Here is a 115343-nt window from a genome sequence, read left to right as displayed (position 1 = left end):
ACCATTGCCCCAGCATCATATCAAGAGGACTGCGTTGCAAGGGACTAAAGCGTGCGGCATCAGAAACATTTTTCCAGAACAATTCGAGCGCATAGCGTGCCCCTTGAGGACCATCTTTGATATATCCGTCAGCAAGAACCACCGCATTCATAGCCCCTGCTGATGTGCCAGAAATACCATCAATTCGGAGCTTCTTTTCTTCTAACAAACGGTCCAGTACGCCCCATGTAAAAGCACCATGAGCACCACCACCTTGAAGCGCTATATCAACAAGAACCTCATCCGCTATTTTTTGAGAGTGTGTCATAATAAACGACTTCCATTTCTTGATTGTATGTATCGAAAAATCCATTTCTTCATCTATTAATGAAGCAATTTATTTATAGCAACTTGACTTCACAATATCAATTATCTTTCTTTCTGGGAGAAGCGGCAAATGCACTAAGAGTTACTGCCGCACTCTTCATTATTTTTGGATTGATATCGATAAAGTTGTCTTCTTAATTAAATAACCTGGCGGACTATAAGGAGGTGAATGCATGAAATGGGTAATTGGTTTGATTGGGCTTCCTCATCAAGGTAATTTAAACCAGCTAAGAACGGTCTTGAATTAACAATTTAAGACAGTTGCTATTCACTGTATTTAAGGAGACTCCCCACTTTGTTCAGAATGACGTATCTCAGATAAGTTAGATAATTGATTTAAATTCTGACTAATTATAGCCTGAGTGCCAGTGAAACCCAGGCCATAATGGATCTCAATTTTGATGATAATAAGGGCTGAATTCATGAACGGCCTCAATCATCGCAGCAACATGCTCAGGTGGTACATCAGGAGTAACACCATGACCGAGGTTGAATATATGTCCTGAGCCGGCCCCATAGGATGCTAAAATCTTTTTAACTTGCTCTCGAATACATTGCTTTGAGGTTAACAATACCGAAGGATCAAGATTTCCTTGTAATGCAACCTGATTACCAACTCTGCGTCGTGCTTCACCTATATCACACGTCCAATCGAGTCCTAGTGCATCACATCCGGTAACAAGCATTTTTTCTAACCATTGCCCTCCCCCTTTAGTAAATAAAATAACGGGGATTTCAGGGAAGTTGGTTTTAATTTGGTGTACGATTTTCTGCATATACTGGAGAGAAAAATTTTGATAATTCTCTGGAGTTAAAATTCCCCCCCAAGTATCAAAAAGCATGACTGAATTAACACCCGCTTTGATTTGTTCTATCAGATAATCTGCTACTGATGCTGCTAATTTACTCAGTAAAATATGGGCAGCCTCACTCTCAGTGTAGATCAGAGGTAAAATGCGTTTAAATTCTCTCGTGCTTTTACCTTCAACCATATAACACGCTAAAGTCCATGGACTGCCTGCAAAACCGATTAGCGGAAGCTCTTTGGGCATTTCTTTGCGGATCAAGCGCACCGCATTCATCACGTAAGCCAAAGAATCCGGCCCCGGGATTTGTAAGTTGGCAATTGCTTGGGTATCTCGTATCGGATGTTGAAAACACGGCCCTTCGCCTTCAACGAAATATAAACCGAGCCCCATCGCATCAGGAATAGTCAAAATATCAGAAAATAAAATGGCTGCATCCAGTGCATAACGACGCAAAGGCTGTAATGTGACCTCACAAGCAAGTTCAGGATTCTTACAAAGACTTAAAAAATCACCGGCCTGTTCTCTAGTCTTGCGGTATTCGGGTAAATAACGCCCTGCTTGACGCATCATCCAAACTGGAGTTCGCTCGACAGGTTGTCGTCTTAAAGCGCGTAGGAACAAAGATTGATCCCAATCATACATCATATTATCCCAACATTATCAAAATGCCCAATGCTAACATATTTACACTCTAAATTATGCAAGAATTGTTTCTGAATTGACTCTGAGCAAACTTGGAAACATAATCAGTCCCATTTTATTATCAACTAGAGCGTATTATGGGATTAACTAAAAATTTGTCAGAATCGATCGGAGCAGGATACCCCAAGAACACTGGCAGATTAAAACAGGTGCTTGGAAATTCTGAAACACCCCCAATAAAAGCTGCTTTTATGGGCGATTCTACGCTAGATAACCCCCATTGGGTAAGTGGGGAACCTTATGCAGAGAAAACACATACAGTACCGCATCAAACTGCAGAAGCGCTCGCTCGAGGTACCTCAAACTCTTACCTTATCGGTAATTTTGCTGTTGATGGCGCAACAACCGATGATTTATTGTCTGATTGTTCGTTGGGTAAAGTTCTAACCGATGAAGACCATATTCGCTCTAATTCGGTACATCAGCTCAAGGCAGTTACAGCATGGAAACCCGATGTTGTGGTGTTAAGCGTAGGAGGTAATAATTATAGAGAAGCTCTAGCGGATACTTTAATGGAAGAAATGAATTATCCTCAACTTCTTTTAAGAATTACGCCAGAAAACGCAAAACCAGCCATTCACTTAGCGTTTGAACAAGTAAAAGCCAATATATTAAAAGATTACAAACAAATTATTGATGAATTAATTGACAATAATCCTCAACTTAGCCGTATCGTTCTCTTGTCGCAATATTATCCCTCGATTACCCAATTAACTCCTTATTTTATTTATACCGGATTTTCGCACCTGGCACGGGCGGAAGGAAAAGGACGAGCTCCTTTTACTGTAGTTGAAGAAACGATGAATGCGCTTTATAGGGAAATCCTGGCCTATGTAGCGGCTAAAGATAAAGAGATTGTTTTTGTTGATACAACCTCATCGTTAAATCCTTTAGGCGGAAAGCATGCTCTGCAGATTGAGCCTAATGAACAAGGTTCTGAGGTTATGGGGCGATTAATTGCAGGTGCGATTGAGTATAAATTTCCAGGACCTAAATCTGAGCAAGCTGAACCCTTCATTCCTAGAATTTATTTGAGCTCTGATGAGAAGCAGATTCAAACACAGATTTTAAATAAAAAAGATATAGAAGCATTTCGCGTCAAAACTATAGGGCAGTTTATCAGCGAAAATCGATATCGTCATTTACGATTATTGTTTTCTCCCTCATCCAGCTTAACCGTACGTTTTGAAAGCGCTTATCGCGCAATTACAGGAAATCAGTTTGATGATGAATACACTGGACTACCTGCTTTTGGCTTACTGGATCTGACGCTATTGCCCGTTATGGCTTCTTATTTATGGCATGTTGCAGTAAATGAAAACGTTCATACCTCGTTAAGAGTAATAGCAGGTGGCGTTGCCGCCCCTATTTTATTAGGGAGAACAGTCCTTGGTTTATCATTAATGCTCGCACTTTCGTTGCCCATACTTGGATACGATAAAGCAGTACACTTGATTACGAGCCCAAATACTGAAAATCAAAAAGAGGATACTGAGACTAATAAATTAGAGGTATAAATGATCGTAGCCCCGATTAGCACAGCGTAATCCGGGGAAAACACTCTATACATGATGATAACTATTTAGATAAAATCACCAATAAATCACTTCTGGATTAGTAGGAATAACATTGGATACCTTAAATATCAAAGCTCTTAATGTAAGCACCAAAATTGGTGTTTATGAATGGGAACAACGTATTCTTCAACAATTATTAATTGATATCAGTATCGATACCGATTTCAGTGACTGTCAGGAAGATTTAAGTAAGACCATAGACTACGAAGCACTTTGTAAGAATGTTACTCTTTATGTAGAATCAAAATCATTTCAACTCATTGAAACAGTTGCCAATGAAGTCGCAGATTTAATTAAAAGACAATTCAGTGTTTCGCAAGTGACAGTGGGAATCAGCAAACCTCATGCAATCAAAAATGCAGGAACCATTCAGGTCGTTGTGCGGCGCTGAAATATCTTGGGGCTCCTTCATGTGTAGCCTGGGTTAGTTCAAGTCCTAACCCGGTTTTCAGCTGTGCTGCCCAGGCAATATAATTTATCCACCTCGTGTAACCATACCGTTTAGACGCTCATTTCTAGCCAAAGTCACCTGAGCTTGTTGTGCAAGAGCTCGATTAGAATATGGACCTACCACTACACGGAACCAATTACCTTTTGCAGGATGGCTTACAGGAATTATGTATGCGCCAAAACCCTTAAGAATCAAAGAGCCTTTCATTTGTTCCGCATCTTTACGTGCCTTAAAGGAGGCCACTTGCACTAAAAATTTTCCTTTCTCAGTTGAAGCAGCATTTGATTGCGGTGGTGCTTTAGCCACATTCTGTTTCTCTGCTGGGGTTACTGAGGGTGTTGCATTTGCAATAGTACCTGATGCAGTTTTTTGAGTTGCTGTAGATACTGAAGCGGCTGCCGTTACGGGAGTAGTAGGGGGATTTGTTGTCGTGGGCTGAGCCGAAGCTGTGGGGTTAGCATTGGGTTGTGTGCTAGGAACTTTTTCATTTGTGAGGAGCGTGTAAAACTCAAATTTTGGTTTAGGCGGAATCGCTGCGTGTTGTGCTTCGGGTTTGGAGGCTTCTTTTTTCATTTCATGATGAGCCAAAACCTGAGTATTTACCCAATTGCTCAACATTTCAAAATCAAAAAAAGAAGCGGTCAAATAACCTAATAAAAAGGTAAAAGTAATCGTTAGAAGCTGGTGTGGTGCATTACCGCGCGACCGTGAAGAACGCCTATTACCATATTCTCTTGTCATCACATACTCTCAGGAGCTGATACGCCCAATAAGTCCAAACCATTTTTTAACACCTGACGCACTGCCTCGAGCAAACAAAGACGAGCGCATCGTAATTGCTCATGCTCACACAAAAGTGGAACAGCATTATAATAACTATGCAAGCCATTGGCTACTTCACGTAAGTAATAAGCTACTTGATGCGGCTCACAATGTACAGCTGCTAATTCTACAATCTCGGGATAACGGCCAATTAATGAAATCAAATGAGTTTCATGGGATTGTTCTAACAAATCGATATGTTTTAGACCAAGTGCCTTATCCCAGGATAAGCCTCGTTCCTTCAATTGTCTTAACACAGAGCATATTCTTGCGTGAGCATACTGAATATAATAAACCGGATTATCACTGGACTCTGACTTAGCTAAATCCAAATCAAAATCCATATGTTGTTCTGACTTACGTGCCACATAAAAGAAACGTGCTGCATCATTGCCTACCTCATGACGCAACTCTCTTAAAGTGACAAAAGAACCGCTGCGTGTAGACATTTGTACCCGCTCAGAACCACGATATAAAATAGCAAATTGGACCAGTAATACATCCAGTGCACTTTCATCATGTCCTAAAGCTTTAACCACGGCACGTAAGCGAGTGATATACCCATGATGATCTGCACCAAAAATATCAATTACCCGATCATAACCTCTATCGTATTTATTCCAATGGTACGCAACATCAGAGGCAAAATAAGTAGTATGACCATTAGCACGCACCAGTACGCGATCTTTTTCATCGCCAAAATCAGTTGCTCTAAACCAAAGAGCTCCTTCTTTTTCAAAAGTATGACCACTGTCCTTAAGGGCTTGAATCCCTTTTTGAATGGAACCATCTTCAAAAAGAGACTGTTCGGAAAACCAACTATTATAGTTCACACCAAATTCAGCGAGATCATCTTTGATATCATCAAGAACTGTATTCAATGCATGTTGATGAAATAGAGCAAAAACATCAGTACCTAATAATTGTTTTGCACGGTTCACCAAAGCATCGATATAAACTTCTTTGTCTCCGCCATGAGGTTCATCAAGGGGTAGGCCTTCAATGACAGTAGCCCATGGATGCACATATTCCTTGCCGTGCTCGGCTAAAAATTCCTGTGCTATTTCAGAAACATAATCCCCTTTATACGCATTGGCAGGAATAACCACAGGTTCGCCAGCAAGTTCCAGGTAGCGCAACCACACACTGGCAGCAAGAATGTTCATTTGCCGTCCAGCATCATTCACATAGTACTCTAAAGTAACATCATAACCCGCTGCCTTTAAAACATTTCCTAAAGTAGCGCCAAAAGCCGCTCCCCGTCCATGCCCTACATGCAGGGGACCTGTTGGATTCGCAGAAACAAATTCAACCAATACTTTTTGATTTTGACCAATAGTACTTCGTCCAAAATGCTCCCCTTTTTCCAATATTTCACCAATAATTTGTGAACGAGAACTATTGCGTATGAAAAAATTAATAAACCCTGCCCCAGCAATTTCTACTTTTTCCACGGCAGAGTCAGCAGGCAAAGCCTGCACCAAAAGCTCCGCTATTTTGCGTGGTGCCTGGCGACAAGGCTTTGCTAAAATTAAAGCCAAATTACTGGCAAAATCACCATGAGCAGAATCTTTTGTACGATCAACCTTAATCTCAATATCTAAATCAGCAGGTATTTCACCCGATTTTTGTAAGGACATTAAAGCGTGTTTTAAAAGCTGCTCTACAGTATGTTTCATGCTACTCAGTTTTCCATCAAAAAATGATGCTATTATGCGCTTTTTTGCACCATATGAAAAGGTTCATAGTGGTACAATTTGCTATCGCGCTAAAAAGCAGCAAATTGTTACGGTACAAACGAAATAGGACCTAATAAATATTGATGCGATTATTCGCAAGAATAATGTATCGATTTTAATTTTGTGAATGAAAGTAGTGATGCACGTGCTCATTTCAACATAAGCCCTTTTCGATGGAACAAAATCAAAAGATGGGTGTCAGACAGGATGAAAAACTTTCCAGATATTTATTGAGTCCTGCATCTGAGTTACACTTAAAACATTAACTCTTTCAATATCAGTAATAGCGTGTTATCTAACCCATGTGAATCGCTAACCGGAATCGGACCAACGCTTGCAGCAAAACTTGCTAAATGCGGTATTCATGTTGTGCGTGATTTGCTGTTTCACCTACCTTATCGCTATCAAGACAGAACTCGAGTAACACCCATTCAAGATTTAAGGCCCAATGATTGGAGTGTCATTGCAGGACGCGTGTGTAAAACAGAAATTAAACCAGGTAAACGAGCAATGCTGCATTGCTATGTTGAAGATAAGACAGGAATAATAAAGCTTCAGTTTTTTCATTTTAATAAAAGTCAAATCAATAACCTAAAGAACAGCACAATGATTCACGCCTTTGGTGAAGTGCGTGAATTCAATAATACCCTGACAATGACCCACCCCGAATATCAATTAATTGATGATGAAGAAGAATGCCAGGTCAATGAAACGCTGACTCCAATTTATCCAAGCACACAGGGGTTAACACAGACACGATTAAGACAACTGGTGAATGTCGCCTTAAAACGTTGTAAACAGGAACTTCAGCAATTGGAATGGATGAGTGAAGAACAGTTGCGAACTTATAATTTTTTCTCGGTGGGAGAGTCAATTCAATTACTGCATAATCCCCCCCCAGATATCTCCATACAAGCTCTTGAACAAGGGCAACATCCTGCACTCAAACGATTAGTTTTTGATGAGTTGCTAGCACAACGTCTTAGCATGCAGTTTGCGAGGAAATCACGGCAGGCGCTCCGTGCTGTCGCGTTGCCTGTTGATCACAACTTAAAGCAAAGTTTTTTAAACTCGCTCCCGTTTAAACTCACAAATGCGCAGCAAAGAGTTGCAGAGGAAATCAGCCAAGATTTAATACAAACGAAACCCATGCTTCGCTTAGTACAAGGAGATGTCGGCGCAGGGAAAACTGTGATTGCTGCTCTTGCAGCATTACAAGCGATTGCAAATGGACAACAAGTTGCATTTATGGCACCAACAGATTTACTGAGTGAGCAACACACCAACAATCTAATCCATTGGTTAGAACCTTTAGGTATCAGGATATTAAGATTAAGTGGAAAAATGAAGCTGAGTGAGCGTCGTATGGCCTTTGCTGCACTTGCAGATCATAGTTGCCAGCTGATTATTGGTACCCATGCCTTATTTCAGGAAGCCGTTATTTTTGCTCGTTTAGGGTTAGTCATTATCGATGAACAGCATCGATTTGGCGTAGAACAAAGATTGCTTTTGCAACAAAAAGGGCAACAAGAAGAACTTATTCCTCATCAGTTGTTAATGACGGCTACCCCTATCCCAAGAACCTTATCTATGACTCACTTAGCCCATTTGGATATTTCGATTATTGATGAGTTACCTCCTGGACGCATACCCATTGCCACAGCCGTATTGAACCAAAATAAACGAGAATCAGTCATTGAACGATTGGAGGTTGCTCTAGCCAGTGGACGACAAATCTATTGGGTTTGTACCCTTATTGAAGAATCAGAAAAATTGCAATGTATGGCAGCTACTGAAACAGCACGGGCGTTACAAGAGCAACTGCCTGCTGCTCGCGTAGGCCTAGTCCATGGACGAATGAAACCTATAGAAAAAGAAGCCACTATGGCCGCATTTAAAAGCGGTGAAATTAATTTACTAGTGGCCACAACAGTGATTGAAGTTGGCGTTGATGTCCCTAATGCCAGCCTAATGATCATAGAAAATGCAGAACGTTTGGGTTTATCTCAACTCCACCAATTACGTGGTCGTGTGGGAAGAGGCAGTGCACAATCTCATTGCATTTTGCTTTACCAATCCCCTCTCTCGCAACACGGTGCAGAACGATTAAAAATTATGCGTGCCACCAATGATGGATTTATTATTGCAGAGAAAGACATGGAGTTAAGAGGTGCCGGTGAAGTACTGGGAATCCGGCAAACAGGCTATCGCCAATTTAAAATTGCTGACCTACAGCGCGATCGCGACCTACTCCCTCTTTTACCGTCGATAGCAAAACAATTAATAGAGGACTCACCTCAAACTGCTTACGACTTGACCCAAAGATGGTTGGGTGATTTTGAACAATTTTTGCAAGGTTAAAAATATTTTTAAAAATACTCAAGTCAAGACTGTTTTTAATTTTTTTCTTTGTTAAGATAGGCGGGTAAACTTCTTATGCTTTCAAAGCACATCCTGTGGATAACTTTCCTGGTCATATCGGTTAATAACAACTCAAACTTCCTTATGGCACCCAAAAACCCTTATTTCACAAGGGTTAGCACTTATTTACTCTTCTATCGTCCAAAATGCATTTATCCACAAAATCTGTGGATAATCCTGTGAACATGATGTAAAACACCATATAAAATCAGCCTGTTTTGCCTCTGCTTCTGAACTTTCCAAAGTGCTTCTAAAATTTTGCATAGATAAAAACCTTTTAATTTTTTATTTCTTTTAGTTTTTTAATCAGTAAATTTTTTAAACATCATCATGAATCAGTTTTATTAAGAATAAATTTTTTTAAAAAAAACCAAGTCAAGACTGTTTTTAATTTTTTTCTTTGTTAAGATAGCCGGGTAATCTTCCTATGCTTTCAAAGCACATCCTGTGGATAACTTTCCTGGTCATATCGGTTAATAACAACTCAAACTTTCTTATGGAACCCAAAAATCCTTGTTTCACAAGGCTTAGCACTTGTTTCCTCTTTTATTGTCCAAAATGCATTTATCCACAAAATCTGTGGATAATCCTGTGAACATGATGTAAAACACCATATAAAATCAGCCTGTTTTGCCTCTGCTTCTGAACTTTCCAAAGTGCTTCTAAAATTTTGCATAGATAAAAACCTTTTAATTTTTTATTTCTTTTAGTTTTTTAATCAGTAAATTTTTTAAACATCATCATGAATCAGTTTTATTAAGAATAAATTTTTTTAAAAAAAACCAAGTCAAGACTGTTTTTAATTTTTTTCTTTGTTAAGATAGCCGGGTAATCTTCCTATGCTTTCAAAGCACATCCTGTGGATAACTTTCCTGGTCATATCGGTTAATAACAACTCAAACTTTCTTATGGAACCCAAAAATCCTTGTTTCACAAGGCTTAGCACTTGTTTCCTCTTTTATTGTCCAAAATGCATTTATCCACAAAATCTGTGGATAATCCTGTGAACATGATGTAAAACACCTTGTAAAATCAGCCTGTTTCGTACCGGGCATAAAATGTACTAGATAATTACCCTTGTCATCACTGCACCTTGGCCTAACCTATGGCTCTCAAGAGTCCGAACAACTCAATTTAATGTAATTATTAATCTATAAAAAAATTCATAAGCATGTTTAAATAGAGCCACTAGACAAAATGGACTTGAAATTTTCACTATAAAACTCAAATTCTTATTTTGTCTCACCTGATTCCATTAATTAAAAACACCATGACCCAACACGACAGATATTGGCAGGCAAAAAAAGTAACACTTTTGGGAGCTGTTTCAAATGCACTATTAGGCATTATAAAACTCATTGGCGGCTACTTTTTTCATTCTCATGCACTTGTCGCAGATGGAGTTCATTCCCTCTCTGATCTCATAACAGACGCCATGGTATTATTTGCTTCTAAATACGGAAGCCTTGATGCTGATGCCAGTCATCCTTATGGACATCAGCGTATCGAAACGGCAGCAACCCTATTATTATCACTTTTACTCATTTTTGCAGGTGTCGGTATCGCGTGGGATTCAATCTATGACTTGATCCACTCTAATTATCTCATGCCAAATTGGTTAACCCTGCCAATCATTTGCATTTCCATCATGAGCAATGAGGTTTTATTTCACTACACTCTATACATTGGAAAACGTATTAATTCCAAATTGATTACTGCCAACGCATGGCATCACCGTTCAGACGCAGCCTCTTCGCTTGTTGTATTCGTTGGTTTAATTGGCAGTATCGCTGGTTACAGTTATCTTGATGCTGCCGCTGCAATTATAGTTGGATTGATGATTGTTAAGATGGGTTGGGATTATGCTTGGAATAGTGTTAAAGAATTGGTAGACACTGCGGTCAGCCCAGAACTATTAGCACGTATCGAAGAAGTAATCCAAAATGTGGACGGGGTGGAAAAAATTCATCAATTACGAAGTCGTTCGATGGGAGAAAATGTATTAATAGATGTGCATATTTTAGTTTCGCCTAAAATATCGGTGTCTGAAGGCCATTATATTGCGCAACACGTACACCATGCACTCACCGATCAAATAGAAAGCGTCAATGATGTAATTGTACATGTTGACCCCGAAGATGATGAGAGCTCCTGCCCCTCCTTACACTTACCCAGCCGCAAGATCTTACAAGCACTGCTATCCAATGAAGTCCGTATTGATTTCCCTCAGATTTTATTTTGGAATTTACATTACCTAGATGGAACAATAGGGATTGATATCGTCTGCGATGAAACATTCAATCAATGGCAAGAATTACATGAACGGGTAATTTTAGCATTGAAGTTACAGTCTGATATTATCGAAGTTCGCTTATTTAGCTTGCATGAGACCATGCATCACAACTAAACTATGTGGTTTAGGTTAGACCGAAGCTACCTTTAAGTTATATAAATCTAGAATAAATAACAGGATAAACAATGGTATCAGCTACCAGTTTAAAAATATTTTTTGCAATTTCTATTTTTATTGTCATTTTAATCGCGGGCTGGTATCCCTTTAGAAAACGTATTAAGGACGATCAACATATTGATTTTCCTGTCGGTGAAACCCTGGCAACGGGTGTGTTTTTGGGAGCAGGCCTTTTGCATATGTTACCAGAGGCAAATTCTCTATTTAAAAAAATGGGGTACAACTACCCTTTTGCCTTTATTATTACTGGTGCAGTATTCCTGATTTTTCTCTGGTTTGAACATTTGGGTAAGGAACTTTATCACCATCATAATACGAAACATCCTGCTTTTGCTCTTTTAGCTTGGGGGATGCTCTCTGTTCACTCGATAATGCTGGGTGCCGCCTTAGGCTTGGCGCAATATAACTCAATGATTATTATGATTTTTCTTGCAATTATCACCCATAAATGGGCAGAAAGCTTTGCCATTGCAGTTCAATTAAATAAAAGTACGATGAGTATGAACAGCAGTCTATTCTTTTTCATTTTATTCAGCTTTATGACCCCACTTGGAATCTACTTGGGCTGGCATTTCGGTCATGGTGTAGAAACAAAATCTCTTTTTGATCCCATTTTAATGGCCGCATCTGCAGGAACATTCCTTTATTTGGGAACCCTTCATGGTTTAGAGCGCTGCGTTATGGTGGAGCGTTGTTGCAATCTCAAAGATTTTAGTTTTGTAATAATAGGTTTTTCACTTATGGCTTTGGTTGCGGCGTATGTCTAAGTTTTTACGACAAAAACCTATCATTCTTGCTTCGAGCTCGGCCATAAGATTGCAATTGCTCCAATCGCTTGGGATTGAATTTTCGGTTGTTCCTTCGCATTGTGATGAAGACGCAATTAAAGCGTCCTTCAAGTCAGAAAGCACTCTCGACTTAGGCTACGCACTTGCCGCCAGCAAGGCTTTAGAAGTGAGCCAACATCATCCAGACCATTTCATTATCGCTGCAGATCAACTGTGCTTGTTTGGCCAAACATTATTAAATAAGCCCTTGAACCATCCAACTGCCGTAGAACAGTTAAGTTTACTAAGCGGCAAAGAACACCTGCAAATTGCCTGCCTTTGCATTGCAAAAAATAATCAAGTGCTTTGGCAACATCATGAAACAGCCTACTTAACGCTTCATCATTTAAGTGAAAAAACTATCGAGGCCTATTTGCAAAGTGAAAAACCCTATCAGAGTTGTGGTAGTTACCACTATGAACTCCAAGGAAAATGGTTATTTAAAGAAGTTCAAGGAAATGAAGATACCATTTTGGGTTTGCCCTTGTTTTCTTTAACCCAAGCATTAATGAAGCTTGGCGCGGTTAGTTTCTAATTATTTTATGTATGCAGCCTGTGGGCAGTTCCCGTCCCGAAAATAGGTTCCGTTTGGCTACTCCCAGGCTACACGTACATCAAAAAACCCAAACATCTACTGAATGATTTGTTTTTATTTATTACGAGCATTTTGTTATGATTCTTTACCCAATGCATTGAGGAAATGAAATGGAAGCGAAAACCGAACACCCTATAGTCCCAACGCAGAATACATTAAGTGTGTTTGAATTTAAAACTAAACTCACAAACACCATGAAAGAATGTGCTATTTCAAAATTAACTTTTGAAATGCAAATTGACTCATCAGAATTAAAAAAGAATCATGGTGTTCTTATTGAGCTACATGAACAGATGATTGCAAGGGTTAAAAAACAGATTGTAGCTTATCAAGGGCTATCTCAAGATGCAGAGTATTATGATGAATATAATAAGGAAGAATTACAGTCCCGCATTAGTAAAGAAATTGCTCGACAAACCAGCTACCAGGAAAAACTACAATTAAAATTACCGCAGATAAATTCTTTAAAATTTTTATTCTCTTTACCGCCAAATGAATTATTTCAAGAAGCAGTTAAAAATAAGTCGTCTGCTTTGCTCATTATTCAAACCCCTGAATTAATTGCACAGATTGCTAATTATCAACTAGAACATATTACCCATGAAGACCATGAGATTGTTCGATCTCTGGCTTCTATTTTAGCAACACGTGAGTACACTTCTGAAACAGCTAATATTTTTGCTGCCTTGAAACAACACGTTCAGGCTGAGTCGGACACACAATTTATTGCAGCAAAGGAAAATTCAGCTACCCATAATTTGTTACTCAAAATTAATAATTATCTGGATAAAAAAATAGCCCAGGCCTCAAAAGGAAATTCTAATCCCTGGGCACTAGGATATTTTGGTTCACGCCATAAAGTAAACAGTGATGGTAAAAAAGTACCTGTACCCCAAGGGATCTATGAGTTAAAAGCACAATTAATACAACTCGGTACACGGCCGCCAACAGAAATCTTGACCAAAATGCAAGATATACTGCATACCAAGAACCTAGAAAAAAAAGATGAATCGGTATTGAAGCAGTTTATACGTTTGATCAGTTATCTTTTTGGATACTCTCAATCCCGAGAGACCGCTGATGAATATGAATATCTGGAACAAGTCACAACAGGAAAACAATCTATACCTTGACAAAACAGGTACGGATCAAAACAATATTCGAATTTTTAACTGGTGAAAATCCATCACTTGTTCAGATTGACAAATTTTAATCGTAATCAGGACCCAACATGCAAATTACAAAAATTCAAGCCCGTGAAATTTTAGACTCTCGCGGTAATCCTACTGTAGAAGCAGACGTTATTTTAAAAAATGGAACGCAAGGAAGAGCGAGTGTTCCCTCTGGGGCATCTACCGGGAGTCGTGAAGCGTGTGAGTTACGCGATAATGATGCAAACCGTTATGATGGTAAAGGGGTACAACAAGCTGTTGCTCATGTGAATCAAGAAATTAATCAAGCACTACATCTTTTTTCTGTTGAAGATCAGGATGCTTTGGATTATCAATTGTGCCAATTAGACGGTACAGAAAATAAATCCCGTCTGGGAGCCAATGCGATTCTTGCTGTGTCACTTGCCGCTGCTCGAGCTCGTGCAAATGAACATAAGTTACCCCTGTATGCCGCATTAAATCAAGGTGAAAAAATGAGCATGCCTGTACCCATGATGAATATCTTAAATGGTGGGGCACATGCAGATAATAATGTTGATATTCAGGAATTCATGATCATGCCTGTAGGTGCTGCTGATTTTCCAACTGCACTGCAAATGGGTGCTGAAATTTTTCATGGTTTAAAATCCGTTTTAAAAAAACAAGGATTAAATACTGCAGTGGGGGATGAAGGGGGTTTTGCGCCCAATATTAAATCGAACCGTCAAGCGTTGGATCTCCTGTGTGAGGCAATAGAAAAAGTTGGATATAAGTTGGGGGATGAAATAGTCCTTGCCCTAGATGTTGCAGCCTCGGAATTGTATGATCAAGGCATGTATCATATGGCATCTGAAAATCAAAAATTCACTGCAACTCAACTCATTGATTACTATGAGAGTCTTGTCAAGAGTTATCCTATTATCAGCATCGAAGATGGTTTGGATGAAAAAGATTGGAGTGGATGGAAACAATTGACTACCCAATTAGGAGGGGCAATACAATTGGTAGGTGATGATGTATTCGTTACCAATCCTAAAATTCTGCAAGAAGGCATTAACCAAAAAGTAGCCAATGCCATACTGATTAAAGTCAATCAAATCGGTACCTTAAGTGAAACCCGGCAAACGATTCAATTAGCCCTTCGAAACGGATATCGTTGCGTCATGTCACATCGCTCTGGTGAAACAGAAGATACCTTTATCGCAGATCTTGCAGTTGCTACTGGCTGTGGGCAAATTAAAACCGGTTCGCTATGCCGTACCGATCGCATCGCAAAATACAATCAACTGTTACGTATCAATGAAATGGCCGCATTGCCTTATGCAGGAAAAGCTGTATTGAAGTAAATCTAAATCATTGCTGGCGGATGCAGCTCTGCGGAGCACTGCATCCCGCCTGCAATTCCATAATATCTTAATCCTCAGAAAAATGGATATTGGTATTGTACTTGGTGCGATTAAGGCAAAAACTGCTGCGAAATACTTTAATATTTGCTTCATTTGCAAACACTCTACGCGCAAACTCATTGTAATGATTCATATCTGCAACATGAATTATAAGCAAATAATCGGTCTCACCGGATACAAAATAGCATTGTTTTACTTCTTCTTGTTCCGCCATTTTACGTTCAAAATGAGCGAGCAGGTCCTCTCTTTGTTTTTCCAAAGTAATATTTGCAAAAACAATAAGCCCTCGTCCAGCTTTAAAAGGATCGACCAAAGCAACATCATTCACAATGATGCCCTCATCACGTAATCGTTTTACACGACGAAAACAAGGAGGAGCAGAAATTCCTACTTTTTCAGCAAGCGCCAGATTGGTAATTTGATTGTCTTTTTGCAATAAATTTAAAATTTTTCTATCAATTTTATCTAAATATACCGGTTCTGCTCTATTCTCTTGTGAATATTTTTCTCCATATTTTTTCATATATTACCCTAAAGTCAAAATTGCGCATTATAAAATGAAATCAAACATCATTAAATTAAAAATTTATTCATTTTTATTTCATGATACATTCATCACCCTGTTGAGAAAGACCAAAAAGGAAACCATTATGATAAGAACAGCACAGATTGATGATATAAATATCTTAAACCAACTCATTGAGCATTCAGCACGTGGGTTAAGCCAAGAAGACTATACAAATCTAGAAATTGAAGGAGCAATTCATTCCATATTTGGTGTGGATCAGGAGCTCATTACCGATCAAACCTACTATGTAATAGAAAAGGAAGGTAGCATTGTTGCCTGTGGGGGGTGGAGTAAACGGAAAACTCTTTTTGGAGGGGATCAATGCAAAACCCGGGAGGAAGGATTTTTAAATCCACACACAGATTATGCCAAAATAAGAGCTTTTTTTGTCCATCCAAACCATGCTCGACAAGGACATGGAAAAATGCTCCTGCACTATTGTGAACAACAAGCTTTATCCCATGGATTTACAAAAATGGAAATGATGGCAACTTTACCCGGTGTAAAGTTGTATCAGGTATGTGGTTATCAAATGATTAAGGCAGAATATTTTGCTCTCCCAAGCGGTAAAAAATTTAAAATGCTAAACATGATCAAACATTTTTAACATAGAACAACTTAAGCCCTAGCCTTGTAGAGAGTAATGGGATCTTTTATCGTCATCACGAGCGCAGCCAGGAAACTCCCAATATAACAGGTGTTCCATCATGCTGCTGCCTGGCTACGCTCAGGATGACAAAGGGTTACGCTGCACTGAACCCAGTCTAGAAATTACCGAGGTTGCAATCCATATAACCAATTACTTCTTAGAGTGATACTCTGGGATTTCCTTTGGATAACACCCTTTTATAGTTCTAAAGAACTCGAGAATTTTGGGGAAATCCCTATCGATGTCTCCCGTGGGTTGGAACTTCTCATGAATTCGGAGTTCCTTAGATGCATAATCAGGTCCGACCATGACTATCGGCAGCCCTGCTTGACACGCAATATGATAAAACCCTTCTTTCCAACGTGTTACGGGACCACGCGTCCCCTCTGGGGTAATGGCCAGTTTAAACTCATCACGAGAACGAAACATTTCTACGACTTGTTCTACAGTCTTATTTTTTTTAGAGCGATCAACCGGCGCCCCACCTAATGCCTTTAAAAGTAAGCCTAAAGGAAAAAAGAACAATTGATCTTTCGCTAAAAAATTAATTTTAGCCCCTTCCGCAAAACGAGCAAATAAACCCACCGGAAAATCCCAATTGCTGGTATGAGGTGCTACAACAACCAAATATTTTTTATCTTCAGGGAGTTTGCCTACTACTTTCCAGCCAAACAGTTTTAAAATAAAGCGTCCAAATTTCTTCATAATCAAAATCAATAATTATTTGTTTTAGTATATACAAATTATTAGGTTGATTCACCTCCATTGCTGATGAATCTAACTCATTGAGATGGGTCTAAAGTAATAAGAATAAAAAAAACAGAGCAATCCCTCTGTAGCGACATATTTTATACTAAAATGATACATATACAGGTAGAGCTATGGAGTGCCAAATGACTAAACAAGATCCCGCACTTAACTTTTCCAATTCGCGTTTACTGGCAGCCCTTTATTATGGATTACTGTCCGTTGTCGGAACGATACTTATCGATGGTTTTCTCACAACAATTGGCATAGAGGAACTTGTGCCTCTTTATAAAGCAATTATTCTGGGAATGATTGTCGCTTCTATAACTGGAGCTCTTTTTGGCAAAAATATCATCCACTGCCCCAGGCCCTACAAACGTAAAACTTTTTTATTGGGTTTCATTATGGTATTGGTTTCTTTGCCATTTTTTGATCTTGGGCTGGTGCTCTCGATGGAGACATCAGGCAACCAGGTGCTGCCAATAAACAATTTCAATGATTTTGTCTATGCGTATCTAATCGTCTTTGGTTACAGCTACATTCTTTTTGGTGTTTGGCTCGCCATTGCGTCAGGCTTTGCCTCAATCTTTTTACGTGGCAGATTTGTTTATCAAGTCCTGCGAACCGATAAACGAGATAGCCATAGTTTACCACGCTATGTAGGCGCCTCTGACAGAACCAAACCTAAACCCGCCCGCAAAAAACCAGCAGCCAAACCCCGGGCTTTGCAGCGCAAAAAAACTTAAGTAAAATCCTTATCGCCTATGTGCAATAAAAAGAACACTGGGATCAAGTTAAGTAATGTTTCTTCTCCCCCTGGGATAAGGTAACTAATGCCCCCTCTCCCCCGACTGGAGAGGAGATTTCTAATGACTGCACCAGGCTACAATTAATCACCTTTGCTCTGGATTTCTATGCCCATACATACTTTCACGGATAAAGAACACCTTTTTCTTCTTTTGGCACAAAAAGCCACGGTTCTCACCCCCAATAATCGACTCAGCGATATCATGCTTCAGCATTACTTTGCTCAATGTAAGAAACACACTGTAGATAAACCGATATGTATGCCTTTTCGCATTGCCCTAATCAAAGCCTATGAACAACTCAACTTTAACAGTGCACATCTTGACCATCCCACCTTATTAAACAACGCTCAATGTCAGTATTTATGGCGTAGAATAATCCAAGCAGAATCTCATATTATTTACAGTGACGGTCTTCTTCAAGCGGTTATTAGTGCTTGGGAACGTTGCCAACAGTGGCAAGTTAATTTGGAAGATCCTGCCTTTCATCACACGGCACAAACGCGACAATTTCAACGCTGGTGGCAATTATTTGATAGGCAATTAAAACAACACAATTTAATTACGGAATATGAACTAATTCCCTATCTACTCCATGCAAACAGTTCGTTGTTTTCCCAAGAAGTTGTGTGGGTTTGTTTTGATGATTTTACTCCCCAACAAGTACTCTTGCAGAATAACTTAGCTCAAAAAGGTATCCTTCAATATCAATACGACTTAAAGAAAAAATCATCAAAGGTCCAAGTCTTGGCTGCTCAAGATAATAAAGAAGAATATCAACAGCTCATGGCTTGGTTGCATATACAAATAAAAGAAGGAAAGCAAAATATCGGTGTCGTTGTACCGAACTTAGAACAAGAATTTCATTCCTTACAAAGAACTTTAGCCCATCATTTTGAGACTTCATATTTTAATATTTCCTTGGGACAGCCTTTGATTAATTTCCCGTTGGTGGCCCATGCCCTATGTTGGCTTAACTTGGATGGCACGCATCTAAATCCGCATCAAGCACACTTGCTGCTGCAATCGCCTTACCTAGGGAACTCCAAAGAAGAATTCATCGCACGCTCAGAGTATTTGCAAGAAGGAACCTTACTCGCAAATAATTCGATTCCCTTAAATCATTTAATCGAAGAACTAGGTGTTCATGCCCCAAAACTTGCTGATTTATTAAACCATCTTACTCCTTATCCTCAAGAGGCTACGGTACAAGAATGGATACACTTATTTCAAAAACGTCTCAATAATTTAGGCTTTCCGGGCGATTATACTCTTAACTCCGAGAATTATCAGTGTCTTAATCGTTTTATCACAGTTTTTGATGAGCTGAGACAATTTGCTTTAATTCGTCCCATTTTCACAAAATCAGAGGTACTTGAAGTAGTGCACCATCTTGTCGCAAACACTATTTTTCAAGCGCAAAAAACCAATGCACCAATTCAAATTTGTGGTTTACTGGAGGCATCAGGGTGTGAGTTCGACTGTTTATGGATCACTGGTTTAACGGATCAATGTTTGCCGCAAAAGGTACATTTATCTGCTTTTATTCCGCCACAGTTACAACGTGATTTATGTATGCCCCATAGCTTACCAGCTCGTGAACTGCAGTTTGCACGCCAGATTCTGCAACGATTTCAAAATAGTGCTGATTCCATTGTATTTAGCTACGCTCAACTGCAGGCCGATACGCCCAATTTACCGTGTTCTTTAATCACTGATTTAGCTGCTTTTGGACGCTTACCAACAGATTCCCTATCAAAAACAACTCCTGATTTAATGTTTCTGGATGAGTGTTTTAATGTGCCTATACTCCCAGATGAGCGCATTCATGGAGGCACAGCAATTCTTTCGAATCAAGCCAAATGTCCCTTTAAAGCATTCGCAGAACATAGACTCCGTGCAAAAGCTTCCTTACACACAACCGATGGTTTGGACAATAAAAAAAGAGGACAAATTATTCATAAGGTAATGGAATTGTTATGGCAAAAATTGGAAACTCAGCATAACTTACTTGATTTAGCTCCTCACATTTTGGAGCAGTACATTGAAGAAGCCATTCATACTGCTTTAGCCCCACTACAAAAACAGTTTGGGGAATTATTCTTCGATTCCATACAAGACGTGGAATACACTCGCTTGAAACGACTGGTGCAAACGTGTCTTGAATGGGAAAAACAACGCCCCCCTTTTGCCGTCGCCGCCATAGAACAATCTTATACGATTCAATTAGCAGGTCTTGATTTTCAAGTCCGCGTCGATCGCTTGGATCAAGTAGAAGATAGAAAATGGGTTATTGATTATAAAAGCAGCCTTCCCACCAGCAAACCATGGAATGAAGAACGACCTAAAGAATCGCAATTATTACTTTATGCGCTATTGGATGAACAGATTAATACCTTATTACTCTTACAAGTGAAAACTGGGAGGATAAACTCAATGGGACTTAGTGAAGACAAACTCAGTATGAGTGGAATTACCCCTTTAAAAAAAGAAGAGACTTGGGCGGGGTATCGGGAAGTTTGGCAAAGACAACTCATTGACTTAGTTAAGGAATTTCAAGAAGGCTATTGTGCACCTCAACCAGCTCATCTAACCATTTGCCAACATTGTGATTTTCAAAATTTATGTCGATTTCAAGTGGAAGAATAACCTTACGTCATCCCATAGCCATCACGTTAAGGAAAAAATGCACCCAATCCCTAGCTGCGCTCGGGTGACGTATAATAGTTTAGCCACGAGAATCGACACGGAAACAGTCCTTAAAAAATAAGGGCACTTAATGATGTCGAACTCAGATTAATTATGATATAAGACACTAAGACCATTCAACTCAATTGAAATGGTTAAACCATGGTTTCCCGACAATAATAATAAAGAGACGAATCATGCCCGTTAATCATAGTAAATTTGAACTACGTTTAAACACCTGTGACCAAGAATTACAATCCCTATTTGATGATGTTCAAATTGGCGAAAAAATGCAGCAAAAAATAGACGCCGTAAAAAATTATTATAACCTTTCTTATACCAAAGCAATTTCGCCAAAAAAAGTTGAGGCGATTGTAAGCAGTTATGAAACATTTATAAAACAATTAGATCAGGTAAAAAAAGGGAGTCTGACTCCCAAAAAAGCATTAGAAACCGTGGGAAGTGGTTGTGAATCAAGAAAAATTGGTATTTTATTTCATAATCTCGCCAAAGCTTGTGAATTAATGTTCTATGCAGCAACCGCATTTTCCCTGTATGCAGGAATTTTTGGGATCGCACTTCCGGTACTGATTGTCCAACCTGTTTTAGGGGTTGCCGTAGGAATAACCATTGTTGGAGGTATGCTTGCAGCGGCATATAAAGCATTATCATGCTTTACAGAATTTAGATCATTCAGCCGCCATGATGCTGAATATACCAATGAGTCAGGTTTAATTCGTTTCTTTAAACCAGAACAACAAACAGAAAAACTTCATCCAGTTGCATTGAATGATGATTTAGAATTTTCTTGTTGCTAATCATGTTCTAGCCTACGTACAGTACGTACCCCGGATTAACTTAGGAGAATCCGGGCTCCAAAACCTCCTCAAATATCATTCCATTGTTACAATTCTGAATCCATAGGCTCTAAGTATTAAGTCATTACAATTGCGAAATTTAAGTAGATGTTTAATAATGACAAAATCACTGGACTAGGGAGTGAACATGTCACTCAAACGAACTAAAACACGAATTCTCTGCTTTGGCTTAATCACCTGTTTACTGAGTAGTTGTTTTCATCCACCTTATAATAATTTTAAACCCGTACATCCCATGCCCAAAAGAGTGGTTACCGGGGCAGTTGTCGGAACTGCCGTAGGTGCAGCGGCAACTGGACATGTAGCTGGCGCACTGGCTGGAACTGTTGTCGGTGGTACTGTAGGTGCCATTGTAGGCCTTAATAAAGCCAGTCGACGCAGCATCATTAAAGAATTAAACAAAGAAAACATTCAATACGTACAGTACGGCGATACGATGACCTTAATCGTACCTGTTGATAAATACTTTATGTTTGAAAGTCCCCGCCTTAATGAAATTTGTTATCCCGGTTTGGAAAATATTATCAGGTTATTGAAGTTTTACCCATTGAGTCCTGTTTATGTTGCGGGATTCACAGATAATGTAGGTTCAGATCACCATAAAAAATTATTGTCCCAAGCACAGGCTGAAACGATGATGACCTTTTTATGGGCTAATAATATTCCAGCTCAACTGCTTAAAGCAGAAGGTTATGGCGATAAAAATGATGTAGGTGATAATAAGTTGATTCATGGCAGCGCATTTAATCGACGCATTGAAATTCAATGGTTTAATAGTTATGGTACTAAGACTTGTGCAAACTGCCCAGCTCCAGTACCATCACCTGTAGTTTATGCAACCAAGTAAGGCAAAATTAATGCGTTCAAGATTTATCGGTGGAATTCTTTTAATCGTTGGTACTTCAATCGGCGGGGGGATGCTTGCCCTGCCTGTTGCCAATGCAGCTACTGGGTTTTGGCAATCTTCAATTGTTTTATTTCTATGCTGGGTATTTATGACTTTAGGAGCATTTTTTATTCTTGAAGCAAATCTTTATTTACCTAGAGGCAAGCATATGGTTTCTATGGCTCAAGCCACTTTAGGTAATTATGGTTTGCTTGCTGCCTGGGTAAGCTACCTTTTTTTGCTTTATACCCTTCTGTCTGCCTATATTTCTGGCGGAGCAGATGTCTTAAATAGTCTTCTTTTTAAAATAGGTTTGCATTTGACGGATTGGCAGGCAAGTTTAGTCTTTACGCTTATTTTTGGTATGGTTGTGTATGGCGGGATTCGGTATGTGGATTATGTAAATCGAGGACTGATGTTTGGAAAATTAGCTGTTTATTTTTTGTTAGTACTCCTTATCGCTCCGCATATTGAAATGCAACATTTGCATCATGGCGATATGCAATATATCGGCAGCGCGATTATGATTTTAATTACCTCTTTTGGATTTGCCATCATTGTACCCAATCTAAGGGACTATTTTGATGATGATGTAAAAAAGCTGAAAAAAGTTATTTTTATTGGCTCGTTAATTCCTTTATTCTGTTATTTAGCTTGGGATGCTGTGATTATGGGTGCCCTTCCTTCTGAAGGAAGCCAAAACCTTGAGAGCCTAATGCATAATCCGCACACCACCAGCGCATTGGCAAGCATGCTCTCCAATAAAGTACAAAATACAACAATTAGTGCTTTATTTAATTTCTTCACGTCCATTTGTATGCTCACTGCATTCCTGGGCGTTTCCTTGTGCTTATACAGCTTTCTTGCTGATGGATTAAAATTACGCGAGCGAGGAGGCCATGGTCTTGGGTTGTTTTTACTTACTTTTGCCCCCCCTCTCCTGATAGTAGTTTATTATCCGGGCGCATACATCCATGCTTTAGGCTACGCAGGTATCTTTTGTATCATTCTGCTACTACTTTTACCTGCTCTAATGTGTTATTTTGGCAGAAGAAAACATCATTCTGTCTTTATAGTTCCCGGCGGCAAATGGACTCAAGTCGCTGTCGTTGCTGTTTCGGTCGGACTATTAATACACGAATTTTGGAATTTGATGTAGGTACCCCTTAAGGAAGCGCCCTCATCCGCCCTGAAGGACACCTTCTCGCAGGCGGGAGAAGGGATATTCTCTTAACTCAGTAGAGAATCGCCTCTTCCTCTTATGGGAGGGGTTAGGGGTGAGGGAAAATTTCGTACATCACCTCTAAATATCAAAGGCATGATACGATTGACTTGAAGTGAATAACAAAGTATCATATTGAATTATTTTTATACTATTTTGGATTATATCTTATGATCAATTCAAAACTAATAGGCGGGATATTACTGATAGTAGGAACTTCTATAGGTGGAGGAATGCTTGCCTTGCCTGTCTCCACAGCGGAAGTGGGCTTTAGCAATTCAATTTTCTTCCTATTCTTTTGCTGGCTGATCATGACTGCAGGAGCATTATTAATGCTAGAGGTCAATTTACGTCTCCCAGCAGGCAGTAATATGATTTCAATGGCAAAATCCACCTTAGGTTTACCAGGACAAATTATTGCCTGGATCACTTATTTGTTTTTACTATACACCCTCCTCTCAGCTTATATTTCAGGTGGTAGCGACGTATTCAATAGCTTATTGCATAAAATGAATATTGATTTACCTAACAGTATCACTGCAATCCTGTTTACCCTTTTATTCAGCTTGATTGTGTATAAAGGGATACGCTCTGTAGATTATGTTAATCGTGGTTTAATGTTTGGGAAATTAGGCATTTACATTTTATTAGTCGCAATTATTAGCCCTCATGCTTCTACACTGGGTTTAACTGATGGTTCTGCACGTGCTTTTACAGGCACTTTAATGATTTTAATCACTTCATTCGGTTATGCATCAATAATACCCAGCTTACGAGACTATTTTGGGGATGATATACGAAACCTAAGACGAGTTATTCTATTAGGTTCGCTTATCCCTCTTGCTTGCTACATTGTGTGGGATGCGGTAATTATGGGTGTTGTCGCACGTGAAGGAGAAAATGGACTGCTTGCACTCATGAATTCAGACCATGCTACCAGTGGATTAACCGAGGCGTTAAGCCAAGCCGTTCAAAATCAATGGATTAGCGGATTCTTTGGCTTTTTCACTTCCATATGTATGCTCACTGCTTTTTTAGGAGTTTCATTAGGATTATTTGATTTTCTGGCAGATGGATTAAAACTGAAGAAATCGGGTAATCAAGGAAAATATATTTTAGTCTTAACTTTTCTTCCTCCACTAGCAGTAGTTTTACTCAATCCGGGGATTTATCTGCATGCATTAAGCTATGCTGGCATATGTTGTGTTATTTTATTGTTATTATTGCCTGCGATCATGGCTTGGCGAGGGCGCCGCACCTTAGTCACAACTGAAAGTCATTTGGTTCCTGGAGGTAATTCCAGTCTCGCATTAATTGGTTGTATTGCTACTGGTTTACTCATCATTGCGATCCTGTATTAAGCCAATAAAAATCGTGATGTCTGGATACTGCAGCACTGTCCTTAAGAAATCCCTTTGAGCCGCAGAAGGCGTTAATTGTGGCTCATGTACCCTCCTAATCCTACCTTCGCTTTTCTTGAGAGGAAGAAGTTTTTTTTCAAGTTATCTCATACGGGCTATAATTTAAATGAATAAGCTGTTCAATATTAACACAAGGAGGTTATTATGTTATATTGGGCCCTCATATTTTTTATTATTGCAATCATTGCTGCAGCATTTGGATTTGGTGGAATTGCAGTGGCAGCTGCAGGAATCGCAAAAATTTTATTCTTCTTATTTCTTGTTATCTTTGTCGTATTTCTGGTAATGGGGCTACTTGCTCGACGACCCCCACCACCCCCATTATAAAATAAGATAACAAACAAGTAATGAGATTTACCATCATCCCGATTGCAACGAGGGAGCTTCCCTCGTTCATCGCAATATCGCAGGATTATCTACTCAGTGGACCTATGTGTATTGACATGGATTTGAGCAAAAAATGCGCGAACATGATGTTGATGAAACGGGGCTTTCATCAGGATGTAAGGCTTCCCAGCGTCCTCTTCGCACAAGAGATGCCCAATAGCTGTTCGGTACATGGAACGTAAACAGGTACCCAAAAGATACCTCGGAATGACAAAGAGTCTTATTTCACGGCTTCCAAATTAATCAAATAATTTAATTTGTATTGCTTGAGAGGAACTTTGCCAAGCTCTTTTCATGACTTCTGTATTAAAAGAAATTCCAAAATCACCATTTCGATTCAGGGCAATGACTCCCATTTCGCCATTTAACTGCTTATTGCGTTCATGTATCACATGATTGCACGCCTCTTGTAAAGGCATATCAAACTCCATCATCATAGAAATCGTATGAGCAACCACGCCCCGTATTAAATATTCACCTTCCCCTGTTCCAGATACCGCACAGGTTGCATTATTGGCATAACATCCAGCGCCAATCACGCAACTGTCACCAATTCTCCCTGGAAGGCAATTGCTGATTCCACCTGTTGAAGTCGCTGCTGCAAGGTTTCCTTGTACATCTAAAGCCACAGCACCCACGGTTCCTTTCATTTTTTTGTTCTGAATTTCTTCCATCGTTTCTATTTTATTGAGATTTTGATACGTCTCATACTGATTTGGGGTTATAAAATAAGATTCATCCTCAAGTTCTAGACCATATTTTTTTGCAATTTCTAAAGCGCCATATCCTGAAAGAAAGACATGTCTTGTTTTCTCCATCACCAACCTTGCCAAACGAATTGGATTTTTTACGGTGCGAACCATAGACACAGCACCAGCTTGTAAATCTTGGCCACTCATAATCGAAGCATCCATTTCCACTTCACCTCGAGAATTTAATGCAGAACCTTTTCCTGCATTAAATAATGGATTATCCTCAAGGATTCCAACTGCCTCTTGCACTGCATCTAAAGCCGAGCCACCTTTATCAAGTACTAAATAACCCATTTCGACCGCTTTAGCCAAACCCAGTTTAAATTCCTTTTGATGTTCTTGTAAAAAGGAATAGTTTTCACTAGCACCACCATGTACTGCGATTGCAATTTTATTCATCACGTTATTCCATCATTTAGATTGTCTATTGCCAGGGATTGCAGGGTTCGCTAGAGTTCTATCAGCAATTGAAAATTGACAGCCCTTTACCAAAAGGTGAACAATTAAATTTTCAACGAATACGGGCTCCCCCTCTTCAACATCCGTGATATTCGTTTGATCAATATTCCTGCCGTCAATAATAACTACCATACCTGAGCCATAACACTCTGCCTCAGATCCATTTCGAATGACCAGAGCAGTATCCTCGCCTAAACCAATACCCAATTGTTCTGGGTTCATAATAATTGCGTGTGCAAGACGACTAAATCGTCCTCTTTTGATGAAATGAGTATCAATAATACAAGACAGTAAAATTCCTAATCCGGAGGAAGTTAACAAGTTTCGATACCTTAAAGCTTCTGATAAACCGCCGCCAGTAATCATCACTGTACCCATAACCATAGCTCCAGCGCTGGTTCCAGCAATGATAAAATCACTATCTTTCAAATAGCGCTCTTTAATAATATCAACAATAGGAGTGCCCCCTAATATTGTTGATAAACGAAATTGATCTCCTCCTGTAAAAAAAATAGCGCCAGCATCTGCTGCTCTTTTTAAATATTCGTTAGTGCGCGCTTCGCTTCTTTTTTTAATAGGAAGAAATCCTATGTTGTTGTAGCCCATATTATGAAAAACTTTTTGATAAATTTTTTTTACTTCATTCTGAATTTCCGAACCTGTTGTAATAATTTCTATTTTCTTATTCGATGGAGGCAATAATTCACTCAGGATTTCATAGCGAGTAAATTCTCTTTTTTGCTCCGAAATATCCATTGGTTCATCGTGACCTTTATCCTCGGCACCACCGATAATCAATAACTTAGCTTTGGGTGTCATTATAAACCTCATTCACCATCATCAATTGTTTTTCCCTTTTCTTGAGAAAATTAGTTGTTTCAAATACATCTTCAACGGCACAAAAGATAAAAGTATTGGGTTCTGCTATACCCATCATATGTTCAATCGCCTCAATCTCATCTGAGATAATATTGATAGACGGTTTACAATCAGAACGAAGAATTCCGGAAACCAGAAGACGGTTCATTTCATGATGAGTTCGCCCTCGCCCATCCTTATCATGACGAATAACAATTTCATCAAACATAGAGGCAGCAAGATAGCCCAACTTTTCTATGTCCTCATCACGTCGATCGCCTACTACGCCTATAATTCCGATTTTTTTATCGCAATGAATCGAATCAAGATAATTTTTTAGCTCACAAAATGCACCTTCGTTATGCGCATAATCGACCATAATTTGGCAATGAGGAAATTGAAAAAGATTCATTCTGCCTGGAAGATTTTCAACTGTGGGATAGAAAACTTGGAGTGCTTCTTTTATTTTCTCTAAGGAGAAATGACTAATCACTCCTGCTAATGTTGCCGCTAAGATATTTTGGATCATGCTGGTTGCAGTACCTTGAAAACTGAGCGGAATTGATTTTATATCGGCCAGAACTATTCGTTCAGACCCTCTTTGAACGACAATATTCCCTTGATCAAGAAAAGCAGCTAATCCACCTAAGCTGCAATGTTTTCTTATCCGCGGACCATCAAACATACTAAACAAAGCAATATTGCAATCTAAATCATTTCTTAAATTATAAGTTAGAGAGTCATCTGCATTTAAAATGCTATATCCAGTTTTTTTGGTGCTGCGCGCAACAACTGCTTTGACCTGTGCCATGTCATCAAGCGTATGAATATCATTTAACCCCAGATGATCCCCAGTAATATTCGTTATCACACTAATATCGCATGCATCAAATCCTAAGCCTGAACGCAGAACGCCACCTCGAGCACATTCTAATACTGCATAATCGACCTCAGGATCATACAAAACAGCTTGTGCACTGGCAGGGCCGCTGCAATCGCCGCTGTAAATTAATTTATTATTGATATAAATACCTTCTGTAGTTGTATAACCCGTATGATGATTTGCAAAACGTGCAAGATGAGCAATCAACCTAACCACAGTTGTTTTTCCATTTGTACCAGTAACAGCGACTATTGGAATTCTTGAAGTTAAATTTTCTGGATAAAGCATTTTTAAAATAGGTTCAGCTACATTACGACGCGTACCTTCATTGGGCGATAGATGCATTCTTAATCCTGGCCCTGCATTTACCTCAATAATAGCTCCATGGTTCTCATTCAGAGGGCAACTAATGTCTTTTGAAATCACATCAATTCCACAAATATCCAAATTCACAAGTCTTGCTACACGTTCTGCAAGAATAGTATTAAAAGGATGAACTGCATCTGTGACGTCTTTCGCTGTCCCACCAGAACTTAAATTTGCCGTTTCTTTTAAATTTAAGATATGGCCTTTGGGTAAAATACTCTCCAAGGTCAGATTATTGTGTCTTAAAATAGAGAAAGTAGATTCATCTACTTTGATCTTAGTCAGTATCTTTTCATGGGATTCACCTCGGTTGGGATCCTCATTTGCCTGCTTAATTAATTGATTAACTGTACGTACTCCATCCCCTACAATTTGGGCTGGAGTACGTTTAGCCACCGCAACCACTTTATAGTTAACGACTAAAAATCGATAGTCATTCCCGGGTATGGAACGCTCTATGATCAGTTCATTGGAAATTTTTTTTGCGAGCTCATAACCAAATCTTGCTTTATTAAGATCGGTGATATTCGTCGTTACTCCTTTTCCATGATTGGCATTAAGTGGCTTAATCACTAAGGGGAATCCTAACTGTTCCACCGCAGCTTTCAGTTCTTCCTCAGAAGTAATAATTAATCCTGTTGGCGTTGGAATAAAATTTGAATTAAGAATACTCTTGGTCAGCTCTTTATTAGAAGCGATATCAACACCAATTGAACTTGTTTTCGAAGACACGGAGGCCCATATTTTTTTTTGATTTCGACCGTATCCTAAGGTAATTAAAGAACTGTGCTCATGGCGTTTCCAAGGAATATTTCTCTTTTTTGCTTCATCCACTAGAGCCTGAGTGCTTGGGCCCAAACCCTGTTTCTTAAAAATCTCTTTTAAATGATTGATTGCTTCATCAAGAGGATATTTGTTGCCTTCAGCTATGGAGTGTATAAAATCGACAGCTGTCTTTCCTGCATACAAACCAGCCTCTTCAATCTGATAGGCAAAGATAACATGATAGACTCCATAGTCCTTAGTTCCATAAGTTCTACCAAAACCACAATCCATCCCTGCGAGATACTGCAACTCCAAAGCCACATGTTCAATCACATGACCTAACCAAGTGCCTTCTTCTATTCGTTTTAAAAATCCACCTTCGATGCCTAAAGAACAACGATGACTCTGTAAACTGGGTAACTCCTGAATCAACCTCTCTTTGAATCCAGCTAAATGGCTTGTAGGAAGCTCCTCATATTTTCCTATATCGAGCTTGATGACAATGAGTTCCTTTCTGAAATTTGACCAATAATTAGGCCCATTCAAGACTTGGGTTTTTAAAATGTTCATTCGCATTCCTTGGCATAAAATGAATTACTAAAAACTCCTTTTAGCATAGGAAGAATTATTAAATTCTTCAAACTTAAATTAAAAAATAACTCACTCATGAGTCATGGTGAACTATGGAAAATACTTAATTATTTAAAAAAAATGGATTTTTTAGGAAAGTTACCTGTATTCCTTGTCAGAGAACACAGGTAGTTTGATTATTTTTTAACATTGCACGTGATTTGTGTGCAGTCTCGACAATGCTTTTGTGCAAAAGCAAATGATTTGGCAGCAGAAGCAGCCTTTTCTGACATTATTTTATCCGCATCTTGATCTGCTCTTTTTTCACTTGAACTTGCATTAGTTGTACAAACCCAATTTGATCCCATTGATGTCTTACTAGCATTTGAACTGGAGCTCATATTGCTATTAGAAGAACCACTTGGATTGGAACTCATGGAATCATCATGAGCAAATGAGGTTGCCGAAATCAAAACGAAACCGCTGAATAATATACTTGATAAAATATTCATAATTTTTTACCCCCTGTATAAAATCCGGTTATTGTCGTTTTAAATTCAGGTGCTGAAAAATTTGGCCAATGATTTTTATCAAAGCCAGGAGCATCTTTCAAATGTTGCTTTTCGACATTGAGAATAAAGCAATCATCTTTATTATCATACAAAAAAAGATTCCAGGGCACTGCAAAATATTTATTTCCGAATCCCAGAAAACCACCAAAATCTAATACTAGGTAGTTTACTTTTCCGGATTGTTTATCGATAACAACTTCCGCAATCTCACCTAGACTCTCATGTGCTGGATTCATAACCTTGGAACCTGTAAGCTCTCCAGATTTAACAATTCCTCTGTTTTCCATAATTAAACTCCCTTTATTAAACACAAATACCTTTTAATTAATGATGTATTTTTCTTTGAAAATCATGCACTGCTTTTTTAGCTTGTTCTTCTGTGTAGCCATAATACTTTTGGAGTTTTCCAAAAATTTCTTGTTGATTCCCTTCTATTTGTTTGAGGTCATCGTCTGTGAGTTTTCCCCAAAATTGCTTCATTTCTCCTTTGATTTCCATCCATTTGCCTTGAAATATATTTCGATTCATTATTTTCTCCCTAAAATTAGAAACCTATATAGAATTTTTATAGGCTAGTAAATCCTAGACAATAATTTTTAAAAATGCAAAAAAATTGAACTGAATATCCAAAGCATTGGCAAAATCAAGTGGGCATGTGAGGTAATTACCTTGGAGTGATCCGATTTCTTTATATTGTAATTTCCATTACGGTAACAGGATGTCCTTTAAAACGGTCTGTATCTATGATTTTCCATCCTAAGGATTGGTAGTAATTGGGTATCGTGCGATCAAAAGCAAAAAGATAAAGTATTTCATACCCCATTCTTTTGGCTTGTTCTTTAGTTACTTCCACAAGTCTTTTGCCAAGTCCTTGGTTTTGATATTCGGGAGCTACAGTTAAAGAACCTAGCCAGGGCATCAAATCAGGACGAATTCCATCATTTTCACGTAAACTACACATCCCGATCGGTTTTTCTTTATCGAAAGCGACAAACGTGAGAGGCATCGTATCGTGGTTTGCATGGTTACGAAAACGTTGTTCTACAACTTCAAGCGGCACATCAGGTAACCAAATTTTTCCAAGTCCTTCTTGCCACATACGGGCAAGTTCAGGAATCGAATTAAGGTTATTTTTCAATAGATCAATTTTAATATCCATGCCGTATTCAAGCCTTTAGAACAAGATTTACCACATTTTATATTTCATCTGCTGCAGAATGTAAACAACACCACTTCAAATAAGAATTTATTTGCATTATTTTATCTATTTATCTAAAAATCATCATTTATTTTGCTAAAATATTTCTTTTAAAAACAAGTAATTAAATAGAGTTGTTCCTAATGAAAAAATGGTTAAACAGTTTATTGATACCTCGCGCACGTTTGAATTCCTACCAATTAGCAGGATGGATAATCTAGGTCTGGTAATCTGGAACAAAATTCAGGAAAAATAAGAGCTATTCCGAATTGGTTTATTAACTCCTGCTCTCACAGAATGGCTTATCCACAAGTCCATAGGCCAGTAGAGCCTTCATCGTCTCGGATAGGCCTGTGGACCCTGTGGGTAAGCCATGACACACCGAACTATGTTTTAGAAACCGTACTAGGGTGTCCGAAATACACTTGAGCTGGTGTTAAATATCCAAAAGACTGATGGAGTCTTCGGTTGTTATAATATTCAAAATACTCAGCTAATTCCAGCTCTATCTCTTCGATTGTTTCGAAATCATACCGATAGAGTTTTTCTTGCTTAACACTGCGCCATAAACGTTCTATGAAAATATTATCGAGGTATCGGCCGCGCCCATCCATACTGATAGAGATTTTGTGGGCCTTCAAGGTATTGATCCAATCATTAGACGTGAACTGAGCACCCTGATCGGTATTAAAAATATCACACCGCCCCTGTAATAACGCGTTTTTTAGCGCCTCTACACAAAATTCTGCTTCTAATGTTGGGGACACCGCCCATTGAAGCACATACCGACTATACCAGTCCATGATGGCAACCAAGTAAACATGGCCTCCCTTCATACGCACGTAGGTAATATCAGCAGCCCAGACCTGATTAGGCTTAGTGATATCGATGTCACGTAATAGATAGGGGTACACGGTGTGCTCTTTATTGGGAACGCTTGTATTTGGCTTTGGGTAGACGGTTTCTAATCCCATAGCCTCCATGAGTCTCTTGATGCGTCGTTTACCAACAGGATAGCCAACTTCAAGGGACAACCATTGTGCGCGCTTCACTTTACCTTCACATGGATACTGGAGATAATGCTCGTCTAACAGCGCCATGAGCCGCTCGTCCTCTGCTGATATAGGAGACGCTTTGTAATAATAACTGGAAATACTCAATCCGAGTAGCATGCATTGTTCTCGGATTGATATTTCAGCGTTGCTATCAATCAGCTTACGCTTTTCATCCAAGCTCAGTGGCAGTCTTTTTTTTTAACCATGATAATTGGGCTTGAAGTCGACCAATTTCCTCATACAAAGCACCAACAAGCTCGGCTTGCTCTTTTTTATCCTTATCATGAGAATTGGAAAAAGCATCTGAAATAGCCTGCAATGCTGTTTGCTTCCATGCTTTAATTTGGGTAGGATGCACACCGTATTCGCTGGTCAGTTGAGCCTGAGTCAATTTTCCTTCAATTGCCGCAACTGCTATCTTTGATTTTTTTGATGCCGTGTAATAGTTTCTTTTTTTGCTCATTCTATTCTCCTCTGTTACTTAGAAGAATAGCTCTTAAAAATTACCTTTTTTCGTCCAAAAAACCGCGCCTATATCAGGACACCTCATCGGGTTGCTGAATCAGGTCTTGGTTGTAAGCTTTTTGCCGATGTCATGATTCCAATGCCCGATGGTGTGCATCTTTCTGCCGATGTATATGTACCTAAAAAATTGGGGAGATATCCAGTCATTCTCCAATTTTCTGCCTACAATCGCGATTTGCATACCACAGGACTTCCAACTGGAAATAATGAAATTGGCTCCCCCGCTGTAATTACTGATAGGGGCTATGTGCAGGTAATTGTCACTGCGAGAGCTATTGGACGTTCTGAAGGTGAATTTCAATCTTGGCAAAATGAGCAAGAAACACAAGATCATTATCATTGTATCGAATGGGCAGCACAACAACCCTGGTCAAATGGCGACGTCTGTTTGTTTGGTACCTCATACTACGGTATGAATCAGGCCAGTGTTGCAGTACTTAACCCACCTTCTTTACGTGCTTTTTTTGCTAATGAAATTTGTACTGATTTTTACAGACATGTCTTCCATTATGGGGGTGTTTCTAATGCTGATTTTTTAAATTTATGGGTGGGAGCTAATTTTAATCCGCCTACAGTCCGTCGTTACCTGACGCCCTGGAAAAGAGCTTTACTCAGCTATGCTATAAGTTATCCTTGGTTATGGAAAAAGCTCATAAAGCCCAAGTTAGATAAAATTATTAGTGGATTTAAAAAAAATCAGGTAATTCCTGAGGCACTCCGCTGGTATATTCATCTGATGGTGGATAGTAATTCAAGAGAAGCGACTCAAATTGCCCAAGGACCGTTTCAAAAATTAAACCAAATTCATGTTCCTTTTGTTGTCGTGCAAAATCTAGGCAATATCGCATTACATCAATTTGGCTGTTACGACCTGTTTGAACATGCCGGTACCTCGCCAAATAAAAAATGGATGATTCTTGGTCCGGCTGAATATGAGTTACCCGTTTATTCCTGGCAATTAGAGGCTCTTGCTTTTTTTGATCATATTGTCAAAGGGGTTGATAATGGTTATGCCAGTTTGCCTCCCGTACGATATTGGGTTGAAGGGAAAAATCAGTTTGAATCAGCTACAAATTTCCCTAGTCCAAAGACCTGGGTATATAAGCTTTTTCTTCAAAAGAAATCCAAGCAGTCAGAGCCTAGGGTATTACAACATCAAATACCCGATGAAAAACATGATACATGGATCTCTATACCTCCAGGAATTGAAGTATTACCTGGAATAGAGCAATTCGAAAAACAAAAACTGGCGTATGAATTACTTTTTCAGCAAGAAACAACAATTGCTGGCCCAATTACCCTCCAGCTTCAATACAGTTGTAATGAAATTGACTCCTATGTAATCGCCAGATTAGGGAAAATCGACAGTGAGGGAATCTATCATCCTTTATCTATGGGACACCTTCGACCAGCTACACGTACCATAGACCAAACGAGTGGCTCTCGCTGTGAATTAGCAATCAATACCTCTATAGTAACTCCTCTTGAAACTAATATTCCTGTGTTATTGCGCTTTAGTATGACGCCCGTGGCTGCATCCTATAAAAAAGGAGAACGTTTAGTTTTAGAAATTGCCAGTCGCAGTGATCAACTGTATGTCAGCATGAAAGAAGGTTTTATTGTTCCATATACCGCTGTCCCACCTTATTTCTGTCGTAACACAATTCACTATGGAGCAGATTCATTTATAGAACTCCACTGCACGCAAGAAATGCAAACGGATTAACAAAAGGAACCAAGGGATTGGCAACAGGATCCCTGGTTCCATTTCATTTCACCCCAAAGGCAATCCATCCATCCTCATCTATACTAAAAATAGTTGTTCGTGAGCAAAATAAGGAATAATAATGAGCATTCATTCTGGTAGCGGTCGTGGCGATTTCCATACTCTTTATCGAGGACAATCTGTAGATGACCTGATTATTGAGTACATGGAAGAAAATCATATTCCTGGAATGTCGCTGGCAATTGTTCAAGCGCCCTATATCACTCGAGTAGTCGGTTATGGATTTGCTGATACAGAAAAAAAACTTTTGGTTTCGACACGCACACTCTTCCACGTAGGGCAATTAACCCATGCCTATACCGCAGTAGCGATAATGCAGCTACACGAAGAAAGAAAACTGCAGTTAGATGACTCTGTTTCGGATTATTTAACCCTACTCCCGCAAACATGGCAAAAAATTACCATCCGACAATTATTATCTCACAGTTCAGGAATACCCGATTATACAAAATGTGATAATTTTTCGTTCCACAAAGACTATAAACCCGAGGACATTTTTAGATTATTTAAGAATCCAAACTTAGATTTTCCTTCAGGTACCCAAATGCAAGTCAGTGCCACAAATTATTACTTATTGGGTCTTCTTATTGAAACAATCAGTGGCATGAGCTATGAGAACTATGTAACAAAAAATCAAATTAATCGAGTGGGTTTAAAACGAACTTTTTTTGTCAAAAATAAATCGTCGATTGATAATGAATTGCACAAAGACACCCTACCCTTTAAACACAGCGATTTTTTGCATAATCCCTGCTATATAGACCCCATAGAAGTGGCTCAAGGTTATAATGCCGAGCATGAAGCAGTCCCGGACATCTCTTGGACAACTACTTTTTCACACAGCGGTGTTATTGCCTCTGCGGAGGATATTAGCCTATGGGATATCGGCCTGGCGGGTACTATTTTAGTCAAAGAAAAGGAGAACAGAGATTTTCTTTATCAATGCATTACCTTGGATAATAAAACAATCATTCCTGGGAATGCGGGATGGCTATTCCCTGGACATCCGGGATTAATGGAAATCAAAGGAAATATTCCAGGATTTTCAGCATTCTTAAGTCGTTTTACCGCAGCAAACGAACTCTTATGTGTCACGCTGTTGGCCAACAAAGAAAATTTGACTGATTTAGATATACTCGCCCGCAAAATCGCTGCAGCATTTGACATGAAGCTAGGCGCTCCTGAGGGCTCAGGATCACAAACACTACAAAGCCCTTATCCTGTCTCAAAATCCATAGAACGTATAGTTAATATAATTACTCAACAAGGTGGAAAAATATTTGCTCATATTGATCACAGTAGTGAAGCGCAAAAGGTCAATCAAAAACTACTTCCAACTGAGGTTCTTATCATCGGCAATCCTGCTAAAGGAACTCCATTAATGCAAGAAAATCCAGCAGTCGCACTTGATTTACCATTGCGAATAATGGCCACAGAAGACAACAGTGGCCAGGTATGGTTAAGTTTCACCGATCCGATTCAATTGGGGAAGGAATATCATTTACACAATAAAGAATTAAAACAAATCGCAACCGCTTTGCGCATGCTTTGTGAGAAAGCGGTATCGGCACAAAGTATCATTTAAGATTAGTACATGATTCGATTTAGCCTGGGTGAAGCGAAGCATACCCAGGTTTATTTCTACGGCACTCCTTTACGAAACCCCTGCTGCCGGGAAAAATTTTATCTCCCAGCCGAGATCCATAGCGGTTCAGGCTAAAATGCAAAGAAGCAACAAATTAAAAGAATAAATTAATCTTTACTTAGCCTAGGCACGACCTTGCTTTTCCAGACTCGTTCACAGGCAAACATCCGTTCGCGTTAATGAGTGTCAATGCCCAGGCTACACACTACCAACTTCAAGCTGGACTAAACTTTTTCTTCGATTTCATAATCCTGAATTAATGCAGGATTTTCTGGTGATAAAGTAAAACTCACTTTAAGATTTGCTTTTTCACCTTTAAGAATAAAATATCCTCGTAATTGATTTTCTGGAATTACCCTTCCAATCCTTAGAATTTTTCCTGCCTTCTTAAAAAGTTCTTGGGTTTTCTTTTGCAACGAGGCAATGGATGAATCCAAAAAGAAATTCGCTGCAAATACGCCACTGGCTTTTGCATCCTTCCACGTAGGCAGTAATTTCACCAATGCTTTTTGTCGCTCATTCAATATTCGTGAGGGCGGTAACTCTCTTGGTTTAAGATGTGCCTCATTAATAAGCTTATTAACGACTTGAACATTAATGGTCTCTGCAGAAGCGTAGGTCACGTTGGTTAATAAAACCACGCCCATACCATATTCGGGCAATAGGAGCCAATTACTTCCAAAACCTGGTAATCCACCGCTATGTCCGACTGCTACCTTAGCATTACAGTCCCTTGACCATCTTAATCCATAGCCGTAAGCACTTATTGTTGGGCATGCTCTGCCATATACTTCATCTTTTGAATCTACTGCATAAAATCGCCAAGGTTGATGCATTTCACGTATAGAACTTCGCTTTATTGGTCCTGTTTCTGCATCGTCTCGCGCAGGCCAAGCGGCCTGATGCAGCGTAACGTAATGGCTAAACGATTCGATGGAAGCAATCATTCCCCCCATGGAAGCATAACTACCATCATGTAAGACGGGCTCTTCCTGCCAATATCCATTCATCCACTGATAACCATGTGCTAATTGATTGGGTGGAACCTGAGCAAATTCCCAAGCCACCTGTTTCATATTCAGAGGCTGCCAAATATTTGCCGCAATATATTCTTGATAAGGAACTCCTGATGCCTTTTTAACAATCAACCCTAGGAGGGCAAATCCCAAATTACTGTATTCAAATGATGTCCTAGGGACATTGGATAGTGAAATTCCTTGCTTCACCAAAGCGATGAGTTCTTCATCAGTATTATTCAGATGTCTGTCCCCCCAGGGATTATCTTCCGGGAATCCTGCAGAATGAGTTAATAAATCACGAATTGTAATCTCTGGTGCGTCTTGAGTTAATTTTTGATCCTTTAATTCAGGAATATAAAGAGACGCAGGATCATCTAACTTTAATTTACCCTCATCACGAAGTTTTAAAATTGCCATGGCGGTGAAACTTTTAGTCATCGATGCAATACGAAACATCGATTGAGGGGTAGCAGGAATTTTTTTTGCAATATTCGTGTAACCACCACTTCCTGTATGGACCAAACGACCATCTAAAATAATCCCGTAAGCATAACCAGGGACATGATTTTCTTCTGCATACTTCTGATACATCTTATCAATGACTGGGAATGTTGCCTGAATTGCTGCTAGTCGATTATTCTGAGTAAAAACGGGTGGAAGATAGGAGTTGTTTTCACTGTGTGCAACGAGGGGGAATAGCGTAGCGAGAACAAAAATTTTTCTTGCGATAAAATGATGCATCATGGAACCTAATTAATCCGTTAAGAAAAGCGAAGTGTATATAATATTTGTTGACTGAAATAGACTTAAAATGAAAAATAAGATCTGCAAATAGCGACCATGCTACTGGGATAATCGAATGAAATTCTCAACATTATTAAGAATGATGCGCTTTTGGCCACCTTTTTGGGGCGCTGGGATCAGTGTAAAAAACTTTCATCCTGATGGTACTCATATTGTTGTTCAGTTAAAAATGCGCTTTTGGAATAAAAATTATGTAGGTACGCATTATGGTGGTTCTATCTACTCCATGACCGACCCATTTTATATGTTGATGCTCATGCATTTATTAGGAAAAGGATACATTGTTTGGGATAAATCAGCCTCTATACGCTATAAAATACCTGCTAAGGGAACTATTTATGCACGATTTGAATTATCCCGAGAACAGGTCGAAAAAATTCGAATTGAAGTGAACGAAAGGAAAAAAGTTGAGTCAGAATTTATTGTTCCTATAACCGACAAAGAAGGTAAAGTCGTTGCTGAAGTAAAAAAAATTCTCTCGATTATCAAAAAATAAATAGTTATTTTATGAAATAGTCATTGTTTAAAAGGAAATAACATGTCAATTGATTCTTTTCCAGAAGAAGAACAGACCTCCCTCTTAAAAATTTATAACGAGACCCAAACGGAGAAGAATAAAATTCCTGGGTTATTACGCAATTACCACTCTGGCTGGCCCCTTTTGCAAGTAAGCCTCTTAAGTGTCACTAAGGATACGACCGACCCTATAAACTATATCCCTGTGTTAGGAGGGGGAAATTGTCATTTTTTTTATATTGGTGCATTTAATTTTGCAAGCCTTTTAACAAAAATCCCTGGAAGAATGGAAATAAGTATCCCTTTTCCCCCAAACCCCAAAAGAGAATTCGTTAAAGCGGATAATATCCATTCATTTTTAAGATCCTACAGCATTCACCACAAAAAATGGGGAATTAAAATTTCCAGTAATTCAGGGTTTTACGGTAAAAATTTAAATGTTGTGCTTCCGGAGGGAAATGCAAACCAATTTCGCGATGCCATTGACTCATAGCTTTTCATTCGCATTAAAAAAAGGGGCCTCGCTCAAAGCGATTGACGGATGGACCGATTCCGAATATACACAAAAAGAAATTGAAGAAGCAATTAACCCTGAGGTTGCTGTTTTTCACAATGGTCAAATTTTTACTGATTTAGGAATGTTATTAGAACAAAAAGTAAAAGATCCAGAAGTAATCGCATTATTTAAAAATCTATTCAAAATTGAACCTTTTTTGGAGCTCCGAAATCAATACCCGGAATTCAAACCTAATACGCTCAAAGCGGTAGAAGTAATTCAGGAGGCCCCTGCAAAAGCACCTGAACTCAGCAGGTTCAAAACAACCTCCTTCTTCCAGGAAGAAAAAAAAGAACCCTCCCTGATTGATGGCCAAGCCTCTCGTGTGTCCTGTCAGAGATAAAAACGAAGGTGTTCATAGAAAACTCATGGGCTGGAAATCAAACATCAACTTCCAAAGGTAAAAGTGTATACTTTGAGGCCAGGCTCATTCGCAATAATCTGTAGATATCCGCTGGTGAATTTCTTTTGGGAGACTAGCTCATATAGGGCGTATTTATCGATTATAATACTTTTTTCTTGAAGTTTTTTACCGGACTGTCCATCAGTTAAAATGACTCTAACCTTAATAGGTTTTGCAGAACTATTTCCCATAACGGCATAGACTTTGCGTGCATTAAATTGTATTTTAATCGCTGCATTGACGTCTTCTGCGAGAAGATACTCTGCATTGACTTGCCATAATCCCTCTAAGCCCCATGCATTAGTCGATAATTTATCAGCAAAATGATATTGAGCCGTCTTATCTTTAATAAGTTCTGGACTGTAATTAGAGTCAGCCTTCGCATATCCTAAATAGGTTTCTGGTGTTTGGGTGAGAATGAAAGAGGCGTTTTGCAAAGATTTTAAGGTGCTTAAGTCCTTAATCCCCAATAAAAAGCGAATATTGTTCTCCATAACATCGTAATCACCTTCACCGAAACGTCTGTAAACCACTTCGCCTTTTTTATTAATTAAATAATGTGCAGGCCAATAATGATTCTGATAGTTGCGCCAGGTAACGAACTGACTATCAAGTGCTACAGGATATAAAATCCCATATCGACTCACTGCCGCTTTGACGTTATCCAGATTTTTTTCGAAATCAAATTCTGGGGTGTGAATTCCAATAATAACTAATCCTTTATCATGATAGCGAGTATACCAGTCTTTAATATAGGGTAACGTGCGCAAACAGTTAATACACGAATAAGTCCAGAAATCGATTAAAACGACTTTTCCATGCAAATCGACTAAACGTAATGGAGCTGAATTAATCCAAGCATCAATACCTTGTATCGGTGGTGCCGGATAAGGAAACCATAAACCATTAATGAGTGAGTTCGACGTTTTAATTCCTGTTTGAGGCGTAACGGAAGTAGAAACATCCTCTCCTTCAAAGTAGATCATATAAACAACACTGGCAATAATCACCCCACCTAAAAATTTACGGAAAAAGGTGGCGCGTTTTTTCAAAAAGTCGAACGTATTTATTAATTTTTTCCCATATAGGGAAATAATAAACATAGGAATAGCAGCTCCTAGGGCAAAAGCCATTAAAGTAAAGAAACTGAAAAGGGTTGTTTTTTGTAATGCGGTTTGTACGATAATTGCAGCCAAAATCGGTCCTGCGCAAGGAGTCCAAATAATAGCAATAATTCCCCCCAATAAAAGGCCATTCCAAAAACCTCCTTCCGATTTATTGGCTGCTGAAAAAAAATTGCCTATGCGGGTGAACCCTTGAGTTAGTTTGCCAAATTGCTCGGTTAAATAATTGGAGATCATAGTGATCCCTAAAAGAAGCAAAATGGCATAACCAATATGACGTACTAAATTAAAATCAATATCTAAGTAATGGACCAATTGATGTGAAAAAAATACAAAGAAAGAAAAAAACAAGGTAAAACCAACAATGATTCCAATAGGTCTTTTTTTGGATCCACTAAGTGAGCTGGCTAAAAAAATAGGTAAAATGGGTAGAATACAAGGAGAAATAATAAGGCCAAACCCTTCGATAAATCCCAAAATAATATTAAGAAAATTTGCTTCCATTTTTATTTCCAGACATCAATACTCTCTGTCATTAATTTAGAAATTTTCTCTTCTCCCTCCTCATCCTGGGCATTAGTGAGGGATCTCCCATCATAATACTTTAGCTAGAATGCGGAGATCCCTCGCTAGTGCTCGGGATGGTGGAGCTGGAACAAGATTAGAGTGAGGGGAAAATTTATCGCATGTCTTCCTGATGAACTATGTACTTATAAACGTACATGTGCCCCACTTTCTTGTAACCGTTTTGCAACAACTAATTGAATATTGTCTCTGGCTCGCGCAGGAAAGTATTGATAAACCGCTAAAAAATCTCGAGCGTTAATCGTAAGAAATTGACAAGCAGTTATTGTACTAATGCGCGCTGTTCTGCGAATATTGCGTAAAATAGCAATTTCCCCGAACACATCGCCTGGACCTAAAGTATTAATACGCTTCCAACCCATAGATTGTGTTTTTATGGAAACTTGCACGCTGCCTCGAATAATAATATAAAGCATATCACCTATTTCACCCTGCTCTATAACGATTTCTTCAGGCCTATAGTTTGCAATAACACATTTGTCAGCTAGCATTTTTTGTTCAATAAGACCAATACCCGTAAAAATAGTCGCGCGAGAAAGTATGGGAATTATATCTGCTTGAGGTAGATTATGACCCAGTTCCATAGTACTTTCTCCTTTGTATGTTCTATAAGACTCTAATTAGAGTATAGATTGATTTGTCTAAAATTATTAAACTTTAAAAGAATTAGGTAAGTTAGACTCAATTAATTGATGACGCGGGTAATAATTTCTAAGCGGTCGGCAAAATAATTGACCAAGAAACAATAAAAGACCAATCAAATCGGCTACCCCACCTGGACTAATCCCCGACTCGGAAAAAAGTCGATGGATTTCCAAAGCCTTCTGTCGTTGTGCTGGCAAACTATCTTTAACTGATAGCTCTCTGATTTTGGATTTTGCATAATCTAAGCCAGGTTTTCCTTTTTTATAAAGAATATTTGTATCATCCATATTCTGTAAAAGTGCCACATAAGCAAATAAGCAAGCGGTATCCAGGGATTGAGTATCTATAAAAAGTGCAATGAAATCGGGAAGTAAATGAAAAATTAAATCATAACCACGTATTGCCATTTGCCTGGCATCAATTACGTTGTATTGTCGACGTACAATGGCCCCATGACTTTCTGGATTTCCTTCATGATGTTGTAAATGCTTTGGCCAATCATTCAGTAACTGTAAATGCACATCAGCCGGTGTAAAACATTTCTTTTCTTGAGCTAAACGAATCACTGAGACACAGGCAATACCCAAAGCAAAAATAGCACCACGATGTGTATTTACTCCCCAAGTTTTTTTTAGCATGCGCTCTTCCGCCTCAATCGCAATGTGTTTTAATTCTTCAAAAGAACGGGTGACTAATCCCTTTTTTGTAATGTGATAAAAATAATGACGCAAGGTAAAAAGACTGCGATAAAACGTATCGCCGTTCATATCGTGATGGGCACCGGCATCCACAAAACTGACTAATCCCGGTTTTGGGTATGCTTTCACTTCAAAATAAAGTGCTCTAACCGCCATTTTGGCGAGTGCTCGTTCACAGCATGGTGTAGTATTCATAAAGTTCAGTTCTTGATAATAACGCAACTTGGTCTTTACTCTTACACAACAGTTTTTTTGCCGATAAATCGAGTAATTCTTTAATTGGAATATCACCAAAAAGAGGAAAACGTACCTCTCCATCTATCGTTCGTTTAAATTTTTTGGTTAATGCCTGAATTGTTTCATGTAAATCACTCCAAGAATATCCTTGATAATAGATAAGTAAATCAAGATCTGAAGTCTGGTTAACAAAAGAGTATCCAGATAAATAATGAAATAAAAATGAGCCATAAACAGCGATATCTGAAACGGGATATAAATTAGTAATACGCTGTAAATCGGTAATCTGATAATACCGTGAGAAAAATTCATGCATCTCAATAAGTTGAGGAAGCGGCTTTTGTGTTTGCACAAAGGATGGAGCGACTTGCAAACCAATCCGATGCTTTTGATTATCATGCAACAGAGTTAATCCTAAATTAATGGTTTCTTGACCGGCAAATTGTTTGGCATAAATACAAGGCAGTCCTTGTGCAAGCCAAAGAGCAGTCTTTTCGGCAATCATTTTCTGATCCTCATGACATGACCTAATCACAAAATCAGCATGAGGCTTAAGATAAATTAAATGATGCCGTTGTGCATTCATAAGTGATTGGCTACTTTATTGATAATCGAGAAAGCAAGCTTTCTGCCCCCTCGCTCACTACCCAAGAGTGCCCGCTCGTCCTTTGTATTATTTTTTTGGATCGCTAAATTAATTTTTTCAGCCAATTCAGATGGTTTTACTATCTCATGTATCCCACCCAATTCATAAAAATTTTGCACTCCTGGGGCGAAAACTGGGAATGTTTTACTAAGTTCCTTGAGAGTATCTAATTCTATTTTGGTTACTTTTGCAATGCCTTCCAACCACATCACCGCTAAGGCTGCATCCGGCAAGGCTAAAATGGTATCTGCAGTCAAACCATAAGCAATAAAAGCTCCTCCTAATGCTTGGTTATAAACCAGAGATATCAGCGCATTCCCTTGTTGGCGTAGACACTCCAAACATTCAAGTAAATGACCAAAATATTGTTGCATCCCCAGCCATTCATCGCGCATGGTTAACTGCTGTCCAGCAACATCAACTAAAAGCAAAACAGGATCTTTTGATTGACTCTCAAGAATATCAATGACATGCTGAGCCATAATCAAGGCTTGCTCTGCACCCAAAAAGGTTGATTCCTTGACTCCAAGAATGTGAAGCGGCTGATTCTTCAACGTCGCATGCCCATAAATAACGGATTGGTTTTCTGTCAACTTAATATCCTGAGAAAATATCTGTTTGAGAAGGCCCTTTAATGCGATCATTTCTTATTCCTTGTGTATTATCGCCGACTAAATACCTTTGTCGCTAATCGGGGCTACCAAACACCCGGGCGACAAGTCATCCGACTACGATTTTATATCTTTTGCTGCCTGTAAAAAGATTTGCTCGTCCATATCAAAAAGCGTTGCAGCATACTTTGGCGCAACGTGGCTCAGATAAGCCCCCTCTTCTTGATATCCTTGCGTTTCTTGAAAGCGTTTTTTTAAAAAAGCCTGTTTTTGTTTCACAGAGTTAAGATCCAGCGGCACATTCTTATCAAGAGCAGCAAGCAATTGAGCACGTACCGCTGCAACATTTGAACCTACATAGCTTTGAGCAATATCCTGTAAATAGCGGGTTTTTCCGCCATATACACGCCAAACCAAAGCTCTATCCTGTGAATTAAAGGCATTGGCACCTGCTACCGCTTGAATCACCTCGGGGCCGGATACGCCAATACGCCCGATTTCATTAATGATGAGATAATCCAGACAAGCAGAAATAATTCCCATGCCGCCAAAAGCACCGTTTCTACCACAAATAACCCCTATAGTGGTTATTCCATGAAGTCTTGCCTCAAAAATAGAGCGAATTGTTTCCGAAATTGCAATTTCGCCAGCATTGGCTTCGTGCAAACGTACACCACCACTATCAATAAGAAGAATCACCGCCTTAGTCTGAGTTGCAATTGCAGCCTTGAATAAACCAGTAAGCTTCGCCCCATGAATTTCGCCCACAGCACCGCCCATAAAATCTTTTTGTTGCGCAGCAACAAGCACTTTATTTTTTTGTAGCAGAGCAGAACCTATGACAAGGCCATCATCTGATTCACCAGGTAAATTTAAAGCCGCCAAATAGGGACTGTATAGCTTTTCATCAGCAAGCCACTCCGTGAACGAGTCTTCATCAAATAGAACCTGGATTCGTTCTCGAGCATCAAGCTCTTCATAATTTGTTCCTATTTTGTAATTGCCTTGAAACTCTTCCAACGCTTGCCCTAAACGTAATAAAACAACCGCTGGAGTTGCTCCATTATCATTGATGGTAAATTGCAAACCAACAGGCTGGTGTTGATTCACAAAATCCCCAATAACCATTTTCCAAACGGGTTTATAATGTTCAATTGCCGTATGGATAGTAAAAATTGTTTCTGAAGTCGTATTGGTTTCAATAATAACTTCTAGATTACCGGAGCCAACGACGCCACAAACTGTTTTTTTACCTTGGAGACGTGCACCAGAAAGTGTAAAACGAAATTCCATCTGTTCCATATTTTTGCCCTACCAATTTCTAAATTTTACAGGCGGTTCATATAAACCCTTAGAGCACACAACCAGATCACGAATTGATTTAGCCGCCAATAAATCTCGAGTTGCATCGGAAACTTTAATTCCCAAATCTTCCGGGCGTATTATTACTCCTCGATGTCGTAACTCTTCAACTTTTCTCCGATCGCGCATTACTCCCACTTCAGTATATCCGGCAATACCGCGAATGGCTTGTTCGCGCTCCTCAAGAGTTTGGCACATCAGGAGATTAGCAATTCCCTCTTCAGTCACTACATGACTTACATCGTCTCCATAAATCATTACTGCAGGCAAATCAGCATTCATCGATTTTTGTAAAGCCCAAGCATCCAATTTTTCAACAAAGGTGGGTTGTGTTGCACTCTGAAACGTTTCTACCATTTGAATCACCAATTTTCTTCCTCGAGGCATTTTAGTTCCCAGTGCTTGGCTGCGTTCTTGGCCTGCCTTCAACCAAGCATAAGAAGAATGGCGTCGGCCAGGAGCATCACAACCCATATTAGGCGCGCCACCAAAACCTGCTATACGTCCCTCAACTGCTGTAGAACTATTTCCCTCAAGATCCATCTGCAAGGTTGCACCGATAAAAACATCACACGCATAATGCCCAGCTAACTGGCCTAACATGCGATTCGAACGGAGTTCTCCTTCTTTACCGGTGAAAAAAATATCGGGACGAGCCGCAGCATAGCGGTTCATGCCCACTTCTCCTCCAAACGGATATATTGTTCTCACAAATCCCGCTTCTATGGCAGGGATCAAAGTAGGTAAAGGATTAACCACCCAGTGCTGGCATATTTTTCCCTTTAAGCCCAATGATTCACCGTAGGTGGGTAAAAGCAACTCAATAGCACAGGTATTAAATCCTACGCCATGATTTAAGATATTCACTTGATAAGGTGCATATATCCCTTTGATGACCATCATCGCCATTAATATTTTGACTTCATCAATTTGCGCAGGATCACGGGTAAACAGTGGTTCGATATAAGCTATTTGCGGACCTTTAACAATCACATCAACCCAATCTCCAGGGATATCAACGCGGGGTAGGTGCTCAACAACTTCATTGACTTGCACCACAACCACACCGTTTTTAAAATTAGTCGTCTCAATAAGCGCTGGTGTTTCCTCTGTATTCGCTCCTGTAAATAAATTCCCCTGTCTGTCTGCCTTATCAGCCATTAATAAACACACATTAGGTGTCAAATCTGCAACTAATCGCCCAAAGAGTTCATTGTAGGTATGAATATTACCTATCTCAATTTTTTTATCGTACACCATTTTAGCAAGTCGCACCGATTGCGGACCAGAATAAGAAAAATCAATTCGATTGGCGATTCCTTTTTCAAAGACATCAAGGTGTTCTGGCAGGGCAATTGCTGATTGGATCATATGCAAGTGATTGACTTCTGCAGGATTTAGCTGAGCCATTGCCGTAGCCAAAAAACTCGCTTGTTTTTGGTTATCGCCTTCAATGCATACTCGGTCTCCTGAGCGTATGAGCAAAGAAAGCACGGAGACTAAATCGTGCGCCTCAACAAATTTGTTGTCTTTAAGATAAGATTTAATCTTGGACAGACGCTTTAAATATTCTTTTTTATTCTGGTCCCACATTGTTGCTTCCTGCGTTATTATTTTTTGAATTGATGCCTCAGGAACTTCTAAAGGTTGGGTTTTAGAAGTTCCTTGGGTCTCATTAGTGCAACTTGAGTCGCGGCTTCACTCTGCGACTTAAAATATTGGACAAGGTCAGCAAGAAAACTCGCCACCCACCATATAATGCCATTTGATGTTGCTTATATAAAGATAAATAAAATAAACGGGCTAACTTGCCTTCTATCATGAATCGATTGGTAATTTTACCCATTAAATTACCAATGACATGATGACTTAAAGTCACTAAAGAACCATGATCACGATAATGATAAACAGGTAAAGGCTTCCCTTCTAAATATTTATCCAAATTTTTATATAAAAATAATGCTTGTTGATGGGCTGCTTGCGCACGAGGAGGAACCGTTTTGTCTAAATGGGTTTGTGGGCAGCTCGCACAATCACCAAGAACAAAAATAGAATCATCATGGGTTGTTTGTAAGGTTTGCTTCACTACAAGCTGATTCATATGATTCACCTCCAAGCCATCCATGTGCTGCAAAAAATCTGGGGCTTTAATACCAGCAGTCCAAACCACCAGATCGGCCGGAATAAATTGGGTTGACTTAGTATGCAAACCACGTTCGGTCACTTTATCAACTTGCTCGTTGACACAAATTTTTACTCCCATGCGCGTTAATTCCGCAGATACTTTTTCTGAGAGTTCTTCTGGAAGCGCGGTCAATAATCTGCTTGCCGCTTCAATCAGGGTAAACGAAACAACGTCAGGCTGAATACCGATGCCATAATTTATAATTTCATGGATTGTGTTATTTAATTCTGCGATGAGTTCAATTCCAGTAGCACCACCTCCCACCACCACGAGATGAAATGGACCTTGCTGTGGCTGCTGAGAAAGACGCATGAAACGGTTTAATAATTCGCGATGAAAATAGGCTGCCTGGTCTATGTTATCTAAAAACAAACAATGTTCGCGAACCCCAGGAATATTGAAATCATTCGCGACCTGAAAGATCCCCACGAAATTACCAAACACGGTTAAGCTCCTGTTCTATAATCTCTTGTAAGGTTCTAGGGTCAGGGGCTAAGGAACAGAGCTGATTATGCTCAATCATAAGCTTACCCAGGGTAAAATAAGAGAATATTTTCTTATCTTTGACCGTATTGGCTTGGAAGTATTGTTGTTTATTTTGACTATGTGCAATTACTCCAATAACCCAATAAGTAATTTGCACAATAGCAGCAAGAAGCATTTTTACTCCCCATCTATCTACTGAATGAGTACGCACATAACGTCCTGCTAGTCCGAATTGATGACTTTTAACATCTCTAAACGATTCTTCTATTTGCATTCTTTTAAAATAGAGATTGATAATATCAGTAGGCCCTACATCCAATGGTAAATTAGTAGCCAAAATCCATGGCTCTTTATTAGCTTGACTATAACTTCCATTAGACAGTGTCGAGGTGGTTTTTCCTCGTGATGTCTTTACCTTTCTTCCCTTAGGCTTACGATAGGTTGTAACCACCCTACAAGGTCTTGTATGCTCTTTGGTTAATAGAGCATGCTCATAATGTGTCGTTTTAGATTTAATATCAGGGATTAGTTCTTTAATGAGTTTCCATCCCAGTTCTTCGGATAATTGTACCGATTTAACTCCTCTTACACGACTTAGCCAATACCAGCCCAGCGCTTCTATTTCTTTAAACCATTCTTCATAAAAACCGGCATCCATGATTACGATTACTCGACGATTTTTGGGCAAACAAAGACTCAACTCTTTTAAAAAGTCCTTAGCTCGTCCTTTTGTTTCGGTATCTCTATACACTTCTCGATAAAGAGGAAGACTTCTACCTTTTAACGCTATTTCTGCACTGAGCATTTGAATTTCTCGGTCGTCTTTTAAGCAGCAAATATCTACAATCAAAGGTAAGGTTGTATCTTGCGAGATGTAAGTAAAAACAAAGCTTGATAACCCTTGATAAATGGAAAAAAGTTCATTATGCAGTGCCTTATTGCCTTCCAGCCTATCAACTTTCTTTATCTTATTTTTTAATTTTGCATCTCCAGGCAAGTTCCTCCCTAATTCACTTAATGAAAGGTTTTGGCTATGTCTTAAGCCTGATGCTACATCCATTACTGCATTCAATCGTGATATATGAATTTCAGGACATGATTCTGTAAGCGAATTATAAAGATAGGTTTCTACAGCTAACATTTTAATTTCCATGAGTCTTAATGACGCTCATTTGATCATGAGACGCTCTTTATTTCAACTCATAATTCGTGGGGATAGATCAGTTCGCGACACTTCCCACTGCAATAAATAAAATATCGTATGAAACGGCTCGTTTAGGCAAAACTTCTTGCTCGTGACTGTAAAAAGGGGACAAATAAATCTCTTTTTTGCTTCGATTTAGACCTTCAAGAGCTCCTAAAACAAAATGAAAATGATGAGTCGCTGCATAAGCAAGATAATCAATTTCGTTTTCATTGGTAAACAAGCTACCTGCGGCAACTTCATGCAATAACGGTTTCCAAATATGAGTGGGTGAGCAATCAACTAAAGTAACGGACGCTCTACCTGCTTTTCCGAATTTACTCCCCAATAAAGCAGCTAATTCCATACCTCCTGCACCGCCACCTACAATAACAATGTTTGGTACTTTATTTGCCATAAGAATTCTTCCATGAAATAAATTATTATTATAGTAAGCTTTAAATAACTCCTCTTTCAATTTCCGTAAACTTATGTGTTCCTTGAGAAAGCTGTTGCCAACCTACGTTAATCACTTTTAGCGCCGAGAATGACCTTTTTTCCTGTTTACTCACTGTGAAACTGACACTCATGCAAAGGGATGATTTTCGTTTTTTTCATCCACTTATGGCCTATCCAGATCATAAGAAAAAGGGGTACCCCGATGTACGAAATAAACAAGCCATACCAATCAATGGGGGTCGCCATCAACGCGGTATAATTCTGCCCGCCAATCACGATGAGGCATACGCCAAAAGCAAACAAGGGTCCAAAAGGATACCCCTTGGCCAAATAAGGCAGCTTGGCGAGATCTTTTCCTTGATGCAAATAGGCTTTGCGAAAGCGATAATGACTTAGTGCTATTCCCATCCAGGCAATAAACCCCGAAAGGCTTGTTGCATTGAGTAACCAAAAATAAACCGTCCCGTTACCAAAAATAGAGGATAAAAAAGCCAACATCGCAACCGCACTGGTTAAGGCTAAAGCATAAACCGGTATCCCTCTTTGGTTGACCACAGAAAAAATTCGGGGAACATGTCCCTCCTTAGCTAAATACCAAAGCATTCGACTACCGACATACATACTTGAATTAGCGGTCGATATAATGGCAATAAGAATCACTGCATTCATAATCATTGCTGCAAACGCTTTATTGTATTGTTGGAACACTAGGGTAAAAGGGCTCATTACCACATCAGAACTGCTCAACTGTGATGAAGTGTAGGGAATTAAAAGACTAATAACAAAAAGTGATAAAACAAAGAAAATTAATATTCGCCAAAAGACCATTTTTATAGCTTTGGGAATCGTTTTATCAGGATGTACACTCTCCCCTGCAGCGACCCCGATAAGTTCCGTTCCTTGAAAAGAAAAGCCCGCTGCGACAAAAGCACCAAGAATACCAATCCATCCGCTATGAAATGGGGCATCACCAATGCGCCAATTTTGGAAACCACCTGCTTGATACTCTGTAAAACCAAAAGCCAAGAAAAATCCAGTTATAATGAACAAAATAACCACAGAAATTTTAATCAATGAAAGCCAATACTCCATCTCGCCGAATGCTTTAGTTGAGATTGCATTAAATCCCATAATCAATAAGAGAAAAATAGAACACCAAAGCAAAGATGAACTGTCAGGAAACCAAAAATGCATGATTAATGCAGAAGCAGAAATTTCTGATGCGATGTAAATAGCGCAGCTATACCAATAATTCCATCCCAGTGCATACCCTAAAGAAGGATCAAAAAAACGGGCTGCATACACATAAAACGACCCACTAGTAGGTATAAATGCTGCCATTTCACCAAGGCTGGTCATCAAAAAATAGACCATAACCCCCATAATCAAATAGGCAAGCAAGGTACCACCAGGCCCAGCCAAGGATAAAGCATTGCCACTCGCTAAGAAAATACCCGTTCCAATAGAACCACCCAAGGTGATCATTCCCAATACACGCGCATTGAGCTTTCGCTGGAGCGACGGTTCGGAGGTTAAATCATGCATCATTCAATCCTTGAATCTAGAAAAAGAGGCGGTTCTCACGCTACCATTAATTCGCTTTACGTCCTGCGAAACAATTATTCTTAATGGTTTTATTGATTAATCATTAAGAAACTCACAAAGTAGACGTTGAAAATGGTGGGTTCCTTGTTCTTTTGTGGGTGAAAATCGACCGGACTCGTAAAAACGCGAACGGATCCCGCGTTGCACCGACTCGACGACTGCTTCATCTTCACGTTCCACTTTATCCAAATCGCCCCCAGCTCCTTTACCTAACTTGGACTCATCAAGAACGTACGTTAAGAATGACACTTTAGTTAATTCAGGTCCTAAGGGCTTTACTACATTTACAGAGCATCCCCATGGATAGAAGTTAAGCATTGTATTTGGGAAAATCCAATAATAATAAGCCGCTACTTGTTTCCCGTAATCAGGGGAATCTTTAGGCAAATCAAAACGTTCTTCACCTTGACTGGCTAGGGCCAATTGCAAATTGCAATAACGATAAAGCTCTGTGGTATAAGTAGTACAATCAATCACTTTTCTTAATGAATGATGGACAAAGGGGATATGTAAAGCTTCAAGATAATTTTCGCAATACAATGCCCAATGCGCTTTAACCAAATAATCACGGGAACGATTGCTATCAAGACGCATTTTTTCCATGGGTAACCAAAAAAGACGTTCTTTAATCTCTGCAAAAACCTCCCTAAACGACATTTGCGGCGCCAATGAAGCAAAAAGAAAGGGCTCAAGACAATCCAATGGGATTTGCGGCAAATTGTCCTTTTGAGTTGGAAAGTTGCAGGTTTTCTCAAACTCAGGCATATGCAAAAGGTCACCACTGAGGTTAAACCTGCGACCATGATAGGAGCATTTAATTTTCTCGGCAGAACAAGGCGCTTCAATCAAAATATTACCTCTATGGGTACATACATTACTCAGACAACGGAACCGGTCTTGTTCATCATGTACCAATAACAAAGGCTCATCCAACAATCCAGGCAATAAGGTAAAAGGCACCAGCTGTCCCTCTAAGCGCAAACTTTCAGTGCTGCAACAAAACTGCCAAGTCCTGGAAAATATTTTTTCTTTTGCTTGTTCAAAACATTCTAGCGATGTATAAAAATGCGCAGGTAAGGTAGAGGCTTGTGCAATATCAGGATCTACGTAAAACTTATTCATGATCAAACTTCCTTATAAATATTCCTATCTTTATACTTATTATTGAAAAATTGTTTGGACCGATACGATAAGTACAAGCAGCCTCTTTCTCATTCCCACACAGATTCGAGATAACCTATGATTTTTCAATAAAGCCTTACTGATTGGGCAAAGCACTTTGGCGATATTAAAACACCAATCACTTTGGTTATCCATATCTTGCATTATCGCAACCAATCACTGCTGACAAAAACTGTCAGCACTATCTTTTAAACTCATATCTCCGTTAAATCACAAGGAGTTTATTATGCATCTTGATCCCAATTTAGTAATTTTTTACGTCGATAATCCCTTAGTCAGTGCACCTTTCTATGAGAGGATCCTTAAGAGTCAACCGATTCAATCATCCCCTACTTTTGTCATGTTTTTATTGAAAGCAGGCATGCGTCTTGGCTTATGGTCGAAACACATTGTTGAACCCCATGTCACTCTTTTTGGAGGTGGAAATGAGCTTTCACTGCAAGTGCACGATGATTGTGCAATTGATGCGCTTTATTCTCTCTGGAAAAAACAAGGAATCCAGATTGCCCAAACGCCAACAATGATGGATTTTGGTTATACTTTCGTGGCACTTGATCCAGATAATCATAGAATTCGCATTTTCTCTCTGAATCCTGAGCTCAAAGCTGCTTAATTACTAAAATCCCCTCTCCCACAAATGGGAGAGGCAGGGGTGAGGGCATCGCTCATCCGCCCTAGGGCACCTTCTCCCCCATGGGCAGAAGGGAAATTTACTTACCCGTCCAATCATGCTCCAGCTGCAATAAAACCTCAAATAAATTATGATTAGCTCATTAAATAAATGATTAAGGGGCTACAATGAATGTATTGGTTACTGGTGCATCGGGTTTTATTGCCTCTCACATTGTAACGGATCTCATTGCGTCTGGGCATGCGGTCACTTGTTGTGTACGCGATGTGGCGTTCACCCAAAAATTGTTTCCCACGGCACGGGTTATAGCTTGTGATTTTATCCATGATCAATCCATCAGTCTCTGGGTCGAACGTTTGCAGCAAATTGATCTCGTGATTAATTGTGTAGGAATTCTCTACCATCCTAATAACAAAATAATATGGTCAATTCATTATGAGACACCGAAAATCTTATTTGATGCATGCGTCCAGGTCGGGGTCAAAAAGATTATTCAAATCTCAGCTCTTGGCATTGAAACATCTGACGTCGCCTATGCTCAAAGTAAAAAAGCAGCTGATGACTATTTACTCTCCCTTCCTATTCCATCAATTATTCTACGCCCATCCTTAGTGTATGGACGTGGTTCTTATGGCGGTTCCTCTTTATTTCGTGGTCTTTGCGGATTACCTTGGATTACCCCTGTACCCGGGCAAGGAAGGCAGGAATTTCAACCCATTCATGTTGAAGACTTATCTAAAGCCACCATAAAACTCATAGAACTCCCTGCAGGTCCAAATTTGCTATTACACGCGGTAAGCGCCAAACGGATTAGCTTAAGTAATATCCTGTATCACCTGCGTGCATGGCTAGGTTTTGCAACATCAAAATTGCTTTTTGTCCCTGAAAAACTTATCCAGCTTGTATCATTTATTGGCGATTTAATCCCCTATTCCATTTTAAATACTAACTCTTATAAGCTGCTTGTGCAAAACAGCATCACAAGCCCTGAAGAGGCACAAACATTTCAAGATAAAATTGGTTTTACTCCTCAAGAATTCCCTGAGGGAATGTATCGTCATCCTAGTTCTATTCAAGATCGTTGGCATGCACGACTTTATTTTCTTAAACCATTATTAAGGTTGAGTATTGCGTTTATTTGGTTATTTACTGCAATTAGTTGCCTTTTTTTCTACCCCAAAGCGGCTTCCTATAGACTTTTGGCCCAAATTGGAGTGAACCCGTTCTGGCAACCTATTTTATTTTATGGAGCCTGCATCCTGGATGCAGTTATTGGCCTGGCTGTATTGAGTAGCAATCGCTTAAAAAAAATCACTCTGGTACAAATGGTAATTATTTTAGGTTATAGTGCTTTATTAACCTGGAAACTTCCTAATCTATGGTTTGAACCGTTTGCGCCTTTAGCGAAAAATATTCCACTTTTGGCTGCGATCTTAGTTTATTTAGCCCTGGAGTCCGATCGATAATGCTCTATTTTTGGCTCAAATTTATTCATGTTATCAGCTCAACTATTCTCTTTGGAACGGGTATAGGAACTGCCTGTACTATGTTGTATGGACATCAAACAGGAAAAACCGAAGTGATTGCTGCTACAACACGCTATGTCGTGCTTGCAGATTGGATTTTTACTGGAACCTCTGGTTTTATTCAACCGCTTACCGGGTTTTGGATGGTCTATTTAGCAGGTTATGCATGGACCTCTTTATGGGTGATGGGATCAATTATTGGTTATTTAATTGCTGCTTTTTGTTGGTTTCCTGTAGTATATCTTCAGATTAAAATGCGCGATTTTGCTGCGGAGGCGGCACAAAATAATATGCCTTTACCTCCGATCTATTTTCGTTATTTTAAATATTGGTTTTGCTTAGGTTGGCCAGCCTTTATTAGTTTGATTATTGTTTTTTACCTAATGACCAACAAACCTGCCAGTTTTTAATATGTATTCTAGCGTCACCCCGAGTGCAACCAGAATCGCCCTAGTTCCACCGTGCCACAAGCCTGGAGGTCCCTCATGGAGCTCGGAATGACGGTAAATTACGCCCGATTACTCCTCTACAGTAATATCAATTTTTTTCTCAACCGCCATTTCCTTTTTAGGAATTGAAATTTCCAAAACGCCTTGTTTGTATTTAGCGCTTATTTTTGCGTCATCAGCAGTTTGCGGTAAGCTAAAGCGACGGTAAAAATGACCTTGAGAACGCTCCATACGTGTATAGTCATCTTTGTTTTCTGTTTTCTCAAAGTAACGCTCTCCACGAAGGGTTAAGATATTATGCTCTAAAGATATTTGTATGTCCTCTTTATTCACTCCAGGAATGTCTGCAAGTACTAAGAAGCGATCTTTTTCTTCTTTAATATCTACAGGAGGCGCCCATGTACTGGTATCAACAATTGAAGAGTCTGATTGGTGCCCTCTGAAAAAATTGTCTAATAAGGATCCAATTTCATTGTATACAGGAAAATAATCACGTCTTACGATACTCATCACTTTCTCCTAATTGTTATTTGACATATCCAAAAAATAGAGGCGTTTCATTAAATTTCAAGGGGTATTGAATAGTTATTTTTACAAACACGTGTACTCGATGCGCGATTAAGTTTATTATCCATAAAAGGACGGTTTCTAATTAAAAATGGAGAATGACGATGCAGTATCTGATACGAATTTTAATATTGGGTTTTATTTGTGTTTCCACAAGCTTTGCCAATTCATCAGAAACGCCTATTTTAGGTAAAACAATATCTCAAGCAAAACAACAACAGATGACACCGAAACAAGCCCTGCAACGCTTAAAAGAGGGAAACCAACGCTTTTTAACCAACACCCAAGTAACCAGAGATTATTTAAAGCAAGCACATCAATCCTCTTATGGTCAATACCCATTTGCAGTAGTGCTCAATTGCATGGATTCACGCAGTGTTCCTGAATTATTTTTTGATCAAGGATTGGCTGATTTATTTACTTTACGCGTTGCTGGAAACGTACTCAATGACGATATTCTCGGCAGTATGGAGTTTGCAACTAAAGTAACGGGTTCTCGCCTCATTGTAGTCTTGGCGCACACTTCATGTGGCGCGGTGGCTGGCGCATGTAGTGGAGTGCAACTAGGACATCTCACTGATGTTTTAGACAAAATTAAGCCCGTTGTGAACGAAAGTATGGAAGAACAAAAAACAAAAAATTGTGCTGATCCCAAATTAATCGATGCAATCGCTAAAGCCAATGCCCTAAGAATCGTTAGGGAAATACAAAATAGAAGTCCAATAATTAACGATTTAATTAGTAAAAAACAAATTGGAATTGTAGCTGGAGTACATGATATCAAGACAGGTAAAGTAGAGTTTTTTGAAGAAGAACGTTCTGTTCCTCATTAAGAAATGTTTTGTAACCAGGGTAAAGCGTAGCAAGCCCTGGATTCCGAGGTCACGAGAGATCTCCCTCTCGTGACTCTGTGTCAGGGCATGGAGATCCTTGCTATGCCCTGAATGACGGAGTTACCCTGAGACACCACATTAGGACATTTTCTTCTTTAATGTATCCATTAAAATATCTTCAAAGTGTTCTTGATTGATTGAAGTACAGACTCGCACCGTATTACCCTTTTTATCCACTACTGTAGTCCCCGAGCGCTCCTCTGGACTTAATACCACCCGCAATTTTTTATAATGGGATTTAACAATTGAATTATCATAGGCTACTACTGCAGAAAGTACATCCCAAAAATACCACTTATGCTCAAAGATTTCCGCCTCATTACGATGAAAAAGTTCATAGAAAAAATGATTGGCCAGATTCGTTTGGTTTTGTTTCAATTTTTCATAAAAAGCTGTTGTTACAGGAACCTGATTCGTCACATCCAGGCCAACCAGGGTAATAGGGATGCCTGACCGAAATACTTTATCTGCAGCATAAGGATCAATATAAATATTCCATTCTGCAGTGGTATTTTTAATTGAGTGATCCACTTCCACCAAATTCCCTGGGCTATCCACTGCTCCCCCCATAATATAAATCATTTTAATTTTATTTTTTATTTCTGGCATTTTGGCCACAAGCTCACCCAGATTGGTTAACGGACCAATTGCTAAAATCTCAACGGGCTCTTTTGCGCTTTTTAAAGTAGATTCCAACAATTGTAATGCATTCTGGGTAGGCACCACCTTAACCTTCGGCAGTAAATCTGCAGCACCTACTAAATTATCAGCAAGTTTCCGTAACCAATCAGGAAATTGATGCGTTCCAGTCATTGGGTTATTACGCCCACAGGCTAGTGGAATTTTTTCATGGTGCATTAAGGCCAGCAATCCAGCGACATTGCTTAATCCTGAAGCACAATGAGCCTCACCAGTACCCACTATGGTTATCGCCTTAATATCGATGTCTTTTTGTGCTAACAAATAAAGGATTGCCAATTCATCATCCACCCCCACATCCGTATCAATAATAAAAGGCCTCATTGCATTTGCTAAAGACAACAAACAAAATAAGCTGAAAAAAAGAAAAGCTTTTACTGCCAAATTCACAATGATACCTCCGTTTCTGCATCAAGTTTTTTAATAGTTAGTAGGGCGATACAACACAGAATTGCACTCAGCATCAGATAAAAGCTGGGGGCAAGATTCGTGTTCAATTTTTCAATTAAATAAGTAGCAATAAAAGGGGTTAAACCTCCGAAAAAAGCAAATGCAAGATTATAAGAAATAGCAATCCCGGTATATCGAATAGAGACCGGGAATAATTCAACCAGCAAGCTGGGATAAACCATAATAAAACTACTCAAAATAGCAAAAATGGCTAAAGCAATGGTCAGTGATACTGTAGTTTGCCTGGCTAAAATAATAAATAAGAGATGACTTAATAAAATAAAACCAATCGCACCAACTAAAAGAACTAACTTACGCCCCACTCGAGCACTATACCAGCAAAAAAATACCAGTAATAAAGAAAAGAAACCCAGATTAATCGTATTGAATAAGGTCGCTTGCTGTTTCTGATAAGCAAGGATCGTGGAAAGATATGTGGGCATATATAAGAATAATAAATTAATCATCACGGAACCCAAGCAGGTTAAACCGATACCTTGTAAAATTTTTCGCCAGTATAAGGTAATTGCTTCAATAAAAGGAATTCGCCTATTCTCTGTTGAATTCTTAAGTGCGAGGAATAAGGGACTTTCGGCCAACCGTTTGCGAATGTAGAAACTGAATAGGCCAAGCAGTCCACCCAATACAAATGGGATGCGCCAACCGAAGTTTAGCAATTGAGCATTTGAAAGTTGATTCGTGAGGATTAAACTAATCAGAGCCCCTAGAAAAATACCTAAATTAAGAAAAGAAAAAATCACCCCGCAAGCCAGTGCTCGAGAACGAGGATTCACATGTTCACAAGCAAAAGTTAAAGCCCCAGGAATTTCACCTCCAATTGATAATCCTTGCAATAAACGCAAAAAAATCAAAAGAATACTCGAAAATATTCCTATGTGTTGATAAGTGGGTAAAAAGCCAATAAGGACCGTTGGAACAGCCATCAGGATAACTGAGAAAATAAAAGTTTTCTTACGGCCGTATTTGTCTCCAAAATGGCTAAAGGCAATTCCGCCTAGGGGACGGATTAAATAACCAATTGCAAAAACGGCATACACACTCATCAAAGAAGCCAATGGGTCCGTTTCTGGGAAAAAAACTTGGCTGATTATCGGTGCAAAAATAACGTAAATGACAAAATCATAAAATTCCAAAGCACCACCCAAAGAAGCAAGGAAAATAATTTTTCGCTCACTGGAACTTAATCTCAACTCATGCACTTACAAATCCTTTTTTTAGCAAAGCTGTAAAATATCATAACTTTGCATTACGCTCATGAATTATTTAAATTAAGTAACTGTCCCCATTTTATTTTTTGCAGCTTCGTTAAAAAAAAACTGTGTAGGTTAGGAAGTTTGCCCCCTCACCAGTAAACTCCTCTAGAAATAGTTCTTTTTCTTAAAGTTTAGTATTATCAATGGAAGCACATTTTTTCTGATTACCCATGAAAAATCATTCCATTTCTCAACAAATTATCCAGCGTGTTGAGGCAGCGATTACACAGGCTCAGATTGATGCTTATAAAAAGGACGGGGCCGTTTGCATTCGTCAAATTTTAAGCGCTGAAGAAATAGAATTACTTCGCGAAGGCATTGAACTCAACCTAAAATCACCTAGTCCCAGGGTTAAAATTGCAAGTAACAGTGATGATCCAGGACTATTTATTGAGGATTTTTGCACCTGGCAAACCAATCCTCATTACCAACAATTTATTTTTGCATCACCGGTTAGTCTTATTGCACAGAAACTCATGGGGAGTAAAAAAACTCGACTTTATCATGACCATCTTTTAGTCAAAGAACCAGGTACTCGACAAAGAACTCCCTGGCACCAAGATCAGCCTTATTACAACATTGAAGGAAGACAAAATTGCAGTTTATGGATACCTGTTGATCCCGTGCCACGGACTTCCACTTTAGAGTTCGTTGCGGGTTCTCATGTAGGACCTTGGCTGATGCCTCGTTCTTTTATGGATAATCAAGCAAAATGGTTTCCTGAGGGAAGCCTCGCTGAGCTGCCTGATATTGATGCAAAACCTGATGATTACCCTATTATCGGTTGGGCAATAAGCCCTGGTGATGTGGTTTGCTTTCATATGCTGACGCTTCATTCTGCAAATGGAGTGAATTATAATCAACGACGAAGAGTGTTTTCAGTACGTTTTCTCGGTGATGATATAACTCATGCCCCAAGAAAATGGGTTACCTCGCCTGATTTCCCAGATTTGGTCGAACAACTTCCAGCAGGAGCCCCCATGGATCACCCTTTATTTCCCATAATTTGGGAATAGAGATCAGCAATTATGGAAACAGCTCCTAATCGTACAACAAAAAAAAATCTGTTTTTTTTCTTAAAAATAAGCAATACTTCTTTCTGAATAAATCGTGGTAAAACCTATGGTGAAAATAAGACCTTTTCTTAAATGGGCAGGTAGTAAATACAACTGCCTGGAAAAGATTATTCCCTTTCTTCCTCAGGGTAAGCGTTTGATTGAGCCCTTTGCTGGTTCAGGCGTTGTTTTTATGAATGCGAATTATTCGTCCTATCTGTTGGCAGAAAGTAATCCCGATTTAATTCATCTTTATACCACCTTGCAACAACAAGGAGATGCTTTTATTCAGTTCTGCGAAAGCTATTTCAGACCTGAATTCAATAAGAAAGAAAAATATTATCAAATCAGATCTGATTTTAATGACTCTGCTCATTCACCAAAAAAATCCGCACTTTTTCTTTACCTAAACCGACATGGTTATAATGGATTATGTCGATATAATTCCAAAGGGTTTTATAATGTACCATTTGGGCTGTACACTAAACCTTATTTCCCACATAAGGAAATGCAGCTTTTTCACCATAAAAGCCAACACGCCGAATTCATCCATAATGACTTTAGAAAAACATTTGAATATGCAGAGCGAGGTGATGTCATTTATTGCGATCCGCCTTACGTACTTCTTTCAGAGAAATCACACCATTTACCCTACACTAAAAAACTCTTTACCACAGAAGATCAAATAGAACTAACTGAGTTGGCTAAAGAAACAGCAGCAAAAGGTATCCCGGTTATTTTGTCCAATCACGACACCGAATTTACTCGATACCACTATAGGAAAGCAGAAATCAAGAGTTTTCCCGTATCACGTTTTATTAATTGCCAGGGTTCATTACGCCGACCGGTAAAAGAATTAATCGCTATATTTAATTGATATGTAGCCGTGAAATGCAACTCTGAACCTTTTATCGTCATCCCGAGTGCGACTAGGGATGACGGAGATGCAATGGTACAATTTATTGTATTGGATGATCTTTATGATCTTTGATAAAGAAAGCAAGAATAGTAACGAGCAATAATGATAGAGGCAATATAGATAAAGCAACTTGATAATCCACTACCGTATAAATATGTTCTCCTTCCACAATACCACTGTCACCAAAAGTATCCAGTAATTTACCAACCAAGGGTTGGAAAATTACCCCACCAAGCGTTACTATCATATTTGTTGCGGCAAATACCGTACCGGATAATAAAGCACCACTGCATTCTTTAGCCATGATAAATACAATAATTTCTGTGGCACTAAATACGCCATACAAAAACAATAAAACATTCAAACTGACATAGGATAGACCCGGCCAGTACAAGACAATGCTAATACAAATCAAGGCTAAAATTGCACCTAAAACCAAAGGCAACAAACGTCTTCCTGAACGATCAGAGAGATAGCCTGCTATAGGAGCACCAACTGCCCAACCTAAAAAAACTGCGGAGACAGTTTTCGCGGCCTCAACTTTCGTCAAACCATGCGCTTGTTCTAAATAAGTTTTTCCCCACAGCTCCCCGAATACAGACAAAGAAGTATACAAACAGGCGCCGACAAAACCGATGACCCAAACCTCAGGAGCCATTAAGACTTTCAGCACATTTTGAAAAAACTCTGGCAAAGGATGCTTATTAGGATGATGTCCTTCAGGTCCATCACGCACTACAATGAATATGAATACACTCAATCCGGCACCTACAATTGCGATCAGTAATAATACCTGTTCCCAACCCATGCTTTGAGACCATTCGGTAATCTTCACTTCACCATAAACAAGGCCTAACATGCCTAAAGTAGTCATCAGTCCCGCAACTAAAGAAAAATAACGTCTGGGTAACCAATGTAGGGCAAGAGACAATACTCCCACAAACGCAAAAGACGAACCAAAGCCCACTAAGAAACGCCCTGCCCCTACCAAAAACATGGACGAAGTCAGGGAAAACATCCAGGAACCCACAGTACAACAGATGCAGGCAAAAGTGAGAAGTCGTCTAGGACCAAATCGGTCCATAAGCATACCTACAGGCATTTGCATTGGAGAGTATGCAAAATAATATAAGGCAGATATCTGACCAAAAGTAGTCGCAGAAATATGCCCGAAAGCGATGCTTAACTCAGTCTGTAAAACACCAGGAATAATGCGTAAGATAAACTCATAGCAATAAAAAACAGCTCCAACAAAGCAAATAAACATGCCATAAAGCAATTGTTTTCTTGAAACGATATTATTTAGGTGCATGAGCGTGGGTTTCCCTTAAAAAGAAGGTTAATAAAGCGGCAATTAACATACTGATCGGTATAAAAGCAAGTGCTATGCGGTAATCAGTCATGTTGTATAACCGATTAACATTTTCAACAACCAAAGCTGAAGAGATTGACGCGCCACCTCGTAAGGAATAGCTGAAATCCAATAAATGTCCTACTAAAGGCTGCAATAACATACCACCGAGCATGACAATCATATTCGTAAACGCCATCGCTGTACCCGCTGCTTCTCCAGGGCTCAACTCTCTGCCGACGGCAAATACGATTGCTTGTGCACTATAAAATAGACCCAGGAAAAACATAAGTATCTGGACATTCGTTTCGGTCAAACCAGGGAAATATAAGATAACCACCATAAGCACCGTAGCAACACTAGCACCTAAAAACATAGGTAATTTTCTGCGTGCAATTCGGTCAGAAAAATAACCCATTAGGGGAGCCCCTACAGTAAAACCTAAGAAGAGCAATGAGTTCGCTAAACCAGCACCATGCGCAGATAACCCATGAGCATTCCTTAAATAAGGAATACCCCATAATTCAGCAAACACTGTTGTAGGGAGATACACCATACAACCATATAATCCATTAATCCATATCTGCTTGTTACTGATTATTATATTTAAATCAACTAAACCTGTTTTCAAATCAGAAACAGTACCACTTTGTCTGTATCGACCTTTTTTATCGTGAATTCCTAACCATAAAACAAAGGTTAAGACAATCCCGAAGAATGCGGTCATATTTAAGGTTTTAATCCATCCTAATTGATTTACAAATAATTCTAAAAAATTATCGCCCAGCATGGCTCCTACTGTTCCTAACGCCGAAGTGAGACCCGAAACCATAGCGAGTTTATTTTCAGGCAACCAGATTGTTGCCAACTTCAATACCCCTACGAATGCAAACGCAGAACCTAAACCAACTAAAAAACGTCCAGAGGCGGCAACCCAAAAAGAAGTGGTCCCGGTGAATAAAAAAGTTCCAATGACACAGATTAAACAAGCAAAGGTTAATAATCTTCGCGGGCCATATCGGTCCATCATAATCCCTACAGGTAATTGCATAGGGACATAGGCATAATAATATATCGATGAAATGTGTCCAAACCCAGTGGCTGACAAATTAAAATGTTCACGCAGCGCGTTTTCCATCGCACTAGGTGCTATGCGAAGCAAATATTCATAACTGTAAAACAAGGCTCCAAGACCACAAATAAGCCATCCGATTAATGCGTAATTTCTACGGTTTTCAGAAATCAAGGCAATCTCCTTAATATTTGTAAAGCAAGAGCATTCACTGTTTTTAATTCAACAGTTAAAACTCTTATCTTTATAATTAACCTATTGTTATCCTCAATGTTATCAGGCATAGCTCATCCGGCATATGGTTACACCTTGAGATACCTTTACACACAGGACCACTTTTATTCTAAATTACAACTCATTTGATTTGCGCCACTTGCTATTGCAGCCTGTGCTACAGCAGCGGGAACTCGTTCTCTTAAACGAGGATCTATGGGCTTGGGAATAATATAGTTAGGGCCAAACTCCCAATGCGTAACACCTGGGTAATTGTCCTTTACTACCTGGGGAACGGGCTCATGCACCAGTTGACGAATAGCCTCAACTGCCGCAATTTGCATTGATTGGTTAATACACTTAGCGCGTACATCCAACGCACCACGAAAAATATAAGGAAAACACAACACATTATTAACCTGATTAGGATAATCACTACGCCCAGTCGCAATGACCAAATCATCACGTACCTGAAAGGCTAATTCAGGTCTAATTTCTGGATCAGGGTTAGACAATGCAAAAATAACAGGATTAGGTGCCATTAATTTCAATAAATCAGCATCTAATAAATCGGGCTTAGCAACACCAATAAATACATCAGCATCAACCAATGCATCAGCCAAAGTTCGACATTCAGTTGTACGTGCAAAAGCGAATTTATAAGCATTTAGATCAGCACGACCTGAATGGATCACGCCTTTGGTATCTAAAAGCAGCATGTTTTCTTTATTAGCACCTAAGGCAACAAGTAATCGCATAGAAGCAATTCCCGCCGCACCTGCGCCAATACACACAATTTTTGCATCAGCTAATTTTTTTTGTTGTAACTCAAGAGCATTAAGCAACGCCGCCGCAACAACAATGGCTGTACCATGCTGATCATCATGAAACACTGGAATACTCAATTGCTCAATTAAAGCCTGCTCAATTTCAAAACATTCAGGGGCTTTAAGATCTTCCAGATTAATCCCCCCAAAAGTGGGAGCAATACGTTTTGCTGTAGCAATAAAAGCTTGCGAATCATGGGCATCAATTTCTATATCAAATACATCAATGCCAGCAAAACGCTTGAATAATACTGCTTTACCTTCCATAACTGGCTTGCTGGCGAGAGGCCCAAGATCTCCCAAACCCAACACCGCAGTGCCATTGGTCATTACCGCGACTAAATTTCCTTTATTCGTGTAACGATAAGCATCTTCGGGATTTTCTGCTATTGCAATCACTGGAGCTGCAACACCAGGCGTATAAGCCAGAGACAAATCACTCTGAGAGTCAGTTGATTTGGTAATATGAACACCAAGTTTTCCAGGGGTTGGAAACTCGTGATAATCTAATGCGCACTGCTTTAAAACTTCATTATCCAAAATACTCACTCTCTTACATATAAAACAAAACTTAGTAAGGTCTAAAAATCCTACCAAACCCTTAATCAATTCGTTACAACCGTAGTGTCATAGACACACACAAACATCTGACTATGAAACTCTTAAGGAATCAAGAGAAACAGCCATAAGATGATGAGGATTGAAACAAGAATTGAACGACAAGAACCTACAACCAACGAAAATTATCATTGCAGGAACAATCTGTCAATAAGCTATACTTCGAGTGAAGTATACATAAATAAGGCGCAAAATCACGCGCCTTATTTCTTTTCGTCTTTCGCTTGCGTAGAACGCTGGCTGTAACGATCGCGGAACTTCTGGACACGTCCTCCAGTATCTACCAGTTTTTGCTTACCAGTATAAAAAGGGTGACATTGTGAACATACTTCAATATTCAAATCTTTACATAAAGTTGAACGAGTTTCAAATTGCTCGCCACAACTGCATGTAACCTTAACAGTTTTATATTCAGGATGAATTGATGCCTTCATAATACTACTCTCTATAATAATGAGTATCGCCACCTGAACCCAAGGCCAAGCACCATACTCGACAAATGACGCAAAACAATAGCAGAAAAATATGCGTAAAGCAATTTTTTATATCAAACAGCGCGGATACTATCTCTCACCTGACTTACAACAAAAAAAGCAAAAAATGCAAATATAAACCAATAATTAATAACAGTACGATGTGATGAAGCTTATAATCCTCATCAAGATAATTATATTCCAATTCTTAGGTTAAGTGCACTTTTTTAGCAATATTTTTCACCAATCTGCGTCACAAATTAGCAATGATGGTCTACTCTTATAAAAACGAATTAATTTAATGGGAGTTAAAATGAAAAAATTGGAATTATATAAGCTTGAAACACCAAATGACCTCGATATCAGAGATCGTCGTAGAATTGCTGAAGCTGTTAATCCACTCCTAGCCGACACATTTGCTTTATTCGTTAAAACAAAAAATTTCCATTGGCATATGACAGGTCCCCACTATCGTGATTATCATCTTTTATTGGATGAACAAAGCGAACAAATTTTCGCAATGGTGGACGTTTTAGCAGAGCGCGTACGCAAATTAGGAGAAAGAACCATCCATTCTATCGGACAGATCAAACAATTACAGACTCTTAAAGATGCTAATGAGACCTTGTCTGCAGAGGATATGCTGCAAAATTTATTAGAAGATAATAAGAGTTTTTTAAAAAACATGAGAAAGGTTCATGAAGTGTGCAGCAAAAAAAATGATTTTGCCACCACGAGCATTTTGGAAGTTTATATTGATGAAACAGAACGTCGAATTTGGTTTTTATTTGAAACGTTGCAAAATAAATGATAAATGTGTAGCCGGTATGGAATTAGCAACACCATGAAGTGAATCATCTTTCCCTTCTCCCTACAAGGGAGAAGGTGCCCTTTAGGACAGATGAGGGGGATTCACTGCCATGAATTAACCCTCACCTTTGTCTAACCCACATTCAAATCCAACTCAACCCAAACGGGCGCATGATCAGATGGTCTTTCTACTTTGCGCGGTTCCTTATCAATAACTGATTGCCTGCATAGTGCATTCAGTGGTTTACTCAGCAAAATATGATCAATCCGTAAACCCCGATTACGTCTAAAAGAAGCCGCGCGATAATCCCACCAGCTGTATGATTGCTCCTCCTGAATAAAGTTTCTAAAACTGTCATGAAACCCAAGTTGCAATAATTGCGTAAAAGCTTCTCGTTCAGCAGGACTTACCAACACAGAACCTATCCACTCAATAGGGTCATGAACATCGCGATCCTCAGGAGCAATATTAAAATCACCAACTACAGCTATATTCGTAAAAACATTCATTTGCTGTTGAATAAATGCGATAATTTTTTGCAACCAATTCAGCTTATATTGATATTTATCGGAAGTTAATTCCGAACCATTAGGAACATATAAATTGATTAGACGAATACCCGCGACAGTAACAGCTATTATGCGGCGTTGGGGATCCACAAAATCAGGAATATCGGTAAGAACATCCGATAAAGGATATCGACTGATGACAGCAACACCGTTGTACGTTTTCTGCCCTGAAAACACTACGTGATAGCCTTTCTCAGTAAACGCTGTAACAGGAAATTTTTCATCAAGCAACTTCGTTTCTTGTATGGCAAGAACATCCACGCCACTAGACTCAAGCCACTGTAATACTTGCTCCAGTCTTATCTTCAATGAATTGACATTCCAACTTGCTAATTTAAGCACACCAATCTCCTTTATATTCAATGAGCAAAGGAGCGTGGTCAGAAAAACGGGCTTCCCGAAAAATACAACTGTCAACTACATCCGCAATAAGGCCAGGAGTAATTACTTGATAATCAATCCTCCACCCCACATTTTTTTCCCATGCACGCCCTCGAAAAGACCACCAGGTATATTGCTCCTCTTCCTGATTGTGCACACGAAACGCATCAACAAACCCCATAGTCCCAAACAATTCATCCATCCAAGCGCGTTCCTCAGGCAAAAATCCAGAGTTTTTTTGATTCCCCCGCCAATTTTTCAAATCGATTTTTTTATGCGCAATATTATAATCACCACATAAAATCAGCTCGCGTCCTTCATTTTTTAGTTTTATTAAATGTTCGGCAAATTGTTTGAGAAAATCATATTTAACCGCCTGACGTTCATCACCACTAGTACCTGAAGGTAAATAAAGTGAGATAATACTGAATTTGGGATAATCAAATTGAATGTATCGTCCCTCATTATCACAATAGTCAAAGCCCATGCCTTTCACAACACGATTAGGTTTGTGACGGGCATAAATCGCCACCCCGCTGTACCCTTTCTTTTGCGCTGAATAATAATCACAAAAATAATCGCGTGGATAATATAACTCTTCTGGAATTAATTGCTCCGGTTGAGCTTTCGTTTCTTGAATACAAACAAAGTCAGCGTCTTGAATTGCAAGCCACTCATTAAATCCATTACGTACCGCTGAACGGATTCCATTGGCATTAAAACTAATTACTTTCATTTTTTTCACTTAATATTTATTGCATCCTGATGATACACAATGAAACCCAGGATATCATGGTCAAATAATTTTGAGCTACATCACCTAATTTAGCGCATTTCATCATTTAATTTAAGGGCTGCCCGAGCCAAACGCTCGCCCAGATGTTTTGCTAGATTAATTTCATCCTGGCTCAGAGGTCGATCATTTGCCACTCCAGAAACATGGGTCACCCCATAGGGAGTTCCACCGGTAACTGTATCATTTAAAGACGGTTGAGAATAAGGAACGCCTAATAAGACCATGCCATGATGCAACAAAGGCAGCATCATGCTTAACAGAGTAGTTTCCTGACCACCATGCATGCTGGCAGAAGAGGAAAAAACACAAGCAGGCTTATCCACTAAATCACCGGCCAACCATAAGGATGATGTACTATCCAGAAAATATTTCATAGGAGAAGCCATATTTCCAAAACGAGTTGGGCTTCCTAAAGCAAGTCCGTGACAATGACGTAAATCATCTAAAGTGGCGTAGGGTGCGCCACTATCTGGAATCGCTTTATCTACCGCCTCACACGTAGTAGATACAGGCGGTACCGTTCGTAATCGTGCTTCAATACCCACAACACGCTCTACACCACGCCCTATGTATTGGGCTAATTGGGCTACAGAACCAGTACGCGAGTAATATAAAACCAAAATATAGGGATCAGACATCAAAACAGCTCCATTACCTTAAAATTAGAAAAAACAGTTATTGTTCAGGCCAATACCATGAGCTTACTCACTATAAACTCAACTGTTTCTTCAATGTGTGAATTTAAAATCATACTTTAGTTGTTCTTCTAATTTCATTTCAATAAATTTGATTCGATAATACAAAGATCCTCCCTTTTCAGGTTTTAATATTTTCAAGTCAGAGACAATTTCATCAGCAGACTCGTAATAATCCTTAACTGACATATTCGCGATAATTTTACTTACTGCTTCAACATGATGTCTATTCCAATGGCCAAAAATAATACGCCCAATAAAGGAACCAAAGAAGCAACTTCCTTTGGTGTAGTCTATAAGCAACGCTTTAATTCTTCGGTAATTAGAATCTCCACCTATTTTATTCCAAATCTTGGTATAAGAATCAGGAAAAACTATAGTAACTTTTGATCGATTAAAAAAAGGATGTGCTCTTAGCCCAACACACGAAAAAAAAGAATGAGGTTTAGAAGGTAACAAAGACGCATCAGAACCTTTTTCTGTAAAATCAGAATCTTCACTTATTATTGTAGCAATAGAACGCGAATCATAGGACATTTTTTTCTCCTCCGTGAGAACAGCTGTTTTTAATCACTTCTCAAAATTCCAGATGAATCTTGTTACTGCTGACCATGTTATTATCCTGTTCAAAAATGACATGATCTGATGCGTTCGATACTCACCTACTTCCTGTATTGGCGTTTCGGTATCTAAAATCACGTCGTTTTGGTTCAGCCTAGCGAATTGTCAACGGCTCCTGGTCCTTTAAAAATTAAATAAGCAAAGGCGAATCATCTGTCCAATTTCCTTAATTTTTGACAATTTTTAGTAGAAAAAGCAAATAAAGGCATAACTTAATTTTAGAATGGAGGTAGCAAGTTGAATTATTGACTTATTTTTAATGAGATGGAATCGTGGGGGTAAGCGATTTTTTAGACTAGGGACAGCACAGCGTAACCCGAGATCTTCAACCACAAATTTCTCGGGTTACGGCTTACCCCTTAATATTAAAGAATATAACGAGCCAAATCCTCATCCGCTACAATCTGTCCGAGATTTTTTTCCACATAGGCTTTGTCAACATGAACTGATTCACCTGATTTATCAGTCGCTTCAAACGAAACAACCTCCAATAATCGCTCCATCACGGTATAAAGTCTACGCGCACCAATATTTTCTGTACGCTCATTGACTTGCCATGCCACTTCAGCAATACGTCTAATTCCTGTTTCATCAAAAGTCAACGTTAATCCTTCAGTCGCCATCAAAGCGCTGTATTGCAATGTCAATGAAGCTGTAGGCTCAGTAAGAATTCGTACAAAATCATCCACAGAAAGAGCGGATAACTCAACACGTATAGGTAATCGACCTTGCAATTCAGCAATCAAATCAGAGGGTTTGGCTACATGAAATGCACCAGATGCGATAAATAAAATATGGTCGGAACGAATCATACCGTATTTTGTCGTCACTGTTGTTCCCTCAACCAGAGGTAATAAATCGCGTTGTACTCCTTCACGCGACACATCCCCGCCGCCTCCATTTTCAGCACGTCGTGCAACCTTGTCCAACTCATCAATAAAGACAATACCATTTTGTTCTACATTTTCGATAGCACGAATCTTAATGTCATCTTCATTAATTAATTTAGCAGCCTCCTCTTCACGTAAAATGTGCATTGCCTTAGCAATAGTCATTTTGCGTGTTTTTGTTCTATGAGTACCTACTTGTTGGAACATCGATTGCAATTGGCTTGTCATTTCTTCCATACCTGGAGGAGCCATAATTTCGATGCCTATAGGTGTTGCTGAAATTTCTATTTCAATTTCATTCTCGTCAAGAATTCCCTCACGCAATTGTTTACGGAAAACTTGTCTGGCCGTGCTATCCTTTTCACTTGGAGTTAAACTGCCACGTGCTGGCGGAAGTAATACATCGAGAACGCGCTCTTCAGCGGCATCTTCGGCCAGATGTTCCACCTTCTTCATGGCAAATTCACGTTCTTGTTTCACTGCAATATCAGCTAAATCACGAAGGATAGAATCTACGTCACGCCCTACATAGCCCACTTCGGTAAATTTTGTTGCTTCTACTTTGATAAAAGGTGCGCGAGCTAACTTAGCCAAACGTCGAGCAATCTCAGTTTTACCCACACCAGTTGGTCCAATCATCAGTATATTTTTTGGCATAATTTCATTGCGCAAAGCAGAATCTTTAATGTTCATGCGTCGCCAACGATTACGTAATGCAATTGCTACAGCTCTTTTTGCATCATCCTGGCCAATAATATATTTATCTAATTCCTGGACAATTTCACGAGGAGTCATTACCTCTCGGATACTCTCAAGAGTCATCACTTTACTATTTTTCGTTGCCATTATTTAATTCTTCTATAGTTAAATTGTTATTGGTATAAATACAGATATCCCCAGCAATAGTTAACGCTTTACGCACTATTTCCACAGCGGATAGTTTTGTATTTTCCATCAATGCTCGTGCAGCTGCTTGCGCAAAAGGTCCGCCTGAACCAATAGCAATTAAGCTATGTTCAGGTTCAATCACATCGCCATTACCTGTAATAATTAAGGAGGATTTTTTATCTGCTACGGCAAGAACCGCTTCGAGGCGGCGCAGCATTCTGTCCGTTCTCCAATCTTTCGCAAGCTCGACTGCAGCACGTATTAAATGGCCTTGATGCATTTCCAGCTTACTCTCAAAACGTTCAAAAAGAGTAAACGCATCCGCAGTACCGCCAGCAAAACCCGCAATAATTTGATCTTTATAGAGGCGCCGCACCTTACGTGCATTACCTTTCATCACGGTATTACCTAAAGTTACCTGACCATCTCCGCCGATAACTACCTGATTTCCGCGTCGTACTGAAAGTATGGTTGTCCCACGAAATTGTTCCAAAATTAAATCCTCAAATCAAACCGGAATAGCATAAATGGGGATGATAAACAAAAAAACAAGGGTCTCAAAATGATAAATTCTAACTAGTCCTATTACCACATCACAGCTGCAGCGGAGCAAGCAGCCCTATCCTGAGGTTTCGGCAAATCTGCGTGACCATAGACAACAGCGTTAGCTAAGCTATAGCCTCGATAATATCCAAGGGGTAACCTTCATGAATAAAGCAGTTGATAAGCTTGAATCTGTGAAAGCGGCATTTGATCATTGGCGTGAAACCAGAGCCAGTCAAGGTAAAATCCCTGATTATCTATGGGAGCAAGTAAAAGCGCTTTTGGCTTGGTTCTTTAAAAATATGGTCTTTGTAAACTTGTAATGCCACCAGATAGTCAAAAGGGTTGGTGCCTGCAAGCTCACAGGTGTAAATGATGCTGGTCAGCACACCGCCTACCATCGCACCGTATTCGGTTTTGTAGAATAACCAGGTGTTACGTCCACGAATGGGAATTTTTAACCCTCGCTCCATGTCAATATTATGAATGGGTGCGCCTGGAATACGTAAAAACTGAGTGAACTTAGCCACTGATGATGTGCTTTATGCGATCCTGAACTGTTTGAATACGCTGTATTGTAACAGGGCCGTCATTAAGATGTCCTGGTAATGCTGTTCGGAAATTATCATCATTAATAATTTCTGCAAAAAACTGTTTAAGGTGTGTTTTTAGGTTCTCTGCTGCAAGGCAGATCTCATCTGCAATTTCAGTACATCCAGCAACGACAGTAATAATGTCCTCAAAATCATGGCTTCCTAAGAAATCATTATTACCTCTTGTTTTAAATGCCTCAATCTTGGTTGCCAGCAGGTAGGGTGCGGTTACTGATTTAATGATAAGGTCATCTTTCAATTGGTGTGTAATGACGTGCTCAATAGCTTCTTTGTACCAGCGATTACCAAATTTTAAAACGCTCTCATCTATTGGCATGACGTCTAAAATGACCTCATCATAATGCCACCGGCATATGACAGACTCATCTATAGACTGTTTAAATCCTTGGTCTGATAGTTTCTTCCCAAATTGGTAATACTTCGGCACAGTCAAATCTATTCCAAAAATCCTTGTAAATACTGGATGTTACCCTTTATCATCGGTCTGGAATGATTGTGACATTTTCAACAATTATTTTTCTTGCTATTTTAATATAATCAAATACTTACATTGATTATTCATCAATATTAATAAAGCCACGTAATGCAAATAAGGATAAAATTTAATTTTATTATTTGTATTTAAATATTAAATGAAATTAAACGATAAATGCCCCGTTTCGTCAAAAACGTGGCTGACCCGCTTATAGGAAATTCTCATGGGAAAATTTTTAGACCAATTTAGCAAAAAAATTGCGGCCACGAATAAGAAATATAAACGTAAACTTTACCAGACCTATCTAACCGCTACAGAGTGGCGGAATGTTGAAATGTCTGAGGAATATGCTGCTTTTCTCCAAAAAGACAACCCATTTTATCGTTATCCCTTCTTCAAACAAATTTATGTGTTCTGGCAAGTTTTCTTCCAATCATACGGGGCTGCGCGAAAAAAACATGGGCATCTAGAGCTCCTATTTTCTGAATACATGCTCATGAATTTATTCATTGGTATTAATTGCACCGTAGAGTTTATGGCAAAAGGGAGTATTTCTCTATTCTTATGGCCGTTCTTATCTTCGGAAAATAAAACGGAATTTCAGAGACATATTGCCGCTTTATTTCAAGATTATGCAGAGTTTATTCATCATACGCCTTTTTATAATTACAGTTATTTCTCGCAATTAGGAAAATTATTTTCGAATTTTTGGCACAGCAACAATAAAAGTTTCATCGATGTGATTTCATTGATAGGGGTGACGGTGGATTTTCTCGCTCATGGGATAGTATCAGCACCCGTAGGGATTTGGTACAACCAAGAGGAAAATAAAGCACCAGAAACCATAGATATTCTTGTTAAAACATTCATCGATGCGGATGATATAGATGAAGAGACCCTAAGAGGGGAGCTTCGCAAGAAAGTTGCAGCCATTGAAGGGGTTTCGGTGGTTACAGAAAATGATCAAGAACAATTGTTTGCTCGAACCAATTCAGAGAAACACCGTATGTATACTTATGCGCGTTTACGTGTCCCTCGTTATGAACCTTTTCAAGCAGCTATTGAGCAATTAACTACCGCTGGAATTAGAGTTCGTGAGATTGCCGGGCAACAGAATATCCAATTTAAATGCCTGGTGAAGGGAGATAACTCGGAACAATTGGAAGAGCGAACGTCAAAGCTCGAAGCACTTAAAGGGTGTACCAAACTGTTTAGCTATCAAAATGGTGTTGATCAAGGCATAACCTTTTTCTCTTTAGATGTACCTACAAAACGTCTTAAGGAAACGGTAGAAGATATTCGTCAAACAGAAGGTGTTCACATTAAATTAATGCATGACTTTTAATTTGTACTAAGGGATAAACGACTATGGCTATTGAGTTAAGGAAAAAATTACAAGACATATATAATCGCTTTCCGCCAATGGGACGCTATGCAGAAATCCCTGCGGGTTGGATTGATCGCATGGATTTAGAAGAAGAGTCTTCTTTTATGAATAAAGCATGGTGTTTTATCCGCAAGCGCATAATTTTTCTGTTTTTTCCTGCATTAGTTGCAATTGATGTGATCACCTCCTTTATTTGTGCCACCTCAAATTTTGTTGGTGCTTTATTTTCATCCGATACCAATCAAGAGTTTTTTTTCGCTATATCCAGAGAATATGCAACATTATTTAGCAAAAGCTTGTTGGGTTTGACGTTTTCATTAATTGGTTTTATCAGTCCAAAGCTTATTTCTTTCTTTTTTCTACCTGAAAGAAAATATGACAAGGCGATGTCGGGGGGAGCACTTTATAAAGCGGATGTAGAAAATGAAACTCCTCGAACATTAGAAGATTTACAAGAGATTATCCGTCAGGCGCGAAAAAATGGTCAGTCGATAATGGCTGTTGGTGCGGGAAAATCTCAAGGAAAGCAATTCATACCTCTCTCCAAAGAAGGAAAGAAGGGCATTCTAATTGATATGAGTGAATTTAATGAAATCGTTATTGATAAAGATGCAAAAACAGCCAAAGTTGGTGCTGGGGTACGTTGGTTTGACTTGCAAATAGAAGCAAATAAGAAGAAATTGGCGCTTAAAGTAATGCAAGCATCAAATATTTTTTCCGTTGGGGGTTCAATTGGAACTAATATTCATGGATGGAATCATCGTTCAGGTAATTTGGCAAATGTCATTCGCTCGTTAAAAATAATTAATTCTGAAGGTGAATTGGAAACAATTGATAAATATTCTCCTAAATTTGGAAAAGTCTTAGGCGGATTCGGCCTTTTTGGTATTGTTGTCAGTGCTGAGATTGAATTAACGGATAATGAGAATTTAGTAGAACAAAGCGTTGATGTTTCTATTGAAGACTATTTGAAACATTTCAGAGAAAACGTACAGCCGGATGATACAATTCGCATGCATTTATTTCGCCTGTCTTTGGACCCTAACAATCTTTTAGGGAATGGTGTTGCGGTCAACTACACCAAGCTTGATAATTCCGGACCAGTAGAAAGCGGAAAAATTAATAAAGAGGATGAAAATGGAACACGAATGGAACGTATCATGGTCAACGTGGCGCGTCGTTCTGGTTATGTACGGCAGAAATATTGGGAAAGGGAACGAAATCGTCTTTTAAATAATGAAACCCCAATGACCACCAATGAAATAATGCAACCGCCAATTAATGCCATGTTTAATAACTCCGTGAGTGAGTCTGAATGGTTGCAAGAGTTTTTTGTCCCCGGAGAAAATTTAGCTCATTTTATTAAGGAATTAGGGGCATTATTGACCAAAAACAAAGTAGCCCTCATTAATAGCAGCGTGCGCTTTGTAAAAAAAGACGAACATTCCACTTTGGGTTATACAAGAGAAGGGGATCGTTTTGCTGTAGTGCTTTGTTTTAACCAAGCGCTCAAAAAAAGTGAAGTTGTTAAAACTAAAAGATGGATACGTGAAGCAAATGATTTAGTGATTAAACACGGCGGAACGTTTTATCTTCCCTATCAACAGTTTTCTTCGCAAGAACAATTTGAAAAGGCCTATGGAAAAGAGCACGTGGATGAGTTCAAATCTGCAAAAGAAAATGAAGATCCGCATGGTATATTTAATAGTGGCTTGTACCAGCATTATCTCGCGCCAAAGGAAAATAAACCGAATTATTTCAAGGAATTAATTGCTTCAGAAGAGACTAAGAAGAAATTTGCTGGATTTTTGGAAAATGTATTACAGCGTGTCGATACAGATAAGTTTTATGTTCTTCTTGAGGGAGAGTGTTCATCCAACTGTGTCACCTCAGTCATTATCTAAGTCCCAGGGTTAGTCTGTCTTCGAAATAGATTTGTAACTGGGACACGATAAGCGCCCAATTGTGCATGGGCTGATTCCATTTTTCCAGTACTTTCTGGCAAGCACAATAAATAAGCTTAATAAGGGCGTTTTCACTGGTGAAAGCGCCTTTATTTTTAGTGTACTTGCGAATTTGCCGATGAAAGCCTTCAACAATATTGGTAGTGTAAATGATGCGTCTTAGCTCTTCTGGGTATTTGAAGTATTGTGATAGAGCTTCCCAGTTGTTATTCCAGGATTTCATCACCGCCGGGTATTTTTTGCCCCATTTCTCTTCCAACTCAAGTAGATGATGCAAAGCCATATCTTTGCTTGAAGCCTTATAAACCAGCTTTAAATCGGCCATAAAGGCTTTCTGGTCCTTACTAACCACATACTTTAATGAGTTGCGAATTTGATGAACGACACAAAGCTGGATCTCGGTGTTAGGAAAAACTTCAGCAATGGCATCAGGAAATCCCTTAAGTCCATCGATGCTTGCTATAAGGATATCCTCTACACCACGAGCTTTAAGGTCATTTAATACACTAAGCCAAAAACGAGCTCCCTCTGCCTCAGATAAATAGAGCCCTAGAATATCTTTTTTACCTTCTGAATTTACAGCAAGGACGGTGTAAAATGCTCTACTTATGACCTTACCTTCAACACGTACTTTAAAGTGCATGGCATCAAGAAAAACGATTGGGTATACAGATTCTAGGGAGCGATTACGCCACTCGGTAATCAGGGGTAATAGTTTGTCAGTAATCAGGCTGATTTTAGCACTCGAGACTTCTAGTCCATACATCTCAGATAAATGCTCGCTTATCGCCTCGTAACTCATGCCTATCGCATAGAGGGCTAGGACTTTATTATCCAGTGACTCGTTGAGTACCGTTTGACGTTTTTTTACAAGCTCGGGTTCAAAGCTGCCATCCCTATCTCGAGGTGTTTCTAAATCAAAAACTCCAGTTGTTGATTTAATTGTTTTAGTCGTTTTGCCGTTGCGACGGTTTGAAATACCTGTCTCATGACAATCAGTCATATGAGAATCCATTTCACCTTCTAATGCCGCCTCTAATAGCTCTTTTATTAAGGGGGTCAGTATGCCGTCTTTTCCAGTGAGAGATTGGCCAGACTTTAACTGGGTCAAAGCCTCTAATTTGAACTCATTGAAATCAAAATTCGATAAATCTATTTTCTTTTTATTCATATCTACCTCTTTTAAGTGTTAAATTATAAACAAATTAAAAGAGATGACACAGTTATTTAAACACTACCTCTTGAGGACATAATGAAATATAATGACACCCATGAAGAAATTTACGCTGAGTTATTGCGTTGTCTGCCGGATATAATGCCTGGAAAATTGAGCTCTTTACGCCGAGTTTTAGGGTCGCTCTCTAGCATTAAAGAAGATTTAACTGCTCAGGCTAAAGCTTTAATGCCGGATGTAGAAACCATTGATGGTTTGGTTGAAATAGGATATCCCGGTCGATTTGTAGGAGGATTTAAGTCCGCATTCAAAGTAACGGGAGCAATTACTGCGGTTTATGAGCAACAATCAATTACTGATTATGTTCAAACCGGGTTTCCCAGACCTTATGATAACTTTGTAAAACTTGATTATAATGTGCCAGATTTATCTTCAATTCCCGATAACAGCGCGGATGTCATCACTTGTTATGTGGGCTTACATCATTTCCCAGAAGATCAATTGGAGCAGTTCTTGATAAATGTGCGTCGTATTTTGCGACCCAATGGTCGTTTCGTGTTGGTGGACCACGATGCCCACGATAAGGAGTCCTTATTAATGGCTCATATGGCACACAGTGTCTTCAATGCCGTCAATGGTATTTCTCTTGAAGCAGAAATGACCGAAACTCGAAATTTTCGTCCCATGGAGCATTGGAGATCTTTATTGAAAGCACATGGTTTATGTTTGGGAGATCCAGGACCTGATGTTGCTATGATCCGCCATGGCGATCCTAGCCGCAACACCATGGTCAGTTTCGTTAAGCCCCAACCAAAGCCCTTAAATCAGCTAGGTAGAAACCAGGCGATGAATGACGAAGATTTAGAAAATCCCCATCACAGCAAAGGCTTAACCATGTTCTCTAAATCACCAGATAAATCTAAAAGTTATGACAAACAGAACAGCTCGATGATGACGTTGAAGCTCTTGCTTTGATCCATTTTAATCCTTCGATATCGCTCCAGGTCATGCCCCTGAACTACTTTAGGGTTACGGCAAACATGACCTGTATTTATTGTTTTAAGATATAGATTTACCTATGTTAACCAGGCTTAACTGCTGTTACATAAGAGAAGCTTTAGTGTTATAACTTGATCTGTATTAAAAGAGCTGGTTTATTTTCCTTATGTGCCCCATATTTTCGTTTCCAGATAGTATAGTTTTAGCCTTTAGTTAAATCAGGTTAATTATTTAGATAGCTCTTGTGAAGAATCAACTAATTGATGAGTTAATCAAAAAAACATTTAAAGTCAGAAGTAATCTTATCATCTAAAGCATCAAATTTAAAATGACCTGGCGTTGTAATGAAGTCGCTTTTAATGAGCAATTAGGAGGCCAAATAACAAGTCTTTTCCTTAATATTTTATTAAGATTAATCTGGCATACTTCGAGCACTTTCCAATACCAGCCTGGATCATTAATGGACACATTAAGTCTTCTTGCTCTTATCAATGAAGTGAAGCAACCCGATGAGATTTTAACAAAACTTAAAGAAAAGCAATTTGCAATTACTGATGTGACTGATGATGGAGATTCAATACTGCATGTATTAGCTAAATCGGATCATGCAAAAAAAATTGATTTTTCTGATTATCTCAACGTGTTGATAACAGCAGGCGCAAATGTAAATGCTGTCGACAGGCAAGGTAATGGTTTCCTTGGTTACTTTATAGAGCGCACCCGAACGGGTATGGCTGATTACTATAAACATAAGACCTTTAAACTATTACTGAGAAATGACGAATTTGACGTCAATCAAAGATTGACAAATGGCTTCTCTCTTTTCGAGTTCTTTTTTTGCTCCAAAGGTTATCAGTCATGTGACCACCTAAAAACTTTAATAGCCCATGATAAGTTTAATCCTAATCAGAAAACATCAGAGCATAACGCCGTATTGCTTCATATGGTATTTAAAGATCTGTTCCAATATAGAGAGCAACTAGTCGATGTAATCAACCACAAAAAGACCGATCCTAACGTCAAAAATGATATTGGAAAAACTGCTTTGGCTTTAATCTTGGAGGGGACACAATCTAGTAACATGGAGTATGTTAATGCATTAGTTAATAACGAACTGTTTGATATCAATGCCCTAGATAATGATGGAAATAATTATCTGCAACTCGCAATTATCTCTCAAAAATTCAAAGCTGAACAGATTGCACTTCTGCTGATTAATAGAGGTATTGATGTCACACATAAAAATAAGGAAGGTAAGTCAGTATTTGATTTGCTTTTCGAAAACAAAGCAGGTAGGTCAAATTCAATTCGAAACGACCTGATGTTAACGATTCTGAAAGCTCATCCCTCATCACTCTATGATAAATGCTCTGATGGAAGGACTATTTTGGCTGCGCTATTTGTTATGGACGACTGGAGCATCAGATCCAAATTCGTCAACATTATTGAACTATGTAAAAAACAGGAGGGTTCTGCTGGGCTTCTAAAAAAGATAATAGAAGAGGCGTTCGCTAGTTTTCATCAAAATGGAGTTTCTGAGGAGACAATGCTCGATTTAATTCAAGCACTTGTTACAACCGGTATTAGCGTAGATGTTGAATATTGCCTCGCTCTTGTCGCCATTTGTAATCCTCAGTATAAAAGTGAAAAAATAAACAGCTATTTTAAAAGACTTAAGCCTGATTTGGATTTTAATGTTGTTATTGGCCATATAAAAAATTTAACTCAAGAAGGGAGTAATGAGCGTTCCAAAGCATTAAGTTATATCTGCAAGTTTAATTTTACTTTTAATAACATCAATGACTTCAGTGACAGTACCCTCGCTTTTGAAGCGCATCATCTCCAAACTAAAATAATTTCCCCTATCAGCAAAGACACTGCAATGTTCGGCCATTTATTTGCATTGAGCGGATCAATACCAGTCGATAACAGTCTTGTCAGACTAACAGGGAGTAATTCTTTTTACACCGCGCCATTTATAGTGCATTTGATGAATACTTACTTGTCTCATTGTGAGCAAAATAATAAGTACACAGAACATCAGGACGCTATTCGGCAAGTAAGAAATATGACAATAAAAGCCATGCGATATTATTTTATGGCAAATTATTCGGGTACACTCCCATACACGGATGATTATTTGTCATCTATGGAAGAAGACAGTAAACAGTCAGGAGTGGAACTATTCACTGGTTGGCCTGAGCATGGTATCGATATCATCATCAAACAAAAAGACTTGTATCGCAATAATGGTGGTGGATGCAGCACCGACACCACAACAGAACATTACAAAATAACTAAACCTGAGAATGTAACTAAACAAGTATTTGCCAGTCTTTTTGTAGATACCTATGAGTCAAATAAAACATATATTCAACAAAATTTGCATGAAACTCTTGGACTTGTCTACCACGATAGGATTGATGGAGAATTTCAAACGGTAGGCAATTGCGATCTTCACAATAAGTTAATCGCTTTAAAAATAAAATATCGCTTATTTTTACCTGAAAGCATAGCTGATGAGCTTTTTATCGATACGATTCAATTTTTTGAACAATTCTTTCTGAAAGAATATCTTTCTCTTTACGCTAATAATTCTGCATTACCACATTTATTAATGCGCTTAATCACCCAAAAGTTACTACCAGAAGGCAAACTGGATTTAATAAGGACGCTATTAACCGACCATTTCAGCTCAGAATCAAATCAGGAGATTTTACAGACTGAACTCATGCTGAAAGGTTGGTTACTGGAAATTACAGGGCAGTCTAGAAAGGAGTTTGATAAACAGTTACAGTTTCTTGAAATAAAACTTTTTCCTGAAATGAACACCCGGCTTCAGGTCTTAGACCATTTCCTTAATGATAAAGTGACTCATGAAGATTTAGATGAATTAAAATCATGGTCTTTAACAGAACAACAGTTCCAAGGTTATCATTTATTGCATTTAGCAGTAATGAATAATAATCTTGAGCTTGCTTCTACACTTATCCAGATGTTCCCCAATGCAGTGGATCAACCCAACTGGCACAACCAAGAACCATTATGCTTGGTGCAATCTGTTGAGATGATTGATCTATTGGTTAAAACTGGGGCAGATACAGCAAAGACAAAAAATGACAATGCATTAGACTGCGCCATTAGAGCAAACAGAGTTGACTTAGTAAGAGCCTTACTAAATCATGGTGCCAAACCTAGCGAATATAGTGCTTATTATGCAGCCTCGAAAGATCCAAAGATTTTAAACTCTTTAATGGAGTTTCATCCAGAGGCTATGAAAAAAACTACGCATAGCTACAGAACTCCTGTTCATGCTGCAGCTCTGGCAGGACAAAATGAAAACATTCAAAGCCTGGTGTATTATGCTGATGTTAATACTGCAGCAAAAGATGTGAATGGTGTTACGCCGTTACAATTAGCTCTTCAAAATGAACGTACAGATACAGTAAGGTTATTGCTTCAATATCCAGGGACATTATTCAAACGTCCATATCGTGGTGATTCTGTGGTCAAGATGGCTAAAGATACCGAAATGCAACAACTCCTTATGCATGAAAAACACCAAAGAAAAGCGGATCGTAAATATTTTAAGGCATTTAAAAATAGCAATCCTGGCATTGTAAAGGAAAATATAGATTATTTAATTATAGCTATTCGTACCAACGATGTACGGGCCATCCGTGGATTTTTGTTCACATACCCTGATGTCAAAGTAGTCAAAACCAGCAACCACTATTTCACCACGCCTTTGACAGAAGCAATACAAAAACTGGCCGGAAAAAAAGGGGAAGAATATGATGAAGCGTTCAACATTGTCAAAATGCTTCTAAAAACCCCAGGAATTGATATTAATGCCTGTACAGCAACATCTGAACCCATCTTGTTCTGGGCCACATCGATTGGTGATGTCGCTGTACTTGAACTCTTCCTTGCCGATCCTAAACTCAATCCCAATCAACAGGATAATATAGGATATACAGCCCTACATGATGCAGTAGAGCGAGGTCATTTGAGCTGTGTAAAACGTTTGCTCCAAGATAAACGTGTTGACAGCAGCATTGTCAATAAGCGAGGAGAAACAGCCGCAGATCTTGTCAGTTTCAGAAGAGGTGTAGGGGAGTGCGTAGAGGAGGTAGTTAAGAGCTTATCTGAAAAATCGAGGTTCTATATCCATTAAAGTGAACGTAAAAAGAATTAATTGCATGGAAGTGAAGGAAAACAAGAGTCCGTGCAGCCAACCATGACTACACCAAAATAATAGAAATACAGGAAATTTAAACATAATTATATGTTTCTAATATCCTGTAGCAAAAGCTAGATTCACTTGTCTCCTTGAGTTCATTCATAATCAGCCTTTTAATACAAACGAACTTGGGGAACCTCAGACCACCGAGTGGTATAGGCAGGTGATTTAAGTTCAGCACGCATGGCCCAGGGTTTTGAATATCCTTCAGCCGCGAGTCGAATCGTGCTTCTTCCATACTTTTGATTGATTTGTTCAAAGACACTCATCAATTGTTCGGTGTGGTTGAGTTGCTCATCACTGGGCTGATGAAACATATCCAGTTGCCTGGGGTCTTTGGGAATCAAGTCCTCAAGACAGACTCCAGCTTTTTTATAGTAATATCCTGGTTTAAAAATACGGTGTAAACATCGCTTGGCGATTTTGGTAATTAAACGCAAATCATCCGTGGGATTAATGAACTTAAATTCTATGGATTGAAAGTGCTGCGCCAAATCTTCGCGAAACCGATTGGTATGTACAAAAACAACCATGCGCTGCGCTACCAATTGCTGGTTGCGCATTTTCTCCACCGCGCGTGCGCAATGACTACTCACCGATTCGGCAATGGAGGAAAATTGTGTTTGCATCTGTCCAAAACTTTTGGACGACATAATGCTTTGTTTGGGCTCTACTTCTTCCAAACCACCACAGGCTATTCCTTGAAGTTCCATTGCTGTACGCATCAAGACCACATTCAAACTCTTCTTCAATAGGTGAGGATTGGTCGTTGCCAAATCATAGGCTGTATGAATACCTCGGGCGATTAATTTATTTTCCCATTGCCGCCCTACTCCCCACACGTCCCCTACTGTAATTTGCTTTAATAATTGCTCACGATTCGAGGCAATATTAAATACCGGGGTTTTAAAAACTTTTTTACATAAATGATTGGCCACTTTAGCCAAGGTCTTCGTAGCGCCAATACCAATAGAGGTGGATATTCCTGTATGCTTTAGGATTTTCTTCTGTAAGTGTTCGCCCTATCTTATGCATCATTCGTTATTGGAATTATCCTAAATACCCCGATAATTTGATATTTTCTCATTGATAAGATTTGCTGAATTGTAGGTTGAGCCTTGGCCCAACCTACAGCTTATATGGATTCCTGGTCTCAATCAATTTTGAGAATGCTGAAAATTAGATTAAAAAAGATACGCCATTAGGTAAATTCTCTAATCCAAGATGTTGTGCAATACTTTGCCCTACATCTGCAAAGGTATCTCGACGTCCAATGAAACGGCTCTTAAGGCTTGGTCCATAGACTAAAACTGGAATATGCTCCCTGGTATGATCTGAACCAGGAAAAGTAGGATCGCACCCATGGTCTGCCGCAATAACAATAAGATCATCAGGCCTTAATAAAGCATCAAGCTCTGGAAGACGCGCATCAAACTCCTCAAGGGCATGCGCATAACCTATTACATCACGTCGATGCCCAAATGAAGAGTCAAAATCTACAAAATTAGTAAAAACCAAACTTCCTTCGGGAGCAGTGCTCATCGCAGTCAAGGTGGCGTCAAATAAGGCCATATTACCATCAGCCTTTATGGTTTGTGTGATCCCCTGATGCGCATAAATATCAGCAATTTTTCCTAGAGCGATTACTTCACGGCCCGCTTCCTTTAAATAATCAAGTAATGTTTTAGCTGGAGGCAAAGTAGCATAATCCTTGCGATTCGCAGTTCGTTTGAATGCTCCTGGTTGTCCTTTAAATGGGCGCGCAATCACACGTCCAATCTGATATTCATCGACTAAAGTGCGGGCAATTTCACAGATATCATACAAGCGCTGCAAACCAAAACTTTCTTCATGAGCTGCAATTTGAAAAACACTGTCAGCAGAAGTATAAACTATGGGTTTACCACTTCGCATATGCTCCTCACCTAATTCTTCAAGAATTGTAGTTCCAGAGGCATGCTTCTCACCAAGTACTCCTGGTAAACCAGCTCGTTCAATAAAGGTATCAATTAATTCTTTGGGAAAACAAAAAGGTTGTTCGGGAAAATAACCCCATTCAAACGTCACTGGAACTCCAGCTAACTCCCAATGCCCACTCGGAGTATCTTTACCCAAACTCTGCTCTACTGCATAGCCATAATATCCTACAGGTTCCGGAAAAGCAGATAATTCAACAAAGCGCAATCCACTACTGGCTAAGGTAGCATGATACAGCCCTAATTTGGCCAGATTAGGCAAAGTCAATGGTCCTTGACGCACCCCTGCTTTGTCGCCCTCACCGCGCTCACACACTTGATGGATATGAACAAAAGTATTAGCACCAGCATCACCATAGCGAGAGGCATCCAAACTGGCGCCGATCCCAAAAGAATCCATGAGTAATATACAAACTCGCCCTGTCATCTTAGTCCTTAATATGTTGGCAGTGTGTTTCTTTTAAACCAAAAAGCATGAAAAAGGCAACTAATAAACCTACTGGTAAAATAATTGCTGCATATTGATAGGCACTCAGTAGATAAACAGGTGTTCCATTAACCAATTGCATTCCGCTATGATTCGTCAATAAATAACTAAATAGATTTTGATACACAATGTAACCACCCTGAGTCAAAATCGAAATCACACTGACTGCCGTTGCGGTCATTGCAGGTGGGCTACTCTCAGCGACCAACGCATAACTAATCACTTGTGCTGAGGTAAAAAACCCAAGCAAGAAAAATAAAATTGCCATGACGTTATAAGAAACGGGAAGATAAAGTACCGCCAGCAAAGTCAATAAGGAAGCAAGCACCCCTATTTTCATAGGCATAATACGTAAACCCATCTTATCAGATATCCAACCAACCAGCGGCGAACCAACGATCGCTCCTAAAAATAACATGCCGTTCACCATTGATGCTTGGGCAGAGCTAATATCCAATCGTTGTACCAAATATAAAGTACCCATCATCGCGCCAAATACAGCAATGGCCATATTCATTAAACTGGCATAAAACGCTGCCCGTATATATTGAGTATTTAAATAGGCCTTTTTGGCAGCTGAGAGGACGTTAATTGGTTGAGCGACTTGTTTTACAATGTATTGGGGTCTTTCCTTTATCCAAAAAAACATTAAGACCAACATGGCAAAACCAAGAATTCCCACATTTTGTACTGCTTGGCGCCATCCAACCAGAATAACTAATTTGGTCAAAGGATATTGAGCCAACATACCACCGGCCATTGCCATAGTGACTATAGCTCCAGTGACTAGAGCCATCCGCTTTGGAGGAAACCAATGAGATGCCAAACGTACAGGGCCTAGGAAACAGAATGCACTTCCAATGCCGGTGATGAATCGACAAAACAAAGCTAAATAAAAGGAATGGGAGTAAGCCAAAAGAAAAGTACTGGCTACACACAAAAACATCGCGACTAATAAGGTATTTTTAATCGAAAAACGGTCAAGAACCATTCCAGCAACAAAAAGAAACAATACATTAGAAAGATAATAGATGCTTGATAACCAAGCCATTTTATCCGCTTGGATCTTAAAATCCTGCATGATGTTTGCAGCGATGGACGCAAACATATTCCCTTGTATAAATTCATAAAAAAAGAATAAGGTTGCAGCAAAACAAACCATCCAGGGCAGTAATGACGACTTTAGATCACTATATCCTTGAAACTCATCCACCACTTGCATTTTTACTCCTCACTTATCGCTTGCAATATGTTTCGCGGGTCAATAACACAGCAATTAAAGCCGCAATCGTAGTTATTGGGAATATCCACATAGCATATTGAAAATCAGCCACAGAATACGTTGTCACTGCCGCACCAGCATGATGCGCAATTAACCAACCAAAAAGCACTTGTCCTACCCCCCCGCCGCCCATGATAATCACTGAGGCGATGCCTGTCGCAGCGCCCGTATTTTCAGTGGAATTACTTTCAGCCACCAAAGGATAGGAAATTACTTGTGTGCTTGTAAAAAAACCTAGAGCAAAAAAGATAATACTCAGAGTTGTTTGTGATAAAGCGATGTCCAAGAACAAAGGAATAACCGTGATAAGCGTAGCAATAGCTCCCACGATCATTAGAGGTTTACGACTTCCTTGGGAATCAGACAACCATCCCGCCAATGGACAGCCAATGACACTCCCCATAAAAATCAGACTAATCACATTACTGGCGGCCATTTCAGGTAGTTGATGCACTACTTGCAAATAGCTAGCACCCCATAAAGCACATAAAACCATAATAGGCAGATTAAGAAAAGAAGTATAAAATCCTGCTAGCCAGTTTTGAGAGTTAGAAAATGCTTGAATAAATCCAGCAAGAACTTGTCCTTGATTGGTATTAATCTTCATTGGTGAGTCTTTAGGTTTATCACTGACGATCCAATAAATCCAAAGTAGCAAAACAGCGCCAACTGCACCATCAATTAATAAAGCCTTACGCCATCCAAATAATTCATAGAGATAAGCAAAAGGTGTATGAGCCATCATTCCACCAACAAAAGCCATCGTAACCAAAGAGCCTATGACAAGCGCCTGCCTTCTTGGTGGAAACCAATGCGATACCAATACCACACAGGATAAAAAACAAAACGCATTGCCTATTCCAGAAAGAAAATGACAAAAAGAGGCCAAAATAAATGAGTGAGTTAGTGCGAATCCGACAGTACCCAGAACACAAATAAACATGGCACTTAGAATAACGGTTCGCGTAGAAAAACGATCCAGGATAACTCCTGCTGGGAGAAGAAATAGGATATCTGCCCACAGATAAGCGCTGGACATCCAGCTTAATTGAGTTGCATCAATACCAAAATCATCCCGTAAAGGCTGATTGATTACATCGAAAATATTGAGCTGAAAGAATTCATATAAAAAAAATAAGCCCGCTGACAGGCACACAGCCCAGGCCATTAAGTCACCACGAGGCACAAAAGTGCTTGAATTCACTGTAATAGATTGCGACACAGTTACTCCTTATGGCTTAAAAATTGCGCCCGATTATATCAAAACTCTAAATGAATTGGTATCTTTATTGAACAAACTTAGCCTTAACCTAAGCGCAATAAGGCCAAACGCTTGGCTCACTGTCATGAATTTTAGAGAAAATATCCTTTATCCCCTATTCTTGAGTGCAACGAAGAGTCTCCTATCGTAGCAGTGTGCACAGCATGGAGATCCTTGGCTAAGCTCGTGAATGACGGGAGTAGGAGAACGTGGCCGTTGGGACGAATAAGGGATTTAATTGTGACAAATAAACCATCCGCTCTACCCGCTTTCCAGGAGCGAGAGAGGGGATTTCTTTTTAACATATGGCAGTACCCTCTTTAGGTAATCTACTGTTTATCAATGTTCTGCTTTCTCTGCACAAGATTCTTTTGCTGAAGCCGGAATACGCATCAAAAATAAAGGTTTATTTCCTGCATAAACACGTTGCACTAGAACCATCTTTGAAAATAAGTCAGGGGAAATTCTGTGGGTCTCGAGGGGCTCTACTGCCAGGTAATTTTCTCGACCATTGCTCAATAAGTTGCAAAGTCTTTTATCACTCAAAGCAAATTTCGCTCTGCCTCCTGAGTAAAATTGTGCTGAGAAATCTGCTTTGTAATCCCAATATATGAGATAGCTGCCAGCGACTGGATTTTGTTTTAACCAGGCAGCAACGACAAATTTTTGTGTTTTGGAAACGGCTTGTGGCATTGCATTAAATGCAAGAGTTGCCACCAAAAAAATTACCCCGATCACAACAGAAAGTCTAATAATAAGCAGCTGGGCTTTTACTACAACACCAACTCGATTCCAATATTCTACAAAGAACAATGAAAAAGCAGGAATGCTAGGAAAAACATAGGTGTAAATGATATTACTGGAAAATGTAAAAAAGAATAAAGGGACTACAGTGCAAAGAAAAAAATAACTCAACCATCCATCTTTATCTATGAATACTTTACGTAGGTTATGTCGGTATTTAACAAACCAAGCAGCACCTAAAAGACACCAGGGAAAAATACCACTTGCGGCATAAATCCAAATCATACCCCAAGGTTGCTTATGTGCATAACCGTATTTATCGCCACTCCATCCCGGTTTTAAAAATCGGTTGAAATTCTCACCCACAATAAAATAATTTAAAAACCCAGGTGTACGTATCTCCGCCCAAATGTACCAGGGAAGTGCAATAACAAACATCAATAAGATACCTTTTATCCAAGGTAGTCTTTGCCACAAATTACGCCATTCATTTCTTAATAATACCCAAAAAAAGATGGGCAATCCTGATAAAACCACAGCAACCGGACCTTTTGCCAGCAATCCCAGACCGAGGCCTATAAAAAAAACATAAGACCAAGATGTACTGCTATCAACTACAGCACGCCAAAATGCAACTAAGACAAGAGTAATGCAAAAGAGCAAAGACGGATCAGTCATCACCGTTCCGGCATCAAGGAAAAAATCTAATGTTCCAGCTAGAACTAAAGTGGTGATCATTGCAATAAAAGGCCCACTATGTCTTTTTGCCAAGTCCCACACAAGCCATAAGGTGGCCAAAGATAAGAGTAATCCAGGTAAACGAACAGCAAACTCATTAATTCCAAAAAGCTTCATTGAAAAAGCAGAAAGCCAGGTCGACAAGGGTGGTTTTGCCCAAAAGGGTACTCCATAATCATGTAATGGAGTGACCCAATTCCCCGTTTCCAACATCTTACGGGCAATCTCTGCATAACGCGATTCAGAAACATCATTCAAAGGAATAAAGCACATCGAAATGATTCGACAGACAAGCAGAAAGATTAATGCAAATACTGCATTATTATAAAATTGATGTTGCAACTGTTTATCGTGTTCGATATTCAAAACGGACCTCATTAAAAAAGCTTCCTGCCACCGGCAAGCAATGTGTATTAAATAGATACAAACCCTGGTTCGATGTCTTTCATCAAGATGGCATTAATAAATGCCTTTAATAAAAATGACAGAAATATTACTCATTATTTAAATTAATACAAATTTTTTATATTTTACGATGAAAAATAGTTCAACTTTTGGGTCAAATATAGGGGTTAACGTACTGAATTTTAAAATATTTTCATATAAAGGATAAATTGTATAATGAAAATACATGACGAGCGGATTAGTTTAGTTTACACTGAGACCTTGTAAGAAGATCTTACATTATTTATCCATTGGACATTTGGAGACTAACATGACGTTTGTACTTAAGGAACTAAGTGAATTAAGAAAACATTTTGATGATACAGTAGATATCATATTAAAACGCGAAAGTAAGGGAAAAATTGAAGATCTTACTAACCCCAACAGAAAATATGAACTTCAATTTCTCACCTCAATACTTCTTAAGCTCGAAGAGCAAGCAAAAGAAAAATCTCCTAATTTAGGATATCTCTCAACCGTTTTTTATGGGGCAATGCTGACGGTAATGCAAGATATCGAAAATAATCGGGGAGTAATGGAGTCATCTGGCTTACTCAATGATCGATTAAAGGATGCTATGGGGATTGGTGATGAAGTCAAAGCAGAAAACAGACCTGATTTATATCAAAATGCTAAATTCCATACTGCATTAAATTCATTTCTAAATCAGATTTTTATAGAACATGATTCTCGTAAAGGCTTTGCAAAAGATCACATGTTGACTGCAGTTCCAACAGATAATTTAAGCAAACTGATTCAAACCTCATATAAGCTGGAAAAAGATGCTCAGCGTGCAATTGTTGCCTCTTTTACTACCGATGGACAAACCATTTTGGACGTTAAATTCAAAGCAGCTAAAAAATCACCAATCTCTGCAACCAATCGATTTGGCGGCTGGGAAAAACTCAATGCGGATCTTGATGAATTAATCAAAGATGAACTTGCTGATAAAAATGTTGCAAAAATTGAAAAGTTAAAGTCAAAAGAGCGTATCTCCCAACTTCATTTTCTAAATGCAATTAGAGAATCATTAAAAACTGCGCCTATCGATGAAGCTGAAAAAACTGCTATTCTGGCTGGTTCAATGCATCTGGTGCGTCAACAAATTAAGAATGAATATGCCTCCTCATACGTGTCACATGAAGAGAACTCGGTGATTTTGACAGGCAAGAAGAAAAAGAAAGGATTAAATCAAATTCTTGCTGTTGATGAGGTTAACCCACAGGATGTTGAAGCACTGGTTACATCGGCAACTCAATTCATTCAACTTATGACAGTAGCACCGAAAACTAATGGTAAAAAAGCGATTCGTGCTGCCCATATTTTTTCAGCAATCACTGAACTCAATCCTGAGTTCAATTTACAATCTATTTTTAATTTACTTATAGACATGATCCATACTTGTCGTACGGATGCATTAAAAGTGGTCGTTGAAGAATTTAAAAAGGAAACTAAAGGACCTGAAAAACCTGCCAAAGGATATTTAGGCGGTCTCTCTTCCGCTTTAGGCTCTTTAAGCTTCTATAATAGAAATAAGAAAGAAGATGATGAAGAAGAAGAGGATGAACTGGAACATAAGAGTAACATGACTAACGGCTAACTCGTTGTACTCTTAGAGCCTTTTTTATTTTAATCATCACAATAAGGTGACTGAATTATTCTTATTGAGTCGCCTTATTTTAAATATTTTAATCGCTGCCTCACTTCAGATAAGCCATTTAGGTTAATTTTTTGTTACAATGCCATTTTTCTCGAATTTGTTTGTGCCGTACGCCAATGAAAATTAAATTTATTATTAAAGAACTATTATTCTCCCTAATGTTTTTAGTGGTGAGTCAAAATATCAGTTTTGCATTGGAAAATCGTTTTTCCGAGGATGCTGATAATCAAAATAATTACCTCACTCATTCAGTAAAGCAATCTCAGGAAGAGCGAGAGCAAAAAAAAGAGCTTTCGAAAAAATTACCTGCAGTATCCAAAAAAACAGTATCCATCACAATTGATGATCTCCCTTTTGTTGGTGAATATCGAAATTTTCATTTGAACATGATGATCGAGACCATGGCCAAGGAACAAGTTCCTGCTACCGGATTTATTATAGCGAGAGAAGTGCGCAAAGACAGCTGGGAAATACTCCGTAAATTTCGCGATGCTGGCTTTGGATTAGGCAACCACACGTTCTCACATGCGAATCTAAACAAGATGAGCACTCAAGAGTATATTCAAGAAATTAAAGGGGCAGACCATATTTTGCATCCTGTTTTGACCGAACCTAAATATTTTCGTTACCCCTATTTAGCTATGAGCTCTGGACAAAAAAAGGAAGACATCCTGTGTTATCTTGCCAAAAAAAATTACCAAGTTGCTCCCATTACCATAGATTCCAAAGATTTCGTCTTTAATCAACGTTTGTTATCTGTACCTGAGCTTAATAGACGCGCATATCTCGAAGAGTTGAAACCCTTTTATATTGATTTTATTTGGCAACAAACGCTCCGTGCCGAAGAGCACAGCCAATTTCATCGCGATAATGAGCGATCACAAATTTTACTGATTCATGCGAATTTACTTAATGCTTATGTTTTGCCTGATATTATCAATTTGTATAAACAAAAGGGCTATGAATTTGTCACTTTAGAAGATGCATTAAAAACCTTTAAAAAGCCAATCCAATGCAGTAAACAGCCTATTTTTGCTCAAAACAAAAAAAAACCTCTACCACAAAAGACTGAACATGATATTGGGACATTTGTTGAATGGAATTAGGAATAAAGCATATTTGAACCAAACAAATTACGTTTCTGGTTATTAGAGTTTGCATATAATTCGCTCGATTGAGCACAAAGGCTGCGAATTAGATTGCGCTACAATTTACGTCACCCGAGCATTGGCGAAGGCTCTCCTGTTCTAATACTGTGCTACAGCGATGGGGATCCCTCTCTATACTCAGGATAACATGAGCTATAAGTTAGGAAGTATTGTGGAGACTACCCCACATAATTGCACCTTTTATTCATTTTAAACGTGCTTATTCTTGGTAAAAAATTTAGCTTTCACCTAAACTAATAGATAGTGGACATGCTTTAGTTACAAGGGACTGATACCCATGTTAGTTAAAAAGGCAGCTTTTACCTTAATTGAGCTTTTGGTAACCTTATTGGTACTCTGCGTTGCGTTAGTTATCGCACTTCCTGCCTTAAGTAATATGCTCATGAATAATCGTTTAACCGCTTACACCGATATGTTTGTGAATGCATTGAATTATGCGCGCAACAATGCCCTTAATGAATCAATGAATGTGATCGTTTGCCCGTTCGGAGCTGCGCAATCTACTACGTGTGGCGGAAATTGGGGAGCTGGATGGATAGTAGTAACCCAGCCTACAGCAGGTGCAGGTATCTTATTGCAAAGCCAACAATTTTTTCCCTCAGATCCTACACTTTCAGGTACTGTGGCGAGCGTAACTTTTGATCCTCATGGATTAACCTCCACGCCGAGTAATTTCAAATTTTGTGACAGTCGAGGTGGAACATTTGCACGCTCCATTGAGGTGTTGGCTACTGGATTTGTCCAATCTGGTTCAACACCCGGACAAGCTGTCTGGGACAACAGCGCACTTGCATGCCCTTAATGGAGACTGCTTATGAATTGTTCAGGAAGAGACAACACCCAACAAAGAGGAATGTCCTTAATTGAAGTCCTTATTGCTTTTGTCATCTTGGCGGTGGGCATGTTAGGGATAGCAGGCATGTTAATCCTTTCGAGCAAAGCCAATAATTCGAGTTACGCCAAACAACAGGCAGTACAATGTATTTATGACATATTTGATAAAATTCGCGCCAATACTCAGGCAGCAATTAATGGTAACTACAATATCAGTAATATCAACAGCAGTGGTTCACCTACTCTTCCAGCAGCTCCTGGGGTGATGTGCAATCAATCGCCTTGTTCGAATGCTCAATTAGCTTCATATGATACCTGGTATTGGTTAAGCTTTGATGTGAGCAGGCTGCCTAATGGCAGTGGTTCGATTACTTCAGCTCCTGCGCCAGGGACGGGAGGAAATACAATCATTACGGTAACTGTGCAATGGGACGATAGCTTGGCACAAAATCAAGTTGGCGCAAGCAGTACTCCTTCGCCAACTAACCCTAACTATGTTCAACTAAGCGTACAAAGTCAATTATGAATACTTATACTAAATATCAACAAGGTTTTTCGTTAGTCGAGTTAATGATTGCCACTGCTATAGGCCTCCTACTCAGTTATGCAGTGATGCAAGTCTATGTTACTCAAACTCAAGTCTATAGAACAACAAATTCACAAGCGCTTATTCAAAGTACAGAAAATGCGATTGCTAACTTAGTCATACCGATTATTCGCTCAACTGGATTTGTAGGATGTGGTTCAGACAGTACGGCAATGTCTAATTTAAATGGGGGCGGTTCTAGCCCCATTGGAACACTGAATGCGAACCCAACACTAATCGCGGGGTATAATCGGAATGGCGCAACCATTTCCATTACTCAGGATAATCCGAGCAACGACGGTAATGCAGGTGATTGGACACCTTCTCTGGATCCCTCTTTGGCAGGGAGCATAGAAAATACCAGTGATGTTTTGGTTGTCCTGGGCGCAGCTCCCGGGAGTTTTCCTGTTTCAGTAACAGCTATTGACTCAAGCAGTAGTTCCTTTACGGTACAAACTACAACAGGTCTTAATCTCGCTGCAGGTCAATTTGCTGCAGTCTCTGATTGTGTTAAATCCTCTGTATTTGTCATTACTGGAGTAGCAGGAACATCGATTTCCCATGCGGCAGGCTCAGGACCCTATGACAATTCTACGTCTACGTTTATTGTTAATTATCAGGTTGGATCTCAGTTCATTCCCTTACAACAAACTGCATTTTTTGTAGGACAAGGACAAGGCGGACAAAGCTCGTTAATGCGGGGAACCCTGACTGAGACAGGCTGGACTATTCAAGCGCTGGTTCCTGGTGTTGACGTCATGAAAGTCCAGTATGGCATAGGTGGCAATGGGACAATATCTCAATATGTTACTGCTGACGCAGTTCCAAACTGGGCTCAAGTTTATGCAATTCGGCTAGGTTTTTTAATTGAAGGGCAGGCTGCTTCAGGTAATCAAAATACCACTCAATATAAGGTGTTAGATACTGTAGTTACTGTGCCAAACGATAATCGTCTTCGTCATGTATATGAAGTCAATATTGCGTTAAGGAATGCGGGATCATGAAACTTATTTCGCCAAATAAAAAATCAAGTGACAGATACGGTGATCTGAAAGGTCCGATGGATAAACATGCATCAATAAACGAACTGCCTTGGAAGAATGCGACAAATGAAAAAGGATATATCCTTCTGATCACTATGATCTTGCTTATTATGCTTACTGTTTTGGCAGTTACAGATGTGTCACTCAATACCACACAGACACGAATTGCAGCGAATGCTACCGATAGCGAAATCTGTTTGGAAAAAACTGAAGGCGCATTAAATCAGGCAATTAATAATTTACTGAATGGAACTTACAATGCAAACAATTTTTTAAATAACAACAGCGGACTGTACCTATTAAATCCCAATAATCCACCATTATGGACAACAGTTAATTGGTCCAGTTCTACATCAGTAATTCCCAGTTTTCAAGGATATTCCAATTCCCAAGCAAGCTATATTATAGAACAACTGCCCTCGGTTATTCAGCCGGGGCAAAATATGAAAATGCCGACTTACATATATCGAATTACAGCACGCTCTTTAGGGGCTAATGGAAACACATCGGTAATGTTACAAACGACGGTACAAATTCAACCATAGGTAAGATTGATTATGAACGGTGCACGAAGCAGATATTTTGGTAAAGGACTCAAGATTTTCTTATTAATCTTACTGTCAACTTTTGCCATTGCAGCGAGCCAACCTACCTTGAATATCCCCCAAGTACCACTGATCTTAGCCAGTCCGATTCATCCACAGATATTAATTGCCATTGGAAATTCCGAATCAATGGATGGGAACTTGGCCGGTGCCATCATGACGGGTTCCGGCTCTCTTACTGGAGGTTTAACCTCATTGAGCAATTCCAGCTCCCCTATCAATTATACCGTACCTACAGGATTTACCCCTCCAATACAAGCAGCAAATAGTAGTGGGCAAGCACCCTACACCGTCAGTCAAAGTGGTGTGCTGGTCGATAATAGCCCCAGCCGATTAAATGTGGCAAAAGCAGGCATTCAAGCCATTATCAACACCTACATGGAATCCACAGACTTTGCTTTGGAAACCTACAGTGTCAGTGGTGTCGGAGTTTATAACACCTGGGTTTATTATATGTCTCCTCAAAGCAGTAATTTTTCATTCACCAGCACACAGGTTGCAGGTAATACTTACGTACAAAACCCCTGTTACAACTATTCTACTGCATCCTCAACCGTTCAAAGCAACTGCAGCTCAATTGCCAGCTTTTATGGTTCTTCAGTAGTATCTTCTAACTTATACATGCAAATTGGTTCATCCAGTGATTTCCCTTCCATTAATGACGTACTTTATGCAAGCACTGGACTCCCAGGAGTATTTCTTACATACAGTGGGCCTTCACCTGCGACCCCCTATCCACCTAACTTTTCGATTAGCAATTACAATAGTGGCAATGTGCTAATTTCTTACTCCAAATCATTACCTAATATTGGTGGCTTTAGTACAAGCCCAACCAACGCGGGATTTGTGCCCTTTTCCCCACAGGTGCTTTATGTTCAACGAGGTTTTGGATATAACGGCAGCCAATCTGCTACAACAGGAAACGTTTTGGTTCCTATGACTAGTGCAGGAACAACGCCAACCCAGACGAGTATCAACAATGCCATTAGTGTATTTACGCCCTATTTACAGCCTGAGACAAATTCCTCGTCAACCAAAGAAATTAAATCTGCAGCAGTGCAATCACCAATCGCAGGTCTGCTCACAAAAGCTAACTCATACCTCACCACATTAGGCACTACCAGTGGCAATGGTTGCCCACAGAAAAAATACGTTATTTTGATTTCTGATGGTCTTCCAACTCAAGATCTTAGTGGCAAACTATGGCCACCCCTAGGCAGTGCCGCTGCGACAGGCTATGGTATTACTGCAACCTTTAATACTGATGGTTCGCTTAAAAGTACCAATTGCCAAGCCTTAACCGATGCAATAAGTACGATTACTACACTAAAACAAAATGGAATTCCAACCTATGTAATAGGCCTTGGCGCTGGGGTAAACCCCTCATTAAATCCCCAGGCAGCGTCTACACTGACGGCAATGGCTGTCGCTGGAGGCACCACCAACTATTACCCTGCTACCAGTTCAACCGATTTGGTTAATGACCTGAACTCCATTATGATTTCGATTCAAAATGGTTCCTATACAACCACTGCGGCATCAGTAAGTTCTACCCAACTGAGTAAAAACAGTGTGGAATATAAGGCCAGTTTTGTATCCAATGATAGCCCCTATCTCGACTGGACTGGAAGCTTAGTTGCCTTACCCCTTAATCCAGCAACAGGTATTCCGACAGGAGCAACCAACTGGAATGCCCAGCCGCTACTCGATACTCTAGTCACTGGTTCAGGATGGTCATCCAACCGATTTATTGCAACCTGGAACCCTACAACCAATACCGGTGTTCCTTTTGAATGGGCTAATATAAGCACCAGCCAACAAAGCGCGCTTCAACCTTCAGATTCATTAGGCCAGCAAAGGTTGCAGTATTTACGTGGCAATACAGCCCTGGAGCTCCATAATGGTGGAAGCTTTAGAAATCGCTCCCATATTCTTGGTGATATCATAGACAGCCAAGTCTTATATGTAGGCCCCCCATCAGCACCTTATACCAGTTCAAGCTATCTTTCCTTTGCCCAAGCACAAGCGAATCGTACGCCAATGGTGTATGTTGGGGCAAACGATGGGATGTTACATGCATTTAATGCCGTGAATGGTCAGGAGGTATTTGCTTTTATTCCTAATGGAGTATTTAATAATCTTGTTTATCTTACTAGTCCTCTTTACAACTTAAGTCATCGTTTTTATGTGGATGGCTCACCTCAATCAGCAGATGTGCAATTTTCCGATAGCAGCTGGCATACTGTGCTGGTTAGCAGTGAAAATGGAGGCGGCAACAGTATTTTTGGATTGGATATTACTAATCCTATCAATTTTGTGAGTGAAAGCAATTTGGCACAAAAGGTACTTTGGGAATTCACTGACACGGATATGGGTTTAGGCTATAGCCAACCTCAAATCGCTCAAATTGGTTCGAGCAGTGCAACCCCTGCTACTTTTGCGGTCTTTTTTGGCAATGGTTACAATAATCCAAATAATACGGCAATACTGTATGCGATCAATCCACAAACAGGCGCACTAATTAGAAAGATCAATCTTTGTAATGCGGTGCCGGGTTCATGCAGCACTGCAACGCCGCAAGGGTTATCCTCAGTCGCAGTGGCCAACCTGAATGGCTTTCAAGGAGTACCCATTACTAATGTTTATGCAGGAGATTTACAAGGGAATATGTGGTCTGTCAATGTAAGCGATCCGAATCCTGCCAATTGGACTGTGCGCTTGTTGTTTCAAGCAAAAAACTCTTCCGGTACAGCCCAATCCATTACTACAGCACCGGTAGTAACCCTTAATCCCAATTACCCACGCATCCCCGGATTGTTCGTTATGTTTGGTACTGGACAACTACTCCAGACCGCTGATCTGCTCAATACCCAAACACAAACAATTTATGGTGTCTTGGATAAACCGCAATCAAGTGTTACTTATACACGGACTAATCTTCAACAACAAACCCTGAATTTAGTTTCGACGTCAACTTCGGGTTTATCAGTCCCTGTGGTTACAGCATCATCCACTCCAGTGAACTGGAATAATCAATTTGGATGGTATACTGATATGATTACCTCAGGACAACGTATTGTTACCAATCCCACCCTATTCAATGGGGCCTTTATCAGCACGTTAAACACCCCACCACAATCGTGCGGTACCAGCTTTTCCTCCATGCTGCTTGAACTGAATTTCAAGACAGGTGGATCATTCCCTAATCCGCAAATTACTGGTGTTAGTGCCAGTGGCTCGCCCAATAATCAATATTTATACTCTGGGGTTGTAGGCATTCAATTATCCAATAACTTTGCAAATGCACCAACTGTTGTAGCGAATCAAAATAATTATGTCGTTCTGCTCATTACCCAAGCTAATGGCAGTCAATCGACTATATTGAACCCGAATACTTCCCAAAGAAAAACAGGGTGGTGGCAACTGCAATAAGGATACAAAAATGAATCAAACACGAAGACAAGGCTTCACCTTAATCGAATTAATGATGGCCATCCTTATTATGGCCATACTGGCTACAATCGCTTATCCTTATTACGTAAGTTTCTTGCTGAAATCACGTCGTTCTGATGCGATAGCTACCTTAGCACAAGATCAGATCACACTTGAACGCTGTTATTCTCAAAATTTTTCCTATAATGCGGCTTGTGGTTCCTTACCCACCTTTCCACAAAGATCCGCACAAGGCTTTTACAGTATTACCCTAACGAATTTAGGTCCAACATCCTACACACTGACCGCAACCCCCATAGGCAGTCAAACTGAAGATACGACCTGTGCCAGTATGACTGTAGATCAGGCCAACACAAAAACTGCTGTAGATTCATCAGGAACAGCGCAAACTATTTGTTGGAATCCCACTTAAATTCTTATGATAGGTATAGAGGTGGTTATCCTAATAAAAAGTAACAGCTACATTATCCCCGGCGGAAAAAAAGTTCCAAAAAATTTACTTTACAAATAAAAACCAATTCTCTACTATCCATCTCAACGGAAAGTCCAACTTAAAATGAAATGGAAATTTTTTGCTTTTTTCTAGGCATTCTCTATCTATACACCTCAAATTACTTCTTACCCCTAATCAACTTACTGATTTTTTGCCTCAGTCCCAAATATCCAATAATTGTTTTTTTTATTTTAGGGATCGTGTTCGCTTTGCTGCACCAATCTTTGGCTTTACCCAAAGGAATAGCAACTATTAATCCTCTTTCGAAGCACGGGACCGTAGTGTACGCATCAGTACATGAAGATTTGAGCATCCTACCAATAACGCAGTGGTTCTCTGCCTTTCAAAATAGATCTATTGAAGTAATACCCAAGGTTACAATAGAAGGGACCATTGCATCTATTCCTACCCAAGATTTTACCAAAACTCAATTTTTATTAGCTCTTGAACAATACGATCATCTTCCTGCACAAGGTTTAATTCAATTATCCTGGTATAAAAATGCCCCCAAGTTACATTCAGGACAACGATGGCGGTTCACAGTCAAATTGAAAAGGCCACGCAATTATCTTAATCCTGGAAGCATGGATTACGTGAGCTCACTTGCAGCACGGCATATCTTTTGGACCGGTTATATTCTTCCCCAAGAAAATAAACTGCTTACTGAATCACCTTCTAATTTTAGTTGGCTTCGATTACGTGAATATTTAAGCACTCAAATCACCCAATTAGCCCCAGATCAATCCACAGCAGGTGTTGTTGAAGCCTTAACTTTAAATTTAACAAGCCATATTAGCCAAGAAAATTGGGATTTATTTAGGCGCACAGGGACAACTCATCTTTTTGGAATCTCTGGAGAGCATATTGCATTGATATCGGGGATGATTTATTGGCTGGTTCGCTGGTTATGGCGTAAAAGTGCGCGATGCTGCTTATTGATTCCTGCCCCCTACGTAGCCTGCATTATGGGTCTCTTAGCTGCTGTATGTTATGCGTTTTTAGCGGGATTTGCCCCACCGGTACAAAGGGCATTAATCGGTTGTTTCTTTTATACGCTCTATCGCTTAGGAAAATTGCGCTTTTCTAGCTGGCAAGTCTGGCGTTATGCTTTGTTTGGGGTTTTATGTATTGAGCCTCATGCAGTATTCATGCAAGGATTTTATTTTTCCTTCATTGCAGTTGCTTGTTTGCTTTTAACGCAACAACGCTGGAGATTAAAAGGTTATAAAGCAAGTTTAGCCATACAATTAAGTTGTTTGATTGGCCTCATGCCTTTAACCCTATACTGGTATGCTTATGGCTCCATAAATGGATTTATTGCGAACTTATTTGCTATTCCTTTAGTTGGTCTACTGATTGTCCCCTTAGCATTAATCACCATGACATTCTGTTCCTGGAGTTTTGCTGGTTTATTGATGAAATTTTTGGCCTTACTGATTGCCTTATTATTTAAAGGATTAAATTTAATTGAGCATTTAGCAAGCATTAATATCAATGGATCCATTCAAGGTATGGAATGGGCTATTATTCTGATGGGAGTACTGTTGATGTGGGTTTTATTACCAATTAAGCCCTTTCAATGGATTGCACCACTGTGGGTTCTACTCGCCCTTTTTCCACATCAAACGCTACGCTCCCCAGGAGAAGCAGTGATTGATGTTTTAGATGTTGGTCAAGGACTGGCAGTCGTCGTAAGGACTCAAAATCATATTCTGATCTACGATACCGGAGATCGATTTTTCCAAGGAAATGATTTAGGAAAAATGGTGATCTTGCCTTATCTTAAAACTTTAAGAGTCAATAAAATTGATGCTGTAGTTATTAGCCATCCAGATAAAGATCACCGGGGCGGCCTTAACTCGCTGGAGAAAGGGGTCCTCGTAGCGCAACGATTAGTAAATGAGCCTTTTTATTATAATAATCATGGGGTGCGATGTCATGATTACCCGCCATGGAGATGGGATAACGTATATTTTCGTTTTTTGCCCATCACCACTCATTTTAAAAATAAAAATAACAATTCTTGTATTTTACAAATAAGTACAGCAGCTGGAAAAGTACTCTTAACCGGAGACATCGAAAAGATAGCCGAAGATTATTTAATAAGAACTTATGGAGGCGAACTCGCATCTGATGTTTTAATTGTTCCTCATCATGGGAGTAAAACCTCCTCTTCTTATCGATTTTTACTCGAGGTTGCTCCCCGTTATGCAATAGCTTCTTTAGGTTTTGACAATCGCTTTCATTTTCCACATGCTAAAACATTAGCACGGATGAAATCCTTGAATATTCCCTTTTATAGAACGGACCATTGTGGCATGACACAAATCACCTTGCCTGTTCAAGGAGAAATTAAAAGCCCGATTTGTTTTAGCGGTCTTAAAAAGGTGTAGCAACCCGCTAAGTTAGGCTTTTGTTGCGCCAAGGCCCAACCTACAGTGAATTTGAGCCAAACACCTCCATGACAGAAAACCCTGAACTTGCGAATAATCAGTCAATATCATATCGTGGTATCATGTCATTTCCATCTAATTCAATGCCTGAATTTCGGCCGCACTTTTTTTAAAAAAAGCTATAGTAAGAAATGAAACAACTGATTTGAGCGATCCATGTTATCTAATTCGGTAAAGAATGAATATTACCAAGCATTACTTGCTAAAAATTCTAAATATGAAGGCATATTTTTTGTAGGAGTTAAATCGACTGGCATATTTTGTCGACCAACTTGTCCCGCAAAAAAACCTAAATTTGAAAATTGTGAATTTTTTCATACGGTGCAAGAGGCACTTCTTGCTTCATATAGACCCTGTGCGCGCTGCCAACCGTTGTCCTATCCTAATCAGGCTTCGCATTTAATTCAAAAGTTAGTTGCGGCGGTAGAGGCCAATCCTGAAAAGAGATGGAAAGACAAAGACTTTATAGAGTTAGGAGTTGATACATCAACTGTACGTAGACAATTTAAAAAACGCTTTGGAATAACCTTTGTTGCTTATGCACGTGCAAGAAGAATGGGTATTGCCATGAAACAAATTCGAGAGGGTAAAATAGTGATTGAAGCGCAAGTTAATATGGGATATGAATCCAGTAGTGGTTTTCGTGATGCCTTTTCTAAAATTATGGGTGCAGCCCCTTCACAATTAGACAAGCATCATATTGTTTTAAAAGCTTCTTGGTTTGACTCACCTTTAGGACCAATGCTTGCAGTATCGGATGAAGAGGCTTTATATCTTTTGGAATTCGTCGATAGAAGAGGACTAGAACGCGAAGTGGAACGTCTGAGAAAAAAAATGAACGCCGCTATTATCCCGGGAGAGGCGCCCCCACTCCATTCTATTGAAGAAGAGCTCAAAGCTTATTTTTCTGGAAATTTAAAAGTATTCAATACCCCAACCCATCTGCTAGGTAGTTCTTTTCAAAAAATGGCCTGGCATGCTTTGACGCTTATTCCCTATGGAGAAACGCGAAGTTATGCGGAACAAGCACAAGCATTAGATAAACCCACCGCATACAGGGCTGTAGCCAATGCAAATGGTGCAAACTCACTTGCAATTATTGTTCCTTGCCATCGAATCATTAATTCCAGCGGTGATCTAGGAGGCTATGGTGGTGGGATCGCACGTAAAAAATGGTTACTTGAGCATGAAAAGAGAAATAAATAATTCAATCACAGAGAAGTTCGCTGCATCGAAGTAGACTATCCCCATTATTTCCCTTCTCCTCAAGGGGAGAAGGTGCCCTTAAGGGCGGATGAGAGAACTACTTATCTACACTTAGACTAGGAATCCCAACCAAAAAATTTAGTCAACGAAAAAGGAGATGGATTAAATCGACTTACTTCGTCTGATACATATTCCACCCCAGTCTCTTCAACTTCTTTTTCTTCCTTATCTTTACGGACCGATGGTGACGGCTTTGTAGTAAAAGGAGTTAAACGAGGGGGCTGATTTTCGAGTTGTTGATTTGGGATATTTGTTTTAGGAAATAAGTGATTACTGATCAGTGCCTTAATAAAATTATTGCACACAACAAGTTCATTTTTATTAAGAGTTACCGTGAAATTGTCTACTGGTACGCCCTTTTTTTCCAAAGTAATTTTAAATTGCTCGAAAAGCAGTTTTAGAAGCCGCACAATATCCTGGACATCTTTTTCTTGATATAATAAAAGACTAGGCTTAGGACGGATGGTGATAGCATTTTGTCCCAAGTCCTCGCTAAATAACAAAAACTCCATCATTTCTTCCAAATCAAATAAGTCAATTGCTGTTTTATCTGGTGCAGTTAATTCCTCATTTGATATGAGATCCAATGGCCTGCTTTGGGCAGCATCCTGTTTTTTCATTCCTATACGGTTTGGTTCAAGAGATAGGGCTTCAATTATGAATTTGCTACTATCTGAGTATTTTAAATAAGGCATATTTCTCCAGCGATCATTGTCATAATGATCCAAGTCTTCATAATAACAAATGGCTCATCTCTCTTTTGATTCCTGCAACTATTATTTACATTTTCTTAACCATTTATTTGAATAAATTCTACTTTTTTAAGAGGAACTAACGCATCCACTGACAAAAGAATTAACGCGATGAGCCTCTCTTGATTTCAAAAATCCGATATAAGTTCAAAGGTAATAACAAAGAATGCAGAACAAAAATCGGATAAAGTGTGCTACCAAGAGCATAAAGAATAAATGCTACGTTAGAGCAGATTGCAACAAGACGCAATGTCAAAATCTTTTTGACATAAAAAGTCGCCAAAACCAAACAGCAGGCAATATAGCCAATAATTTCGATCGTTGATTCCATTTCAACTCCCAACTTACAATCCCTTCATATTCAACATACACCTAGTATGCGTGACTCGCAAGTGGCTTCGGATTTGTAATTTAGGCAAAATAAAACAAGCCATGCCCCAAAAAAGATCAAAGCATAAGTGATCATGATTCCAGTTCGTTTCACTCAGCCAAGAGTCCGTTTTACAGTTCTCAGGTTTAAGTCAAAGTGCTCTGATTTGAGAACACCAAAACCCGGCATATATGAAGCGTTTCGGAGCACATATAATCAAAGCATTTTTAATTTAATGGAGTAAATAGATCCTATAAAGGCAGTGGTGTGGATGAGGAGGGAACAGGCGTCATAAACACTCGTTCATTCACAAAAGTTATTGCTTCTCGTTCAAATGTGGTTTTAACCGCAGAAAGGACTTCGTCGCGTACCATAGCCAAATCGTTTTTTGACCAATACAAGATTTTCAGTTCAACACCGCCCCTATCAATCATCTGCGATAATAAAATTTGAGTACTGGGTTTAGGTAGAATGTAGCTGCATTCCTCACAAATTTTATAGAGTAGTGATTTAATCGTGGTGACATCATGTACTGCATCAATTCGAAGTACTATCTCATCTCGTTTTTGGGGGTAAATACTTAAATTGGTGATTTCTGATTTAATCAAACCTTCATTAGGTATGCGGATCAATCGGTTATCACTGGTTTTGATTTTAGTTGATAACCAGTCGATTGTTTCTACTGTCCCTTTAATGTCTTTAATAGAAATGACATCACCTACTTGAAAAGGACGTTCAAATAAAAGAAAAACTCCACTAATGAGGTTGGATGCAGCAGTTTGCGAAGCAAAACTTAAGGCTACAGTAAACAAACCCGCGGTGCTTAACAATATAGTCAGTTTAAATCCAAGTTCATGCAATGCTGAAACTGAAAAAAGCAAAAACAGGCCGTAATAAACCACACGACTTGATAACATGGCATGATGTTTTGAAAATCTACTTTCGATTATTTTTTCAATCAAATGGCTCATTTTCTTTGCAAGAAAATAGCCAAAAAAGATCAAAAATACAGCAAAAGCAATACGCTCCCAGTCCACGTGTTTCAAATATTCTAATGTGTAATCCATAATTGACTCAAAACCAAGCTGCACAAAAGACAAAATAGTATCAATTTTCACCAATAGATACTATAAACTTTTTTATCGATGCAGAATTTTTATAGTGGGATTTATATTAAATGTATTCGAGGAGCATAGGGTGGGCAAATCGTAGGTGCTCACATAAGGTCGGTTGGCTCTTTGCGAATAAATTAAAAAAAATTTCATACCAGAGTCTTCAGGCGGTACACGAGATCGCAAGATCATTTTCTCGCGTACCGTCCTATCTGTTGGTTAAAAATCACTCTCTTAATTTAATAACAGGATTCTTGTAACCAACAATGTCCGTATCTATTGCATACCCGAACAGTTTGGCAATAATCGTTATAGTAGTAATCATCATTATAGTAAGGAACCCCAATAACAACACCAGGTCCCCACCAGCCGCCTCCCCAGCCGCCGTAATAACCACCATGCCAACCGCCACCATGGTAATAACCTCCATGGTAATAGCCCCCATTCCAACCACCACCATGCCAGCCACCGCCACCATGCCAACCACCGTGAGCAAAACTTGCCCCAGCAGTAAATAGGCCGAGAGCAAAAACCGTAGCGCATATGATTTTATTCATAATATTTCTGCTCATGATAATTCCCTATTTTCTAATGACCATAATAAATTATAGCTTATATATGCTTCAAAAATAATAGGGGTGTCAATTTTTTGTTACCTGAAATATGCATTTGAAATACATCTAATTAAAGGAAATAATAGGCTTTTTTAGTGTTAGGGTGAATCATGCAACTGACTCAATTTACTGACTATTCATTACGTGCTTTGATTTATATCGCAGTAAAACAAAATACGTGCACTATTCATGATATCGCCTGTGTGTATGATATTTCCCGCAATCATTTACTAAAAATAATCCATAATTTGTCTAAACTTGGAATTATTAAAACAATTAGAGGAAAAAATGGTGGCCTTATGATGGCTAAAAATCCTGCCGAGATTAATTTGAAAGCTCTGATTTTGCAACTTGAACCGCACTTTGATCTCGTACCGTGTTTCAACAAAGATAAAGCAAATTGTTGCATCGCCCCCCAATGTAAATTACGAAAGCTACTCCTTGATGCACAAAATGCATTCTTTACCGTTTTAGAGCAATTCAGTTTAGAAGATATCATTCAAAACAAAGTCGAACTTTATCCATTACTCAAAATAACTAAAAGAGAATTTGATGAATAAAATAAAAATCAAACGTATTTATGAACAAGCTGAGCCTTCCGATGGATGTAGGATATTGGTTGATAGATTATGGCCTCGTGGAGTTAAAAAAGACGACGCAGAGGTGGACTTATGGTTAAAAGATACGGCTCCAAGTAACGAATTAAGGCGATGGTTTAATCATAAACCTGAAAAATGGGAAGAATTTCAAAAACGTTATGCAAAGGAACTCGAAGATAAAGAAGAATCACTACAAACAATTATTGATAAAGCCAAAAGTCAAACCATCACTTTGTTATACGCTGCTAAAGATGAAAAACACAATAATGCACTGGCCTTGCTTGAGTTCATGAAGGCAAGAAAAAAATAATCCAATTTGGTACTATTTTAAAGTTGTATTTAAAATAGAACTTAAGTATGATTATCCTATTTATATCAGCGGATAGTAGTATGACTGAGCTGAATAAAACTCATATCGAAAAACTCGTAACTCATTTTTACCAAAAAGTACAAAGAGACGAGATCCTCGCTCCTGTTTTTAATGATGTGGCACAAGTTGATTGGGATAAACATATCCCTCTGTTGTGTCAATTTTGGAATAGCATTATGTTGAAAACCAATGAGTATCACGGTAATGCCTATCAAAAGCATATCCTCTTAAAACAACTTACCAATATTGGAGAAACACACTTTATCCGTTGGCTAAATTTATTTCAGGAAGAGGCGGTAAATCAATTGCCTACAGAGAGTGCTGAGGAAATAGTTGAAAAAGCTACATTAATTGCAGAATCTTTAAAATTTGGAATGCTGAGTCAAGAAAAGAGGGTTAAAGCACATGATTAAGCCACTCACTCGTGATATTCTAATCACCTTAATTATTAAATTTAGCTTATTGATTTTATTATGGATTATTTGCTTTAAGGGTGTGGAAAAACCACATCAAAGCAATGAACAGTGGCTTTTAGGTTCGGCACAAACAAAAGAATATCTTTCTTCTAAAAACGAATAAATTAGGAAAATCCCCAGTATTTTCTAAAACAAACTGGGGATTTAAAGATTTTTATTAATAATCAATGTGAGGTGAGCAATGATTCCTGGCAGTGACCTGGTCGATCTTTCCCGTTTACAGTTTGCTCTAACTGCGCTTTATCATTTTCTTTTTGTCCCACTCACGTTGGGCTTGTCGTTAATTTTAGCGATCATGGAAACCATTTATGTAATGACTGGTCGCGATATTTGGCGACAGATGGTCAAATATTGGGGGATTCTCTTTGGCATTAATTTTGTTTTAGGCGTAGCTACCGGGTTAACCATGGAGTTTCAATTTGGTACCAATTGGGCTTATTACTCTCATTATGTTGGCGATGTTTTTGGTGCCCCATTAGCAATTGAAGGACTTATGGCGTTCTTCCTAGAAGCTACTTTTGTGGGTTTGTTTTTCTTTGGCTGGGATAGATTAAGTCGCGTGCAGCACATGTTTTGTACCTGGTTATTGGCTTTAGGTACAAATCTTTCTGCGCTGTGGATTTTGATTGCCAATGGCTGGATGCAAAACCCCGTTGGCGCTGAATTTAATTTCCAAACAATGCGTATGGAAGTAACTGATTTTGCTGCAGTAATGTTTAATCCAGTGGCACAAGCCAAATTTGTTCATACCATAAGTGCTGGTTATGTTACTGGCTCAATTTTTGTTTTATCCATTAGCGCTTACTTTTTATTACGAGGTAGAAATATCAATTTCGCCAAACGTTCAATGACAGTTGCTGCAAGCTTTGGACTTGCATCAGCTTTAGCGGTGGTCGTATTAGGTGATGAAAGTGGCCGTCTAGATAATGAAAATCAAAAAATGAAATTCGCAGCAATAGAAGCGATGTGGCATACAGGAGCAGCTCCTGCCCCTCTCACTGTCTTTGGTATTCCCGATGAACAATCTATGAAAACCAATTATGCATTGGATATTCCCTTCGTATTGGGAGTTATCGCAACGCGTTCTTTCACAGAACCCCTAGAAGGAATTTCTGAATTGATCGAACAGGGGAAACAACGAATCAAAGAAGGTATGCTCGCCTATGAAGCGTTGACACGATTACAAAAAAATCCTAACGATGTGCAAGCAAAAACAGATTTTACTGCACACAGTAAATATTTAGGTTACGGTCTGCTCTTAAAGAAATATACTGAAAAAGTAGTTGACGCAACTGAGGCGCAAATTAATCAAGCAGCACAGGATTTGAAACCTCGAGTAACGCCTTTATTTTTCTCTTTCCGAATTATGGTTGCTTGTGGCTTCTTCTTCATCCTCTTATTCGCTACAGGTTTTTACTTGTCCATGAAACGTAAATTACATACTACCCGCTGGTACTTGCGTGCCGCATTCTTTTCACTTCCATTACCTTGGATTGCTGCAGAGTTGGGATGGGTGGTCGCAGAATACGGACGGCAACCTTGGGTAGTTCAGGATATCTTACCCACGGCAATGGGTACCTCTAGTTTGAGTGCGACTCAAGTATTAACCTCAATAACCGGTTTTATTCTCTTCTACACAATTCTCGCTGTAGTTGAAATTTTCTTGATGGTGAAGTACATCCGTCTTGGCCCAGATAATATGGCTCATTAGGAGATTCAAAATGCCATTGGATTATGAAACATTACGAATTATATGGTGGATTCTGCTCGGTGTATTACTCATTGGTTTTGCAATCATGGATGGTTTTGATCTAGGTGTTGCCATATGGCTGCCATGGCTTGCTAAAACAGATATCGAGAGGCGTGTCTTAATTAATAGCATTGGTCCAACCTGGGAGGGGAATCAAGTCTGGTTTATTCTAGGTGGTGGTGCAATTTTTGCTGCCTGGCCAGCTTTATATGCCCTCTCTTTCTCGGGTTTTTATTTTGCAATGCTCCTGGTTTTGTTGGCACTCATTTTACGCCCGGTTGGATTTAAATACCGTTCAAAATTAACCAATTATCGATGGCGTACTTTTTGGGATTATGCGTTATTTATCGGCGGTTTCGTTCCATCATTAATATTTGGTGTTGCTCTAGGAAATGTATTACAAGGCGTACCTTTTCATTATGATGAATATTTACGACCTTTTTATACGGGCAGCTTTTTTGGGTTGTTGAACCCCTTTGCCCTGTTATGTGGTATCTTGTCGGTATTGATGCTTTCTATGCACGGTGCTTTTTTCCTTAACTTGAAGACGGAAGGACAATTACAACAACGCGCCGTGAGCGCAGGAAAAATATCTGCACTATTGACGTTATTGGTCTTTGTTGGGGCTGGTTTCTGGCTTCATTATGGTATTGATGGTTACAGTGTGACTGGAACCTTAGTTCATGATGGTCCATCCAATCCGCTTTACAAAACGGTTATTCGTCAAGCAACGGCTTGGTTTTCCAATTACCAAATCCTGCCCATCACTTTATTGGTGCCGGCAGTTGGAATTATTGGAGCTTTGTTAGCCTTTCTTGCAGCAAAACATGTTAAAACTGCTTTTATATGTAGTGCACTTTCTGTTGCTGGAATTATTGCCACTGTGGGTGTGAGTATGTTTCCCTTCATACTGCCCTCTTCATCAAATCCAGAACAAAGTTTGCTGGTGTGGGATAGCTCTTCAAGCCATTTAACTTTATTTATTATGTTGGTAGCAACGGTTATCTTTTTACCTGTGGTACTGCTTTATACGACCTGGGTCTATCGGGTGTTGCGTGGAAAAATAACAGAAGATACCGTTAATAAAAATCGAGATACAGCCTATTAGGAGGTTATTATGTGGTATTTTTCCTGGATTTTGGGTACTGGTCTAGCGTGTTGTTTTGCAATTTTAAATGCAATGTGGCTTGAGTTGGACGATTCGGATAATACGCCCATTCAAAGTGAAAAAAAGAACAGGAAGTCGGCTTAAATTAATACCTGTTTCCATTTTGGCTCAAGATAGTAGAAATGGAAACAGGTTCTATAGTCCTACCCAGCGAATAAATGCATTAGACGCATTTAGATTTACCGAAGGTTTCCCCTCAAAATAAACCGTTATATTTTCCCTAGCAGAATCACCATTTACTTTAACTTGTTTGATTTTACCTAAATCAACAATTTGCATTTGCGTTTCATAATATCCCCCTCGGACGACCTTAAGAGTGGGTATTACAAAACGGATAGCATGAATACCGTCATCTTGAGCAGCATCGTTTGGATTATTGTGATTCGCCAGGTAATTAAACTCTCCAGCATTTAATGCCACATATTCTGCATTATTGATTTGCCGACGCAGCATGCGTGATAACGGCGCTGTAGTATGAAATACACGTTGATAAGTATCTGCGGAAATAACTGCAACAGGATTCGTTTCGGTACGTTTGCCTTTATAACCACTCCCTACAAAAAAGATTGCATCACGATGTTCATCAGGAGCCGATGTAGGTACTTGTATTGTCGGATTACTCGTATACTGCGGGGCGGAACTTTTATCGCAATTTAGAAATTTTGATTTAGCGAACCAGGCATCACTAGGATAATATATGACCAGTAAAGACTTATCCTTTATGGTATTAATGATTGCTTGAGAATTTTCTAAAGGAAGTGCGGGACAACCCCAACTTCGCCCCGGTCTTCCATATTTTTTGATAAAGCGTTCTTCTACATACCACCCAGAATGCATTACAACCGAGCGACCTGATGCGTTATCATTAAAATTACGGTCTAAGCCGTCTAAACGCAATGAAAGACCATCGCGACCATAATAAGCTTGTTGTGTTTGATAAACTCCGATGCTACTTGCTTTGCTATTGAATTTGTTTGAAAAATAATTGGTAAGTAAGGTACCGGATTTAATGCCATGGGATACATAGGTATGAAACAATAATTTTTTTGCGTTTAAGTCAAATACCCACAGCCGTTTTTCGTTGGAGGGTAATGAATAATCAATAATCGTTAAGATATTATTATGATCCACATTATATTCAATAGCACACTTTAAAGAAGTAAGTACTTTATTGATCACGAGTGGATTTAAGTGAGGAGCTTCATGAGCTAACATCAACCGAATGTCATTTAACGATTGATCATTAATTTGCACCGAAAACTGTGCTGCTTCGCTAATTAAACGAACATCATTCTTTACTATGGCTTGAGCCTGTGGAAACGCCAATGGCAGTTGCGGAAAATAGGTAAAAGTTACTGCTACACATAATAGCAGAATAGAGCCCATGATTTTTCCTTATTTGTTTTTGTTCAAATCCTGTATTTTTAATATAGCTCAAAATTTTCATTGCAACTGATTTTTTTATAGAGAATATGATTTATTTTTAAGCTGGTTGATTTTTCTTGATTTTCGGTCAACAGTCATAAGAGTTTAAGAGTAATTGTTCAGGCTATACCCTCTCCTCTGTCAAGAGAGGGTGAGAGGAAATCAAGTCCCCATATCTTCCTTACCGACAGCTTGGGGCATTTCTGCCCCACCTATTTCGATTACATGGTTTTTGTGGGAGTTGCGGAAGCAGCGTCTTGATTTGGATGATATTTATAACAAATACTGGTTACGGCATTGGTCAAATTTAATACTGCCTTACCCACGTTAACTAACGTCGGATTCGCAGTACAACCCGAAGTAATGCCAGCATAAACAGTACCCAAACTTGTAAAGTTAAGTGCAGAATTTCCTATGCTGGACAACGCGTTATCATTGCTGCTAAAAGTAACTACGTTAAGCGCACACATTGCTATGTCAAAACCATTTTCCCAAGCAGTATCCGGGTTAGAGAATAAATTATAAGCAGCCATCATAAGAGCAAGCCCATTTGCTACTTGCATGGTTGCACGCCATTTATTTTCCGTATTAAAAAAACCGATCATTTTATCCTCCTTAATGCTGATAGTCTGTTCGAACTTTAAACATAGAGTTCTTGAAAATCAAGCACTTTATTTATTGATTAGTTTAATTTCAAATCGGAGGAGACTTCCGAAATTAAACTTCCGATATCTTCTGAAGGAGGTAGGTCTGCAGGATTTTGTATTGAATTTAATAGCTTCTTAAGTGACGACTCCTCTTTTAAAGGAAAACAATTGTTACTACTGTAGTTGGTAAGAGCCGTTAACGCTTGTCGTAAAAAGTCAATTTTTGGGTCGTTCTGAAGACCTTGTTGTTCAATTTCTTTGATATCCTTAATGATTCTATACATTATCTGATAAACCTGAACCGATACAGAATGTTTGTAACATTCCATAATACCTGTTGCAATTAATGCCTCATTTTTAGGATAAGCTTGAATAAATCCAAGTGTGTTATTAATGTACTCATTGACTCTATCTACATACTCTTTGGTACCTTGAGGATTTAAATCAGATGAAGCCTTACCATATGCAAAAACTCCTGACTTAATTTGGCCCTCATTTTGCAAAAATAAATTGATATAAAAATCCAATGTCGTTCTAGGTTTTATATTTACTGAATTATAAGCAATATCGACATGGATAGCATGAGCAACATTGTCCAATTCACAAAAGAAAAATGTTTGACCACTACCATTGAAATATCTTGACGAATCATCATGTTTTTCCATCATTAGTTTCTGATTTTGCAGATCATCAAAAACCAACTTATCGTCTATTTGGAGGCGTTCTTTTACAAACTTTCTAATCTTCGTTTTTACATCTAAAGCAATTTCATAGTTTGTTGTATCACACAAATCAGCTAATTGTCTTAATAACAAGGTCCTATATAGTAAAAACTCCGGTGAGACTACAGTTTGTTGTTCTAATGGATTAAGGGCATTTCCTGGATAAATTCTTGGATTAAGGCGAAATAGAAATTCATAGGAATTATTCAGATATTCATCGATGGTAGAACTGGTTACGTTGGAACATTGGAAATCATTAATACGACCAGGGAGTCCAAGCATTTCGCGAAGTGCAGCATCCCCTTTAAACCATTTTCTCCCTTCAAAAAGTGGTTCTTTATTTTTATAGATTATTTTGGCAGACTTTAAAAGCCCTTCATAAGATGTTGTAGGCTCAGCAGATACAGGAATTGGGGCTATTTTAACTGCTTCACTAAGATCGGACTTAAACCCACCAAGCCCCCCTTGATTTATAGGTAACTCATAGAATGCTAATAATTGCTCCGGTACGGTTTTAACTGACGAGACAATATGGATGACTTGCTCTTTGATTTTCTGGATTAGCTCGAATTCCTCAATCGTTTTTTTATTGTCAGGTACTAACAAATACTCTTTTGTATCTTTAATAAATTGCTCTAAAAGTATCGACTTACCCGTTGATAATTCCTTTACTAAATCCTGAGTTTGTTTTTCGCTTTCATTAATTAATTCAATAAATGAATCACCTAGGTCAATCTCAATTGCTTTACTATGACGATATCGGGTAGCATACTCCCTTAGCCATCCCTCCATAGAACCTCTAGCGATTTGCTTTTCGCCTATTCCCCAAAATCGATGAGTGGCCTTATCAAAATCTTTGCTCTGTTTTATATTGAGTTCGGAGGTTTCATGACTCTCAATTATTTCTCTATTTAATCGAAGAAATTCATTTTCGACTTGATCGACAGTTTGTTGAATCTCCTCTCTGTTTGCAGCAGAGCGTTTATAATGAATCCTATCAATATGCGTTACTATCAAGTAAGTAGAAACTGCTGCAACAGCAAATGCAACTAATGCAATCGCCACTATACCCCACGTAACAGGCCCACCCAATGCCAATGCTAAGGTGCCCAATACCAATGCACCCACAAGTATTCCACCTACGGTAGCAGTAGTCTTTGGATATTTGGCAAAAAAACCAGGCTCATTCATTTCCCTCAATAAATAATCCCGGCAAAGCTCCATGAATTTTAGCTGGATTTGTTGGCTTGAATTTTGTCTTACAGCCGTAGAGTCAAAATGTTGATGAAACCATTTTCTGAAGGGTGAGGAGGTTTCAAGGTCAATTTCCTTTGCATGAGCATCATAAAGTTCTTTAAAGCTTAAATTAAATAACTTATTTAATTCTTTTAAAAAATAAGCTTCTATAGCCGCATTAATTGCCTCATCACTTTTATTTTTGAGATCTGC

At 39.1% G+C, this 115343-nt stretch carries 104 protein-coding genes and 1 pseudogene (1 of these 105 running past the window's edge); 50 read left to right on the top strand and 55 right to left on the bottom strand.

The window, feature by feature from the left end; genetic code table 11:
* Both OQJ26_RS15090 and hemE read right to left on the bottom strand, forming a co-directional pair.
* Window positions 1-307, bottom strand: partial view of a patatin-like phospholipase family protein gene (locus OQJ26_RS15090; protein WP_265704556.1) — the beginning only. Its footprint begins 728 nt before the window's first position; the window shows 307 of its 1035 coding nt (coding positions 1-307); it begins with the start codon at window positions 305-307; its stop codon lies off the left edge, out of view.
* A 451-nt stretch (window positions 308-758) separates the two neighbouring features.
* Window positions 759-1817, bottom strand: a complete 1059-nt coding sequence (gene hemE, locus OQJ26_RS15085) for a uroporphyrinogen decarboxylase (protein ID WP_265704578.1) — start codon at window positions 1815-1817, stop codon at window positions 759-761.
* Between the two features lie 137 nt (window positions 1818-1954).
* Here hemE and OQJ26_RS15080 point away from each other — a divergent pair, with 137 nt between their 5' ends.
* The gene (locus tag OQJ26_RS15080; RefSeq protein WP_265704555.1) at window positions 1955-3394 is read left to right on the top strand and encodes an SGNH/GDSL hydrolase family protein; all 1440 of its coding nucleotides are present in this window, start codon (window positions 1955-1957) and stop codon (window positions 3392-3394) included.
* A gap of 112 nt (window positions 3395-3506) precedes the next feature.
* Window positions 3507-3845, top strand: coding sequence for a dihydroneopterin aldolase (folB, locus tag OQJ26_RS15075; protein ID WP_265704554.1), 339 nt, complete (start codon window positions 3507-3509; stop codon window positions 3843-3845).
* An 84-nt stretch (window positions 3846-3929) separates the two neighbouring features.
* On the opposite strand, the gene OQJ26_RS15070 is transcribed toward folB, so the two are convergent.
* Window positions 3930-4646 carry an SPOR domain-containing protein gene (locus OQJ26_RS15070; protein ID WP_265704553.1) on the bottom strand — a complete coding sequence of 239 codons (717 nt, stop codon included), beginning with the start codon at window positions 4644-4646 and terminating at the stop codon, window positions 3930-3932.
* Complete coding sequence (gene argS / locus OQJ26_RS15065) at window positions 4646-6406, bottom strand: arginine--tRNA ligase (RefSeq protein ID WP_265704552.1); 1761 nt, start codon at window positions 6404-6406, stop codon at window positions 4646-4648. The genes OQJ26_RS15070 and argS overlap by 1 nt, the downstream gene beginning before the upstream one ends.
* Window positions 6407-6754: 348 nt before the next feature.
* Here argS and recG point away from each other — a divergent pair, with 348 nt between their 5' ends.
* The 6 genes from recG to eno all read left to right on the top strand — a co-directional run bounded on the left by recG (window position 6755) and on the right by eno (window position 15276).
* Window positions 6755-8827, top strand: coding sequence for an ATP-dependent DNA helicase RecG (gene recG / locus OQJ26_RS15060; protein WP_265704551.1), 2073 nt, complete (start codon window positions 6755-6757; stop codon window positions 8825-8827).
* A 1330-nt stretch (window positions 8828-10157) separates the two neighbouring features.
* Window positions 10158-11294: a cation diffusion facilitator family transporter gene (locus OQJ26_RS15055; protein WP_265704550.1), complete on the top strand. Its 1137-nt coding sequence runs from the start codon at window positions 10158-10160 to the stop codon at window positions 11292-11294.
* Between the two features lie 71 nt (window positions 11295-11365).
* Entirely contained in the window at window positions 11366-12124 is a 759-nt protein-coding gene (locus tag OQJ26_RS15050) for a ZIP family metal transporter (RefSeq protein ID WP_265704549.1), read from the top strand.
* Window positions 12117-12719 (top strand): Maf family protein, encoded by a 603-nt coding sequence (locus tag OQJ26_RS15045; protein ID WP_265704548.1) that lies wholly within the window; start codon window positions 12117-12119, stop codon window positions 12717-12719. Before OQJ26_RS15050 ends, OQJ26_RS15045 begins: the two co-directional genes overlap by 8 nt.
* Window positions 12720-12889: 170 nt before the next feature.
* On the top strand, window positions 12890-13912 hold the full coding sequence (locus tag OQJ26_RS15040) for a hypothetical protein (RefSeq protein ID WP_265704547.1): 1023 nt from the start codon (window positions 12890-12892) through the stop codon (window positions 13910-13912).
* Window positions 13913-14010: 98 nt separating this feature from the next.
* Window positions 14011-15276 (top strand): phosphopyruvate hydratase, encoded by a 1266-nt coding sequence (gene eno, locus OQJ26_RS15035; RefSeq protein ID WP_265704546.1) that lies wholly within the window; start codon window positions 14011-14013, stop codon window positions 15274-15276.
* Window positions 15277-15343: 67 nt separating this feature from the next.
* Here the strand turns inward: eno and OQJ26_RS15030 are convergent, their stop codons facing one another.
* Window positions 15344-15859, bottom strand: coding sequence for an Lrp/AsnC family transcriptional regulator (locus tag OQJ26_RS15030; protein WP_265704545.1), 516 nt, complete (start codon window positions 15857-15859; stop codon window positions 15344-15346).
* Window positions 15860-15986: 127 nt separating this feature from the next.
* Between OQJ26_RS15030 and OQJ26_RS15025 the strand changes: the two genes are divergently transcribed.
* Entirely contained in the window at window positions 15987-16511 is a 525-nt protein-coding gene (locus OQJ26_RS15025; RefSeq protein ID WP_265704544.1) for a GNAT family N-acetyltransferase, read from the top strand.
* 192 nt (window positions 16512-16703) lie between these two features.
* Here OQJ26_RS15025 and OQJ26_RS15020 read toward each other — a convergent pair whose 3' ends face one another.
* Window positions 16704-17258: a 1-acyl-sn-glycerol-3-phosphate acyltransferase gene (locus tag OQJ26_RS15020; protein WP_265704543.1), complete on the bottom strand. Its 555-nt coding sequence runs from the start codon at window positions 17256-17258 to the stop codon at window positions 16704-16706.
* A 188-nt stretch (window positions 17259-17446) separates the two neighbouring features.
* On the opposite strand from OQJ26_RS15020, the gene OQJ26_RS15015 reads away from it, so the two are divergent.
* From OQJ26_RS15015 to OQJ26_RS14985, 7 genes are all read left to right on the top strand, one after another.
* Window positions 17447-18046, top strand: a complete 600-nt coding sequence (locus OQJ26_RS15015; protein WP_265704542.1) for a hypothetical protein — start codon at window positions 17447-17449, stop codon at window positions 18044-18046.
* Between the two features lie 168 nt (window positions 18047-18214).
* Window positions 18215-20755, top strand: coding sequence for a PD-(D/E)XK nuclease family protein (locus OQJ26_RS15010; RefSeq protein WP_265704541.1), 2541 nt, complete (start codon window positions 18215-18217; stop codon window positions 20753-20755).
* 236 nt (window positions 20756-20991) lie between these two features.
* Window positions 20992-21612, top strand: coding sequence for a DUF5638 domain-containing protein (locus tag OQJ26_RS15005; RefSeq protein WP_265704540.1), 621 nt, complete (start codon window positions 20992-20994; stop codon window positions 21610-21612).
* Window positions 21613-21799: 187 nt separating this feature from the next.
* On the top strand, window positions 21800-22519 hold the full coding sequence (cmpA, locus tag OQJ26_RS15000; protein WP_265704539.1) for a C-OmpA-like family protein CmpA: 720 nt from the start codon (window positions 21800-21802) through the stop codon (window positions 22517-22519).
* Between the two features lie 10 nt (window positions 22520-22529).
* Window positions 22530-23717 (top strand): amino acid permease, encoded by a 1188-nt coding sequence (locus OQJ26_RS14995; RefSeq protein WP_265704538.1) that lies wholly within the window; start codon window positions 22530-22532, stop codon window positions 23715-23717.
* Between the two features lie 233 nt (window positions 23718-23950).
* On the top strand, window positions 23951-25141 hold the full coding sequence (locus tag OQJ26_RS14990) for an amino acid permease (RefSeq protein ID WP_265704537.1): 1191 nt from the start codon (window positions 23951-23953) through the stop codon (window positions 25139-25141).
* A gap of 204 nt (window positions 25142-25345) precedes the next feature.
* Window positions 25346-25528, top strand: coding sequence for a DUF1328 family protein (locus OQJ26_RS14985; RefSeq protein WP_265704536.1), 183 nt, complete (start codon window positions 25346-25348; stop codon window positions 25526-25528).
* Window positions 25529-25827: 299 nt separating this feature from the next.
* Here OQJ26_RS14985 and OQJ26_RS14980 read toward each other — a convergent pair whose 3' ends face one another.
* The 9 genes from OQJ26_RS14980 to OQJ26_RS19550 all read right to left on the bottom strand — a co-directional run bounded on the left by OQJ26_RS14980 (window position 25828) and on the right by OQJ26_RS19550 (window position 33529).
* The gene (locus OQJ26_RS14980) at window positions 25828-26739 is read right to left on the bottom strand and encodes an isoaspartyl peptidase/L-asparaginase family protein (protein ID WP_265704535.1); all 912 of its coding nucleotides are present in this window, start codon (window positions 26737-26739) and stop codon (window positions 25828-25830) included.
* A gap of 12 nt (window positions 26740-26751) precedes the next feature.
* On the bottom strand, window positions 26752-27618 hold the full coding sequence (locus tag OQJ26_RS14975; protein ID WP_265704534.1) for a cyanophycinase: 867 nt from the start codon (window positions 27616-27618) through the stop codon (window positions 26752-26754).
* The gene (cphA, locus tag OQJ26_RS14970; RefSeq protein ID WP_265704533.1) at window positions 27602-30241 is read right to left on the bottom strand and encodes a cyanophycin synthetase; all 2640 of its coding nucleotides are present in this window, start codon (window positions 30239-30241) and stop codon (window positions 27602-27604) included. Before cphA ends, OQJ26_RS14975 begins: the two co-directional genes overlap by 17 nt.
* 197 nt (window positions 30242-30438) lie before the next feature.
* On the bottom strand, window positions 30439-30753 hold the full coding sequence (locus tag OQJ26_RS14965) for a hypothetical protein (RefSeq protein ID WP_265704532.1): 315 nt from the start codon (window positions 30751-30753) through the stop codon (window positions 30439-30441).
* A complete protein-coding gene (locus OQJ26_RS14960; protein ID WP_265704531.1) occupies window positions 30750-31100 on the bottom strand; it encodes a PRC-barrel domain-containing protein in 351 nt (116 codons plus the stop codon). The genes OQJ26_RS14965 and OQJ26_RS14960 overlap by 4 nt, the downstream gene beginning before the upstream one ends.
* 37 nt (window positions 31101-31137) lie before the next feature.
* Window positions 31138-31341: a CsbD family protein gene (locus tag OQJ26_RS14955; protein WP_028379838.1), complete on the bottom strand. Its 204-nt coding sequence runs from the start codon at window positions 31339-31341 to the stop codon at window positions 31138-31140.
* Between the two features lie 160 nt (window positions 31342-31501).
* On the bottom strand, window positions 31502-31972 hold the full coding sequence (locus OQJ26_RS14950) for a GNAT family N-acetyltransferase (protein WP_265704530.1): 471 nt from the start codon (window positions 31970-31972) through the stop codon (window positions 31502-31504).
* Between the two features lie 425 nt (window positions 31973-32397).
* Window positions 32398-33243, bottom strand: coding sequence for an IS3 family transposase (locus tag OQJ26_RS14945; RefSeq protein WP_082650874.1), 846 nt, complete (start codon window positions 33241-33243; stop codon window positions 32398-32400).
* A complete protein-coding gene (locus tag OQJ26_RS19550) occupies window positions 33236-33529 on the bottom strand; it encodes a hypothetical protein (protein ID WP_065235619.1) in 294 nt (97 codons plus the stop codon). The genes OQJ26_RS14945 and OQJ26_RS19550 overlap by 8 nt, the downstream gene beginning before the upstream one ends.
* Before the next feature lie 141 nt (window positions 33530-33670).
* Here OQJ26_RS19550 and OQJ26_RS14935 point away from each other — a divergent pair, with 141 nt between their 5' ends.
* Window positions 33671-35317 (top strand): CocE/NonD family hydrolase, encoded by a 1647-nt coding sequence (locus OQJ26_RS14935; protein ID WP_265704529.1) that lies wholly within the window; start codon window positions 33671-33673, stop codon window positions 35315-35317.
* Between the two features lie 121 nt (window positions 35318-35438).
* Complete coding sequence (locus tag OQJ26_RS14930; RefSeq protein WP_265704528.1) at window positions 35439-36962, top strand: serine hydrolase; 1524 nt, start codon at window positions 35439-35441, stop codon at window positions 36960-36962.
* 284 nt (window positions 36963-37246) lie between these two features.
* On the opposite strand, the gene OQJ26_RS14925 is transcribed toward OQJ26_RS14930, so the two are convergent.
* The gene (locus OQJ26_RS14925) at window positions 37247-38785 is read right to left on the bottom strand and encodes a serine hydrolase domain-containing protein (RefSeq protein ID WP_265704527.1); all 1539 of its coding nucleotides are present in this window, start codon (window positions 38783-38785) and stop codon (window positions 37247-37249) included.
* Window positions 38786-38900: 115 nt separating this feature from the next.
* On the opposite strand from OQJ26_RS14925, the gene OQJ26_RS14920 reads away from it, so the two are divergent.
* The 3 genes from OQJ26_RS14920 to OQJ26_RS14910 are packed head-to-tail and all read left to right on the top strand — an operon-like array spanning window position 38901 to window position 40260.
* Window positions 38901-39341, top strand: coding sequence for a DUF4442 domain-containing protein (locus OQJ26_RS14920; RefSeq protein WP_265704526.1), 441 nt, complete (start codon window positions 38901-38903; stop codon window positions 39339-39341).
* Window positions 39342-39383: 42 nt separating this feature from the next.
* A complete protein-coding gene (locus OQJ26_RS14915; RefSeq protein WP_265704525.1) occupies window positions 39384-39854 on the top strand; it encodes a hypothetical protein in 471 nt (156 codons plus the stop codon).
* Window positions 39820-40260, top strand: a complete 441-nt coding sequence (locus OQJ26_RS14910; protein ID WP_265704524.1) for a hypothetical protein — start codon at window positions 39820-39822, stop codon at window positions 40258-40260. Before OQJ26_RS14915 ends, OQJ26_RS14910 begins: the two co-directional genes overlap by 35 nt.
* Window positions 40261-40304: 44 nt before the next feature.
* Here the strand turns inward: OQJ26_RS14910 and OQJ26_RS14905 are convergent, their stop codons facing one another.
* The 12 genes from OQJ26_RS14905 to OQJ26_RS14850 all read right to left on the bottom strand — a co-directional run bounded on the left by OQJ26_RS14905 (window position 40305) and on the right by OQJ26_RS14850 (window position 53268).
* Window positions 40305-41948, bottom strand: coding sequence for a cytochrome c biogenesis protein DipZ (locus OQJ26_RS14905; protein ID WP_265704523.1), 1644 nt, complete (start codon window positions 41946-41948; stop codon window positions 40305-40307).
* A 206-nt stretch (window positions 41949-42154) separates the two neighbouring features.
* Window positions 42155-42613: a cyclic nucleotide-binding domain-containing protein gene (locus OQJ26_RS14900; RefSeq protein ID WP_265704522.1), complete on the bottom strand. Its 459-nt coding sequence runs from the start codon at window positions 42611-42613 to the stop codon at window positions 42155-42157.
* Between the two features lie 66 nt (window positions 42614-42679).
* Complete coding sequence (locus OQJ26_RS14895) at window positions 42680-43567, bottom strand: triphosphoribosyl-dephospho-CoA synthase (RefSeq protein WP_265704521.1); 888 nt, start codon at window positions 43565-43567, stop codon at window positions 42680-42682.
* Window positions 43545-44195, bottom strand: a complete 651-nt coding sequence (locus OQJ26_RS14890; RefSeq protein ID WP_265704520.1) for a phosphoribosyl-dephospho-CoA transferase MdcG domain-containing protein — start codon at window positions 44193-44195, stop codon at window positions 43545-43547. The genes OQJ26_RS14895 and OQJ26_RS14890 overlap by 23 nt, the downstream gene beginning before the upstream one ends.
* The gene (locus OQJ26_RS14885) at window positions 44192-44899 is read right to left on the bottom strand and encodes a biotin-independent malonate decarboxylase subunit gamma (RefSeq protein ID WP_265704519.1); all 708 of its coding nucleotides are present in this window, start codon (window positions 44897-44899) and stop codon (window positions 44192-44194) included. Before OQJ26_RS14885 ends, OQJ26_RS14890 begins: the two co-directional genes overlap by 4 nt.
* A gap of 84 nt (window positions 44900-44983) precedes the next feature.
* A complete protein-coding gene (locus tag OQJ26_RS14880) occupies window positions 44984-46168 on the bottom strand; it encodes a biotin-independent malonate decarboxylase subunit beta (RefSeq protein WP_265704518.1) in 1185 nt (394 codons plus the stop codon).
* 9 nt (window positions 46169-46177) lie between these two features.
* Complete coding sequence (mdcA, locus tag OQJ26_RS14875; protein ID WP_265704517.1) at window positions 46178-47821, bottom strand: malonate decarboxylase subunit alpha; 1644 nt, start codon at window positions 47819-47821, stop codon at window positions 46178-46180.
* 82 nt (window positions 47822-47903) lie between these two features.
* Entirely contained in the window at window positions 47904-48857 is a 954-nt protein-coding gene (locus OQJ26_RS14870) for an NAD(P)/FAD-dependent oxidoreductase (protein WP_265704516.1), read from the bottom strand.
* Window positions 48847-50052 carry an IS4 family transposase gene (locus tag OQJ26_RS14865; RefSeq protein ID WP_265702028.1) on the bottom strand — a complete coding sequence of 402 codons (1206 nt, stop codon included), beginning with the start codon at window positions 50050-50052 and terminating at the stop codon, window positions 48847-48849. Before OQJ26_RS14865 ends, OQJ26_RS14870 begins: the two co-directional genes overlap by 11 nt.
* Before the next feature lie 67 nt (window positions 50053-50119).
* A complete protein-coding gene (locus OQJ26_RS14860; RefSeq protein WP_265704515.1) occupies window positions 50120-50500 on the bottom strand; it encodes an NAD(P)/FAD-dependent oxidoreductase in 381 nt (126 codons plus the stop codon).
* A gap of 146 nt (window positions 50501-50646) precedes the next feature.
* Window positions 50647-52089 (bottom strand): amino acid permease, encoded by a 1443-nt coding sequence (locus OQJ26_RS14855; protein ID WP_265704514.1) that lies wholly within the window; start codon window positions 52087-52089, stop codon window positions 50647-50649.
* A 93-nt stretch (window positions 52090-52182) separates the two neighbouring features.
* Window positions 52183-53268, bottom strand: a complete 1086-nt coding sequence (locus OQJ26_RS14850) for an SRPBCC family protein (protein ID WP_265704513.1) — start codon at window positions 53266-53268, stop codon at window positions 52183-52185.
* A 286-nt stretch (window positions 53269-53554) separates the two neighbouring features.
* Here OQJ26_RS14850 and OQJ26_RS14845 point away from each other — a divergent pair, with 286 nt between their 5' ends.
* From OQJ26_RS14845 to OQJ26_RS14835, 3 genes are all read left to right on the top strand, one after another.
* Entirely contained in the window at window positions 53555-53941 is a 387-nt protein-coding gene (locus OQJ26_RS14845; RefSeq protein ID WP_265704512.1) for a VOC family protein, read from the top strand.
* Between the two features lie 185 nt (window positions 53942-54126).
* Complete coding sequence (locus tag OQJ26_RS14840) at window positions 54127-55425, top strand: NAD(P)H-binding protein (RefSeq protein ID WP_265704511.1); 1299 nt, start codon at window positions 54127-54129, stop codon at window positions 55423-55425.
* Window positions 55425-55895, top strand: coding sequence for a DUF2269 family protein (locus OQJ26_RS14835; protein WP_265704510.1), 471 nt, complete (start codon window positions 55425-55427; stop codon window positions 55893-55895). The genes OQJ26_RS14840 and OQJ26_RS14835 overlap by 1 nt, the downstream gene beginning before the upstream one ends.
* Window positions 55896-56003: 108 nt before the next feature.
* Here the strand turns inward: OQJ26_RS14835 and OQJ26_RS14830 are convergent, their stop codons facing one another.
* Window positions 56004-56444 (bottom strand): Hsp20/alpha crystallin family protein, encoded by a 441-nt coding sequence (locus tag OQJ26_RS14830; RefSeq protein ID WP_028379819.1) that lies wholly within the window; start codon window positions 56442-56444, stop codon window positions 56004-56006.
* 161 nt (window positions 56445-56605) lie between these two features.
* Between OQJ26_RS14830 and OQJ26_RS14825 the strand changes: the two genes are divergently transcribed.
* Complete coding sequence (locus tag OQJ26_RS14825; RefSeq protein ID WP_265704509.1) at window positions 56606-57334, top strand: carbonic anhydrase family protein; 729 nt, start codon at window positions 56606-56608, stop codon at window positions 57332-57334.
* 138 nt (window positions 57335-57472) lie between these two features.
* Here the strand turns inward: OQJ26_RS14825 and OQJ26_RS14820 are convergent, their stop codons facing one another.
* Together OQJ26_RS14820 and OQJ26_RS14815 are read right to left on the bottom strand one after the other, a co-directional pair.
* Window positions 57473-58483, bottom strand: coding sequence for a nucleoside hydrolase (locus OQJ26_RS14820; RefSeq protein WP_265704508.1), 1011 nt, complete (start codon window positions 58481-58483; stop codon window positions 57473-57475).
* Window positions 58480-59763 carry an MFS transporter gene (locus OQJ26_RS14815; protein ID WP_265704507.1) on the bottom strand — a complete coding sequence of 428 codons (1284 nt, stop codon included), beginning with the start codon at window positions 59761-59763 and terminating at the stop codon, window positions 58480-58482. The genes OQJ26_RS14820 and OQJ26_RS14815 overlap by 4 nt, the downstream gene beginning before the upstream one ends.
* 224 nt (window positions 59764-59987) lie before the next feature.
* Between OQJ26_RS14815 and OQJ26_RS14810 the strand changes: the two genes are divergently transcribed.
* Both OQJ26_RS14810 and OQJ26_RS14805 read left to right on the top strand, forming a co-directional pair.
* On the top strand, window positions 59988-60833 hold the full coding sequence (locus OQJ26_RS14810; RefSeq protein ID WP_265704506.1) for a phytanoyl-CoA dioxygenase family protein: 846 nt from the start codon (window positions 59988-59990) through the stop codon (window positions 60831-60833).
* Window positions 60834-60939: 106 nt separating this feature from the next.
* On the top strand, window positions 60940-61749 hold the full coding sequence (locus OQJ26_RS14805; RefSeq protein WP_265704505.1) for a DNA adenine methylase: 810 nt from the start codon (window positions 60940-60942) through the stop codon (window positions 61747-61749).
* Between the two features lie 82 nt (window positions 61750-61831).
* Here the strand turns inward: OQJ26_RS14805 and OQJ26_RS14800 are convergent, their stop codons facing one another.
* From OQJ26_RS14800 to rpmE, 4 genes are all read right to left on the bottom strand, one after another.
* Window positions 61832-63103, bottom strand: coding sequence for an MFS transporter (locus tag OQJ26_RS14800; RefSeq protein ID WP_265704504.1), 1272 nt, complete (start codon window positions 63101-63103; stop codon window positions 61832-61834).
* Entirely contained in the window at window positions 63090-64388 is a 1299-nt protein-coding gene (locus OQJ26_RS14795; RefSeq protein WP_265704503.1) for an MFS transporter, read from the bottom strand. The genes OQJ26_RS14800 and OQJ26_RS14795 overlap by 14 nt, the downstream gene beginning before the upstream one ends.
* Window positions 64389-64552: 164 nt before the next feature.
* Window positions 64553-65794, bottom strand: coding sequence for a malic enzyme-like NAD(P)-binding protein (locus tag OQJ26_RS14790; protein ID WP_265704502.1), 1242 nt, complete (start codon window positions 65792-65794; stop codon window positions 64553-64555).
* A gap of 281 nt (window positions 65795-66075) precedes the next feature.
* Complete coding sequence (gene rpmE, locus OQJ26_RS14785) at window positions 66076-66306, bottom strand: 50S ribosomal protein L31 (RefSeq protein ID WP_265704501.1); 231 nt, start codon at window positions 66304-66306, stop codon at window positions 66076-66078.
* Window positions 66307-66658: 352 nt separating this feature from the next.
* Here rpmE and OQJ26_RS14780 point away from each other — a divergent pair, with 352 nt between their 5' ends.
* Window positions 66659-67156, top strand: a complete 498-nt coding sequence (locus tag OQJ26_RS14780; RefSeq protein WP_028379809.1) for a Dps family protein — start codon at window positions 66659-66661, stop codon at window positions 67154-67156.
* A 131-nt stretch (window positions 67157-67287) separates the two neighbouring features.
* Here the strand turns inward: OQJ26_RS14780 and xth are convergent, their stop codons facing one another.
* The 6 genes from xth to hslV all read right to left on the bottom strand — a co-directional run bounded on the left by xth (window position 67288) and on the right by hslV (window position 72489).
* Entirely contained in the window at window positions 67288-68067 is a 780-nt protein-coding gene (gene xth / locus OQJ26_RS14775) for an exodeoxyribonuclease III (protein ID WP_265704500.1), read from the bottom strand.
* Window positions 68060-68842 (bottom strand): exodeoxyribonuclease III, encoded by a 783-nt coding sequence (locus OQJ26_RS14770; RefSeq protein WP_265704499.1) that lies wholly within the window; start codon window positions 68840-68842, stop codon window positions 68060-68062. The genes xth and OQJ26_RS14770 overlap by 8 nt, the downstream gene beginning before the upstream one ends.
* 89 nt (window positions 68843-68931) lie before the next feature.
* Window positions 68932-69540: an NAD(P)H:quinone oxidoreductase gene (gene wrbA / locus OQJ26_RS14765; RefSeq protein ID WP_265704498.1), complete on the bottom strand. Its 609-nt coding sequence runs from the start codon at window positions 69538-69540 to the stop codon at window positions 68932-68934.
* Window positions 69541-69630: 90 nt separating this feature from the next.
* Complete coding sequence (locus OQJ26_RS14760) at window positions 69631-70134, bottom strand: DUF5617 domain-containing protein (RefSeq protein ID WP_265704497.1); 504 nt, start codon at window positions 70132-70134, stop codon at window positions 69631-69633.
* Window positions 70135-70583: 449 nt separating this feature from the next.
* Window positions 70584-71954: an ATP-dependent protease ATPase subunit HslU gene (hslU, locus tag OQJ26_RS14755; RefSeq protein WP_265704496.1), complete on the bottom strand. Its 1371-nt coding sequence runs from the start codon at window positions 71952-71954 to the stop codon at window positions 70584-70586.
* Window positions 71938-72489, bottom strand: a complete 552-nt coding sequence (hslV, locus tag OQJ26_RS14750) for an ATP-dependent protease subunit HslV (protein ID WP_265704495.1) — start codon at window positions 72487-72489, stop codon at window positions 71938-71940. Before hslV ends, hslU begins: the two co-directional genes overlap by 17 nt.
* Window positions 72490-72703: 214 nt before the next feature.
* Between hslV and OQJ26_RS14745 the strand changes: the two genes are divergently transcribed.
* The gene (locus OQJ26_RS14745) at window positions 72704-72862 is read left to right on the top strand and encodes a hypothetical protein (protein WP_265704494.1); all 159 of its coding nucleotides are present in this window, start codon (window positions 72704-72706) and stop codon (window positions 72860-72862) included.
* A 199-nt stretch (window positions 72863-73061) separates the two neighbouring features.
* Here OQJ26_RS14745 and OQJ26_RS14740 read toward each other — a convergent pair whose 3' ends face one another.
* Window positions 73062-73580 (bottom strand): hypothetical protein, encoded by a 519-nt coding sequence (locus tag OQJ26_RS14740; protein WP_265704493.1) that lies wholly within the window; start codon window positions 73578-73580, stop codon window positions 73062-73064.
* Between the two features lie 271 nt (window positions 73581-73851).
* On the opposite strand from OQJ26_RS14740, the gene OQJ26_RS14735 reads away from it, so the two are divergent.
* The gene (locus OQJ26_RS14735) at window positions 73852-74973 is read left to right on the top strand and encodes a hypothetical protein (RefSeq protein WP_265704492.1); all 1122 of its coding nucleotides are present in this window, start codon (window positions 73852-73854) and stop codon (window positions 74971-74973) included.
* A 23-nt stretch (window positions 74974-74996) separates the two neighbouring features.
* Window positions 74997-76919, top strand: a complete 1923-nt coding sequence (locus OQJ26_RS14730; protein ID WP_265704491.1) for an FAD-binding oxidoreductase — start codon at window positions 74997-74999, stop codon at window positions 76917-76919.
* Here the strand turns inward: OQJ26_RS14730 and OQJ26_RS14725 are convergent.
* Window positions 76912-78150 (bottom strand): IS256 family transposase, encoded by a 1239-nt coding sequence (locus tag OQJ26_RS14725; RefSeq protein ID WP_265701939.1) that lies wholly within the window; start codon window positions 78148-78150, stop codon window positions 76912-76914. The two genes, OQJ26_RS14730 and OQJ26_RS14725, sit on opposite strands and share 8 nt — an antisense overlap.
* Before the next feature lie 81 nt (window positions 78151-78231).
* On the opposite strand from OQJ26_RS14725, the gene OQJ26_RS14720 reads away from it, so the two are divergent.
* Both OQJ26_RS14720 and OQJ26_RS14715 read left to right on the top strand, forming a co-directional pair.
* Window positions 78232-79128: a methyltransferase domain-containing protein gene (locus OQJ26_RS14720; RefSeq protein ID WP_265704490.1), complete on the top strand. Its 897-nt coding sequence runs from the start codon at window positions 78232-78234 to the stop codon at window positions 79126-79128.
* Between the two features lie 484 nt (window positions 79129-79612).
* The gene (locus OQJ26_RS14715; RefSeq protein WP_265704489.1) at window positions 79613-83329 is read left to right on the top strand and encodes an ankyrin repeat domain-containing protein; all 3717 of its coding nucleotides are present in this window, start codon (window positions 79613-79615) and stop codon (window positions 83327-83329) included.
* A 179-nt stretch (window positions 83330-83508) separates the two neighbouring features.
* On the opposite strand, the pseudogene OQJ26_RS14710 reads toward OQJ26_RS14715, so the two are convergent.
* The 5 genes and pseudogenes from OQJ26_RS14710 to OQJ26_RS14690 form a co-directional block, all read right to left on the bottom strand.
* A pseudogene (locus OQJ26_RS14710) lies at window positions 83509-84414 on the bottom strand (DinB/UmuC family translesion DNA polymerase); the annotation flags it as partial.
* A gap of 160 nt (window positions 84415-84574) precedes the next feature.
* Window positions 84575-85798, bottom strand: coding sequence for a phosphopentomutase (locus OQJ26_RS14705; RefSeq protein ID WP_265704488.1), 1224 nt, complete (start codon window positions 85796-85798; stop codon window positions 84575-84577).
* 1 nt (window position 85799) lies between these two features.
* The gene (locus OQJ26_RS14700; protein WP_265704487.1) at window positions 85800-87080 is read right to left on the bottom strand and encodes an MFS transporter; all 1281 of its coding nucleotides are present in this window, start codon (window positions 87078-87080) and stop codon (window positions 85800-85802) included.
* Between the two features lie 13 nt (window positions 87081-87093).
* Entirely contained in the window at window positions 87094-88362 is a 1269-nt protein-coding gene (locus tag OQJ26_RS14695) for an MFS transporter (RefSeq protein ID WP_265704486.1), read from the bottom strand.
* A 378-nt stretch (window positions 88363-88740) separates the two neighbouring features.
* The gene (locus OQJ26_RS14690; protein ID WP_265704485.1) at window positions 88741-90249 is read right to left on the bottom strand and encodes an ArnT family glycosyltransferase; all 1509 of its coding nucleotides are present in this window, start codon (window positions 90247-90249) and stop codon (window positions 88741-88743) included.
* Window positions 90250-90598: 349 nt separating this feature from the next.
* On the opposite strand from OQJ26_RS14690, the gene OQJ26_RS14685 reads away from it, so the two are divergent.
* The 10 genes from OQJ26_RS14685 to OQJ26_RS14640 all read left to right on the top strand — a co-directional run bounded on the left by OQJ26_RS14685 (window position 90599) and on the right by OQJ26_RS14640 (window position 103829).
* Window positions 90599-91927, top strand: coding sequence for a hypothetical protein (locus tag OQJ26_RS14685; protein ID WP_265704484.1), 1329 nt, complete (start codon window positions 90599-90601; stop codon window positions 91925-91927).
* Window positions 91928-92103: 176 nt separating this feature from the next.
* A complete protein-coding gene (locus OQJ26_RS14680; RefSeq protein ID WP_265704483.1) occupies window positions 92104-93093 on the top strand; it encodes a polysaccharide deacetylase family protein in 990 nt (329 codons plus the stop codon).
* Window positions 93094-93433: 340 nt separating this feature from the next.
* Window positions 93434-93958: a GspH/FimT family protein gene (locus OQJ26_RS14675; RefSeq protein ID WP_265704482.1), complete on the top strand. Its 525-nt coding sequence runs from the start codon at window positions 93434-93436 to the stop codon at window positions 93956-93958.
* 12 nt (window positions 93959-93970) lie between these two features.
* Complete coding sequence (pilV, locus tag OQJ26_RS14670; RefSeq protein WP_265704481.1) at window positions 93971-94516, top strand: type IV pilus modification protein PilV; 546 nt, start codon at window positions 93971-93973, stop codon at window positions 94514-94516.
* Window positions 94513-95580 (top strand): PilW family protein, encoded by a 1068-nt coding sequence (locus tag OQJ26_RS14665; RefSeq protein WP_265704480.1) that lies wholly within the window; start codon window positions 94513-94515, stop codon window positions 95578-95580. Before pilV ends, OQJ26_RS14665 begins: the two co-directional genes overlap by 4 nt.
* Window positions 95581-95636: 56 nt before the next feature.
* Complete coding sequence (locus OQJ26_RS14660; protein WP_265704577.1) at window positions 95637-96164, top strand: pilus assembly PilX family protein; 528 nt, start codon at window positions 95637-95639, stop codon at window positions 96162-96164.
* A 12-nt stretch (window positions 96165-96176) separates the two neighbouring features.
* Window positions 96177-99656, top strand: coding sequence for a pilus assembly protein (locus OQJ26_RS14655; RefSeq protein WP_265704479.1), 3480 nt, complete (start codon window positions 96177-96179; stop codon window positions 99654-99656).
* A gap of 10 nt (window positions 99657-99666) precedes the next feature.
* Window positions 99667-100089 carry a type IV pilin protein gene (locus OQJ26_RS14650; RefSeq protein ID WP_265704478.1) on the top strand — a complete coding sequence of 141 codons (423 nt, stop codon included), beginning with the start codon at window positions 99667-99669 and terminating at the stop codon, window positions 100087-100089.
* 149 nt (window positions 100090-100238) lie between these two features.
* Window positions 100239-102563 (top strand): DNA internalization-related competence protein ComEC/Rec2, encoded by a 2325-nt coding sequence (locus OQJ26_RS14645; RefSeq protein WP_265704477.1) that lies wholly within the window; start codon window positions 100239-100241, stop codon window positions 102561-102563.
* 216 nt (window positions 102564-102779) lie between these two features.
* Entirely contained in the window at window positions 102780-103829 is a 1050-nt protein-coding gene (locus OQJ26_RS14640) for a bifunctional transcriptional activator/DNA repair enzyme AdaA (RefSeq protein WP_265704476.1), read from the top strand.
* Between the two features lie 116 nt (window positions 103830-103945).
* On the opposite strand, the gene OQJ26_RS14635 is transcribed toward OQJ26_RS14640, so the two are convergent.
* The 4 genes from OQJ26_RS14635 to OQJ26_RS14620 all read right to left on the bottom strand — a co-directional run bounded on the left by OQJ26_RS14635 (window position 103946) and on the right by OQJ26_RS14620 (window position 106695).
* A complete protein-coding gene (locus tag OQJ26_RS14635; RefSeq protein ID WP_265704475.1) occupies window positions 103946-104584 on the bottom strand; it encodes a hypothetical protein in 639 nt (212 codons plus the stop codon).
* A 160-nt stretch (window positions 104585-104744) separates the two neighbouring features.
* The gene (locus OQJ26_RS14630; RefSeq protein ID WP_265704474.1) at window positions 104745-104972 is read right to left on the bottom strand and encodes a hypothetical protein; all 228 of its coding nucleotides are present in this window, start codon (window positions 104970-104972) and stop codon (window positions 104745-104747) included.
* A gap of 290 nt (window positions 104973-105262) precedes the next feature.
* Window positions 105263-106078, bottom strand: coding sequence for a mechanosensitive ion channel family protein (locus OQJ26_RS14625; RefSeq protein ID WP_265704473.1), 816 nt, complete (start codon window positions 106076-106078; stop codon window positions 105263-105265).
* Window positions 106079-106362: 284 nt separating this feature from the next.
* Window positions 106363-106695 carry a hypothetical protein gene (locus tag OQJ26_RS14620; RefSeq protein ID WP_265704472.1) on the bottom strand — a complete coding sequence of 111 codons (333 nt, stop codon included), beginning with the start codon at window positions 106693-106695 and terminating at the stop codon, window positions 106363-106365.
* Window positions 106696-106847: 152 nt separating this feature from the next.
* On the opposite strand from OQJ26_RS14620, the gene OQJ26_RS14615 reads away from it, so the two are divergent.
* The 7 genes from OQJ26_RS14615 to cydX all read left to right on the top strand — a co-directional run bounded on the left by OQJ26_RS14615 (window position 106848) and on the right by cydX (window position 111184).
* Window positions 106848-107297 carry an RrF2 family transcriptional regulator gene (locus OQJ26_RS14615; protein WP_265704471.1) on the top strand — a complete coding sequence of 150 codons (450 nt, stop codon included), beginning with the start codon at window positions 106848-106850 and terminating at the stop codon, window positions 107295-107297.
* Window positions 107290-107646 carry a DUF488 domain-containing protein gene (locus OQJ26_RS14610; RefSeq protein WP_265704470.1) on the top strand — a complete coding sequence of 119 codons (357 nt, stop codon included), beginning with the start codon at window positions 107290-107292 and terminating at the stop codon, window positions 107644-107646. The genes OQJ26_RS14615 and OQJ26_RS14610 overlap by 8 nt, the downstream gene beginning before the upstream one ends.
* An 80-nt stretch (window positions 107647-107726) precedes the next feature.
* On the top strand, window positions 107727-108119 hold the full coding sequence (locus OQJ26_RS14605; RefSeq protein ID WP_265704469.1) for a group III truncated hemoglobin: 393 nt from the start codon (window positions 107727-107729) through the stop codon (window positions 108117-108119).
* Entirely contained in the window at window positions 108112-108285 is a 174-nt protein-coding gene (gene cydP / locus OQJ26_RS14600) for a cytochrome oxidase putative small subunit CydP (RefSeq protein WP_265704468.1), read from the top strand. The genes OQJ26_RS14605 and cydP overlap by 8 nt, the downstream gene beginning before the upstream one ends.
* Before the next feature lie 78 nt (window positions 108286-108363).
* Complete coding sequence (locus OQJ26_RS14595) at window positions 108364-109893, top strand: cytochrome ubiquinol oxidase subunit I (protein WP_265704467.1); 1530 nt, start codon at window positions 108364-108366, stop codon at window positions 109891-109893.
* Between the two features lie 10 nt (window positions 109894-109903).
* Window positions 109904-111040 carry a cytochrome d ubiquinol oxidase subunit II gene (gene cydB / locus OQJ26_RS14590; RefSeq protein ID WP_265704466.1) on the top strand — a complete coding sequence of 379 codons (1137 nt, stop codon included), beginning with the start codon at window positions 109904-109906 and terminating at the stop codon, window positions 111038-111040.
* 6 nt (window positions 111041-111046) lie between these two features.
* A complete protein-coding gene (gene cydX, locus OQJ26_RS14585) occupies window positions 111047-111184 on the top strand; it encodes a cytochrome bd-I oxidase subunit CydX (RefSeq protein WP_265704576.1) in 138 nt (45 codons plus the stop codon).
* Between the two features lie 51 nt (window positions 111185-111235).
* On the opposite strand, the gene OQJ26_RS14580 is transcribed toward cydX, so the two are convergent.
* The 3 genes from OQJ26_RS14580 to OQJ26_RS14570 all read right to left on the bottom strand — a co-directional run.
* Window positions 111236-112486 (bottom strand): murein L,D-transpeptidase catalytic domain family protein, encoded by a 1251-nt coding sequence (locus OQJ26_RS14580; protein WP_265704465.1) that lies wholly within the window; start codon window positions 112484-112486, stop codon window positions 111236-111238.
* A gap of 260 nt (window positions 112487-112746) precedes the next feature.
* The gene (locus OQJ26_RS14575; protein WP_265704464.1) at window positions 112747-113130 is read right to left on the bottom strand and encodes a hypothetical protein; all 384 of its coding nucleotides are present in this window, start codon (window positions 113128-113130) and stop codon (window positions 112747-112749) included.
* 77 nt (window positions 113131-113207) lie between these two features.
* Window positions 113208-115343 (bottom strand): hypothetical protein (locus OQJ26_RS14570; protein WP_265704463.1); only part of this gene is annotated, 2136 nt, incomplete at its 5' end.

Origin of the sequence: Legionella sheltonii, from assembly GCF_026191355.1 — a bacterium.
Lineage (GTDB): Bacteria > Pseudomonadota > Gammaproteobacteria > Legionellales > Legionellaceae > Legionella > Legionella sheltonii.
The sequence above is the reverse complement of the archived record's forward strand: the minus strand, read 5'-3'. Positions and strand labels throughout refer to the sequence as shown.

Coding starts and splice junctions, on each gene's coding strand:
- OQJ26_RS14835 (WP_265704510.1), top strand. CDS start 55,425: ATGCTCTATTTTTGGCTCAAATTTATTCATGTTATCAGCTCAACTATT.
- cydP (WP_265704468.1), top strand. CDS start 108,112: ATGATTAAGCCACTCACTCGTGATATTCTAATCACCTTAATTATTAAA.
- OQJ26_RS14620 (WP_265704472.1), bottom strand. CDS start 106,695: ATGAGCAGAAATATTATGAATAAAATCATATGCGCTACGGTTTTTGCT.
- OQJ26_RS14995 (WP_265704538.1), top strand. CDS start 22,530: ATGCGTTCAAGATTTATCGGTGGAATTCTTTTAATCGTTGGTACTTCA.
- OQJ26_RS14655 (WP_265704479.1), top strand. CDS start 96,177: ATGAACGGTGCACGAAGCAGATATTTTGGTAAAGGACTCAAGATTTTC.
- OQJ26_RS14720 (WP_265704490.1), top strand. CDS start 78,232: ATGAAATATAATGACACCCATGAAGAAATTTACGCTGAGTTATTGCGT.
- cydB (WP_265704466.1), top strand. CDS start 109,904: ATGCCATTGGATTATGAAACATTACGAATTATATGGTGGATTCTGCTC.
- OQJ26_RS14960 (WP_265704531.1), bottom strand. CDS start 31,100: ATGGAAAACAGAGGAATTGTTAAATCTGGAGAGCTTACAGGTTCCAAG.
- OQJ26_RS14665 (WP_265704480.1), top strand. CDS start 94,513: ATGAATACTTATACTAAATATCAACAAGGTTTTTCGTTAGTCGAGTTA.
- OQJ26_RS14760 (WP_265704497.1), bottom strand. CDS start 70,134: ATGTCCTATGATTCGCGTTCTATTGCTACAATAATAAGTGAAGATTCT.
- OQJ26_RS14840 (WP_265704511.1), top strand. CDS start 54,127: ATGAATGTATTGGTTACTGGTGCATCGGGTTTTATTGCCTCTCACATT.
- OQJ26_RS14625 (WP_265704473.1), bottom strand. CDS start 106,078: ATGGATTACACATTAGAATATTTGAAACACGTGGACTGGGAGCGTATT.
- OQJ26_RS14980 (WP_265704535.1), bottom strand. CDS start 26,739: ATGAATAAAATTGCAATCGCAGTACATGGTGGTGCTAGTGAAAACTAT.
- OQJ26_RS15030 (WP_265704545.1), bottom strand. CDS start 15,859: ATGAAAAAATATGGAGAAAAATATTCACAAGAGAATAGAGCAGAACCG.
- OQJ26_RS14680 (WP_265704483.1), top strand. CDS start 92,104: ATGAAAATTAAATTTATTATTAAAGAACTATTATTCTCCCTAATGTTT.
- OQJ26_RS14580 (WP_265704465.1), bottom strand. CDS start 112,486: ATGGGCTCTATTCTGCTATTATGTGTAGCAGTAACTTTTACCTATTTT.
- OQJ26_RS15050 (WP_265704549.1), top strand. CDS start 11,366: ATGGTATCAGCTACCAGTTTAAAAATATTTTTTGCAATTTCTATTTTT.
- cphA (WP_265704533.1), bottom strand. CDS start 30,241: ATGAACATTTTAAAAACCCAAGTCTTGAATGGGCCTAATTATTGGTCA.
- OQJ26_RS14985 (WP_265704536.1), top strand. CDS start 25,346: ATGTTATATTGGGCCCTCATATTTTTTATTATTGCAATCATTGCTGCA.
- OQJ26_RS14965 (WP_265704532.1), bottom strand. CDS start 30,753: ATGAATATTTTATCAAGTATATTATTCAGCGGTTTCGTTTTGATTTCG.
- OQJ26_RS15010 (WP_265704541.1), top strand. CDS start 18,215: ATGCCCATACATACTTTCACGGATAAAGAACACCTTTTTCTTCTTTTG.
- rpmE (WP_265704501.1), bottom strand. CDS start 66,306: ATGAAGGCATCAATTCATCCTGAATATAAAACTGTTAAGGTTACATGC.
- OQJ26_RS14800 (WP_265704504.1), bottom strand. CDS start 63,103: ATGCACCTAAATAATATCGTTTCAAGAAAACAATTGCTTTATGGCATG.
- OQJ26_RS14905 (WP_265704523.1), bottom strand. CDS start 41,948: ATGGAAGCAAATTTTCTTAATATTATTTTGGGATTTATCGAAGGGTTT.
- OQJ26_RS14850 (WP_265704513.1), bottom strand. CDS start 53,268: ATGAATAAGTTTTACGTAGATCCTGATATTGCACAAGCCTCTACCTTA.
- OQJ26_RS14990 (WP_265704537.1), top strand. CDS start 23,951: ATGATCAATTCAAAACTAATAGGCGGGATATTACTGATAGTAGGAACT.
- OQJ26_RS14615 (WP_265704471.1), top strand. CDS start 106,848: ATGCAACTGACTCAATTTACTGACTATTCATTACGTGCTTTGATTTAT.
- hemE (WP_265704578.1), bottom strand. CDS start 1,817: ATGTATGATTGGGATCAATCTTTGTTCCTACGCGCTTTAAGACGACAA.
- OQJ26_RS14675 (WP_265704482.1), top strand. CDS start 93,434: ATGTTAGTTAAAAAGGCAGCTTTTACCTTAATTGAGCTTTTGGTAACC.
- OQJ26_RS14975 (WP_265704534.1), bottom strand. CDS start 27,618: ATGACACCCAAAGCTAAGTTATTGATTATCGGTGGTGCCGAGGATAAA.
- pilV (WP_265704481.1), top strand. CDS start 93,971: ATGAATTGTTCAGGAAGAGACAACACCCAACAAAGAGGAATGTCCTTA.
- OQJ26_RS14700 (WP_265704487.1), bottom strand. CDS start 87,080: ATGCAAGTGGTGGATGAGTTTCAAGGATATAGTGATCTAAAGTCGTCA.
- OQJ26_RS14780 (WP_028379809.1), top strand. CDS start 66,659: ATGAAAAAATTGGAATTATATAAGCTTGAAACACCAAATGACCTCGAT.
- cmpA (WP_265704539.1), top strand. CDS start 21,800: ATGTCACTCAAACGAACTAAAACACGAATTCTCTGCTTTGGCTTAATC.
- OQJ26_RS14925 (WP_265704527.1), bottom strand. CDS start 38,785: ATGATGCATCATTTTATCGCAAGAAAAATTTTTGTTCTCGCTACGCTA.
- OQJ26_RS14715 (WP_265704489.1), top strand. CDS start 79,613: ATGGACACATTAAGTCTTCTTGCTCTTATCAATGAAGTGAAGCAACCC.
- OQJ26_RS14810 (WP_265704506.1), top strand. CDS start 59,988: ATGAAAAATCATTCCATTTCTCAACAAATTATCCAGCGTGTTGAGGCA.
- mdcA (WP_265704517.1), bottom strand. CDS start 47,821: ATGTGGGACCAGAATAAAAAAGAATATTTAAAGCGTCTGTCCAAGATT.
- OQJ26_RS14595 (WP_265704467.1), top strand. CDS start 108,364: ATGATTCCTGGCAGTGACCTGGTCGATCTTTCCCGTTTACAGTTTGCT.
- OQJ26_RS14915 (WP_265704525.1), top strand. CDS start 39,384: ATGTCAATTGATTCTTTTCCAGAAGAAGAACAGACCTCCCTCTTAAAA.
- OQJ26_RS14705 (WP_265704488.1), bottom strand. CDS start 85,798: ATGACAGGGCGAGTTTGTATATTACTCATGGATTCTTTTGGGATCGGC.
- OQJ26_RS14930 (WP_265704528.1), top strand. CDS start 35,439: ATGAGCATTCATTCTGGTAGCGGTCGTGGCGATTTCCATACTCTTTAT.
- OQJ26_RS14900 (WP_265704522.1), bottom strand. CDS start 42,613: ATGGAACTGGGTCATAATCTACCTCAAGCAGATATAATTCCCATACTT.
- OQJ26_RS14805 (WP_265704505.1), top strand. CDS start 60,940: ATGGTGAAAATAAGACCTTTTCTTAAATGGGCAGGTAGTAAATACAAC.
- OQJ26_RS14745 (WP_265704494.1), top strand. CDS start 72,704: ATGAATAAAGCAGTTGATAAGCTTGAATCTGTGAAAGCGGCATTTGAT.
- OQJ26_RS14935 (WP_265704529.1), top strand. CDS start 33,671: ATGCCCGATGGTGTGCATCTTTCTGCCGATGTATATGTACCTAAAAAA.
- OQJ26_RS14865 (WP_265702028.1), bottom strand. CDS start 50,052: ATGGAAATTAAAATGTTAGCTGTAGAAACCTATCTTTATAATTCGCTT.
- OQJ26_RS14845 (WP_265704512.1), top strand. CDS start 53,555: ATGCATCTTGATCCCAATTTAGTAATTTTTTACGTCGATAATCCCTTA.
- OQJ26_RS14855 (WP_265704514.1), bottom strand. CDS start 52,089: ATGATGCATGATTTAACCTCCGAACCGTCGCTCCAGCGAAAGCTCAAT.
- OQJ26_RS14660 (WP_265704577.1), top strand. CDS start 95,637: ATGGATAAACATGCATCAATAAACGAACTGCCTTGGAAGAATGCGACA.
- OQJ26_RS14635 (WP_265704475.1), bottom strand. CDS start 104,584: ATGCCTTATTTAAAATACTCAGATAGTAGCAAATTCATAATTGAAGCC.
- OQJ26_RS14725 (WP_265701939.1), bottom strand. CDS start 78,150: ATGAATAAAAAGAAAATAGATTTATCGAATTTTGATTTCAATGAGTTC.
- OQJ26_RS14735 (WP_265704492.1), top strand. CDS start 73,852: ATGGGAAAATTTTTAGACCAATTTAGCAAAAAAATTGCGGCCACGAAT.
- OQJ26_RS19550 (WP_065235619.1), bottom strand. CDS start 33,529: ATGAGCAAAAAAAGAAACTATTACACGGCATCAAAAAAATCAAAGATA.
- argS (WP_265704552.1), bottom strand. CDS start 6,406: ATGAAACATACTGTAGAGCAGCTTTTAAAACACGCTTTAATGTCCTTA.
- OQJ26_RS14890 (WP_265704520.1), bottom strand. CDS start 44,195: ATGAATGCACAACGGCATCATTTAATTTATCTTAAGCCTCATGCTGAT.
- OQJ26_RS15055 (WP_265704550.1), top strand. CDS start 10,158: ATGACCCAACACGACAGATATTGGCAGGCAAAAAAAGTAACACTTTTG.
- OQJ26_RS15005 (WP_265704540.1), top strand. CDS start 20,992: ATGCCCGTTAATCATAGTAAATTTGAACTACGTTTAAACACCTGTGAC.
- OQJ26_RS14880 (WP_265704518.1), bottom strand. CDS start 46,168: ATGGAACAGATGGAATTTCGTTTTACACTTTCTGGTGCACGTCTCCAA.
- OQJ26_RS14830 (WP_028379819.1), bottom strand. CDS start 56,444: ATGAGTATCGTAAGACGTGATTATTTTCCTGTATACAATGAAATTGGA.
- OQJ26_RS14825 (WP_265704509.1), top strand. CDS start 56,606: ATGCAGTATCTGATACGAATTTTAATATTGGGTTTTATTTGTGTTTCC.
- OQJ26_RS14885 (WP_265704519.1), bottom strand. CDS start 44,899: ATGATCGCATTAAAGGGCCTTCTCAAACAGATATTTTCTCAGGATATT.
- eno (WP_265704546.1), top strand. CDS start 14,011: ATGCAAATTACAAAAATTCAAGCCCGTGAAATTTTAGACTCTCGCGGT.
- OQJ26_RS14955 (WP_028379838.1), bottom strand. CDS start 31,341: ATGAATCGAAATATATTTCAAGGCAAATGGATGGAAATCAAAGGAGAA.
- OQJ26_RS15080 (WP_265704555.1), top strand. CDS start 1,955: ATGGGATTAACTAAAAATTTGTCAGAATCGATCGGAGCAGGATACCCC.
- OQJ26_RS14860 (WP_265704515.1), bottom strand. CDS start 50,500: ATGGCAAATAAAGTACCAAACATTGTTATTGTAGGTGGCGGTGCAGGA.
- OQJ26_RS14910 (WP_265704524.1), top strand. CDS start 39,820: ATGCAAACCAATTTCGCGATGCCATTGACTCATAGCTTTTCATTCGCA.
- OQJ26_RS14950 (WP_265704530.1), bottom strand. CDS start 31,972: ATGGATATTAAAATTGATCTATTGAAAAATAACCTTAATTCGATTCCT.
- OQJ26_RS14640 (WP_265704476.1), top strand. CDS start 102,780: ATGTTATCTAATTCGGTAAAGAATGAATATTACCAAGCATTACTTGCT.
- OQJ26_RS14575 (WP_265704464.1), bottom strand. CDS start 113,130: ATGATCGGTTTTTTTAATACGGAAAATAAATGGCGTGCAACCATGCAA.
- hslU (WP_265704496.1), bottom strand. CDS start 71,954: ATGGCAACGAAAAATAGTAAAGTGATGACTCTTGAGAGTATCCGAGAG.
- OQJ26_RS14920 (WP_265704526.1), top strand. CDS start 38,901: ATGAAATTCTCAACATTATTAAGAATGATGCGCTTTTGGCCACCTTTT.
- OQJ26_RS14650 (WP_265704478.1), top strand. CDS start 99,667: ATGAATCAAACACGAAGACAAGGCTTCACCTTAATCGAATTAATGATG.
- OQJ26_RS14610 (WP_265704470.1), top strand. CDS start 107,290: ATGAATAAAATAAAAATCAAACGTATTTATGAACAAGCTGAGCCTTCC.
- OQJ26_RS15070 (WP_265704553.1), bottom strand. CDS start 4,646: ATGACAAGAGAATATGGTAATAGGCGTTCTTCACGGTCGCGCGGTAAT.
- wrbA (WP_265704498.1), bottom strand. CDS start 69,540: ATGTCTGATCCCTATATTTTGGTTTTATATTACTCGCGTACTGGTTCT.
- OQJ26_RS15045 (WP_265704548.1), top strand. CDS start 12,117: ATGTCTAAGTTTTTACGACAAAAACCTATCATTCTTGCTTCGAGCTCG.
- OQJ26_RS15015 (WP_265704542.1), top strand. CDS start 17,447: ATGACTAAACAAGATCCCGCACTTAACTTTTCCAATTCGCGTTTACTG.
- OQJ26_RS14730 (WP_265704491.1), top strand. CDS start 74,997: ATGGCTATTGAGTTAAGGAAAAAATTACAAGACATATATAATCGCTTT.
- OQJ26_RS15025 (WP_265704544.1), top strand. CDS start 15,987: ATGATAAGAACAGCACAGATTGATGATATAAATATCTTAAACCAACTC.
- OQJ26_RS14770 (WP_265704499.1), bottom strand. CDS start 68,842: ATGAAAGTAATTAGTTTTAATGCCAATGGAATCCGTTCAGCGGTACGT.
- OQJ26_RS14895 (WP_265704521.1), bottom strand. CDS start 43,567: ATGAATACTACACCATGCTGTGAACGAGCACTCGCCAAAATGGCGGTT.
- OQJ26_RS14630 (WP_265704474.1), bottom strand. CDS start 104,972: ATGGAATCAACGATCGAAATTATTGGCTATATTGCCTGCTGTTTGGTT.
- OQJ26_RS14685 (WP_265704484.1), top strand. CDS start 90,599: ATGACGTTTGTACTTAAGGAACTAAGTGAATTAAGAAAACATTTTGAT.
- OQJ26_RS15020 (WP_265704543.1), bottom strand. CDS start 17,258: ATGAAGAAATTTGGACGCTTTATTTTAAAACTGTTTGGCTGGAAAGTA.
- OQJ26_RS14645 (WP_265704477.1), top strand. CDS start 100,239: ATGGAAATTTTTTGCTTTTTTCTAGGCATTCTCTATCTATACACCTCA.
- OQJ26_RS14605 (WP_265704469.1), top strand. CDS start 107,727: ATGACTGAGCTGAATAAAACTCATATCGAAAAACTCGTAACTCATTTT.
- OQJ26_RS15040 (WP_265704547.1), top strand. CDS start 12,890: ATGGAAGCGAAAACCGAACACCCTATAGTCCCAACGCAGAATACATTA.